Source organism: Pseudomonas sp. P4795, assembly GCF_048822895.1.
Lineage (GTDB): Bacteria > Pseudomonadota > Gammaproteobacteria > Pseudomonadales > Pseudomonadaceae > Aquipseudomonas.
Map to the genome: position 1 here is coordinate 1 of NZ_JBMFBT010000004.1, position 113,484 is coordinate 113,484.

General features: G+C 58.6%; 111 protein-coding genes, 4 tRNA genes and 2 pseudogenes (1 of these 117 only partly in view). 80 read left to right on the top strand and 37 right to left on the bottom strand.

From position 1 onward, the window contains the following. The first annotated feature begins 86 nt into the window (after nt 1-86). From birA to bfr, 49 genes are all read left to right on the top strand, one after another. Nucleotides 87-1,040 carry a bifunctional biotin--[acetyl-CoA-carboxylase] ligase/biotin operon repressor BirA gene (gene birA, locus ACOI8A_RS12010; RefSeq protein ID WP_420648618.1) on the top strand — a complete coding sequence of 318 codons (954 nt, stop codon included), beginning with the start codon at nt 87-89 and terminating at the stop codon, nt 1,038-1,040. A gap of 144 nt (nt 1,041-1,184) precedes the next feature. Then, the gene (locus ACOI8A_RS12015; RefSeq protein ID WP_420648617.1) at nt 1,185-1,619 is read left to right on the top strand and encodes a hypothetical protein; all 435 of its coding nucleotides are present in this window, start codon (nt 1,185-1,187) and stop codon (nt 1,617-1,619) included. Nucleotides 1,620-1,762: 143 nt separating this feature from the next. Beyond that, a tRNA-Tyr gene (locus ACOI8A_RS12020) sits at nt 1,763-1,847 on the top strand. 24 nt (nt 1,848-1,871) lie between these two features. Next, nucleotides 1,872-1,945 (top strand) — tRNA-Gly (locus ACOI8A_RS12025). Nucleotides 1,946-1,971: 26 nt separating this feature from the next. Beyond that, nucleotides 1,972-2,047: transfer RNA gene (locus ACOI8A_RS12030), tRNA-Thr, on the top strand. A gap of 84 nt (nt 2,048-2,131) precedes the next feature. After that, nucleotides 2,132-3,325: an elongation factor Tu gene (tuf, locus tag ACOI8A_RS12035; RefSeq protein WP_420648616.1), complete on the top strand. Its 1,194-nt coding sequence runs from the start codon at nt 2,132-2,134 to the stop codon at nt 3,323-3,325. 53 nt (nt 3,326-3,378) lie between these two features. Further along, a tRNA-Trp gene (locus ACOI8A_RS12040) sits at nt 3,379-3,454 on the top strand. A 45-nt stretch (nt 3,455-3,499) separates the two neighbouring features. After that, complete coding sequence (gene secE / locus ACOI8A_RS12045; protein WP_420648615.1) at nt 3,500-3,868, top strand: preprotein translocase subunit SecE; 369 nt, start codon at nt 3,500-3,502, stop codon at nt 3,866-3,868. A gap of 9 nt (nt 3,869-3,877) precedes the next feature. Beyond that, the gene (nusG, locus tag ACOI8A_RS12050) at nt 3,878-4,411 is read left to right on the top strand and encodes a transcription termination/antitermination protein NusG (RefSeq protein ID WP_007916492.1); all 534 of its coding nucleotides are present in this window, start codon (nt 3,878-3,880) and stop codon (nt 4,409-4,411) included. A gap of 117 nt (nt 4,412-4,528) precedes the next feature. Next, a complete protein-coding gene (gene rplK / locus ACOI8A_RS12055; protein WP_037017696.1) occupies nt 4,529-4,960 on the top strand; it encodes a 50S ribosomal protein L11 in 432 nt (143 codons plus the stop codon). Continuing rightward, on the top strand, nt 4,960-5,655 hold the full coding sequence (gene rplA / locus ACOI8A_RS12060) for a 50S ribosomal protein L1 (RefSeq protein ID WP_420648614.1): 696 nt from the start codon (nt 4,960-4,962) through the stop codon (nt 5,653-5,655). The genes rplK and rplA overlap by 1 nt, the downstream gene beginning before the upstream one ends. Nucleotides 5,656-5,852: 197 nt before the next feature. Then, nucleotides 5,853-6,353 carry a 50S ribosomal protein L10 gene (gene rplJ, locus ACOI8A_RS12065; RefSeq protein WP_420648613.1) on the top strand — a complete coding sequence of 167 codons (501 nt, stop codon included), beginning with the start codon at nt 5,853-5,855 and terminating at the stop codon, nt 6,351-6,353. A gap of 78 nt (nt 6,354-6,431) precedes the next feature. Then, complete coding sequence (gene rplL, locus ACOI8A_RS12070; RefSeq protein ID WP_042561347.1) at nt 6,432-6,797, top strand: 50S ribosomal protein L7/L12; 366 nt, start codon at nt 6,432-6,434, stop codon at nt 6,795-6,797. 220 nt (nt 6,798-7,017) lie between these two features. Further along, entirely contained in the window at nt 7,018-11,091 is a 4,074-nt protein-coding gene (gene rpoB, locus ACOI8A_RS12075) for a DNA-directed RNA polymerase subunit beta (protein WP_420648612.1), read from the top strand. A 64-nt stretch (nt 11,092-11,155) separates the two neighbouring features. After that, a complete protein-coding gene (rpoC, locus tag ACOI8A_RS12080; protein ID WP_420648611.1) occupies nt 11,156-15,355 on the top strand; it encodes a DNA-directed RNA polymerase subunit beta' in 4,200 nt (1,399 codons plus the stop codon). Nucleotides 15,356-15,571: 216 nt separating this feature from the next. Then, complete coding sequence (gene rpsL / locus ACOI8A_RS12085) at nt 15,572-15,943, top strand: 30S ribosomal protein S12 (RefSeq protein ID WP_003186084.1); 372 nt, start codon at nt 15,572-15,574, stop codon at nt 15,941-15,943. Nucleotides 15,944-16,050: 107 nt separating this feature from the next. Further along, complete coding sequence (gene rpsG / locus ACOI8A_RS12090; protein WP_420648610.1) at nt 16,051-16,524, top strand: 30S ribosomal protein S7; 474 nt, start codon at nt 16,051-16,053, stop codon at nt 16,522-16,524. 30 nt (nt 16,525-16,554) lie between these two features. Continuing rightward, nucleotides 16,555-18,660 (top strand): elongation factor G, encoded by a 2,106-nt coding sequence (gene fusA / locus ACOI8A_RS12095; protein WP_420648609.1) that lies wholly within the window; start codon nt 16,555-16,557, stop codon nt 18,658-18,660. Nucleotides 18,661-18,691: 31 nt separating this feature from the next. Further along, nucleotides 18,692-19,885 (top strand): elongation factor Tu, encoded by a 1,194-nt coding sequence (gene tuf / locus ACOI8A_RS12100; RefSeq protein WP_420648608.1) that lies wholly within the window; start codon nt 18,692-18,694, stop codon nt 19,883-19,885. A gap of 157 nt (nt 19,886-20,042) precedes the next feature. Then, nucleotides 20,043-20,354 carry a 30S ribosomal protein S10 gene (gene rpsJ, locus ACOI8A_RS12105; protein ID WP_003186070.1) on the top strand — a complete coding sequence of 104 codons (312 nt, stop codon included), beginning with the start codon at nt 20,043-20,045 and terminating at the stop codon, nt 20,352-20,354. An 80-nt stretch (nt 20,355-20,434) separates the two neighbouring features. Further along, nucleotides 20,435-21,070: a 50S ribosomal protein L3 gene (gene rplC, locus ACOI8A_RS12110; RefSeq protein WP_003186059.1), complete on the top strand. Its 636-nt coding sequence runs from the start codon at nt 20,435-20,437 to the stop codon at nt 21,068-21,070. Between the two features lie 12 nt (nt 21,071-21,082). Next, a complete protein-coding gene (gene rplD / locus ACOI8A_RS12115) occupies nt 21,083-21,685 on the top strand; it encodes a 50S ribosomal protein L4 (RefSeq protein ID WP_420648607.1) in 603 nt (200 codons plus the stop codon). Then, nucleotides 21,682-21,981, top strand: coding sequence for a 50S ribosomal protein L23 (rplW, locus tag ACOI8A_RS12120; RefSeq protein WP_002555488.1), 300 nt, complete (start codon nt 21,682-21,684; stop codon nt 21,979-21,981). The genes rplD and rplW overlap by 4 nt, the downstream gene beginning before the upstream one ends. A 14-nt stretch (nt 21,982-21,995) precedes the next feature. Next, entirely contained in the window at nt 21,996-22,820 is an 825-nt protein-coding gene (rplB, locus tag ACOI8A_RS12125) for a 50S ribosomal protein L2 (RefSeq protein WP_042561342.1), read from the top strand. 16 nt (nt 22,821-22,836) lie between these two features. Then, complete coding sequence (gene rpsS, locus ACOI8A_RS12130; RefSeq protein WP_003228731.1) at nt 22,837-23,112, top strand: 30S ribosomal protein S19; 276 nt, start codon at nt 22,837-22,839, stop codon at nt 23,110-23,112. Between the two features lie 11 nt (nt 23,113-23,123). Further along, on the top strand, nt 23,124-23,456 hold the full coding sequence (gene rplV / locus ACOI8A_RS12135) for a 50S ribosomal protein L22 (RefSeq protein ID WP_003103908.1): 333 nt from the start codon (nt 23,124-23,126) through the stop codon (nt 23,454-23,456). 13 nt (nt 23,457-23,469) lie between these two features. Then, nucleotides 23,470-24,156 (top strand): 30S ribosomal protein S3, encoded by a 687-nt coding sequence (rpsC, locus tag ACOI8A_RS12140; RefSeq protein ID WP_003176422.1) that lies wholly within the window; start codon nt 23,470-23,472, stop codon nt 24,154-24,156. A gap of 12 nt (nt 24,157-24,168) precedes the next feature. Further along, complete coding sequence (gene rplP, locus ACOI8A_RS12145) at nt 24,169-24,582, top strand: 50S ribosomal protein L16 (protein ID WP_003232424.1); 414 nt, start codon at nt 24,169-24,171, stop codon at nt 24,580-24,582. Further along, the gene (gene rpmC, locus ACOI8A_RS12150; RefSeq protein WP_002555481.1) at nt 24,582-24,773 is read left to right on the top strand and encodes a 50S ribosomal protein L29; all 192 of its coding nucleotides are present in this window, start codon (nt 24,582-24,584) and stop codon (nt 24,771-24,773) included. Before rplP ends, rpmC begins: the two co-directional genes overlap by 1 nt. Nucleotides 24,774-24,775: 2 nt before the next feature. Continuing rightward, a complete protein-coding gene (gene rpsQ, locus ACOI8A_RS12155) occupies nt 24,776-25,042 on the top strand; it encodes a 30S ribosomal protein S17 (protein ID WP_003194644.1) in 267 nt (88 codons plus the stop codon). 23 nt (nt 25,043-25,065) lie between these two features. Beyond that, the gene (rplN, locus tag ACOI8A_RS12160; RefSeq protein ID WP_002555479.1) at nt 25,066-25,434 is read left to right on the top strand and encodes a 50S ribosomal protein L14; all 369 of its coding nucleotides are present in this window, start codon (nt 25,066-25,068) and stop codon (nt 25,432-25,434) included. Between the two features lie 11 nt (nt 25,435-25,445). Beyond that, on the top strand, nt 25,446-25,760 hold the full coding sequence (rplX, locus tag ACOI8A_RS12165; RefSeq protein WP_042561341.1) for a 50S ribosomal protein L24: 315 nt from the start codon (nt 25,446-25,448) through the stop codon (nt 25,758-25,760). 20 nt (nt 25,761-25,780) lie between these two features. Continuing rightward, entirely contained in the window at nt 25,781-26,320 is a 540-nt protein-coding gene (rplE, locus tag ACOI8A_RS12170; protein ID WP_003210069.1) for a 50S ribosomal protein L5, read from the top strand. 13 nt (nt 26,321-26,333) lie between these two features. Then, entirely contained in the window at nt 26,334-26,639 is a 306-nt protein-coding gene (rpsN, locus tag ACOI8A_RS12175; RefSeq protein ID WP_007918460.1) for a 30S ribosomal protein S14, read from the top strand. Between the two features lie 209 nt (nt 26,640-26,848). Further along, the gene (rpsH, locus tag ACOI8A_RS12180) at nt 26,849-27,241 is read left to right on the top strand and encodes a 30S ribosomal protein S8 (protein WP_420648606.1); all 393 of its coding nucleotides are present in this window, start codon (nt 26,849-26,851) and stop codon (nt 27,239-27,241) included. Between the two features lie 12 nt (nt 27,242-27,253). Next, on the top strand, nt 27,254-27,787 hold the full coding sequence (rplF, locus tag ACOI8A_RS12185) for a 50S ribosomal protein L6 (protein WP_003176412.1): 534 nt from the start codon (nt 27,254-27,256) through the stop codon (nt 27,785-27,787). A gap of 10 nt (nt 27,788-27,797) precedes the next feature. Next, the gene (rplR, locus tag ACOI8A_RS12190; RefSeq protein WP_003186037.1) at nt 27,798-28,148 is read left to right on the top strand and encodes a 50S ribosomal protein L18; all 351 of its coding nucleotides are present in this window, start codon (nt 27,798-27,800) and stop codon (nt 28,146-28,148) included. A 3-nt stretch (nt 28,149-28,151) separates the two neighbouring features. After that, nucleotides 28,152-28,652 (top strand): 30S ribosomal protein S5, encoded by a 501-nt coding sequence (gene rpsE, locus ACOI8A_RS12195; RefSeq protein ID WP_003186035.1) that lies wholly within the window; start codon nt 28,152-28,154, stop codon nt 28,650-28,652. Between the two features lie 2 nt (nt 28,653-28,654). Beyond that, on the top strand, nt 28,655-28,831 hold the full coding sequence (rpmD, locus tag ACOI8A_RS12200; protein WP_003176408.1) for a 50S ribosomal protein L30: 177 nt from the start codon (nt 28,655-28,657) through the stop codon (nt 28,829-28,831). Between the two features lie 3 nt (nt 28,832-28,834). Next, nucleotides 28,835-29,272: a 50S ribosomal protein L15 gene (rplO, locus tag ACOI8A_RS12205; protein ID WP_042561340.1), complete on the top strand. Its 438-nt coding sequence runs from the start codon at nt 28,835-28,837 to the stop codon at nt 29,270-29,272. Next, on the top strand, nt 29,273-30,601 hold the full coding sequence (gene secY, locus ACOI8A_RS12210) for a preprotein translocase subunit SecY (protein ID WP_092277409.1): 1,329 nt from the start codon (nt 29,273-29,275) through the stop codon (nt 30,599-30,601). It begins immediately after the preceding gene. A gap of 27 nt (nt 30,602-30,628) precedes the next feature. Further along, the gene (rpmJ, locus tag ACOI8A_RS12215) at nt 30,629-30,745 is read left to right on the top strand and encodes a 50S ribosomal protein L36 (RefSeq protein WP_002555468.1); all 117 of its coding nucleotides are present in this window, start codon (nt 30,629-30,631) and stop codon (nt 30,743-30,745) included. Between the two features lie 129 nt (nt 30,746-30,874). Then, nucleotides 30,875-31,231, top strand: coding sequence for a 30S ribosomal protein S13 (gene rpsM, locus ACOI8A_RS12220; RefSeq protein ID WP_009045849.1), 357 nt, complete (start codon nt 30,875-30,877; stop codon nt 31,229-31,231). 30 nt (nt 31,232-31,261) lie between these two features. Beyond that, entirely contained in the window at nt 31,262-31,651 is a 390-nt protein-coding gene (rpsK, locus tag ACOI8A_RS12225; protein ID WP_002555466.1) for a 30S ribosomal protein S11, read from the top strand. Between the two features lie 18 nt (nt 31,652-31,669). Beyond that, on the top strand, nt 31,670-32,290 hold the full coding sequence (gene rpsD / locus ACOI8A_RS12230; RefSeq protein WP_003176404.1) for a 30S ribosomal protein S4: 621 nt from the start codon (nt 31,670-31,672) through the stop codon (nt 32,288-32,290). Nucleotides 32,291-32,312: 22 nt separating this feature from the next. Then, nucleotides 32,313-33,314, top strand: a complete 1,002-nt coding sequence (locus ACOI8A_RS12235) for a DNA-directed RNA polymerase subunit alpha (protein WP_003186012.1) — start codon at nt 32,313-32,315, stop codon at nt 33,312-33,314. A 42-nt stretch (nt 33,315-33,356) separates the two neighbouring features. Further along, nucleotides 33,357-33,743 (top strand): 50S ribosomal protein L17, encoded by a 387-nt coding sequence (rplQ, locus tag ACOI8A_RS12240; protein ID WP_007943777.1) that lies wholly within the window; start codon nt 33,357-33,359, stop codon nt 33,741-33,743. Between the two features lie 241 nt (nt 33,744-33,984). Next, nucleotides 33,985-35,439 (top strand): catalase, encoded by a 1,455-nt coding sequence (locus ACOI8A_RS12245; protein ID WP_420648605.1) that lies wholly within the window; start codon nt 33,985-33,987, stop codon nt 35,437-35,439. 149 nt (nt 35,440-35,588) lie between these two features. Further along, nucleotides 35,589-36,056: a bacterioferritin gene (gene bfr, locus ACOI8A_RS12250; RefSeq protein WP_420648604.1), complete on the top strand. Its 468-nt coding sequence runs from the start codon at nt 35,589-35,591 to the stop codon at nt 36,054-36,056. 64 nt (nt 36,057-36,120) lie between these two features. Here bfr and uvrA read toward each other — a convergent pair whose 3' ends face one another. Then, nucleotides 36,121-38,955 carry an excinuclease ABC subunit UvrA gene (gene uvrA, locus ACOI8A_RS12255; RefSeq protein ID WP_420648603.1) on the bottom strand — a complete coding sequence of 945 codons (2,835 nt, stop codon included), beginning with the start codon at nt 38,953-38,955 and terminating at the stop codon, nt 36,121-36,123. Between the two features lie 191 nt (nt 38,956-39,146). Here uvrA and ACOI8A_RS12260 point away from each other — a divergent pair, with 191 nt between their 5' ends. From ACOI8A_RS12260 to ACOI8A_RS12270, 3 genes are all read left to right on the top strand, one after another. After that, nucleotides 39,147-40,544, top strand: a complete 1,398-nt coding sequence (locus ACOI8A_RS12260) for an MFS transporter (RefSeq protein WP_420648602.1) — start codon at nt 39,147-39,149, stop codon at nt 40,542-40,544. A 9-nt stretch (nt 40,545-40,553) separates the two neighbouring features. Next, nucleotides 40,554-41,078 carry a single-stranded DNA-binding protein gene (locus ACOI8A_RS12265; RefSeq protein WP_420648601.1) on the top strand — a complete coding sequence of 175 codons (525 nt, stop codon included), beginning with the start codon at nt 40,554-40,556 and terminating at the stop codon, nt 41,076-41,078. Between the two features lie 240 nt (nt 41,079-41,318). Beyond that, nucleotides 41,319-42,524 (top strand): acyltransferase family protein, encoded by a 1,206-nt coding sequence (locus tag ACOI8A_RS12270; RefSeq protein WP_420648600.1) that lies wholly within the window; start codon nt 41,319-41,321, stop codon nt 42,522-42,524. Between the two features lie 74 nt (nt 42,525-42,598). Here ACOI8A_RS12270 and ACOI8A_RS12275 read toward each other — a convergent pair whose 3' ends face one another. Next, nucleotides 42,599-43,153, bottom strand: a complete 555-nt coding sequence (locus ACOI8A_RS12275) for a cysteine hydrolase family protein (protein ID WP_420648599.1) — start codon at nt 43,151-43,153, stop codon at nt 42,599-42,601. A gap of 101 nt (nt 43,154-43,254) precedes the next feature. On the opposite strand from ACOI8A_RS12275, the gene ACOI8A_RS12280 reads away from it, so the two are divergent. From ACOI8A_RS12280 to ACOI8A_RS12290, 3 genes are all read left to right on the top strand, one after another. Further along, nucleotides 43,255-44,250, top strand: coding sequence for a GlxA family transcriptional regulator (locus tag ACOI8A_RS12280; RefSeq protein WP_420648598.1), 996 nt, complete (start codon nt 43,255-43,257; stop codon nt 44,248-44,250). A gap of 93 nt (nt 44,251-44,343) precedes the next feature. After that, on the top strand, nt 44,344-45,453 hold the full coding sequence (locus tag ACOI8A_RS12285; RefSeq protein WP_420648597.1) for a DUF3182 family protein: 1,110 nt from the start codon (nt 44,344-44,346) through the stop codon (nt 45,451-45,453). Further along, a complete protein-coding gene (locus tag ACOI8A_RS12290) occupies nt 45,443-46,198 on the top strand; it encodes an alpha/beta hydrolase family protein (protein WP_420648596.1) in 756 nt (251 codons plus the stop codon). The genes ACOI8A_RS12285 and ACOI8A_RS12290 overlap by 11 nt, the downstream gene beginning before the upstream one ends. A 2-nt stretch (nt 46,199-46,200) precedes the next feature. On the opposite strand, the gene ACOI8A_RS12295 is transcribed toward ACOI8A_RS12290, so the two are convergent. From ACOI8A_RS12295 to ACOI8A_RS12310, 4 genes and pseudogenes are all read right to left on the bottom strand, one after another. Further along, on the bottom strand, nt 46,201-47,190 hold the full coding sequence (locus tag ACOI8A_RS12295) for a lysylphosphatidylglycerol synthase domain-containing protein (RefSeq protein WP_420648595.1): 990 nt from the start codon (nt 47,188-47,190) through the stop codon (nt 46,201-46,203). Then, nucleotides 47,187-48,473: a cardiolipin synthase ClsB gene (gene clsB / locus ACOI8A_RS12300; protein ID WP_420648594.1), complete on the bottom strand. Its 1,287-nt coding sequence runs from the start codon at nt 48,471-48,473 to the stop codon at nt 47,187-47,189. Before clsB ends, ACOI8A_RS12295 begins: the two co-directional genes overlap by 4 nt. Then, entirely contained in the window at nt 48,470-49,267 is a 798-nt protein-coding gene (locus ACOI8A_RS12305) for an endonuclease/exonuclease/phosphatase family protein (protein ID WP_420648593.1), read from the bottom strand. Before ACOI8A_RS12305 ends, clsB begins: the two co-directional genes overlap by 4 nt. A 35-nt stretch (nt 49,268-49,302) precedes the next feature. After that, nucleotides 49,303-49,569: pseudogene (locus tag ACOI8A_RS12310) on the bottom strand (DUF72 domain-containing protein); the annotation flags it as partial. A 371-nt stretch (nt 49,570-49,940) separates the two neighbouring features. Here ACOI8A_RS12310 and ACOI8A_RS12315 point away from each other — a divergent pair. Further along, complete coding sequence (locus ACOI8A_RS12315) at nt 49,941-52,052, top strand: mechanosensitive ion channel domain-containing protein (RefSeq protein WP_420648592.1); 2,112 nt, start codon at nt 49,941-49,943, stop codon at nt 52,050-52,052. Between the two features lie 2 nt (nt 52,053-52,054). Here the strand turns inward: ACOI8A_RS12315 and ACOI8A_RS12320 are convergent, their stop codons facing one another. Continuing rightward, nucleotides 52,055-56,353, bottom strand: a complete 4,299-nt coding sequence (locus ACOI8A_RS12320) for a DEAD/DEAH box helicase (RefSeq protein WP_420648591.1) — start codon at nt 56,351-56,353, stop codon at nt 52,055-52,057. A gap of 304 nt (nt 56,354-56,657) precedes the next feature. Here ACOI8A_RS12320 and ACOI8A_RS12325 point away from each other — a divergent pair, with 304 nt between their 5' ends. After that, nucleotides 56,658-57,542, top strand: coding sequence for a sugar nucleotide-binding protein (locus ACOI8A_RS12325; protein WP_420648590.1), 885 nt, complete (start codon nt 56,658-56,660; stop codon nt 57,540-57,542). Next, nucleotides 57,535-58,464, top strand: a complete 930-nt coding sequence (locus tag ACOI8A_RS12330) for an NAD-dependent epimerase/dehydratase family protein (RefSeq protein ID WP_420648589.1) — start codon at nt 57,535-57,537, stop codon at nt 58,462-58,464. The genes ACOI8A_RS12325 and ACOI8A_RS12330 overlap by 8 nt, the downstream gene beginning before the upstream one ends. Nucleotides 58,465-58,633: 169 nt before the next feature. On the opposite strand, the gene ACOI8A_RS12335 is transcribed toward ACOI8A_RS12330, so the two are convergent. The 6 genes from ACOI8A_RS12335 to ACOI8A_RS12360 form a co-directional block, all read right to left on the bottom strand. Continuing rightward, nucleotides 58,634-59,332, bottom strand: a complete 699-nt coding sequence (locus ACOI8A_RS12335) for an OmpW/AlkL family protein (RefSeq protein WP_420651355.1) — start codon at nt 59,330-59,332, stop codon at nt 58,634-58,636. Nucleotides 59,333-59,581: 249 nt separating this feature from the next. After that, nucleotides 59,582-60,100: a DUF3299 domain-containing protein gene (locus ACOI8A_RS12340; RefSeq protein WP_420648587.1), complete on the bottom strand. Its 519-nt coding sequence runs from the start codon at nt 60,098-60,100 to the stop codon at nt 59,582-59,584. Nucleotides 60,101-60,111: 11 nt separating this feature from the next. After that, nucleotides 60,112-61,377, bottom strand: coding sequence for an ABC transporter permease (locus ACOI8A_RS12345; RefSeq protein ID WP_420648586.1), 1,266 nt, complete (start codon nt 61,375-61,377; stop codon nt 60,112-60,114). A gap of 1 nt (nt 61,378) precedes the next feature. Next, nucleotides 61,379-62,089 (bottom strand): ABC transporter ATP-binding protein, encoded by a 711-nt coding sequence (locus ACOI8A_RS12350; protein WP_007966120.1) that lies wholly within the window; start codon nt 62,087-62,089, stop codon nt 61,379-61,381. Nucleotides 62,090-62,106: 17 nt separating this feature from the next. Continuing rightward, nucleotides 62,107-62,700, bottom strand: coding sequence for a DUF2796 domain-containing protein (locus ACOI8A_RS12355; protein WP_420648585.1), 594 nt, complete (start codon nt 62,698-62,700; stop codon nt 62,107-62,109). A gap of 158 nt (nt 62,701-62,858) precedes the next feature. Beyond that, nucleotides 62,859-63,425: a hypothetical protein gene (locus ACOI8A_RS12360; RefSeq protein ID WP_420648584.1), complete on the bottom strand. Its 567-nt coding sequence runs from the start codon at nt 63,423-63,425 to the stop codon at nt 62,859-62,861. Between the two features lie 200 nt (nt 63,426-63,625). On the opposite strand from ACOI8A_RS12360, the gene ACOI8A_RS12365 reads away from it, so the two are divergent. Beyond that, nucleotides 63,626-63,988, top strand: coding sequence for a hypothetical protein (locus tag ACOI8A_RS12365; RefSeq protein WP_420648583.1), 363 nt, complete (start codon nt 63,626-63,628; stop codon nt 63,986-63,988). Between the two features lie 4 nt (nt 63,989-63,992). Here ACOI8A_RS12365 and trxA read toward each other — a convergent pair whose 3' ends face one another. The 3 genes from trxA to ACOI8A_RS12380 are packed head-to-tail and all read right to left on the bottom strand — an operon-like array spanning nt 63,993 to nt 66,022. Further along, nucleotides 63,993-64,865: a thioredoxin gene (gene trxA, locus ACOI8A_RS12370; protein ID WP_420648582.1), complete on the bottom strand. Its 873-nt coding sequence runs from the start codon at nt 64,863-64,865 to the stop codon at nt 63,993-63,995. 39 nt (nt 64,866-64,904) lie between these two features. Further along, nucleotides 64,905-65,561 carry a class I SAM-dependent methyltransferase gene (locus ACOI8A_RS12375; protein ID WP_420648581.1) on the bottom strand — a complete coding sequence of 219 codons (657 nt, stop codon included), beginning with the start codon at nt 65,559-65,561 and terminating at the stop codon, nt 64,905-64,907. Then, entirely contained in the window at nt 65,558-66,022 is a 465-nt protein-coding gene (locus ACOI8A_RS12380; protein WP_420648580.1) for a YbaY family lipoprotein, read from the bottom strand. Before ACOI8A_RS12380 ends, ACOI8A_RS12375 begins: the two co-directional genes overlap by 4 nt. Before the next feature lie 127 nt (nt 66,023-66,149). Here ACOI8A_RS12380 and nrdR point away from each other — a divergent pair, with 127 nt between their 5' ends. From nrdR to ACOI8A_RS12440, 12 genes are all read left to right on the top strand, one after another. Next, the gene (nrdR, locus tag ACOI8A_RS12385; protein WP_007910946.1) at nt 66,150-66,614 is read left to right on the top strand and encodes a transcriptional regulator NrdR; all 465 of its coding nucleotides are present in this window, start codon (nt 66,150-66,152) and stop codon (nt 66,612-66,614) included. Beyond that, nucleotides 66,611-67,744: a bifunctional diaminohydroxyphosphoribosylaminopyrimidine deaminase/5-amino-6-(5-phosphoribosylamino)uracil reductase RibD gene (gene ribD / locus ACOI8A_RS12390; protein ID WP_420648579.1), complete on the top strand. Its 1,134-nt coding sequence runs from the start codon at nt 66,611-66,613 to the stop codon at nt 67,742-67,744. The genes nrdR and ribD overlap by 4 nt, the downstream gene beginning before the upstream one ends. 47 nt (nt 67,745-67,791) lie before the next feature. After that, nucleotides 67,792-68,457 (top strand): riboflavin synthase, encoded by a 666-nt coding sequence (locus tag ACOI8A_RS12395; RefSeq protein ID WP_420648578.1) that lies wholly within the window; start codon nt 67,792-67,794, stop codon nt 68,455-68,457. 31 nt (nt 68,458-68,488) lie between these two features. Continuing rightward, nucleotides 68,489-69,580 carry a bifunctional 3,4-dihydroxy-2-butanone-4-phosphate synthase/GTP cyclohydrolase II gene (gene ribBA, locus ACOI8A_RS12400; protein WP_420651356.1) on the top strand — a complete coding sequence of 364 codons (1,092 nt, stop codon included), beginning with the start codon at nt 68,489-68,491 and terminating at the stop codon, nt 69,578-69,580. 91 nt (nt 69,581-69,671) lie between these two features. Then, nucleotides 69,672-70,148: a 6,7-dimethyl-8-ribityllumazine synthase gene (gene ribE / locus ACOI8A_RS12405; RefSeq protein WP_003206025.1), complete on the top strand. Its 477-nt coding sequence runs from the start codon at nt 69,672-69,674 to the stop codon at nt 70,146-70,148. Then, complete coding sequence (gene nusB / locus ACOI8A_RS12410; protein WP_420648576.1) at nt 70,145-70,645, top strand: transcription antitermination factor NusB; 501 nt, start codon at nt 70,145-70,147, stop codon at nt 70,643-70,645. The genes ribE and nusB overlap by 4 nt, the downstream gene beginning before the upstream one ends. 18 nt (nt 70,646-70,663) lie before the next feature. Then, nucleotides 70,664-71,629: a thiamine-phosphate kinase gene (thiL, locus tag ACOI8A_RS12415; protein ID WP_420648575.1), complete on the top strand. Its 966-nt coding sequence runs from the start codon at nt 70,664-70,666 to the stop codon at nt 71,627-71,629. After that, entirely contained in the window at nt 71,626-72,129 is a 504-nt protein-coding gene (locus ACOI8A_RS12420; protein ID WP_420648574.1) for a phosphatidylglycerophosphatase A, read from the top strand. Before thiL ends, ACOI8A_RS12420 begins: the two co-directional genes overlap by 4 nt. 28 nt (nt 72,130-72,157) lie before the next feature. Further along, complete coding sequence (locus ACOI8A_RS12425; protein ID WP_420648573.1) at nt 72,158-72,904, top strand: substrate-binding periplasmic protein; 747 nt, start codon at nt 72,158-72,160, stop codon at nt 72,902-72,904. A 224-nt stretch (nt 72,905-73,128) separates the two neighbouring features. After that, nucleotides 73,129-73,746 carry a GTP cyclohydrolase II gene (ribA, locus tag ACOI8A_RS12430; protein ID WP_420648572.1) on the top strand — a complete coding sequence of 206 codons (618 nt, stop codon included), beginning with the start codon at nt 73,129-73,131 and terminating at the stop codon, nt 73,744-73,746. Continuing rightward, a complete protein-coding gene (locus tag ACOI8A_RS12435) occupies nt 73,743-74,162 on the top strand; it encodes an MFS transporter (protein ID WP_420648571.1) in 420 nt (139 codons plus the stop codon). The genes ribA and ACOI8A_RS12435 overlap by 4 nt, the downstream gene beginning before the upstream one ends. Next, the gene (locus tag ACOI8A_RS12440) at nt 74,162-74,962 is read left to right on the top strand and encodes a cobalamin-binding protein (protein WP_420648570.1); all 801 of its coding nucleotides are present in this window, start codon (nt 74,162-74,164) and stop codon (nt 74,960-74,962) included. Before ACOI8A_RS12435 ends, ACOI8A_RS12440 begins: the two co-directional genes overlap by 1 nt. 168 nt (nt 74,963-75,130) lie before the next feature. Here the strand turns inward: ACOI8A_RS12440 and ACOI8A_RS12445 are convergent, their stop codons facing one another. The 4 genes from ACOI8A_RS12445 to ACOI8A_RS12460 all read right to left on the bottom strand — a co-directional run bounded on the left by ACOI8A_RS12445 (nt 75,131) and on the right by ACOI8A_RS12460 (nt 80,274). Further along, entirely contained in the window at nt 75,131-77,014 is a 1,884-nt protein-coding gene (locus tag ACOI8A_RS12445; protein WP_420651357.1) for a TonB-dependent receptor domain-containing protein, read from the bottom strand. A gap of 143 nt (nt 77,015-77,157) precedes the next feature. Next, nucleotides 77,158-79,056 carry a 1-deoxy-D-xylulose-5-phosphate synthase gene (gene dxs, locus ACOI8A_RS12450; protein WP_420648568.1) on the bottom strand — a complete coding sequence of 633 codons (1,899 nt, stop codon included), beginning with the start codon at nt 79,054-79,056 and terminating at the stop codon, nt 77,158-77,160. A 91-nt stretch (nt 79,057-79,147) separates the two neighbouring features. Then, nucleotides 79,148-80,035, bottom strand: coding sequence for a (2E,6E)-farnesyl diphosphate synthase (gene ispA / locus ACOI8A_RS12455; RefSeq protein WP_420648567.1), 888 nt, complete (start codon nt 80,033-80,035; stop codon nt 79,148-79,150). Further along, on the bottom strand, nt 80,032-80,274 hold the full coding sequence (locus ACOI8A_RS12460; RefSeq protein WP_007894317.1) for an exodeoxyribonuclease VII small subunit: 243 nt from the start codon (nt 80,272-80,274) through the stop codon (nt 80,032-80,034). The genes ispA and ACOI8A_RS12460 overlap by 4 nt, the downstream gene beginning before the upstream one ends. Before the next feature lie 490 nt (nt 80,275-80,764). Between ACOI8A_RS12460 and ACOI8A_RS12465 the strand changes: the two genes are divergently transcribed. From ACOI8A_RS12465 to ACOI8A_RS12490, 6 genes are read left to right on the top strand one after another with little or no spacing between them, the layout of a single operon-like run. Next, nucleotides 80,765-81,556: a YfaP family protein gene (locus ACOI8A_RS12465; protein WP_420648566.1), complete on the top strand. Its 792-nt coding sequence runs from the start codon at nt 80,765-80,767 to the stop codon at nt 81,554-81,556. Between the two features lie 49 nt (nt 81,557-81,605). Continuing rightward, nucleotides 81,606-83,318 (top strand): DUF2138 domain-containing protein, encoded by a 1,713-nt coding sequence (locus ACOI8A_RS12470; RefSeq protein WP_420648565.1) that lies wholly within the window; start codon nt 81,606-81,608, stop codon nt 83,316-83,318. Then, nucleotides 83,288-83,953, top strand: coding sequence for a DUF1175 domain-containing protein (locus ACOI8A_RS12475; protein ID WP_420648564.1), 666 nt, complete (start codon nt 83,288-83,290; stop codon nt 83,951-83,953). The genes ACOI8A_RS12470 and ACOI8A_RS12475 overlap by 31 nt, the downstream gene beginning before the upstream one ends. Beyond that, complete coding sequence (locus ACOI8A_RS12480; protein ID WP_420648563.1) at nt 83,950-88,515, top strand: alpha-2-macroglobulin family protein; 4,566 nt, start codon at nt 83,950-83,952, stop codon at nt 88,513-88,515. The genes ACOI8A_RS12475 and ACOI8A_RS12480 overlap by 4 nt, the downstream gene beginning before the upstream one ends. A gap of 1 nt (nt 88,516) precedes the next feature. Then, nucleotides 88,517-90,136, top strand: a complete 1,620-nt coding sequence (locus ACOI8A_RS12485) for a DUF2300 domain-containing protein (protein WP_420648562.1) — start codon at nt 88,517-88,519, stop codon at nt 90,134-90,136. A gap of 3 nt (nt 90,137-90,139) precedes the next feature. Next, a complete protein-coding gene (locus ACOI8A_RS12490; protein ID WP_420648561.1) occupies nt 90,140-90,952 on the top strand; it encodes a YfaP family protein in 813 nt (270 codons plus the stop codon). Between the two features lie 9 nt (nt 90,953-90,961). Here ACOI8A_RS12490 and ACOI8A_RS12495 read toward each other — a convergent pair whose 3' ends face one another. From ACOI8A_RS12495 to ACOI8A_RS12510, 4 genes are all read right to left on the bottom strand, one after another. After that, nucleotides 90,962-91,414, bottom strand: a complete 453-nt coding sequence (locus tag ACOI8A_RS12495; protein ID WP_420648560.1) for a hypothetical protein — start codon at nt 91,412-91,414, stop codon at nt 90,962-90,964. 170 nt (nt 91,415-91,584) lie between these two features. Beyond that, nucleotides 91,585-92,670: a Rieske 2Fe-2S domain-containing protein gene (locus tag ACOI8A_RS12500; RefSeq protein WP_420651358.1), complete on the bottom strand. Its 1,086-nt coding sequence runs from the start codon at nt 92,668-92,670 to the stop codon at nt 91,585-91,587. Then, the gene (locus tag ACOI8A_RS12505) at nt 92,655-94,256 is read right to left on the bottom strand and encodes a GH3 family domain-containing protein (protein ID WP_420651359.1); all 1,602 of its coding nucleotides are present in this window, start codon (nt 94,254-94,256) and stop codon (nt 92,655-92,657) included. The genes ACOI8A_RS12500 and ACOI8A_RS12505 overlap by 16 nt, the downstream gene beginning before the upstream one ends. Further along, nucleotides 94,256-95,185, bottom strand: coding sequence for a fatty acid desaturase family protein (locus tag ACOI8A_RS12510; RefSeq protein ID WP_420651360.1), 930 nt, complete (start codon nt 95,183-95,185; stop codon nt 94,256-94,258). The genes ACOI8A_RS12505 and ACOI8A_RS12510 overlap by 1 nt, the downstream gene beginning before the upstream one ends. Nucleotides 95,186-95,292: 107 nt before the next feature. Between ACOI8A_RS12510 and ACOI8A_RS12515 the strand changes: the two genes are divergently transcribed. Both ACOI8A_RS12515 and ACOI8A_RS12520 read left to right on the top strand, forming a co-directional pair. After that, on the top strand, nt 95,293-96,171 hold the full coding sequence (locus ACOI8A_RS12515) for a metal-dependent hydrolase (protein WP_420651361.1): 879 nt from the start codon (nt 95,293-95,295) through the stop codon (nt 96,169-96,171). Between the two features lie 14 nt (nt 96,172-96,185). Beyond that, nucleotides 96,186-97,085: a hypothetical protein gene (locus ACOI8A_RS12520; protein ID WP_420651405.1), complete on the top strand. Its 900-nt coding sequence runs from the start codon at nt 96,186-96,188 to the stop codon at nt 97,083-97,085. Here the strand turns inward: ACOI8A_RS12520 and ACOI8A_RS12525 are convergent. Continuing rightward, entirely contained in the window at nt 97,073-98,188 is a 1,116-nt protein-coding gene (locus tag ACOI8A_RS12525; RefSeq protein WP_420651362.1) for a hypothetical protein, read from the bottom strand. The two genes, ACOI8A_RS12520 and ACOI8A_RS12525, sit on opposite strands and share 13 nt — an antisense overlap. Beyond that, entirely contained in the window at nt 98,182-98,841 is a 660-nt protein-coding gene (locus ACOI8A_RS12530; RefSeq protein WP_420651406.1) for a hypothetical protein, read from the bottom strand. Before ACOI8A_RS12530 ends, ACOI8A_RS12525 begins: the two co-directional genes overlap by 7 nt. 245 nt (nt 98,842-99,086) lie before the next feature. On the opposite strand from ACOI8A_RS12530, the gene ACOI8A_RS12535 reads away from it, so the two are divergent. Continuing rightward, nucleotides 99,087-100,547: a fatty acid desaturase gene (locus ACOI8A_RS12535; protein WP_420651407.1), complete on the top strand. Its 1,461-nt coding sequence runs from the start codon at nt 99,087-99,089 to the stop codon at nt 100,545-100,547. Nucleotides 100,548-100,598: 51 nt separating this feature from the next. Here the strand turns inward: ACOI8A_RS12535 and ACOI8A_RS12540 are convergent, their stop codons facing one another. The 11 genes and pseudogenes from ACOI8A_RS12540 to ACOI8A_RS12590 form a co-directional block, all read right to left on the bottom strand. Beyond that, complete coding sequence (locus tag ACOI8A_RS12540; protein ID WP_054048120.1) at nt 100,599-100,859, bottom strand: PAAR domain-containing protein; 261 nt, start codon at nt 100,857-100,859, stop codon at nt 100,599-100,601. Between the two features lie 13 nt (nt 100,860-100,872). After that, entirely contained in the window at nt 100,873-102,453 is a 1,581-nt protein-coding gene (locus ACOI8A_RS12545; RefSeq protein WP_420651363.1) for a type VI lipase adapter Tla3 domain-containing protein, read from the bottom strand. After that, nucleotides 102,453-104,597: a T6SS effector phospholipase Tle3 domain-containing protein gene (locus ACOI8A_RS12550; RefSeq protein WP_420651364.1), complete on the bottom strand. Its 2,145-nt coding sequence runs from the start codon at nt 104,595-104,597 to the stop codon at nt 102,453-102,455. Before ACOI8A_RS12550 ends, ACOI8A_RS12545 begins: the two co-directional genes overlap by 1 nt. 200 nt (nt 104,598-104,797) lie before the next feature. Next, nucleotides 104,798-105,535, bottom strand: coding sequence for a hypothetical protein (locus ACOI8A_RS12555; RefSeq protein WP_420651365.1), 738 nt, complete (start codon nt 105,533-105,535; stop codon nt 104,798-104,800). Then, complete coding sequence (locus ACOI8A_RS12560; RefSeq protein ID WP_420651366.1) at nt 105,532-106,146, bottom strand: hypothetical protein; 615 nt, start codon at nt 106,144-106,146, stop codon at nt 105,532-105,534. Before ACOI8A_RS12560 ends, ACOI8A_RS12555 begins: the two co-directional genes overlap by 4 nt. After that, nucleotides 106,139-108,891: pseudogene (locus ACOI8A_RS12565) on the bottom strand (type VI secretion system Vgr family protein). The gene ACOI8A_RS12560 and the pseudogene ACOI8A_RS12565 overlap by 8 nt, the downstream one beginning before the upstream one ends. 108 nt (nt 108,892-108,999) lie before the next feature. After that, nucleotides 109,000-109,515: an Hcp family type VI secretion system effector gene (locus tag ACOI8A_RS12570; RefSeq protein WP_420651367.1), complete on the bottom strand. Its 516-nt coding sequence runs from the start codon at nt 109,513-109,515 to the stop codon at nt 109,000-109,002. Nucleotides 109,516-110,627: 1,112 nt separating this feature from the next. Next, nucleotides 110,628-111,374 carry a S24 family peptidase gene (locus ACOI8A_RS12575; RefSeq protein ID WP_420648559.1) on the bottom strand — a complete coding sequence of 249 codons (747 nt, stop codon included), beginning with the start codon at nt 111,372-111,374 and terminating at the stop codon, nt 110,628-110,630. 221 nt (nt 111,375-111,595) lie between these two features. Next, the gene (gene ppa / locus ACOI8A_RS12580; protein WP_140669541.1) at nt 111,596-112,123 is read right to left on the bottom strand and encodes an inorganic diphosphatase; all 528 of its coding nucleotides are present in this window, start codon (nt 112,121-112,123) and stop codon (nt 111,596-111,598) included. Between the two features lie 113 nt (nt 112,124-112,236). Further along, nucleotides 112,237-113,049, bottom strand: coding sequence for a zinc-dependent peptidase (locus tag ACOI8A_RS12585; protein ID WP_420648558.1), 813 nt, complete (start codon nt 113,047-113,049; stop codon nt 112,237-112,239). 4 nt (nt 113,050-113,053) lie between these two features. After that, a protein-coding gene (locus ACOI8A_RS12590) for a DedA family protein (protein WP_420648557.1) crosses the window boundary here: on the bottom strand, nt 113,054-113,484 show its 3' portion. The gene runs 220 nt beyond the window's last position; 431 of the gene's 651 nt are visible here — the last part of the coding sequence; its start codon lies off the right edge, out of view; its stop codon occupies nt 113,054-113,056.

The following is a 113,484-nucleotide window of genomic DNA, read 5'->3' on the forward strand; positions in this document are numbered from 1 at the left end:
GCCCGCAAAAAAACGCTCTGCTTGATTTCTATGCAACGGTCCAGTGCTTGGCTATTATTCGGGCCTAATTTTGAGGCGAGATCTGCATGTTGACGTTGTTGAATCTTCTCAAAGATGGTCGATTTCATTCTGGCGAGACTTTAGGTGCTGCTTTGGGCATCAGTCGAAGTGCGGTTTGGAAGCAGCTCCAGCACATGGAGGCTGAGCTCGGGCTGTCAATTCATAAGGTTCGTGGTCGGGGCTATCAGTTGGCTTCGCCCCTGGCGCTACTTGATTCTGTTCAAATGGGCAGGGGGGCGCCAGATTGGCCTATTACTGTCCTCGACTCGGTCGACTCGACCAACGCTGAAGCTCTGCGGGCAGTTGATCAGGGGCAGCCTGCGCCTTTTCTTGTTTTGGCTGAGCGTCAGGTCTTCGGGCGCGGGAGGCGAGGGCGAAAATGGGTCAGTCCTTTTGCCGAAAACATCTATTACAGTCTTGTCTTGCGGATTGACGGCGGCATGCGTCAGCTCGAGGGTCTCAGTCTTGTCGTAGGCCTGGCTGTCATGCAGGCGCTCCGTGAGCAAGGCGTCCAAGGCTTGGGATTGAAATGGCCTAATGATGTACTGGTCGGGCCCAAGAAAATTGCGGGTATTTTGTTAGAGTTGGTGGGCGATCCGGCAGACGTGTGTCACGTGGTGCTAGGCGTGGGTATCAACGTGAACATGCAGTCTACTGAAGAGGTCGATCAGCAGTGGACGTCGTTGTTGCTAGAGTCGGGCAGGCGGTGCGATCGAAACGATGTTGTGGCTGAGCTCAGTCGACAGTTGGGGGTCTATCTAGCGCGTCATCAGGCCAGCGGCTTTTCTACTCTGCGCGATGAATGGGAAAGTGCTCACCTGTGGCAAGGCCAGCCGGTTTCCCTGATTGCCGGCGTTACTCGTATAGATGGTGTAGTGCAAGGCATAGATAACCAGGGCGCGCTGCGCCTGGAGGTCGATGGCGTGCAAAAAATTTTTAGTGGTGGTGAGCTCAGCTTGAGGTTGCGAGATGATTCCTGAGCTTAAGCTTGGGTAATTATCTCTCCGTGTTGATTCCCGGTCGGAATCCGGAGTTGGTTCCAGATGTTGTTCCGCAAGCTGAGGTGTTCCCTGGCTTGGTATTCGTTGATCTGGCGATGGCGTGCACTTTGTTCTGAGGTTGTTATGCGTTGGTTGTTTTTGCTGTTGCTCGTTCTCAATGTCTTCTATTACGTCTGGCACCAGCAGGAGGCTCCATTGCGTGCGAAGGATGTAACGCCGCTGAGTCTTTATCGAGGCTCTCAGCAGGATATCCGGCTGCTGAGTGAGACTGACGGATCTCGGGAGAAAGAAAAGACAATCTCGGCAAAAGGGCAGTGCTTTTACCTTGGAGGATTTGCTCGTCCGGAATCCGCGCAGGCGCTTGAAGTGCGTTTGGCCGAAATGGGGGTCAAGGTTCAAGTGGGGCAAAAAGATCTGCCGGAACCCGGTTTCTGGCTGAGCGTTGCGCCTGAAAGCCAGCGATTGCTCGGTGATGCACAGCTGAAAAACCTTTCCAACGAATTCAATGAGTTAAAACATAAAATAATGCAGTGCGAGGGGGTTGCACCTGCTGAATAGTTTGCATAGAATGGCGCCCGCTCCACAGCGAAGACCCTAAAGGGTTGGTGCTGCAGAGTGATGTCAATGCAGCTAACCTCAGGTTTTTAAATGAGAAAATGCTTGACAAGGGTTTGGCATGATATAGAATGCCGGCCTGATTAGGAGGGGTTCCCGAGCGGCCAAAGGGATCAGACTGTAAATCTGACGTCTACGACTTCGAAGGTTCGAATCCTTCTCCCTCCACCAGATTTAGCGTGAGCTGCAAGCTCTGCGGGTATAGTTTAGTGGTAGAACCTCAGCCTTCCAAGCTGATGATGCGGGTTCGATTCCCGCTACCCGCTCCAAGTTTGCAGGTTGTGCAAAGTTTTACGCTCTTGTAGCTCAGTTGGTAGAGCACACCCTTGGTAAGGGTGAGGTCAGCGGTTCAAATCCGCTCAAGAGCTCCATATAACAAGGCAGATATGAAAATATCTGCCTTTGTTTTAATGGCTTTTGTTGTTTGCTTAATTCTTCTGTTAGGGGTGTTATCGATGGCTAAGGAAAAGTTTGATCGTTCCCTACCGCACGTCAACGTTGGGACCATTGGTCACGTTGACCACGGTAAAACCACTCTGACTGCTGCTCTGACTCGCGTTTGCTCCGAGGTTTTCGGTTCGGCAATCGTTGATTTCGACAAGATCGACAGCGCCCCGGAAGAGAAAGCTCGCGGCATCACCATTAATACTGCGCACGTTGAATACAATTCGCTGATCCGTCACTACGCTCACGTTGACTGCCCGGGTCACGCTGACTATGTGAAGAACATGATCACCGGTGCTGCCCAGATGGATGGCGCGATCCTGGTTTGCTCGGCCGCTGATGGTCCGATGCCGCAAACCCGTGAGCACATCCTGCTGTCCCGCCAGGTTGGCGTTCCGTACATCGTGGTCTTCCTGAACAAGGCTGACCTGGTAGACGACGCTGAGCTGCTGGAGCTGGTTGAGATGGAAGTTCGCGACCTGCTGTCCACCTATGACTTCCCAGGCGACGACACTCCGATCATCATCGGTTCGGCTCGTATGGCTCTGGAAGGCAAAGACGACAACGAAATGGGCACCACTGCCGTTCGTAAGCTGGTTGAGACTCTGGATAGCTACATTCCAGATCCGGTTCGTGTTATCGACAAGCCGTTCCTGATGCCAATCGAAGACGTATTCTCGATCTCGGGTCGCGGTACTGTTGTAACAGGTCGTATCGAGCGTGGTATCGTCAAGGTTCAAGATCCGCTGGAAATCGTTGGTCTGCGTGACACTACTGTCACCACCTGCACCGGTGTTGAAATGTTTCGTAAGCTGCTCGACGAAGGTCGTGCTGGCGAGAACTGCGGCGTGCTGCTGCGCGGCACCAAGCGTGACGACGTAGAGCGTGGCCAGGTTCTGGTCAAGCCGGGTTCGGTCAAGCCGCACACCAAGTTCGAAGCTGAAGTGTACGTGTTGAGCAAAGAAGAGGGCGGTCGTCACACTCCGTTCTTCAAAGGCTACCGTCCACAGTTCTACTTCCGGACCACTGACGTGACCGGTAACTGCGAACTGCCGGAAGGGGTTGAAATGGTAATGCCAGGCGACAACATCAAAATGGTTGTCACCCTGATCAAGACCATCGCGATGGAAGACGGTCTGCGTTTCGCTATCCGTGAAGGCGGTCGTACAGTCGGCGCCGGCGTAGTGGCAAAGATCATCGAGTAATTGGTTGTAATGTATTTTTCGGGCCGGCATAATGGTCGGCCTGATTTTGTTTTAGGTCAGTAGCTCAATTGGCAGAGCGACGGTCTCCAAAACCGTAGGTTGGGGGTTCGATTCCCTCCTGACCTGCCAGATTCACTCGGTGTGTCTGGCTTTCTTTTCACAGGATCTTCATAGATGACTCCTAAAGCTGAAGCTCAAGGCTCTCGCTTCGATCTGCTCAAGTGGCTTGTAGTAGTCGCTTTGGTGATTGTTGGTGTGGTTGGCAATCAGTATTATGCCGCTTCGCCGATCCTGTATCGTGTACTCGCATTGCTTGCCATTGCTGCTGTTGCTGCCTTTGTAGGCTTGCAGACGGCGAAGGGCAAGTCTTTCTTTGTACTCGCTAAGGAAGCTCGCACCGAGATTCGTAAAGTCGTATGGCCAACTCGCCAAGAAACCACGCAGACCACTCTCATTGTGGTGGCTGTTGTTCTGGTTATGGCGTTGCTGTTGTGGGGTCTTGATTCCCTGCTCGGCTGGCTTGTCTCCTTGATTGTTGGCTAAGGGTGTCCCGTGGCTAAGCGTTGGTACGTTGTGCATGCTTACTCGGGTTACGAGAAGCATGTCATGCGCTCTTTGGTTGAGCGTGTAAAGCTGGCTGGCATGGAAGACGGCTTTGGCGAGATTCTGGTTCCCACTGAAGAAGTGGTTGAAATGCGTAATGGCCAGAAACGCAAAAGCGAACGCAAGTTCTTTCCAGGCTATGTGCTGGTTCAGATGGACATGAATGAGGGTACTTGGCACTTGGTCAAGGATACTCCTCGGGTGATGGGTTTCATCGGTGGTACTGCCGATAAGCCTGCGCCAATCACTGATAAAGAAGCGGAAGCGATTCTGCGTCGTGTTGCTGATGGTAGCGACAAGCCGAAGCCGAAGACGTTGTTCGAGCCAGGTGAGACTGTTCGTGTCAATGACGGTCCGTTTGCTGATTTCAATGGCGTTGTCGAAGAAGTTAACTACGAAAAGAGCCGGATCCAAGTGGCGGTGCTCATTTTCGGTCGCTCTACTCCGGTAGAGTTGGAGTTCAGTCAGGTCGAAAAGGTCTAGCTGACAAAGCATCCCAACCCCGCAGCCCTAGGCTGTGGGGTTTTGTCGTCACTGGGATAAACGCGCAAGTAACCGGGGAGCCTTTCGAGGCGATCGAACCCGTAATTGGAGTGCCTCATGGCCAAGAAGATTACCGCTTACATCAAGCTGCAAGTGAAGGCCGCTCAGGCTAACCCAAGCCCACCTGTTGGTCCTGCACTGGGTCAGCACGGCGTGAACATCATGGAATTCTGCAAGGCTTTCAACGCCCGTACTCAGGGTATTGAGCCAGGTCTGCCGACTCCAGTGATCATCACTGTCTACAGCGACCGTAGCTTCACTTTCGAAACCAAATCCACCCCTGCTTCGGTTCTGCTGAAGAAGGCGGCTGGTCTGACTAGCGGTTCCGCTCGTCCGAACACCGTTAAGGTTGGCACTGTTACCCGTGCTCAGCTGGAAGAAATCGCGAAAGCCAAAAACGCGGATCTGACTGCAGCTGATATGGATGCAGCCGTGCGTACTATCGCCGGTTCTGCTCGTAGCATGGGCCTTAACGTGGAGGGTGTGTAATGGCTAAGCTGACCAAGCGTCAAAAGGCTATCGCCGGCAAAATCGAAGCAGGCAAGTCCTACAACTTTGTAGACGCTGCCGCTCTGTTGGCCGAGCTGTCGACTGTCAAGTTCAGCGAGTCGTTCGACGTAGCTGTAAACCTGGGCGTAGACCCGCGTAAATCTGACCAGGTTGTTCGTAGCGCTACTGTGCTGCCACACGGCACTGGCAAGACCGTTCGCGTTGCTGTGTTCACTCAGGGTCCAGCTGCTGAAGCCGCTCTGGCTGCCGGCGCTGACCGTGTTGGTATGGACGACCTGGCTGCCGAAATGAAAGGCGGCGACCTGAACTATGACGTAGTTATCGCATCCCCGGATGCCATGCGCGTTGTAGGTCAGTTGGGTCAGATCCTCGGTCCACGTGGTCTGATGCCTAACCCGAAAGTCGGCACCGTGACTCCAGACGTAGCTACCGCGGTTAAAAACGCCAAGGCTGGTCAGGTTCGTTATCGCACCGACAAAAACGGCATCATCCACACTTCCGTTGGCAAGGTCGGTTTCGACGCTGTTCAACTGAAGGAAAACGTTGAAGCCCTGATCGCTGATTTGAAGCGTATCAAGCCAGCTTCCTCGAAAGGCATTTATGTCAAGCGCGTTACCCTGAGCACCACTATGGGCCCGGGTCTGGTCATCGACCAGGGTTCGCTGGACGCGTAAGACAAAAATTGGCGTGAGTAATCGCGCCAATTGAAAGATTGGGGTCCCTGCCTGGCGGGGGCTGTCCAAGACCGTAGGCGACGCAAGTCTTAAACCACAAGCCTACGCAGATGGTGCTCCCGGTTCCTTACCGAATCAGACACCAAAACGACATTCGGTTTCGATCGAATGAAACGGTAACAAGCAGGAGTTAACCCGTGGCAATTTATCTCGAAGACAAGAAGGCCATCGTCGCTGAAGTCAACGAGGCTGCCAAAGTCGCTCTGTCCGCTGTTGTGGCTGATGCCCGTGGCGTAACAGTAGGCGCAATGACCGGACTCCGTAAAGAGGCTCGTGAAGCTGGCGTTTACGTACGTGTTGTACGTAACACCCTGCTCAAGCGCGCCGTTGCAGACACTGAATACAGTGTTCTCAACGACGTGTTCACTGGCCCGACCTTGATTGCATTCTCCAACGAACACCCAGGCGCTGCTGCCCGTTTGTTCAAGGAATTTGCCAAAGGTCAGGATAAGTTCGAGATCAAGGCAGCTGCGTTCGAGGGCAAGTTCCTCGCAGCTAATCAGATCGACGTGCTGGCAAGCCTGCCGACCCGTGACGAAGCAATTTCCCAGCTGATGAGCGTGATTCAAGGCGCTACCAGCAAATTGGCTCGTACTCTGGCGGCACTTCGCGACCAGAAAGAAGCAGCTGCAGCCTAAGGCTGAGCGTTTCCTCTTTCGCGTATTTTTGTTTATTTCGATGGCCTGCAGGCTGTCCCCCAATTCAGGAAATAAGTCATGTCTCTGACTAACGAACAAATCATCGACGCAATCGGCGAAAAATCGGTTCTGGAAATCGTTGAACTGATCAAGGCAATGGAAGAGAAGTTCGGCGTATCCGCTGCCGCTGCTTCTGCTGGTCCAGCTGCTGCTGCCGCTGTTGTTGAAGAGCAAACCGAGTTCAACGTTGTTCTGCTGGAAGCTGGCGAGAAGAAAGTAAACGCCATTAAAGCAGTTCGCGAGCTGACCGGTCTGGGCCTGAAAGAAGCCAAAGAGAAAGTAGACGGCGCTCCTCAGGTAGTTCTGGAAGGCGTTTCGAAAGAAGCTGCTGAAGACGCCAAGAAGAAGCTGGAAGAAGCAGGCGCTAAAGTCGAGCTGAAATAAGTATCGACTTTGCTCCTCCAGCCCGAGCGTCAAGCGAAAGGCTGATGGCTGGTGGCTCTTGCCACCGGCCTTTTTCCGTTATTGGCAGCCGACTGGGTCGGTGCTGATAACGAGCTGTAACCACCCGATGCGGTGGAGCAAACCATGGGGTTTGCACGATTTTCTGGCTGCTCCCGTCGGGAGGGGCCAAACAAGCAGGTGACCAAGCTGGGGAACGCTGATGGCTTACTCATATACTGAGAAAAAACGTATCCGCAAGGACTTTAGCAAGTTGCCGGACGTCATGGATGTGCCTTACCTCCTGGCCATCCAGCTGGATTCGTATCGTGAATTCTTGCAAGCGGGAGCGACTAAAGATCAGTTCCGCGACGTGGGCCTGCATGCGGCCTTCAAATCCGTTTTCCCGATCATCAGCTACTCCGGCAATGCTGCGCTGGAGTACGTCGGTTATCGCCTGGGCGAACCGGCATTTGATGTCAAAGAATGCGTATTGCGCGGTGTGACTTACGCCGTACCTTTGCGGGTAAAAGTGCGCCTGATCATTTTCGACAAAGAATCGTCGAACAAAGCGATCAAGGACATCAAAGAGCAAGAAGTCTACATGGGTGAAATTCCCCTGATGACTGAGAACGGTACCTTCGTAATCAACGGTACCGAGCGTGTAATCGTTTCCCAGCTGCACCGTTCCCCGGGCGTGTTCTTCGATCACGACCGCGGCAAGACGCATAGCTCCGGCAAACTGCTGTACTCCGCGCGCATCATTCCTTACCGCGGTTCGTGGTTGGACTTCGAGTTCGACCCGAAAGACTGCGTATTCGTGCGTATCGACCGTCGTCGCAAGCTGCCGGCATCGGTACTGCTGCGCGCGCTCGGCTATACCACTGAAGAAGTGCTGGACGCGTTCTACACCACCAACGTATTCAGCCTGAGTGGCGAGACCCTCAAGCTGGAGCTGATCGCTTCGCGTCTGCGTGGCGAGATTGCTGTTCTGGATATCCAGGATGAAAACGGCAAGGTGATTGTTGAAGCTGGCCGCCGTATTACTGCGCGCCACATCAACCAGATCGAGAAAGCCGGTATCAAATCGCTGGAAGTGCCTCTGGACTACGTCCTCGGTCGCACAACCGCCAAGGTTATCGTTCACCCGGCCACTGGCGAAATCCTGGCTGAGTGCAACACCGAGCTGAACACCGAGATCCTGGCGAAAATCGCCAAGGCTCAGGTTGTTCGCATCGAGACCCTGTATACCAACGACATCGACTGCGGTCCGTTCGTCTCCGACACTCTGAAGATCGACTCCACCAGCAACCAATTGGAAGCGCTGGTCGAGATCTATCGCATGATGCGTCCAGGCGAGCCGCCAACCAAAGACGCTGCCGAGACCCTGTTCAACAACCTGTTCTTCAGCCCTGAGCGTTATGACCTGTCTGCGGTCGGCCGGATGAAGTTCAACCGTCGTATCGGTCGTACCGAGATCGAAGGTTCGGGCGTGCTGTGCAAGGAAGACATCGTCGCGGTACTGAAGACTCTGGTCGACATCCGTAACGGTAAAGGCATCGTCGATGACATCGACCACCTGGGTAACCGTCGTGTTCGCTGCGTAGGCGAAATGGCCGAGAACCAGTTCCGCGTTGGCCTGGTGCGTGTTGAGCGTGCGGTCAAAGAGCGTCTGTCGATGGCAGAAAGCGAAGGCCTGATGCCGCAAGACCTGATCAACGCCAAGCCAGTGGCTGCGGCGGTGAAAGAGTTCTTCGGTTCCAGCCAGCTCTCGCAGTTCATGGACCAGAACAACCCGCTGTCCGAGATCACCCACAAGCGTCGTGTCTCCGCACTCGGCCCTGGCGGTCTGACTCGTGAGCGCGCAGGCTTCGAAGTCCGTGACGTACACCCGACTCACTACGGTCGTGTTTGCCCGATTGAAACGCCGGAAGGTCCGAACATCGGTCTGATCAACTCCCTGGCGGCCTATGCGCGCACCAACCAGTATGGTTTCCTCGAGAGCCCGTACCGTGTGGTGAAAGACGCTCTGGTCACCGACGAGATCGTATTCCTGTCCGCCATCGAAGAAGCTGATCACGTGATCGCTCAGGCTTCGGCCACGATGAACGACAAGAAAGTCCTGATCGACGAGCTGGTAGCTGTTCGTCACTTGAACGAGTTCACCGTCAAGGCGCCGGAAGACGTCACCTTGATGGACGTTTCGCCGAAGCAGGTAGTTTCGGTTGCCGCGTCGCTGATCCCGTTCCTGGAACACGATGACGCCAACCGTGCGTTGATGGGTTCCAACATGCAGCGTCAAGCTGTACCAACCCTGCGCGCTGACAAGCCGCTGGTAGGTACCGGCATGGAGCGTAACGTAGCTCGTGACTCCGGCGTTTGCGTCGTGGCTCGTCGTGGCGGCGTGATCGACTCTGTTGACGCCAGCCGTATCGTGGTTCGTGTTGCTGATGACGAAGTTGAAACCGGTGAAGCTGGTGTCGACATCTACAACCTGACCAAATACACCCGTTCGAACCAGAACACCTGCATCAACCAGCGTCCGCTGGTGAGCAAGGGTGATCGCGTTCAGCGTAACGACATCATGGCCGACGGTCCGTCCACCGATATGGGTGAGTTGGCACTGGGTCAGAACATGCGCATCGCGTTCATGGCGTGGAACGGCTTCAACTTCGAAGACTCCATCTGCCTGTCCGAGCGTGTGGTTCAGGAAGACCGCTTCACCACGATCCACATTCAGGAACTGACCTGTGTGGCGCGTGACACCAAGCTTGGGCCTGAAGAGATCACTGCAGACATCCCGAACGTCGGTGAAGCTGCACTGAATAAACTGGACGAAGCCGGTATCGTTTATGTAGGTGCTGAAGTTGGCGCGGGCGACATCCTGGTTGGTAAGGTCACTCCGAAAGGCGAGACCCAACTGACTCCGGAAGAGAAGCTGTTGCGTGCAATCTTCGGTGAAAAAGCCAGCGACGTTAAAGATACTTCCCTGCGCGTACCGACCGGTACCAAAGGTACTGTCATCGACGTACAGGTCTTCACCCGCGACGGCGTTGAGCGTGATGCTCGTGCGCTGTCGATCGAGAAGACTCAGCTCGACGAGATCCGCAAGGATCTGAACGAAGAGTTCCGTATCGTTGAAGGCGCGACTTTCGAACGTCTGCGTTCCGCTCTGGTAGGCCACAAGGCAGAAGGCGGCGCTGGCCTGAAGAAAGGTCAGGACATCACCGACGAAGTACTCGACGGTCTTGAGCATGGTCAGTGGTTCAAACTGCGCATGGCTGAAGATGCTCTGAACGAGCAGCTCGAGAAGGCTCAGGCCTACATCGTTGATCGTCGCCGTCTGCTGGACGACAAGTTCGAAGACAAGAAGCGCAAACTGCAGCAGGGCGATGACCTGGCTCCAGGCGTGCTGAAAATCGTCAAGGTTTACCTGGCAATCCGTCGTCGCATCCAGCCGGGCGACAAGATGGCCGGTCGTCACGGTAACAAAGGTGTGGTCTCCGTGATCATGCCGGTTGAAGACATGCCGCACGATGCCAATGGCACCCCGGTCGACGTCGTCCTCAACCCGTTGGGCGTACCTTCGCGTATGAACGTTGGTCAGATCCTTGAAACCCACCTTGGCCTCGCGGCTAAAGGTCTGGGCGAGAAGATCAACCGGATGATCGAAGAGCAGCGTAAAGTCGCTGAACTGCGTACTTTCCTGGACGAGATCTACAACCAGATCGGCGGTCGTAACGAAGACCTGGACAGCTTCTCTGATCAGGAAATCCTCGATCTGGCGAAGAACCTGCGTGGCGGTGTTCCAATGGCCACCCCAGTGTTCGACGGCGCCAAGGAAAGCGAAATCAAGGCCATGCTGAAACTGGCAGACCTGCCAGAAAGCGGCCAGATGCAGCTGACCGACGGCCGTACCGGCAACAAGTTCGAGCGCCCGGTTACTGTTGGCTACATGTACATGCTGAAGCTGAACCACTTGGTAGACGACAAGATGCACGCTCGTTCTACCGGTTCGTACAGCCTGGTTACCCAGCAGCCGCTGGGTGGTAAGGCACAGTTCGGTGGTCAGCGTTTCGGGGAGATGGAGGTCTGGGCACTGGAAGCATACGGTGCCGCTTACACTCTGCAAGAAATGCTCACAGTGAAGTCGGACGATGTGAACGGCCGTACCAAGATGTACAAAAACATCGTGGATGGCGATCACCGTATGGAGCCGGGCATGCCCGAGTCTTTCAACGTGTTGATCAAGGAAATTCGTTCCCTCGGCATCGATATCGATCTGGAAACCGAATAACACGTGACGCGAATCGAGAGCGGGGCAGGATTGCCCGCTCTCTGCTCCGCCAGGAGGAAAGGCCTTGAAAGACCTACTGAATTTGCTGAAAAACCAGGGTCAAGTCGAAGAGTTCGACGCCATCCGTATTGGATTGGCATCGCCTGAGATGATCCGCTCTTGGTCGTTCGGCGAAGTTAAAAAGCCGGAAACGATCAACTACCGTACGTTCAAACCTGAGCGTGACGGCCTGTTCTGCGCCAAGATCTTTGGCCCGGTAAAGGATTACGAGTGCCTGTGCGGTAAGTACAAGCGCTTGAAGCACCGTGGTGTGATCTGCGAGAAGTGCGGCGTTGAAGTCGCGCTGGCAAAAGTTCGTCGTGAGCGCATGGCGCACATCGAACTGGCCTCGCCAGTTGCCCACATCTGGTTCCTGAAATCGCTGCCGTCGCGTATCGGCTTGCTGATGGACATGACCCTGCGTGATATCGAACGCGTTCTCTACTTCGAGAGCTATGTCGTTATCGATCCAGGCATGACCACCCTTGAAAAAGGTCAGCTGCTGAACGACGAGCAGTACTTCGAAGCGCTGGAAGAGTTCGGTGATGATTTCGACGCCCGCATGGGTGCTGAAGCTGTCCGCGAATTGCTGCACGCTATCGACCTGGAGCACGAGATTGGCCGTCTGCGCGAAGAAATTCCGCAAACCAACTCCGAAACCAAGATCAAGAAGCTGTCCAAGCGTCTGAAGTTGATGGAAGCCTTCCAGGGTTCCGGCAACCTTCCAGAGTGGATGGTGCTGACCGTTCTGCCGGTTCTGCCGCCAGATCTGCGTCCACTGGTCCCGCTGGATGGCGGTCGCTTCGCGACTTCCGACCTCAACGATCTGTATCGTCGAGTGATCAACCGTAACAACCGCTTGAAGCGCCTGCTTGATCTGTCCGCTCCGGACATCATCGTGCGCAACGAAAAGCGTATGTTGCAGGAAGCTGTCGATGCACTGCTCGACAACGGTCGTCGTGGCCGCGCTATCACCGGTTCGAACAAGCGTCCTCTGAAATCCCTGGCTGACATGATCAAGGGTAAGCAGGGTCGTTTCCGTCAGAACTTGCTCGGTAAGCGTGTTGACTACTCCGGTCGTTCGGTAATTACCGTAGGCCCGACTCTGCGTCTGCATCAGTGCGGTCTGCCGAAGAAGATGGCTCTCGAGCTGTTCAAGCCGTTCATTTTCGGCAAGCTGGAAATGCGTGGTCTCGCGACTACCATCAAAGCCGCCAAGAAAATGGTCGAGCGTGAGCTGCCAGAGGTTTGGGACGTTCTCGCTGAAGTGATCCGTGAACACCCGGTTCTCCTCAACCGTGCACCGACCCTTCACCGTCTGGGTATCCAGGCGTTTGAACCGGTACTGATCGAAGGTAAGGCTATTCAGCTGCACCCGCTGGTCTGCGCCGCGTACAACGCCGACTTCGACGGCGACCAAATGGCCGTGCACGTACCGCTGACGCTGGAAGCCCAGCTCGAAGCGCGTGCGTTGATGATGTCGACCAACAACATTCTGTCGCCAGCCAACGGTGAGCCAATCATCGTTCCGTCGCAGGACGTTGTATTGGGTCTGTACTACATGACTCGTGAAGCGATCAACGCCAAAGGCGAAGGTCGTGTGTTCGCGGATCTGCAGGAAGTTGACCGTGTGTTCCGTGCCGGCGAAGCCGCACTGCACGCCAAGGTCAAAGTGCGGATCAACGAAACCGTCAACGACCGTGACGGTGGCAGCGTGAGCGGCACTCGTATCGTCGACACCACTGTCGGCCGTGCGTTGCTGTATCAAGTTGTGCCAAAAGGTCTGTCGTACGACGTCGTCAACCTGCCGATGAAGAAAAAGGCGATCTCCAAGCTGATCAACCAGTGCTACCGCGTGGTTGGTTTGAAAGAGACCGTGATCTTCGCTGACCAGTTGATGTACACCGGTTTTGCTTATTCGACCATTTCCGGCGTTTCCATCGGTGTTAACGACTTCGTTATCCCGGATGAGAAAGCCCGCATCATCGGTGCTGCCACCGACGAAGTGAAAGAGATAGAGAGCCAGTACGCCTCCGGCCTGGTAACCCAGGGCGAGAAGTACAACAAAGTGATCGACCTTTGGTCGAAAGCGAACGACGAAGTTTCCAAGGCGATGATGGCCAACCTCTCGAAAGAGAAAGTCATCGACCGTCACGGCGTCGAAGTCGACCAAGAGTCGTTCAACTCGATGTACATGATGGCTGACTCGGGTGCGCGGGGTTCCGCAGCACAGATTCGTCAGCTGGCCGGTATGCGTGGTCTGATGGCCAAGCCGGACGGTTCCATCATCGAAACGCCGATTACTGCGAACTTCCGTGAAGGTTTGAGCGTACTTCAGTACTTCATCTCGACTCACGGTGCTCGTAAAGGTTTGGCGGATACCGCGTTGAAAACTGCGAACTCCGGTTACCTGACTCGTCGTCTGGTAGACGTGGCGCAGGATCTGGTCGTGACCGAGATCGATTGCGGTACCGAACACGGTCTGCTGATGACTCCGCACATTGAAGGCGGTGACGTTGTAGAGCCGTTGGGTGAACGCGTACTGGGTCGAGTAATCGCCCGTGACGTATTCAAGCCAGGTACCGAGGACATCATCGTTCCTGCCGGCACTCTGGTAGACGAGAAGTGGGTCGAGTTCATCGAACTCAACAGCATCGACGAAGTGATTGTTCGCTCGCCGATCAGCTGCGAAACCCGCTACGGCATTTGCGCCAAGTGCTACGGCCGTGACTTGGCTCGTGGTCACCAGGTGAACATCGGTGAAGCTGTCGGCGTTATCGCTGCCCAGTCCATCGGTGAGCCGGGTACCCAGCTGACGATGCGTACGTTCCACATCGGTGGTGCGGCAAGCCGGACCTCCGCAGCCGACAGCGTTCAGGTGAAGAATGGCGGTACCGTCCGTCTGCACAACCTGAAACACGTTGAGCGAGTGGATGGCCACCTGGTTGCTGTGTCCCGTTCCGGTGAGCTGGCAATCGCTGATGACTACGGTCGTGAGCGCGAGCGTTACAAGCTGCCGTACGGTGCTGTGATTTCGGTTAAAGAAGGTGACAAGGTCGACGCTGGCGCAATCGTGGCCAAGTGGGATCCGCACACTCACCCAATCGTTACCGAAATGAAAGGTACCGTGACCTACGTGGGCATGGAAGAAGGCATCACGATCAAGCGTCAGACTGACGAATTGACCGGTATGACCAACATTGAAGTACTCGACGCCAAAGATCGTCCAGCTGCCGGTAAAGACATCCGTCCTGCCGTGAAGATGGTCGACGACAACGGCAAGGATCTGTTGCTGCCAGGTACTGACGTAATCGCTCAGTACTTCCTGCCAGCCAACGCCCTGGTCGGTGTAGCGGATGGTGCGAAGATCGCGATCGGTGATGTTATCGCGCGTATCCCGCAAGAGACCTCGAAAACTCGAGACATCACCGGTGGTCTGCCGCGTGTTGCCGACTTGTTCGAAGCACGTCGTCCGAAAGAAGCGTCGATTCTGGCTGAAGTCAGCGGCACCATCGCGTTCGGTAAAGAGACCAAAGGCAAGCGCCGTCTGGTCATTACCCCGAACGACGGTAGCGATCCGTACGAAGAGCTGATTCCGAAGTGGCGTCACCTGAACGTGTTCGAAGGCGAACAGGTAAACCGCGGCGAAGTTATCTCCGACGGCCCGAGCGATCCACACGACATCCTGCGTCTGCTGGGTGTGAGTGCGCTGGCCAAGTACATCGTTAACGAGATCCAAGACGTTTATCGTCTGCAGGGCGTGAAGATCAACGATAAGCACATCGAGACCATCCTGCGTCAGATGCTGCGTAAAGTTGAAATCGCTGAATCCGGCGATTCCACTTTCATCAAGGGCGACCAGATGGAATTGACTCACGTACTGGTAGAGAACGAGCGTCTGGCGGGCGACGAGAAATTCGTTTCCAAGTTCACTCGTGTACTGCTGGGTATCACCAAGGCGTCGTTGTCCACCGAATCGTTCATCTCGGCGGCTTCCTTCCAGGAAACCACTCGAGTACTGACCGAAGCGGCAGTCACCGGCAAGCGCGACTACTTGCGCGGCCTGAAAGAAAACGTGGTCGTGGGTCGTCTGATCCCGGCTGGTACCGGTTTGGCATATCACAGCGAGCGCAAGCGTCGCCGTGAAGCAGACAAGCCGTTGCGCGTAAGCGCCAGTGAAGTGGAAGCTGCACTGACCGAAGCGCTGAACTCGAGCGGTAACTGAGTTCTGCGATAAATGAGCGTAAGGCCCTGATCGCACCGTTCATCGAATCGAGACAATTTGTCGAGGTTCGATGAGTGGTGAGGTCGGGGCCTTGCCTTGACTGGGGCCAAGATCCTCTTTAGACTCTTGTACCCCTAAATTTGGCGGGAATTCGTTCCTGCCATTTTGCTTTTCTTGCAAGACAATAGCGTCGCAAGACAACAGTGGAGCTAGTAGATGGCAACTATCAACCAGCTGGTACGTCAGCCGCGTAAGCGTATCGTCGAGAAATCCGACGTGCCTGCGCTGCAGAACTGCCCGCAACGTCGTGGCGTGTGCACCCGTGTGTACACCACCACGCCGAAAAAACCTAACTCGGCACTGCGTAAAGTATGCCGTGTGCGTCTGACCAACGGTTTCGAGGTTTCCTCGTACATCGGCGGTGAAGGCCACAACCTGCAAGAGCACAGCGTGGTACTGATCCGCGGCGGTCGTGTAAAAGACTTGCCAGGTGTTCGTTACCACACCGTTCGCGGCTCCCTGGATACTTCCGGCGTCAAAGGTCGTAACCAAGGTCGTTCGAAGTACGGTACCAAGCGTCCGAAGTAATCGGCCGTTTTGCAGATTTCTATTTTATTGAGTCGATAAGAGTAAGGTCGGGCACGCATCCACTGGATCTGTCCCGAGCTAACCTGAAGACCGCTTGAGGGCTTATCATGCCAAGACGTCGCGTAGCAGCAAAGCGTGAGATTCTGGACGATCCGAAATACGGAAGCCAGATCCTCGCCAAATTCATGAACCACGTTATGGAAAGCGGCAAGAAAGCCGTTGCCGAGCGTATCGTTTATGGTGCCCTGGAAACCGTTGCGGCCCGTAAGGTCGGCTCCGATCCCCTGGAACTCTTCGAGAAAGCACTCGACGCCATCGCTCCGCTGGTCGAAGTGAAGTCGCGCCGCGTTGGTGGTGCTACTTACCAGGTTCCGGTCGAAGTTCGTCCGTCCCGTCGTAACGCTCTGGCAATGCGCTGGTTGGTAGACTTCGCACGTAAGCGTGGCGAGAAGTCTATGGCTCTGCGCTTGGCTGGCGAGCTGCTGGATGCTGCTGAAGGTAAAGGTGCTGCTGTTAAGAAGCGTGAAGACGTGCACCGTATGGCAGAAGCCAACAAAGCTTTCTCGCACTACCGCTTCTAATTTTAGCTTCACTAATTTTGCGAGGGCTTTATGGCTCGTACTACTCCGATTAGTCGCTACCGTAACATCGGTATCGTCGCTCACGTGGATGCTGGTAAAACCACCACCACCGAGCGCGTCCTTTTTTACACCGGCAAAAGTCACAAAATGGGCGAGGTGCATGACGGCGCCGCGACCACAGACTGGATGGTTCAGGAGCAGGAGCGTGGTATTACCATTACTTCTGCTGCCATTACCGCCTTCTGGAAAGGTTCTGCCAAGCAGTACAAAGACGAGCATCGCTTCAACGTAATCGATACCCCGGGCCACGTAGACTTCACTATTGAAGTTGAGCGTTCCCTGCGCGTACTCGACGGCGCGGTCGTTGTGTTCTGCGGTACTTCGGGTGTTGAGCCTCAGTCGGAAACCGTATGGCGTCAAGCCAACAAATACGGCGTTCCACGTCTTGTTTACGTAAACAAGATGGACCGTGCTGGCGCGAACTTCCTGCGCGTGATCGAACAGATCAAAAAGCGTCTGGGCCACACGCCAGTGCCAATCCAGCTGGCTATCGGTGCAGAAGACAACTTCCAGGGTCAGATCGATCTGATCAACATGGAAGCTGTGTACTGGAACGATTCCGACAAGGGTATGGTTCCTGTTCGTAAGCCTGTTCCTGAAGATATGCAGGAATTGGCTGCCGAATGGCGCGACAACATGGTTCAGGCTGCTGCCGAAGCCAATGAAGACCTGATGAACAAGTACCTTGAAGGTGAAGAACTCACCATCGAGGAAATCAAGGCCGCTCTGCGTCAGCGTACTATCGCTGGCGAAATCGTCCTGGCTGTTTGCGGTTCTTCCTTCAAGAACAAGGGTGTTCCCCTGGTTCTCGACGCCGTTATCGACTACCTGCCTGCGCCAACCGACATTCCTGCTATCAAGGGTACTGACCCTGATAACGAGGAAATCGAGCTGGAGCGTCATGCAGACGATGCGGAGCCGTTCTCGGCTCTGGCGTTCAAGATCGCTACCGACCCATTCGTGGGTACTTTGACCTTCGTCCGTGTTTACTCGGGCGTGTTGAACTCCGGCGACGGCGTGATCAACTCGGTTAAAGGCAAGAAAGAGCGCGTGGGTCGTATGGTGCAAATGCACGCAAACGCCCGTGAAGAGATCAAGGAAGTACGCGCTGGCGACATCGCGGCCCTGATCGGCATGAAGGACGTCACCACTGGTGAAACCTTGTGCAACGCTGACAAGCCAATCATCCTCGTTCGTATGGACTTCCCGGAGCCGGTTATTTCGGTTGCCGTAGAGCCGAAGACCAAGGATGACCAGGAGAAAATGGGTATCGCTCTGGGCAAGCTTGCTCAGGAAGATCCATCTTTCCGCGTTAAAACTGATGAAGAGACTGGTCAAACGATCATCTCCGGCATGGGCGAGCTGCACCTGGACATCCTGGTTGACCGGATGCGCCGTGAGTTCAACGTCGAAGCCAACATCGGCAAGCCTCAGGTTTCCTATCGTGAGCGCATCACGAAGAACTGCGAAATCGAAGGCAAGTTCGTTCGTCAGTCCGGCGGTCGTGGCCAGTTCGGTCACTGCTGGATCCGTTTTGCTCCTGCTGACGAAGGTCAGGAAGGTCTGCAATTCGTGAACGAAGTAGTAGGTGGTGTGGTTCCTAAGGAATACATCCCGGCTATCCAGAAGGGTATCGAAGAGCAGATGAAGAACGGCGTAGTTGCCGGCTATCCGCTGATCGGCCTGAAGGCTACCGTGTTCGATGGTTCTTACCACGACGTCGACTCCAACGAGATGGCGTTTAAAGTGGCTGCTTCCATGGCGACCAAGCAACTGGCCCAGAAGGGTGGTGGTGAGTTGCTCGAGCCGATCATGGCGGTAGAGGTTGTTACGCCTGAAGACTATATGGGTGATGTGATGGGCGACCTTAACCGTCGTCGCGGCATGATCCAGGGTATGGAAGACACGGTCTCCGGCAAAGTAATCCGCGCGGAAGTTCCGCTGGGTGAAATGTTCGGTTACGCGACCGACGTTCGTTCCATGTCTCAGGGTCGCGCAAGCTACTCTATGGAATTCAAAAAATACGATACAGCCCCGTCGCACATCGTCGAGTCTGTTACCAAAAAACAAGGCTGATTCAGCCCCTTTAGGCTAGGAGTTAATTGTCGTGGCTAAAGAAAAATTTGATCGTTCCCTACCGCACGTCAACGTTGGCACCATCGGTCACGTTGACCACGGTAAAACCACTCTGACTGCTGCTCTGACTCGCGTTTGCTCCGAAGTTTTCGGTTCGGCAATCGTTGACTTCGACAAGATCGACAGCGCACCAGAAGAGAAAGCTCGTGGTATCACCATCAACACCGCGCACGTTGAATACAACTCGCTGATCCGTCACTACGCTCACGTTGACTGCCCAGGTCACGCTGACTATGTGAAGAACATGATCACCGGTGCTGCTCAAATGGACGGCGCAATCCTGGTTTGCTCGGCCGCTGATGGTCCGATGCCACAAACCCGTGAGCACATCCTGCTGTCCCGCCAGGTTGGCGTTCCGTACATCGTGGTCTTCCTGAACAAGGCTGACCTGGTGGACGACGCTGAGCTGCTGGAACTGGTTGAGATGGAAGTTCGCGACCTGCTGTCCACCTATGACTTCCCAGGCGACGACACTCCGATCATCATCGGTTCGGCTCGTATGGCTCTGGAAGGCAAAGACGACAACGAAATGGGCACCACTGCCGTTCGTAAACTGGTTGAGACTCTGGACAGCTACATTCCAGATCCAGTTCGTGTTATCGACAAGCCGTTCCTGATGCCAATCGAAGACGTATTCTCGATCTCCGGTCGCGGTACTGTTGTAACTGGCCGTATCGAGCGCGGTATCGTCAAGGTTCAGGATCCACTGGAAATCGTTGGTCTGCGTGACACTACCGTCACCACCTGCACCGGTGTTGAAATGTTCCGTAAGCTGCTCGACGAAGGTCGTGCTGGCGAGAACTGCGGCGTGCTGCTGCGCGGCACCAAGCGTGACGACGTAGAGCGTGGCCAGGTTCTGGTCAAGCCAGGTTCGGTTAAGCCGCACACTACCTTCGAAGCTGAAGTGTACGTGTTGAGCAAAGAAGAAGGCGGTCGTCACACTCCGTTCTTCAAAGGCTACCGTCCACAGTTCTACTTCCGGACCACTGACGTGACCGGTAACTGCGAACTGCCGGAAGGCGTTGAAATGGTAATGCCAGGCGACAACATCAAAATGGTTGTCACCCTGATCAAGACCATCGCGATGGAAGACGGTCTGCGTTTTGCTATCCGTGAAGGCGGTCGTACCGTCGGCGCTGGCGTCGTAGCCAAAATCATCGCCTAACTCTTTTTGAGTTAGTAATGATGAGTTGAAAAAAGCCTCCGCTTAGCGGGGGCTTTTTTTATTGGGTTGACACCTATTCGGGGCGTCTATAGAATTGCGCCTCCTTTTAACGGGCGTATTGCGCTCGGTGGGAATAGCAGCCGGAGTCTGAAATCCAATGCAAAATCAGCAAATCCGTATCAGGTTGAAGGCCTTTGACCATCGCCTGATCGACCAATCCACCCAGGAAATCGTGGAAACCGCGAAACGTACTGGTGCTCAAGTGCGTGGTCCAATTCCACTGCCTACCCGTAAAGAGCGGTTCACCGTTCTGGTCTCCCCGCACGTCAACAAAGACGCGCGTGACCAGTACGAGATCCGTACTCATAAGCGCGTTCTGGACATCGTCCAGCCAACGGATAAAACCGTTGATGCGCTTATGAAGCTTGATCTTGCGGCCGGTGTGGAAGTGCAGATCAGCCTCGGCTAAGACTCGGTCTTAGTCGTGTAACGCTCTGAAATGGGCGGCCATAGCGGGTGAAAGCCCCGTACACTCATGAGGTTTACAACATGACTATTGGTGTAGTCGGTCGTAAATGCGGTATGACCCGTATTTTCACCGAAGAAGGTGTCTCCATTCCGGTTACGGTCATTGAGATCGAGCCGAATCGCGTCACCCAGTTCAAAACTGAAGAGACCGATGGCTATCGTGCAGTGCAAGTCACTGTCGGCGAGCGTCGCGCTTCCCGTGTAACAGCTGCTCAGGCTGGCCACTTCGCTAAGGCGAACGTTGCCGCTGGTCGTACTGTCATGGAGTTCCGCCTTGAAGAAGGTGAGTACCAGGCTGGCGATCTGATCAACGCTGAAATCTTCGCTGCTGGTCAACTGGTTGATGTAACCGGTCAGTCCAAAGGTAAAGGCTTCCAGGGTACGATCAAGCGTTGGAACTTCCGCGGGCAAGATAATACCCACGGTAACTCCGTGTCCCACCGCGTCCCGGGCTCTATCGGCCAGTGCCAGACTCCTGGTCGTGTATTCAAGGGCAAAAAAATGTCCGGTCATATGGGCGCTGAGCGCGTGACCGTGCAGTCCCTGGAAGTAGTGCGCGTGGACGCTGAACGCAATCTGTTGTTGGTCAAGGGTGCTGTTCCTGGCGCTACTGGCGGCAACCTGGTTGTACGTCCGGCAGCCAAGGCTCGCGGTTAAGGGGAAGCTGACATGCAATTAAATGTAAATGACGCTCAAGCGATCGAAGTTTCCGAACTGACGTTTGGCGGCGAGTTCAATGAGACGCTGGTTCACCAAGCAGTCGTGGCCTACATGGCCGGCGGCCGTCAGGGTAGCAAGCAGCAAAAGACCCGTTCCGACGTTCGTGGTGGCGGTAAGCGCCCTTGGCGTCAGAAAGGTACTGGCCGTGCTCGTGCCGGTACTATCCGTAGCCCAATCTGGCGCGGCGGCGGTACCACTTTCGCAGCTCGTCCACAGGATCACTCCCAGAAGCTGAACAAGAAGATGTATCGCGCAGCAATGCGTTCCATCCTTGCTGAGCTGGTGCGTACTGATCGTCTGGTCGTGGTTCAGGATTTCGCCGTTGAATCGCCGAAAACCAAAGACCTGCTGGGCAAACTGAACAGCATGAGTCTGACCGACGTTCTGATCGTGTCCGACGCTGTTGATCAGAACCTGTACCTGGCTGCTCGCAACCTGCCACACGTTGATGTTCGTGACGTGCAAGGTTCCGATCCAGTTAGTCTGATCGCATACGACAAGGTGTTGATCACCGTGTCGGCCGTGAAGAAATTCGAGGAGCTGCTGGGATGAACCAGGAACGCGTATTTAAAGTTCTGCTTGGCCCGCACGTTTCCGAGAAGGCTACGGTTCTGGCTGACAAGAAAGGCCAGTTCGTTTTCAAGGTTGCAACTGACGCAACCAAGCTGGAAATCAAGAAGGCCGTCGAAAGCCTGTTCAGCGTGAAAGTTGAGCGTGTTACTACCCTGAACGTTCTGGGTAAAAGCAAGCGCACAGCTCGCGGTCTGGGCAAGCGTAATGACTGGAAGAAGGCAGTTATCTCCCTTCAGCCAGGCCAAGATCTCGATTTCAGCAGCAGTGCTGAGTAAGGAAGGGGTGCATCATGGCAATCGTTAAATGCAAACCGACTTCCCCTGGCCGCCGTTTTGTGGTCAAGGTGGTCAACCAGGAGCTGCATAAAGGCGCTCCTCACGCACCGCTGCTCGAGAAAAAATCGAAGACTGGTGGTCGTAACAACAATGGTCGCATTACCACTCGTCACATCGGTGGTGGCCACAAACAGCATTATCGTATGGTCGATTTCCGTCGCAACGACAAAGATGGCATTCCAGCCACTGTTGAGCGCATTGAATACGATCCAAACCGTACTGCTCACATTGCTCTTATGTTGTACGCAGACGGCGAACGCCGTTACATCATCGCCCCTAAAGGCGTGAGCGCTGGCGACCAGCTGATTTCGGGTGCTTTGGCTCCGATCAAGCCGGGCAACCAGTTGCAACTGCGCAGCATTCCAGTTGGTAGCACCGTACACGGCATCGAATTGAAGCCAGGTAAAGGCGCACAGATCGCTCGTTCCGCTGGTGCTTCGGCTCAGCTGATCGCTCGTGAAGGTGTGTACGTGACCCTGCGTCTGCGTTCCGGTGAAATGCGTAAAGTACTGGCTGAATGCCGTGCGACCTTGGGCGAAGTCTCGAACTCCGAGCACAGCCTGCGTTCGCTGGGTAAAGCTGGTGCCAAACGCTGGCGTGGCGTTCGCCCAACCGTTCGTGGTGTTGCCATGAACCCGGTTGACCACCCACATGGTGGTGGTGAAGGTCGTACCTCTGGTGGTCGTCATCCGGTATCGCCATGGGGCTTCCCGACTAAGGGCGCGAAGACTCGTGGTAATAAGCGTACCGACAAAATGATCGTCCGTCGTCGCAAGTAAATAGAGGGATACGACAGTGCCACGTTCTCTGAAAAAAGGTCCTTTTATTGATCTTCACCTACTGAAGAAGATCGAAGTGGCGGCGGAAAAGAACGATCGCAAACCAATTAAGACTTGGTCGCGTCGTTCGATGATCCTGCCACAAATGGTCGGTCTGACCATCGCAGTACACAACGGTCGTCAACACGTCCCAGTTCTCGTTAACGAAGACATGGTCGGCCACAAACTGGGCGAGTTTGCCGGTACCCGCACTTATCGTGGGCACGTGGCAGACAAGAAAGCCAAGCGTTAAGGGGTTAGGAAATGGAAGTAGCCGCTAAGTTGTCGGGCGCTCGAATCTCCGCCCAGAAAGCCCGCTTGGTCGCCGACCAGATTCGCGGGAAGAAGGTGGGCGAAGCGCTCAACTTGTTGGCTTTCAGCAGTAAGAAAGCCGCCGAGATCATGAAGAAAGTGCTGGAGTCGGCCGTAGCCAACGCCGAGCATAACGAAGGCGCAGACGTTGATGACCTGAAGGTCAGCACCGTTTTCGTCAACGAAGGGCGTTCGCTGAAGCGCATCATGCCACGTGCCAAAGGCCGTGCTGATCGCATCGTCAAGCGGTCTTGCCATATCACTGTCAAGGTTGCTGACAAGTAACGGAGTCGAAGAGATGGGTCAGAAAGTACATCCCATTGGCATTCGCCTGGGAATCGTCAAGGAGCACACCTCCGTCTGGTACGCAGACGGTCGGACTTATGCGGACTATTTGTTCGCTGATCTGAAGGTGCGTGAGTATCTCCAAGACAAACTAAAAAGCGCGTCCGTAAGCCGTATCGATATCCATCGTCCGGCGCAAACTGCACGTATCACCATCCACACCGCTCGTCCAGGTATCGTTATCGGGAAGAAAGGTGAAGATGTTGAGAAACTGCGTCAGGACCTGACCAAGCAAATGGGTGTGCCTGTGCACATCAATATCGAAGAGATCCGTAAGCCGGAGCTCGACGGTATGCTGGTTGCGCAGAGCGTAGCTCAGCAGCTGGAGCGTCGCGTAATGTTCCGTCGCGCTATGAAGCGCGCTGTACAGAACGCCATGCGCATTGGTGCCAAAGGCATCAAAATCCAAGTGAGCGGTCGTCTCGGCGGTGCTGAAATCGCACGTACTGAATGGTATCGCGAAGGTCGTGTGCCACTGCACACCCTGCGTGCCGACATCGACTATGCCAACTACGAAGCTCACACCACTTACGGTGTGATCGGTGTAAAGGTTTGGATCTTCAAAGGCGAAGTAATTGGTGGTCGCCAAGAAGAACTGAAACCACAAGCACCAGCGCCTCGTAAAAAAGCTGCTAAGTAAGGGGTACGCCAAATGTTGCAACCTAAGCGTACGAAGTTCCGCAAGCAGATGACAGGCCACAACCGTGGTCTGGCTCAGCGCGGTAGCAAAGTCAGCTTCGGCGAGTTCGCGCTGAAGTCTGTAGCTCGTGGTCGTCTCACCGCTCGTCAGATCGAGTCAGCGCGTCGTGCTCTGACCCGTCACGTTAAACGTGGCGGCAAGATCTGGATCCGTGTATTCCCGGACAAGCCGATCTCCAAAAAGCCTCTCGAGGTTCGGATGGGTAAAGGTAAGGGTAACGTGGAATACTGGGTTGCCCAGATTCAGCCAGGTAAAGTCCTGTATGAAATCGAGGGCGTAACTGAAGAGCTGGCGCGTGAGGCTTTTGCCCTGGCTGCTGCAAAGCTGCCGCTCGCCACCGCCTTTGTTAAACGGACGGTGATGTGATGAAAGCGAATGAACTTCGTGAAAAATCCGCACAGCAGCTGAACGAGCAACTGCTCGGCCTGCTGCGCGACCAGTTCAATCTGCGTATGCAGAAAGCAACTGGCCAGTTGGGGCAGTCTCATCTGCTCTCGCAAGTTAAACGTGACATCGCTCGCGTGAAGACTGTGCTCAACCAGCAGGCAGGTAAGTGATCATGGCTGAAGCCGAAAAAACTGTCCGTACGCTGACTGGCCGTGTTGTCAGCGACAAGATGGACAAAACCATCACCGTTCTGATCGAGCGTCGCGTTAAGCACCCGATCTACGGTAAATACGTTAAGCGTTCGACTAAGCTGCACGCGCACGACGAAACCAATCAGTGCCACATCGGCGACAAAGTCACTATTCGTGAAACTCGTCCGATGGCCAAGACCAAGTCTTGGGCGCTGGTTGATGTTCTCGAACGCGCTGTGGAAGTCTAAGGACTAGGGGTCGGAGAAATTATATGATTCAGACTCAATCCATGCTCGATGTGGCCGATAACAGCGGCGCACGCCGCGTTATGTGCATCAAGGTGCTGGGTGGCTCCCATCGTCGTTACGCTGGTATCGGTGACATCATCAAAGTTACCGTGAAGGAAGCAATTCCTCGCGGTAAAGTGAAAAAAGGCCAAGTGATGACTGCTGTTGTAGTCCGCACTCGTCACGGCGTACGTCGTGCTGATGGCTCCATTATCCGCTTTGATGGCAACGCTGCTGTTCTTCTGAACAACAAGCAAGAGCCGATCGGCACCCGTATCTTTGGGCCAGTGACCCGTGAACTTCGTACTGAGAAGTTCATGAAGATCGTCTCGCTCGCCCCAGAAGTGCTGTAAGGAGATCCGACATGCAAAAGATTCGTCGTGACGACGAGATCATCGTGATCGCCGGCAAAGACAAAGGTAAGCGCGGTAAGGTGCTGAAGGTTCTTGCTGACAACCGTCTGGTTGTTGGTGGTCTGAACCTGGTCAAGCGTCATACCAAGCCTAACCCGATGTCGGGCGTACAAGGCGGTATCGTCGAGAAAGAAGCGCCACTGCACGCTTCTAACGTAGCCATCTTCAATGGCGAAACCAACAAGGCTGACCGCGTTGGTTTCAAAGTAGAAGAAGGTAAGAAAATTCGTGTCTTCAAGTCGACCCAAAAAGCGGTTGATGCTTGAACACTGCTAGGTAGAAGACCATGGCACGACTAAAAGAGATTTACCGGAAGGAAATCGCTCCGAAACTTAAGGAAGAACTTAAGCTTTCGAACGTGATGGAAGTTCCGCGCGTTACCAAAATCACCCTGAACATGGGTCTGGGCGAAGCGATCGGCGACAAAAAAGTCATCGAGCACGCTGTTGCTGACCTGGAAAAGATCACCGGCCAAAAAGTCGTTGTGACCTACGCTCGTAAATCCATCGCTGGCTTTAAAGTCCGTGAAGGATGGCCGATCGGCGTCAAGGTGACTCTGCGCCGTGAGCGTATGTACGAGTTCCTGGATCGTCTGCTGTCGATCTCCCTGCCTCGGGTTCGCGACTTCCGCGGCCTGAATGCCAAGTCCTTCGATGGTCGTGGTAACTACAGCATGGGCGTGAAAGAGCAGATCATTTTCCCGGAAATCGACTACGACAAGATCGATGCTCTCCGCGGTCTGGACATTACCCTGACCACCACTGCCAAGAACGATGATGAAGGCCGCGCTCTGCTGCGTGCTTTCAAATTCCCGTTCCGCAACTGATTGGAGTAGGAAAATGGCCAAGAAGAGCATGAAAAACCGTGAGCTGAAGCGTCAGCTCACCGTTGCCAAGTACGCCACCAAGCGTGCAGCGCTGAAAGCTATCATCGTTGATCTGAACGCAAGTCCAGAAGCGCGTTGGGAAGCTACAGTAGCTCTGCAGAAGCAACCACGTGACGCAAGCGCTGCGCGCATGCGTAACCGTTGCCGCCTGACTGGTCGTCCGCACGGCGTTTACCGCAAGTTCGGCCTTGGCCGTAACAAACTGCGTGAAGCGGCAATGCGTGGTGACGTACCAGGTCTGGTTAAAGCCAGCTGGTAATTGCTGTCAAAGCTTCGATGCTCGGGTTCGCAAGAACCTGACCATCGGTGGCCTTGAACTTGAATCAAGCCCCTTTTGGGGCTTGATTCATTTCTGGGGTGTGTCTAGAATACCCGGCTCGCCTGAGCCCGTGTTTTTACTGCCCGGAAGTTCTCGGCGACAAGTAGTAGCCGCAAGGCTAATTTTTTTGTATTAGGAGCGTCTAGCCCATGAGTATGCAGGACCCGTTAGCGGACATGCTAACTCGAATCCGTAATGCCCAGATGGCTGAAAAGGCCGTTGTAAGCATGCCGTCTTCCACGTTGAAGGTGGCTGTAGCAAAAGTCCTGAAGGACGAAGGTTACATCGCGGATTTTCAGATCACCACCGAAGCTAAACCTTCGTTGTCCATCTCGCTGAAGTACTTCGAAGGCCGTCCGGTTATCGAAGAAGTGAAGCGCGTTAGTCGTCCAGGCCTGCGTCAGTACAAGTCCGTTGAAGATCTGCCGAAAGTTCGTGGCGGTCTTGGCGTGTCTATCGTCTCCACCAACAAAGGTGTGATGACGGATCGTGCTGCGCGCGCTGCCGGTGTCGGCGGCGAAGTTCTTTGCACTGTGTTCTAAGGGGGGATAAGCATGTCTCGCGTCGCTAAGAACCCCGTTAAGCTGCCAGCCGGTGTCGAAGTAAAATTCGCAGGCCAACAGCTTTCGGTGAAGGGTGCCAAGGGCACTCTTGAACTGAACATCCATTCGTCCGTTGAGATCGTTGAAGAAGCTGGTGAGCTGCGTTTCGCTGCTCGCAATGGCGATCAACAAACTCGCGCAATGGCCGGTACCACGCGTGCGTTGGTAAACAACATGGTCCAAGGCGTAAGCCAAGGCTTCGAGCGCAAGCTCCAGCTGGTCGGTGTTGGTTACAAAGCGCAAGCAAAAGGCACGGTTTTGAACCTGGCCCTTGGCTTCTCGCACCCAGTGGATTACGAACTGCCGGAAGGCATCACCGCTGAGACTCCTAGCCAGACCGATATCCTGATCAAGGGCATCGATAAGCAACTGGTAGGTCAAGTGGCTGCTGAGATCCGCGACTTCCGTCCACCAGAGCCGTACAAAGGCAAAGGTGTGCGCTACGCGGACGAAGTCGTCCGTCGTAAAGAAGCCAAGAAGAAGTAGGGCATAGCAAATGACCGACAAAAAAGTTACTCGACTGCGTCGCGCTCGCAAAGCACGCCTGAAAATGCACGAACTAGAAGTCGTGCGTCTCTGCGTGTTCCGCTCGTCGCAGCACATTTACGCCCAGGTCATCTCGGCCGACGGCAACAAAGTCCTGGCAAGCGCCTCGACTTTGGATAAAGAACTGCGTGATGGCGCCACTGGCAACATCGACGCGGCCACAAAGGTTGGCCAGCTGGTCGCTACGCGTGCTAAGGCCGCTGGCGTCTCGCAAGTGGCTTTCGACCGCTCTGGCTTCAAGTACCACGGCCGCGTGAAAGCGCTGGCTGATGCTGCTCGTGAAGCTGGGCTGGAGTTCTAAGTTATGTCAAATAACGACCAAAAGCGCGACGAAGGCTACATTGAGAAGCTGGTTCAAGTTAACCGCGTAGCCAAAACCGTTAAAGGCGGCCGTATCTTCACTTTTACCGCGTTGACCGTGGTTGGTGATGGTAAAGGGCGCGTTGGCTTCGGCCGTGGCAAGTCACGTGAAGTGCCTGCTGCGATCCAGAAGGCAATGGAAGCTGCTCGCCGCAACATGATCCAAGTTGACCTGAACGGCACCACTCTGCAGTACGCAATGAAGTCCGCTCATGGCGCTTCGAAGGTGTACATGCAGCCTGCTTCTGAAGGTACCGGTATCATCGCTGGCGGCGCTATGCGTGCTGTCCTCGAAGTTGCTGGCGTTCAGAACGTTCTGGCCAAGTGCTACGGCTCGACTAACCCGGTAAACGTGGTTCACGCCACTTTCAAAGGTTTGAAAGCTATGCAATCTCCTGAATCCATTGCCGCCAAGCGTGGCAAAAGCGTCAAGGAGATCTTCTGATCATGGCTACCGTTAAAGTAACGCTGATCAAAAGCATGACCGGCCGCATCCCTAACCACAAACTGTGTGTTAAGGGTCTGGGTCTGCGTCGCATCGGTCACACTGTAGAAGTCCAGGATACTCCCGAGAATCGCGGGATGATCAACAAGGCTTACTACATGCTGCGTGTCGAGGGTTAATCGATGAAACTCAATGATCTGAGTCCAGCGCCGGGTTCCCGTCGCGAAAAGCATCGTCCGGGCCGTGGTATCGGTAGCGGTTTGGGTAAGACTGGTGGCCGTGGCCACAAAGGTCAAACCTCCCGCTCCGGTGGCACCATTGCTCCAGGCTTTGAAGGCGGTCAACAGCCGCTGCATCGTCGTCTGCCGAAGTTCGGTTTCGTTTCCCTGAAGGCTATGGACCGCGCAGAAGTGCGTCTGTCCGAGCTGGCTAAAGTGGAAGGCGACATCGTTACCGTGCAGTCCCTGAAAGATGCCAACGTGATCAACGTCAACGTACAGCGTGTGAAAATCATGCTGTCCGGTGAAGTGACTCGCGCTGTCACTATCGGCAAGGGAATCGGCGCCACCAAAGGTGCGCGTTCGGCTATCGAAGCAGCTGGCGGCAAGTTCGAGGAATAAATGGCTAAGCAAGGTGCTCTCTCTGCGCTCGGCAAAGGCGGTATGTCTGAACTCTGGGCTCGTCTGCGTTTTCTGTTCCTGGCGATTATCGTCTACCGAATAGGCGCACACATCCCGGTTCCAGGTATCAACCCGGACCGACTCGCAGACCTGTTTCGACAGAATGAGGGGACCATTCTTAGCTTGTTCAACATGTTTTCCGGCGGCGCGCTGGAACGGATGAGCATCTTTGCACTGGGGATCATGCCGTACATTTCGGCATCGATCATCATGCAACTGATGACCGCCGTCAGCCCGCAGCTGGAGCAGTTGAAGAAGGAAGGTGAAGCTGGCCGTCGCAAGATTAGCCAGTACACCCGCTACGGCACTGTCATCCTCGCTCTTGTTCAGGCTATTGGCATGTCCATTGGTCTGGCGGGGCAGGGTGTTGCGTTCAATGGTGACTTTGGCTTCCATTTCGTCGCGGTATCCACTTTTGTGGCTGGTGCGATGTTCATGATGTGGCTGGGTGAGCAGATTACTGAGCGCGGTGTAGGTAACGGTATCTCGATGTTGATTTTTTCGGGTATCGTCGCCGGTCTTCCGAGAGCAATCGGGCAGTCTTTCGAGTCTGCACGTCAGGGCGATATAAATATCTTCGCTTTGGTTGCCATCGGTTTGCTGGCAGTAGCGATTATCGGTTTCGTGGTGTTCATTGAGCGTGGTCAGCGTCGTATTGCTGTTCACTACGCCAAGCGTCAGCAGGGCCGCAAGGTCTTCGCTGCGCAGACTAGCCACTTGCCGCTGAAGGTGAACATGGCCGGTGTTATTCCGGCTATTTTCGCGAGCAGCATTTTGCTGTTCCCGGCTTCGTTGGGTGCCTGGTTTGGTCAGTCTGAAGGTATGGGCTGGTTGCAGGACATCTCGCAGTCGATCGCTCCTGGTCAGCCGTTGAATATTCTGCTGTTTAGTGCAGGGATTATTTTCTTCTGCTTCTTCTATACGGCGTTGATGTTCAATCCGAAAGACGTAGCGGAAAACCTGAAGAAGTCCGGTGCCTTTATTCCGGGCATCCGTCCAGGTGAGCAGTCTGCGCGCTACATTGATGGCGTTCTGACTCGCTTGACCATGTTCGGTGCTCTTTACATGACGGCCGTGTGTCTGTTGCCCCAGTTCCTGGTGGTTGCAGCAAACGTACCGTTCTACCTTGGCGGGACCTCGTTGCTGATCGTCGTCGTGGTTGTGATGGACTTCATGTCCCAAGTACAATCGCACCTCGTTTCGCACCAGTACGAATCCCTGATGAAGAAAGCCAACCTGAAGGGCTACGGCAGCGGCATGTTGCGCTGAGTACCCATAAGGTTCGAGGAGTTGGTGATGAAAGTTCGTGCATCGGTGAAAAAGCTGTGCCGTAACTGCAAGATTATTCGCCGCGAAGGTGTTGTTCGAGTAATTTGCAGCGCGGAACCGCGTCACAAACAGCGCCAAGGCTGAGTGTGATCCGCTTGAAGCCCGGCAGCTAGTGCGCTGCCGGGTTGATTATTTGTTATTACAGCGATATTATCTCGCGCCCTATTTCTTGGCTTCCGGGGCGTAGGTAGCTGTCAATTGGAGTCCCACTGAATGGCCCGTATTGCAGGCGTTAACATTCCAGATAACAAGCACACTGTTATCTCGCTGACCTACATCTATGGTGTTGGTCGCACTACTGCGCAGAAAATTTGCGCAGAGACTGGGGTAAACCCAGCCGCAAAGATCAAAGATCTGAGCGACGAGCAGATTGAACAGTTGCGTGGCGAAGTGGCGAAGTTCACCACTGAAGGTGACCTGCGTCGCGAAATCAACATGAAAATCAAGCGTTTGATGGACCTCGGTTGCTACCGCGGTCTGCGTCATCGTCGTGGTCTTCCAGTGCGCGGTCAGCGTACCAAGACTAACGCGCGTACCCGTAAAGGTCCGCGTAAGCCGATCCGCAAGTAATCGCCCACGCGAATCGACAGGAAATTAATCATGGCAAAACCTGCTGCTCGTCCTCGTAAAAAAGTTAAAAAGACAGTGGTTGATGGCATCGCCCACATCCATGCATCTTTTAACAACACCATCGTGACCATCACCGACCGTCAAGGTAACGCGCTTTCTTGGGCTACCTCCGGTGGTTCGGGTTTCCGCGGTTCCCGCAAGTCCACTCCGTTTGCTGCTCAAGTAGCTGCTGAACGTGCTGGTCAAGCTGCGCTGGAATATGGCCTGAAAAACCTCGACGTAAACGTCAAAGGTCCAGGTCCAGGTCGTGAGTCTGCTGTCCGTGCTTTGAACGGCTGTGGCTATAAGATCGCCAGCATCACCGACGTGACGCCAATCCCGCACAACGGGTGCCGTCCGCCGAAGAAGCGCCGCGTGTAATCCAGGAGATTGTAAAGAATGGCTCGTTACATTGGTCCAAAATGCAAACTCGCTCGTCGCGAAGGCACCGATCTCTTCCTGAAGAGCGGCGTGCGCGCGATCGAATCGAAGTGCAACATTGAAGCAGCACCTGGTATCCACGGCCAACGCCGCGGTCGCCAGTCCGATTACGGCACCCAACTGCGTGAAAAGCAGAAGGTCCGTCGTATCTACGGCGTTCTCGAGCGTCAGTTCAGCGGCTACTACAAAGAAGCTGCTGGCAAGAAAGGTGCAACCGGTGAAAACCTGCTGCAACTGCTCGAATGCCGTCTGGACAACGTTGTATACCGTATGGGCTTTGGTTCGACTCGTGCCGAATCCCGTCAGCTGGTATCGCACAAGTCGATCAGCGTTAACGGTCAGACCGTAAACGTTCCGTCGTACCAGGTTCGTGCTGGCGACGTGGTTGCTGTTCGCGAGAAAGCAAAAAACCAACTTCGCATTGTCCAAGCTCTCGATCTGTGTGCCCAACGTGGCCGCGTAGAATGGGTAGAAGTAGACACTGAGAAGAAGTCGGGCGTTTTCAAGAACGTTCCTGCTCGCAGTGATCTGTCCGCCGACATCAACGAAAGCCTGATTGTCGAGCTCTACTCCAAGTAAGGGCTAGAAAATAGGTGCATCCATGCAGATTTCGGTAAATGAGTTCCTGACACCCCGCCACATTGATGTGCAGGTTGTCAGTCCAACCCGCGCCAAGATCACTCTCGAGCCTCTCGAGCGTGGTTTTGGCCACACCCTGGGCAACGCGCTGCGACGCATCCTGTTGTCCTCAATGCCCGGCTGCGCAGTAGTCGAGGCCGAGATTGACGGTGTACTCCATGAGTACAGCGCCATCGAAGGTGTACAGGAAGACGTAATTGAAATCCTGTTGAACCTTAAAGGTCTGGCTATCAAGCTGCACGGTCGTGACGAAGTTACGCTGACCTTGTCGAAGAAGGGTTCGGGGGTGGTTACCGCTGCCGATATTCAGCTGGATCATGATGTCGAGATCGTTAATCCCGATCACGTAATCGCTAACCTGGCGTCTAACGGCGCCCTGAACATGAAGCTCACCGTAGCTCGTGGTCGTGGTTATGAACCAGCAGACTCGCGTCAGAGCGATGAAGACGAAAGCCGCAGCATCGGTCGCTTGCAGCTTGACTCTTCGTTCAGCCCGGTTCGCCGTATCGCATACGTGGTGGAAAACGCCCGTGTCGAGCAGCGCACTAACCTGGACAAGCTGGTTATTGATCTGGAAACCAACGGTACTCTGGATCCTGAAGAGGCAATTCGCCGCGCTGCAACCATTCTGCAACAGCAGTTGGCTGCGTTCGTCGACCTCAAAGGTGACAGTGAGCCAGTGGTTGTCGAGCAGGAAGACGAGATCGATCCGATCCTGCTTCGCCCGGTTGACGATCTGGAACTGACTGTACGTTCGGCTAACTGCCTTAAGGCGGAAAACATCTACTACATCGGTGACCTGATTCAGCGTACCGAAGTAGAGCTGTTGAAGACTCCGAACCTTGGCAAGAAATCCTTGACTGAAATCAAGGACGTTCTAGCCTCCCGCGGTCTGTCCCTCGGCATGCGCCTCGACAACTGGCCGCCTGCAAGTCTTAAGAAGGACGACAAGGCGACTGCCTGATCGTCGTAATCACCGAACGTAGTGTTTGGTAAGGAATGAACCATGCGTCATCGTAAAAGTGGTCGTCACCTGAGCCGCACCAGCTCGCACCGCAAGGCCATGTTTCAAAACATGGCGGTGTCGCTGTTCGAGCACGAGCTGATCAAAACTACTCTGCCAAAAGCCAAAGAACTGCGTCGCGTTGCTGAGCCGCTGATCACTCTGGCCAAGACAGACAGCCTGGCTAACCGCCGTCTGGCTTTCGACCGTACTCGCTCGAAAGCTATCGTTGGTAAGCTCTTCAACGACCTGGGCAAGCGTTACGCTACCCGTGAGGGTGGCTACCTGCGCATCCTCAAGTGCGGTTTCCGCACTGGCGACAACGCGCCTATGGCGTACGTCGAGTTGGTTGATCGTGCTACCGGCGGTGAAGCTGTATCCGCTGAGTAAGACGTCAGTCTGAAACAAAGAACCGGGCCTAGTGCCCGGTTTTTTGTGCCTGCAAGAAATGCGTCGCCCATACAAGCTTTGTTCATGCATCGCTCTGCACTATATGTCTGTGGTTTGATCGTTAGTAATTTTCTATTGATGTCCGCAAGTTAATGAATTTGTGGGTGTCGCATTGATGATCAATACTGCCCACCAAGCCGATTAGCCGGCAGTTCAAAGACTGACAGAGGAAGAAGATCGCATGAGCCAAAACAAGACGCTTACGACCGCCAGTGGTGCGCCTGTCGCTGACAACCAGAATTCCCGCTCTGCTGGCCCGCGTGGCCCGCTGCTGCTTGACGATTTTCATCTGCTCGAGAAGCTCGCCCACTTCAACCGTGAAAACATCCCAGAGCGTCGCGTACACGCCAAAGGCTCGGGTGCTTACGGTACGTTCACGGTCACCAACGACATTTCTCAGTACACCAGCGCGAAGCTGTTCTCGGCTGTAGGCAAACAAACTCCGACGTTTCTGCGCTTTTCCACTGTAGGCGGTGAGCGTGGTTCGGCTGACACCGAGCGCGATCCACGCGGCTTTGCGCTAAAGTTCTACACCGAAGAAGGCAACTGGGACATCGTTGGCAACAACACGCCTGTTTTCTTTATTCGTGACCCGCTTAAATTCCCGGATTTCATCCACACGCAAAAACGTCTGCCACAAAGCAACCTGAAAAGTGCGCAGATGATGTGGGACTTCTGGTCGCACTCGCCCGAAGCGCTGCACCAGGTCACGATTCTGTTCTCTGATCGCGGCATTCCTGACGGCTACCGCCATATGCACGGCTTCGGCAGTCACACCTACAGCCTGATCAGCGCGCAAGGCGAGCGTCATTGGGTCAAGTGGCACTACAAGACCAAACAGGGGATCAAGAACCTCGCACCGGCAGACGCAGCACGCATTGCAGGTACTGACCCGGATTACGCCCAGCGCGACCTGTTCGAAGCCATTGAGCGAGGTGATTTCCCGAAATGGCGCGTATGCATCCAGATCATGACCGAAGCCCAAGCGGCAGCGCATTACGAAAACCCGTTCGACGTGACCAAGACCTGGTCGCAGAAGGAATTCCCGTTGATCGAAGTTGGTGAGCTGGAACTCAATCGCAATCCGCTCAACTACTTTGCCGAAGTCGAGCAAGCCGCGTTCGGTCCGAGCAACATGGTGCCAGGTGTCGGCCTGTCGCCGGACCGTATGCTGCAAGGTCGCGTATTCGCTTACGCGGATGCTCATCGCTACCGCGTTGGCACCAATCACCAGCAATTGCCGGTGAACGCGCCGCGCAGCCCGGTCAACACTTACCAGCGCGATGGTTCCATGGCGTTTGGCAGCAATGGTGGTGCGGCGCCGAACTACGAGCCGAACAGCTACGTGGAATCGCCAAAGCAAGCGCCTCACTATGCCGAACCTGCGCTGGCATTGAGCGGCAACGCTGATCGCTACGACCACCGCGAAGACACCGATTACTACAGCCACGCCGGTGCGCTGTTCCGTCTGATGAGCGACGAGCAGAAAGCGTTACTGGTGAGCAACATCGCCGGAGCAATGTCGGGTGTATCGAGTGATGTAGTCGACCGCCAGTTGCAGCATTTCTACAAAGCCGATGCGGCGTATGGAGAAGCAATCGCAAAGCTGCTCAACGTACAGCTTAACGAAGTCTAAACGAGAAGCAGAACCGCCCTCATTTGGGCGGTTTTTGCGTTATTTAGGCCGCTTTTCTCGGAATATCTTCGCTTTTATTGCGCTTGGAGAGTGACCTTGCAGTCAGCTTGGTTCAAACTACAGACTTTCAAGCAGGGAGATGTAGGGCGATGCAAGGCCACCCAGACGTTATCGATTACCTCAACACGTTGCTGACCGGCGAACTGGCCGCGCGTGACCAATATTTTGTTCATTCGCGGATGTATGAGGACTGGGGTTTCACCAAGCTCTACGAACGAATCAACCACGAGATGGAAGAAGAGGCTCAGCACGCTGATGCCCTGATGCGCCGGATTCTGATGCTTGAAGGCACCCCGCGCATGCGTCCGGATGATCTGGATGTGGGTACGACCGTGCCGGAGATGCTGGAAACGGATCTGCGCCTCGAATACAAAGTTCGCGCAGCACTGTGCAAAGGCATCGAGCTGTGTGAGCTGCACAAAGATTATGTCAGCCGCGAGATCCTGCGAGTTCAGCTCAACGACACCGAAGAAGATCACACCTACTGGCTGGAAAAGCAGTTGGGCCTGATCAAGCTGATCGGCCTGCAGAACTACCTGCAATCCCACGCGTCCTGATTGCTACAGATGTAAAAAAGCCCCGGCCACTGATGAAGTGACCGGGGCTTTTTCATGTCCGCGATCAGTCGCGATCGCGGATCAGCAGCGGCTTGAGATAGAAACCAGTATGAGACTGCTTCATCTCGGCCACTTCTTCCGGTGTACCGACCGCAATGATCTGCCCACCTTTGGAACCACCCTCAGGACCAAGATCCACCAACCAGTCGGCAGTCTTGATCACGTCAAGGTTGTGCTCGATCACCACCACTGTGTTGCCGTGGTCGCGCAGACGATGCAGAACATCGAGCAGTTGCTGAATGTCCGCGAAGTGCAGCCCGGTAGTCGGCTCATCGAGGATATACAGCGTCTTGCCGGTATCGCGCTTGGACAGCTCGCGAGACAACTTGACCCGCTGCGCCTCGCCACCGGACAGCGTCGTCGCCGACTGCCCCAGCTTGATGTACGACAAACCCACATCCATCAGCGTCTGTAGCTTGCGCGCCAGTGCCGGCACTGCGTCGAAGAACTCCCGCGCTTCCTCGATCGTCATCTCGAGGGTTTCGTGGATGTTCTTGCCCTTGTACTTGATCTCAAGGGTTTCGCGGTTGTAGCGCTTGCTCTTGCACACGTCGCACGGCACGTAGATGTCCGGCAGGAAGTGCATTTCCACCTTGATCAGACCGTCGCCCTGGCAAGCCTCGCAGCGACCGCCCTTGACGTTGAACGAGAAACGCCCTGGGCCGTAACCGCGTGAACGTGACTCGGGCACACCAGCAAACAGCTCACGAATAGGCGTGAACAAACCGGTATAGGTCGCCGGGTTGGAGCGCGGCGTCCGGCCAATCGGGCTCTGGTCGATGTCGACGACCTTGTCCAGATGTTCAAGACCTTTGATGCTGTCGTGCGCTGCCGCTTCGAGCGTGGTCGCGCCATTGAGAGCCGTGGCGCTAAGCGGGAACAACGTGTTGTTGATCAGCGTCGATTTGCCCGAGCCGGACACGCCGGTCACGCAGGTCAGCAAACCAATCGGAATTTCCAGATCGACATTGCGCAGGTTGTTGCCGCGCGCGCCTTTGAGCGACAGCGTCAGCTTCTTGTTGCGCGGCGTGCGCTTGGCTGGCACGGCGATCTTGACCCGGCCTGACAGATATTTACCCGTCAGGGAGTCCGGATGCGCCATGACTTCGGCCGGCGTACCTTCCGCCACAATCCGTCCGCCGTGCACACCGGCACCCGGGCCGATATCCACCACGTAGTCGGCGAGGCGAATCGCGTCCTCGTCGTGCTCGACCACGATCACGGTGTTGCCTATATCGCGCAGGTGCTTGAGGGTGCCGAGCAGACGGTCGTTATCGCGTTGGTGCAGACCAATCGACGGCTCGTCGAGGATGTACAAAACCCCGACCAGACCCGCGCCGATCTGGCTGGCCAAGCGAATCCGCTGCGCTTCACCACCCGACAGCGTGTCGGCACTGCGATCCAGCGACAGATAGTCGAGACCGACGTTAACCAGAAATTGCAGGCGCTCGCGGATTTCCTTGAGAATCTTGTCGGCGATTTCGCCCCGGCGACCAGTCAATTTCAGCTCGCCGAAATACACGCAGGCATCGCCGATGGGCAGGTTGGTCACCGCTGGCAGCGTCTTCTCGCCGACCCAGACGTGCCGCGCCTCGCGACGCAGGCGAGTGCCACGGCAATCCGGACAGGCCTGATGGCTGAGGAACTTGGCCAGTTCTTCGCGCACGCTCGCCGACTCGGTTTCGCGGTAACGACGTTCCAGATTCGGCACGATGCCTTCGAACGGGTGCGAGCGTTTAACAATGTCGCCGCGGTCGTTGAGGTATTTGAAGTCCACGTTCTGCGAACCGCTGCCGTGCAGGATGAACTTCTGCTGATCGGCCGGCAGTTCATTGAACGGTTTTTCCAGGCTGAAGCCGTAGTGCGAGGCCAGCGAGCCAAGCATCTGGAAGTAATACACGTTGCGTCGATCCCAACCGCGAATCGCGCCCTCGGCCAGCGTCAGATCACCGTTGACCAGACGCTTGATGTCGAAGAACTGTTTAACCCCCAGACCATCGCAAGTCGGGCAGGCGCCGGCCGGGTTGTTGAAAGAAAACAGCTTGGGTTCCAGCTCGCTGATCGCGTGGCCGCAGATCGGGCAGGCGAAGCGTGCGGAGAAGATCATCTCTTCGCCCGGCTCGTCGTCCATCGGTGCCACGAGGGCGATGCCATCCGCCAGTTTCAGGGCGGTCTCGAAGGATTCAGCCAGACGCTGCTGCAGGTCGGCGCGGACCTTGAAGCGGTCGACGATCACATCAATCGAATGCTTCTTCTGTTTATCCAGCTTCGGCAGTTCGTCGAGCTCGCAGATGCGACCGTTGACCCGGGCACGGACGAAGCCTTGAGCGCGCAGTTCTTCGAACACTGAAAGGTGCTCGCCTTTGCGCTCGCGGATCACCGGCGCCAGCAGCATCAGTTTGCTGCCTTCAGGCTGGGCCAGCACCAGGTCGACCATCTGGCTGACGGTCTGGGCTTCCAGCGGAATGTCGTGATCCGGGCAGCGTGGCGTACCAACGCGTGCGTAGAGCAGGCGCAGATAATCGTAGATTTCGGTAATTGTCCCGACTGTGGAGCGCGGGTTGTGCGAGGTCGATTTCTGCTCGATGGAGATTGCCGGCGACAGGCCTTCAATGGTGTCGACGTCAGGTTTTTCCATCATCGACAGAAACTGCCGGGCATAGGCCGACAGCGATTCGACATAGCGGCGCTGACCTTCGGCGTAAAGCGTGTCAAAGGCCAGGGACGACTTGCCGGATCCGGACAGGCCGGTGATGACGATCAGTTTGTCCCGTGGCAGGGTCAGGTCGATGTTCTTCAGGTTGTGGGTACGGGCCCCACGTATCAGGATCTTGTCCAAAGTGGCCTCGCTCGGCGGGCGTCGAAAACGTAGGAGTATACGGGCAAATACTGGATGGATGCACACTATCAAACAAGCAGTGAATTGCCACACATGAAGAGTGTTTCATCTGCACGCGGCAAAGCGTCGCGATATACCCTGTCTTTCGATGGGACTGGTAGAATCGCCGCCGGTTCACACGAGGTTTTTCCATGCACGATCCCCACAGCGAACGCATGAGTGGCAGCGAGACCCGCGCAGCGAGCGGTCTGGCCCTGGTGTTCGCCTTCCGTATGCTGGGCATGTTCATGGTGTTGCCGGTACTGGCGACCTATGGCATGGATCTGGCGGGAGCGACCCCGGCCCTGATCGGGCTGGCGATTGGCGCTTACGGCTTGACCCAGGCACTTTTCCAGATTCCGTTCGGGGTCATTTCCGACCGTATCGGCCGGCGACCGGTTATCTATCTTGGTTTGATCGTCTTCGCCCTCGGCAGCGTGCTTGCCTCGCAGGCCGATTCGATCTGGGGCGTGATCGCCGGCCGCATTCTGCAAGGCGCCGGCGCGATTTCCGCTGCGGTGATGGCGCTGCTTTCCGACCTGACCCGCGAACAACACCGCACCAAAGCGATGGCGATGATCGGCATGACCATCGGCCTGTCTTTCGCGGTGGCCATGGTGGTCGGGCCGTTGCTGACCCGTGCGTTCGGTCTGTCCGGACTGTTCCTCGCCACCGGCGCAATGGCGCTGATCGGGATCGTGATCGTGATGTTCATGGTGCCAAAGTCCACCGGGCCGTTGCAGCATCGTGAGTCCGGTGTAGCGCGTCAGGCGTTGCTGCCGACGCTCAAGCATCCGGATCTGCTGCGCCTCGATCTGGGCATCTTTGTGTTACATGCGATGTTGATGTCGAGCTTCGTCGCACTCCCTCTGGCACTGGTGGAAAAGGCCGGCCTGCCCAAGGAACAGCACTGGTGGGTCTATCTGACCGCGCTGCTGATTTCGTTCTTCGCCATGATCCCGTTCATCATCTATGGCGAGAAGCGACGCAAAATGAAACGAGTTTTGCTCGGCGCCGTCATGACGTTGATGCTCACTGAGCTATTCTTCTGGCAGTTCGGCGACAGCTTGCGGGCTCTGGTGATCGGGACGGTGGTGTTCTTTACCGCGTTCAATCTGCTGGAAGCTTCACTGCCGTCGCTGATCAGCAAGGTTTCACCGGCGGGTGGCAAAGGCACGGCCATGGGCGTGTACTCCACCAGCCAGTTCCTCGGTTCGGCACTCGGCGGGATACTCGGCGGCTGGATGTTCCAGCATGGCGGTCTGTCGGTTGTGTTCCTCGGATGTGCCGGGCTGGCTGCACTTTGGCTGGCCTTTGCTGTTACCATGCGCGAACCTCCCTACGTGACAAGCCTGCGTTTGCCGTTGTCGCCTGAAGCGATTCGCGAAGCCGGTCTGGTCGAGCGCCTCAAGGCCCTTGTAGGGGTAACAGATGCAGTGATCGTTGCGGAAGAAGCGGCGATTTACATCAAATTGGACACCGAACTATTGGATCGCACCACTCTCGAACGCCTGGTGAACAACCCGGCGCAGAATGCGTGCGAAGCCTAGGAGAACGTTATGGCCCGTGGGGTTAACAAAGTCATATTGGTCGGCACGTGCGGCCAGGATCCCGAAGTACGCTACCTGCCCAACGGTAACGCCGTGACCAACCTGAGTCTGGCGACCAGCGAGCAGTGGACCGACAAGCAGACTGGCCAGAAAGTCGAAAAGACCGAATGGCACCGTGTGTCGATGTTCGGCAAGGTTGCAGAAATCGCTGGCGAATACCTGCGTAAAGGCTCGCAGGTTTACATCGAAGGCAAACTGCAGACCCGCGAGTGGGAAAAAGACGGCATCAAGCGTTACACCACCGAAATCGTGGTCGACATGCAAGGCACCATGCAACTGCTGGGTGGCCGTCCACAACAGGGCGAGCAACAAGGCGGCGGCAACAACTATCAGCAGTCGGCTCCAGCGCCACGCCAGCAGGCTCCACGCCCGCAGCAGTCGGCACCGCAGCAGCGTCAGGCTCCGGCTCCACAGCAAGCCGCACCGCAGCCAGCTCCGGATTTCGACAGCTTTGATGACGATATCCCGTTCTGACCCTGAACAGGTTTGAACCCGAAACCCCCGCATTGCGGGGGTTTCGTCGTTTTGAGAGTGTTGAAAGGGTATTGATGACCATAAGCTGACTGGCGGGTGTCGGCGATCAGCTCGATATATTTTCACCAGGAGTCTTGATGGCCGCAGCGCGCCGCTCCATGATCCGTCCGGCACTTTCGATCGCGAGATCCGGTTTCCCGCCCCAGGCAAACTGATCAATCACAAAAACAAGAGAGACCGATGAGCAGTAGCAAGAACAAGGAAATCGAGTATTTACGCGGTGTGGCCATACTGATGACGGTGCTGGCACACAGCGCGTTGTTATTGCCATTCCATTCAGCCTTCTTTGAAAAGCTGTTCAACGTGTACTCCCCATGGTCGGGCGTGGATCTGTTTTTCTGCATTTCAGGTTTCGTCGTCAGCAAGGCCTACCTCGACTACTTCGACAAGAACCGTGAGCAGAACCGCTTCGGCCTCGCCGCAACGTCGTTCTGGATCAGGCGCGCTTATCGTCTGCTGCCAACCGCATGGCTGTGGGTGCTGATCCCGCTGGCGTTCTCGATTTTCTTCAATCAGTCGAATGCCTTTCAGTCGTGGTTCGACAACTTGCGCAGCTTCACTGCCGTCGCGACGTTCACCGGTAATCTGGCGAATCAGTACGGCGTACTGCTGGGGCCGAATTCGGTCTACTGGAGCCTGGCGCTGGAGGAGCAGTTCTACTTCATCTTCCCGCTGTTTCTGCTGCTGATTACCTCGACGCGCTGGCGCGTGATCACTTTGCTCGCGTTGATTGCCGTGCAATTTCCGCTGAATCGTGACGCGTTTGGCGCGGCTCCGGCGGGCATGCTCTTTTCGTTCCGCCTCGATGCGATGATGTGGGGCATTCTGCTGTGTCTGTTCACTCGCACAGCGTTGTACAAAGAGATTGAACCGGTTGCGCTTGGCGGCAGCCTGGTCAAGCGGCTGGCGGTCACGCTGTTCCTGCTCTACATGCTGGGGGCGATCGCTGGTCAGTTGATTGCGACACCGATTGCGGTCGGGCTGCTGGCGATCACGGCGTTGATCCTGGTCTGGCTTTCCAGTTATCAGAAGGGCTACATCTACTGCCCGGCGATCCTCAGCGGAATCGCTCAATGGTTCGGCTCACGCTCCTACGCCTTGTACGTGATCCACATGTTTGCGTACCACTTGAGCACCGAAATCTGGAGTCGTGTGGCCAGTGAGAGAGGCGTGGCGCTGGGCGCGGAGTTTACCGTGGAACTGCTGGCGACCTCGTTTGCGATCATGGTGGTGTGCAGTGAATTGAACTACCGGTTCGTTGAAACCCCGTTGCGCCGCCGGGGTGCTGAGATTTCCCGCAGACGCATGGCCCGGATCGGGGCGTCCGAGCTGGTCAAGCAAAAGCCTTCAGCAGAAACGCCAGCCCGCTCGACCGAACTGTCGTAATCGGCGAAAGCCATAAAACCCGCAACGCCAGCACGCTGCGGGTTTTTTCATGGCTGCAGATTAGTGTTCCGGGCTCATTGGTGGGTGGCGAGAAATTCGTCGGTCGACACTACGCTGGCGTAGGCAAAGCCCAGCGCCGCCATGAATGCGGCGTGGACATGCGCTGCCGGCACGGTCACACCGTTGAACTCCAGGTCGCGAGTGGCGCAGGCATCGTGAATAACGGTGACGGTGTAGCCCAGATCTGCCGCCGCCCGGGTAATACCGTCGACGCACATGTGACTCATACTGCCGACCACCACCAGCTCCTTGATGCCTTGCTCGTCGAGGATCGATTGCAGTTCGGTTTCGCGGAACGAGTTGACGAAGTGCTTGAGCACAACTGGCTCGTCATCGCGGTTGAGCACTTTGCGATGCAGCTTCGCGCCCTCGGAGCCAGCGATGAAGAAAGGTGCATCAGGCGAGGTGAATTCGTGGCGGATGTGCACTACCGAATCGCCAGCCTCGCGGAACGCGCCGATCAGTCGCGCGGCGTTGTCGGCGGCGGCATCGGCGCCTTCCAGCGTCCATTTGCCATGGGGGAAGTAGTCATTCTGGATATCGACTACGATGAGCGCTTGCTTGGCCATGGGTGTGTCCTCGAAATGTTGTTTGGGTGTGGATCAAGTATTGGCCCCGGCCGGGGTTTCGAGGATTGGCCGCACCGACAATAGACAGGGGAAAACTGACAATGGCCGTAGAAACTCCCGTTGCCGAACTCGGCGTGCTGATCTATCCCGGTGCGCAGATGGCGGCGGTGCATGGCTTGAGCGATTTGTTTGCGGTGGCCAATCAGGTCGCTGCCGAGCATCAGGCGGCGCAGTTGCCGCTATTGCGGGTCAGCCATTGGCTGGTGGAGGGCGATACCGCGCCAGTACGCGTCTATGACAGCCATCGCGGTGTTGAAACCGGCCTGGTAGTGGTGTTGATTCCTCCTTCCATCGCCGGGTTTCAGGCAGGGCAGGTCTCGCCTGCGCTGATGCAATGGCTGCGCGAGCAACACGCTCGCGGCGCGACCCTCGGCGGTGTGTGCGTCGGCTCGTGGCTGCTGGCCGAAAGCGGTCTGCTCGACGGTCGCAGCGCCACCACCCACTGGACGTCGTCCAAGGCGTTTGCCGAGCAATACCCGAAAATCAAACTCAAGGCTGACACACCGATTGTCGATGACGGCGACCTGATCACCACCGCCGGGCTGATGGCCTGGTCGGAGCTGGGCTTGCGCCTGGTCGACCGTCTGCTCGGGCCGAGCATCGCCAGCGGCACCGCACGGTTCCTGGTGATCGAACACAGCGACAGCGCGAGTGCCTGTGGCAGCAATTTTGCGCCGATCCTCAGCCACGGCGACGCGGCTATTCTCAAGGTTCAGCACTGGCTGCAAAGCACGGGTGCGACCGATGTGTCACTGACGGCGATGGCCGAACGGGCAGGGCTGGAAGAACGCACGTTCCTGCGGCGTTTCCGCGCGGCGAGCGGCTTGAAACCCACCGAATACTGCCAGCATCTGCGGGTCGGCAAGGCGCGGGAAATGCTCGAGTTCACCAATGGCACCATCGATCACATTGCGTGGACGGTGGGCTATCAGGATCCGGGAGCATTTCGCGCGATATTCAAGAAAATCACCGGGCTGGCGCCGAGTGATTATCGCAGTCGATTCGGGGTCACTCCGCCGGCCGTCGTAGCCCGATGAGCTGCAACACCGCCAATTGTGTGAGCCGCATGCCGCTGATCACGGTCTACAGTTGCTAAGGGCAACATTACTCATTCGATCACAGGGGGACGCATGACCCCGACACCGCACAGAAAACTGGTCGTCGCGCATTCGGTGCGCCCCGGCGCGCCACAGCACGAAGTGCAGACCAACAAGGCGCTGGCCCGTTGGCTGGCACAGATTCTCGGGTTCAAGTTCGGCGGCAGCTACGATGCGCAAAAGCATCGTGGGCGCGATTTGTATCTGCTTCCCACGCAAACCCTGGTCGGCGCTGCCGCCGCGCAAGAACTGGGCGTGAAAGGTCCGGACGATCTGTGGGGCGGGTTTGTCGAGCATGATTTCATCTGCACCAAAGCCATCAGCCACGGTTTGCGCAGCCCTCAGGCACATGCGCCGCAAGGCTGGTCGCCGCTGTTTTCCGAGCGGGTGCGCAATGTGGTGCTTGATGGCTTGAGCGTGTTCGCGCTGGAAGATGCGCGTCCCGCCGCCGAGCATTTGTTGCATGGCGGGCCGATCCGCATCAAACCGATCCACGCGTGTGCCGGTCGCGGTCAGGAAGTTATCAACAGCCTCGACACTTTCGACCAAGTGCTCGCCCGTGCCGATGCCGAGCAACTGTTCGCCGACGGCGTGGTGCTCGAACAGGATCTGAGTCAGGTCATCACCCACAGCGTCGGCCAGACCTTCATCGCCGATAAGGTGCTGAGTTACTGCGGTGACCAATATCTGACCAAAGACGCGCATGATGAGGACGTCTACGGCGGCTCGAACCTGCTGGTAGTGCAGGGGGGGTACGATGCTTTACTGGCGCTGGACCTGAGCGACGATGTGCGACTGGCCATTGAGCAGGCGCGAATATTCGACGCGGCAGCGGATGAAGCCTATCCGCGCTTCTATGCCTCGCGGCGCAACTACGACATCGCCCAAGGGCTGGACAGCAACGGCAAGCAGCGCAGCGGCGTACTTGAACAATCCTGGCGCATGGGCGGCGCGAGTAGTGCTGAAGTGGCGGCGCTGCAAAGCTTCGTCAATGACCCATCGATGCGTGCGATCCGCGTCTCTTCGGTAGAAACCTATATCGATCAGGCGCTGCCGGCGGATGCTATCGAGGTCTATCGCGGCCCGGCGGAAAACAGCGACTTTCTTCTCAAATACGTAACGGTCAAATCCTATGACGGCTAGAAGCGAAAGCATTCAAATCGACATTGATGACGAACAGATGAGCGGAACATTCCTCAGTCCCAAATCGAAAGTGCCGGGCGTGTTATTCGTGCACGGCTGGGGCGGCAGTCAGGAGCGAGATCTGGAGCGGGCCAAAGGCATCGCCGGGCTGGGTTGTGTGTGCCTGACGTTCGATTTGCGCGGGCACACTGGCGGAACTGGAATTCCACTGAGTCGAGTGTCTCGGGACGACAATTTGCGCGATCTGCTGGCGGCCTATGACCGGCTGCTTTCGCATCCGGCGCTCGATACCTCGGCGATTGCGGTCGTGGGTACCAGCTACGGCGGCTATCTGGCGGCAATCCTGACCTCATTGCGCCCGGTGCGCTGGCTGGCGCTGCGAGTGCCGGCGCTGTATCGCGACGAGCAATGGCACACGCCCAAGCGCGAGCTGGACAAGGCTGATTTGCGCGATTATCGCGGCACGCTGGTACGTGCCGAGAGCAATCGCGCCTTGCACGCCTGCGCGAATTTCACCGGGGATGTGTTGCTGGTGGAGTCGGAAACCGATGATTACGTGCCGCACGCGACAATCATGAGCTACCGCGCGGCGTGTCAGCAGACCCATTCGCTGACGCACCGGATCATCGACGGTGCCGACCATGCGTTGAGCGAGCCGACCTCGCAGCAGGCCTACACCTCGATCCTGGTCGACTGGATCACCGAGATGGTGGTCGGCGAGCGCTTGAGTATTATCCAGTCCTGATGCTAATGCCTCGGCTTCTTCTCAATCCGCAACGACTTGGCCTTGGCCTCAACCAGCAGATACATCACCAGCGTAATCAACAACGGCAACAGAAAATAAATCGCCCGATACGCCAGCAATCCCGCCACCAGGCTTCCGCGCGAAGCCTCGTGTTGCAGCAGCGCCACAAACACCGCTTCCAGTACCCCAAGCCCCGCCGGGATATGCGTGATGACTCCGGCAATCGCACTGATCAACAGCACCCCGAGCACCATCGGATAGTCCAGTTTGCTCGGCAGCAAGGTGAAGATCACCGCCGCCATCAACGACCAGTTAAGCGCGCCGAGCAGCAGTTGCAGGACCGCCATGCGCAACGACGGCAGATTGATTTCCACCCCGCGAATCGACCACTCGCGACGGCGGGAAAACTGACACGCGGCGAGGTATCCGGCGCTCACCAGCAGCAACAACACACCAATACCCTGCAACGCGGTGCTGCTGACTTTCCAGCCCGGCGGCATGGTGACCAGTCCGCTGCTGAACACCACGCCGGCGATGGTCATGTAGCCGAACCAATTGGTCGCCAGGCTCAATCCAAGAATCTTGGCAATGTTGCCCTTGCTCACGCCCAGTCGCGAATACAGCCGATAACGCATGGCGATGCCGCCGACCCAGGCGCTCAGATTGAGGTTGAATGCGTAGCTGATCACGCCCACCGGCAGGATCTGTTTCCAGGTCAGATCCTGCCGGATATAGGTGCGGCCGATCAGATCGAAACTGGCGTACACCAGAAAGCTCACCAGCGTCAGACTGGAGGCGATGATCAGCGTGCGCACCTTGAAGTCGGCCAGCGTTTGCAGGACCTCGGCCCATTCGATGCGCATGGCGAATGTGGTCAACAGCGCAATCAGTGCCAGAAAAAACACGATGGTCAGCGGACGTTTCCAGCGACTCCAGCGCGACTTGGTCGCGGGCGCCGAATGCGTCACAGCGGAGGCTTGTGAATGGTTCATTTATCAACGCTCCCGGCAACATGCACAAAGGGCGTGAGCCTTGGCTTGTGCGCCGGCAACCAACCGGCCATTGCCGGAAAAACCCGCAGGAAGTGGAACACCAGAAGGCCCACGGTCAAGTGCCAGATGCGACCGCGCGGCAGCTTGTCTGCGTCCATGGCCTTGCAGTGATTGTTGCTCAAGTCTTCAAGGCGCTCGAACAAGTGCTGATTGAACCCACGGTCGCGAATCAGCACGTTGGCTTCAAGGTTGAGCGACAGGCTCAGCGGGTCAAGATTGCTTGAGCCGACGGTGCTCCAGTCGTCATCCACTAGCGCGACCTTGCCGTGCAATGGCCGTTCGCAATACTCGTGAATCTGCACCCCGGCCTTGAGCAGATAGTCGTAGGTCATGCGCGCGGCAAGTTTGGCCACCAGCATATCCGGCTCGCCCTGCAGAATCAGCCGGACCTCGACACCGCGACGGGCGGCGTTGCGGATTTCCCGCAGCAAGCGATAACCGGGAAAGAAATAAGCGTTGGCGATCACCACGCGCCGCTGGGCCGTGCGTAACACCTGCATGTACACATCTTCAATGTCGGTGGTGTGCTGATCGTTGTCGCGGAATACCAGGCGAATCTGGCCGTCATGATCACTCGAAGCCATGTCAGCGCGACGCTGGCGCCGGCGTTGCCACCAGAATCGCGCACGGCCCGGACGACCGCTTTGCAGCAACGCGAAGTGATGGATGTCGGCCACCGCCGGCCCCTGAATTTCCACTGAATAATCCTGCTTCGCCTCAGGGCCGAAATCGGCCAGGTGATCGCCGGAAAAATTGATCCCGCCAATAAACGCCAACGTGCCGTCGACCACCACAATCTTGCGGTGCAGACGCCGGAACCAATTGGTGCGAATCCCCAGTCTTTTTGGCGCCGGATCGAACATCTGCAGATGCACGCCGGCATCGCTCAACGCCGTCAGATAAGCGCTGGTCAATTCGCCGCAACCGAAGCCGTCGAGGCTCACCGTAGTGCGTACGCCGCGCTGCGCAGCGTCGATCAGAATCTGCTGCAACTCGTTGCCGACCTTGTCTTCGAAGACGATGAACGTCTCCAGCAGGATTTCGCTTTTCGCCGCGCGCATCGCTTCGAACACGCGCGGGAAATATTCCTCGCCGTTCTCCAGCAACTCGACACGGTTGTTGCCCTGCCAGCGGTACTCGACATCAACGTTGCCGGGCTGGCGCACGGGCGGAGTGATGGCGATGGTTTCCACGGCGGACTTCTCCAGCGGTGCGCTGCTCATAGTTCGATCTCCACCGATAACGGTGCGTGGTCGGAAAGGTGCGACCAAGGCCGATTGGCCAGGACTTTCGGCTGGCGGGCCTTGAGGTTGCGCACGTAAATTCGGTCGAGGCGCAGCACGGGCAGTCGAGCCGGGAAACTGCGCGCCGGTTTACCGTGGTGCTCGGCGAACACTTCGCGCAGGCCGCACGGTTTGAGCACTGCATCGGCGCGCTGGCGCCAGTCATTGAAGTCCCCGGCAACGATCACCGGCGCATCGTCTGGCAGCTCGGACAGGCGCTCATTCAGTAAGCGAAGCTGTTCGTTGCGATGACTCTCGTGCAGGCCCAAGTGAACGCAGATCGCGTGCAGTTCACGGTCATCGCCGGGCAGGCGCAACACACAATGCAGCAGGCCGCGGCTCTCATGGCCGCTGATCGACACGTCGAGATTGTCGTGACGCACGATCTGGAATTTCGACAGCAGCGCATTGCCGTGATCGCCGTCCTGGTAGACGGCGTTGCGCCCGTAGGCGAACTGCGGCCACAGGCTGTCGGCGAGAAACTCGTATTGCGGCATGGTCGGCCAGTTGTTGTAGCGCTTGGGATGGTGCTCGTGGGTGCCGTGCACTTCCTGCAAGAACACCACATCAGCCGACACGCTGCGCACCGCCTCACGCAGTTCCGGCAGGATGAAACGCCGGTTCAGCGCGGTGAAACCTTTGTGGGTGTTGACCGTCAGCACCGTGAAACTGCGCACGGTCGGCGTGACCTCGGTGGTCTCGTCGGTAAACCCGACCGGCTGGGAAATGCTCATGCCAGCACTCCTTCGGCAGCGGGTTCGCCGGGGCGCGGTTTGCAGATGTCGCGCAGGCGGCGCACGTGTGTAATGAAACGCGGTGCCTTGACGCTGAACACGAAGTCAGCGGGTGTTTCGGCGTACCACTGGGCATAGCGCTCCGGCCGTTGCAGCGCGTAGAACGAGCCGTTGATTTCGATGCTGTTGACGGCTCGCGAGGCGAATTGCAATTCGCGTTCCTGCGTCAGTCCTTTAGGGTAAAAATCCCCGCGCCACGGGGTGTAGCGCCAGCCTGAAATACCAATGTGAATCGCCGCCATGTCGCCTCCCGTCGAAAGTCCTCGTGTTGCCTGTGTTTGTTGATGACTGTGGCGGGCGCGGGAAAGTTTCGGTGAGGCTATGGACGGTCGAAGATCAAAAGCCCCTCACCCTAACCCTCTCCCCGCGGGAGAGGGGACTGACCGAGGTGTCTCGCGCTATACATCGACCTGAACGACCGAGTCGAATTCGAGTTTCCAAACCCCTAAGCGCTGCGGGCTTTCAGGTCGATGTCACTCGCAAGACACTTCGGTCGGCTCCCTCTCCCTCCGGGCGGTCCGACGTTTCGGGAGGGCTGGGGTGAGGGGATCTTGAACTTGCCGAGCAAATATTGATCAGTTCCTGACAGGTTCAGCCAAGAGGTCGATTCGTTTTGATCAAGTTCAGAGCCGCAATTCTATTCGGGGCGCTGCTGTTATTCGGCGCCAACGCCGCACAAGCCGTGACAATTCCGGGCGTTCCCGCCGCCAGCGAGGAGCCGGCCAAGCCCGAGCCGCTGGTCCAGGGCGGACTGCTCGGCGCGATCAGTTCCGGGATCGACGACGTCCAGGACAAGCTCGACCTCAACGAGCATCTGGTCGATGCCTGGCGGCTGCGTGCCGACCGTGCGGCGGATGAAGTCGACAAGCTGGTCAATCAACCGGCGAATCGCTCGGGCTGGAGCGTGGCCGGGGATTTCCTCATGCTCTCCGGGGTCTGGCTCGGCACCTTCGCGGTGTTGACGGTGCTCGGTAGCGTGCTTGCCAAACGCATGCGCGAAGGTCGCTGGCTGCGCACTCGCCAGCGCAGTCAGGATTTGATCGGTTATCTGCTGCCCTACACATTACCGGCGCTGGTCTGCCTGCCACTGACGCTGTACGTCAGCCACTTTCTCGACGCCTCGGTGGGACGCGCGCTGGCGTTGTGTCTGGCCTACGCCACCAGCAGCGGGATATTTTCCACTTCGATACTGTTATGCGTGGTGGTGATGTTCAACACCGGCCATAAACGCCCGGCCGTGCAGATCCTGCGCGATTACTGCCCGAAACCGTTGTTCCTGATCGGCTTCCTCGCCGCGCTCAGCGATGCGTTGACCAGCCCGCAGATCGCGCGGCAGCTGGGCGGCAACATCACCAGCAGCGTGGCGGTATTCACCGGTCTGTTCGCCTCGATCATCTTCGGCCTGGTGGTGATCCGCATGCGCCGACCGGTGGCGCACTTGATCCGTAATCGCTCGCTGAGTCAGCGTCTGAAACAGCCATCACTACAGGAATCGCTGCGGATTTTTTCCGGCCTCTGGTACTGGCCGATTGTGCTGATGGTGCTGGTCTCGGCGGTCAACCTGATTGGTATCGGCGAAGACAACCAGAAGGCGCTGCGCTGTGCGTTGTTCACCATGGTGCTGTTGATCGGCACGGTGTTTCTCAGCACCATCCTGCAACACCTGTTCAAGTCGCGCAAAGCCACGGCGCTGCAGCGCAGCAGCGCTTACAAGGAGCGTTTTCTCAGCCTCTCGCATGCCTTGTTGCGCATCGTCATGGCGGTGGCCTTCATCGATATTCTCGGGCGGATCTGGGGCGTGTCGCTGCTCGACTTCGCCCAGAGCAGCACGGTCGGCCGGGCGATCAGCAATGCGTTGAGCAGCATCGGCCTGATCTTGCTTGTGACCTGGCTGTTGTGGGTGGTGCTCGACACGGCGATTCAGGAAGCGCTGAAACCACCGGTCAGCAAACGCTCGGCGCGTCAGCCGAGTACGCGGGTGAAAACCATCCTGCCGCTGCTGCGCAACGCGATCAAAATCATTCTGGTGGTGATCTGCGCGATCACCACCATGGCCAATCTGGGGATCAACGTTGCGCCGCTGCTGGCAGGTGCCGGGGTGGTCGGTCTGGCCATTGGTTTCGGCTCGCAGCAATTGGTGCAGGATGTGATCACCGGGTTGTTCATCATCATCGAAGACACGCTGTCGATCGGTGATTGGGTGGTGCTCGATTCCGGGCATGCTGGCACGGTCGAAGGCTTGACCATTCGCACCTTGCGCCTGCGTGACGGCAAGGGTTTTGTGCATTCGGTACCGTTCGGCCAAATCAAGGCTGTGACCAACCAATCGCGGCAGTTTGCCTACGCGTTTTTCTCGGTGCAGTTCACCTACGACACTGATGTGGATAAAGCCATCGAGCTGATCCGCGAGGCGGGCGATTCGATTCGCGAAGACCCGTTCCTCAAGTACAACCTGCAAGGGCCGCTGGATGTGTTCGGCGTGGATCGGATGGATCTGAATGGCGTGGTGCTGACGGCGCAATTTCGCACGGTGTCCGGCGGACAGTATGCGGTGAGTCGCGCATTCAATCAGCGTTTGAAGAAGCTTGTGGACAACAGCCCGTGGGTGCATTTCGCGCAGACTTATCCACAGCAGGTTTTGTTGCCCAAGCGTCCGGGTGAGCATGTGGAGGAGGGGGAGGTGCCGGAGCAATCGCCGGTGGTGTTGCCGCACGACGCCCGATAGGTCTAATACCGGATCAGTTTGTTGCGCACATCGGCCATGGCCGACTGCTCCAGCTCCACCCAGAACTGCGGCTTGCCGGCAATCAGCGCTGCAACCGGCAAGCCGTCGCGATACACCAGTCGATTGCTCGCCAGCGCCGGCACTTTTGCGCCGGGCAACAGGGTCCCGGCGAGGTTCAGCGGATCCACCCCGCACACCGCAATCAGCGCGCCGTCATGCTCGCGCCGGCGCACTTCGCGCAGCAGCGCAATCGCCTCCGGCAACGCAAACTGTTCACCCGCCAGACCACTGACAAACCGCCCGCCACGAATCTCGCCGCGTGCTTCCAGTCGATGGAAGGTGCGCAGCAATTCACGCCAGCTCGGCAGCCAATCCGCTTCGCGTTCGAGCAAGCGCCAGAACACCACGCCATAGCGCCGCAGCAAGGTCATCGCAATGTGCTCCAGTGTTTCTGCTGGAATTTTGTCCACAGCGGGCGCGGGGCTACGACGCAACAACGCCCAACGCCCGGCATCGTCCATGCCGCCGACAAACGCCCCGCGCCCACGGCGACTGCTGCGTTGCTGGCGCTTGCTCGCCGGGGTGATCAGCGCGCGCAATCCGGCGAAGCTGTCGGCGTTTACCAGGCCGGCGCCGACCAGTTCCTGCAAGGCGATTTCCAGTTCGGCGCGCAGCAGGTGCGCTTCGTGAATCAGCTCATCGAAAAACAAGGCGCCGTGCTGACTCAGCGCTTCGAAAACCTTCTGCGTTTTCAGCGACAGTTCGCTGACTGGCGTCTGTTCCGCCAGCGCGCTCCACAAGCCGACCTGACTGCGCGGCAGCAACACCACCGGCGTACTACGCAACGCCGTGCCGCTGATTTTTTGTCGGGCACTCAGGCGCGTCCACACCAGTTTGCCGTTGCGGCACAGATCATCCAGCCAGCTCGGTGAATAGTCTTTCAGCCTGGCCGGAAGGATATCGCTGTCCCATGCCGAAGCCGCTGCCGGATAACCTTCGAACTGGCCGACAATCGCCGGCAACACTGCGCTGCCCTGACCCTGAGTTGCGGGCGACAAATGCTGCCAGTCGAACAGAACACGCATGAAATCCTGCAAGGCAACCGGCTCGATTTCCCGGCGCAGACGCTTGACTGTGTAGCGATGAATTCGCGCCAGCAAGTGCCGTTCGCACCATTCTTCGACGGTCACGCCCGGCGTGAACTGACCGCGCAGCACATAACCTTCACGCTCCAGTTGCGCCAAGGCTTGAGTGATCTGTGAAGTGGACAGCGCCAACGGTTCGGCGATGTTCGCGAGCGGCAGTGGGCCGAAAGCACCGAGCCGCGCGCGGATGACTTCGACCAACGCGTCTGCAGCTGTCCACGCCTCGTCGAAACCGGGTAGGGCTTCGAACGCCGGTTGCAAAACCGCCTGTGGATAAAGTGCTTGCAGCAAGGTCAGGCGTTCGCGCGCCAGCCACAGCACGTGTTGCTGATCGATCTGCATGCGGCAGGCGCGGCCATTCTCGGCCAGCGCTTGCAGCCAGTCGTGCCAATGCTCGTTGGTCTGCACTTCGGCTTCGCTGATGCAGGCGAGGCTCATCAGCGCTTCGTGCATTTCATCGAGGTTATGCGCGGTCGGCCAGGCTTCTTCACGCACGGCGCTGATCGCATCGACATCCAGCGCGCCGAGGTCGTCAGTGGATTCGGGGTCGCTCCAGCGCCGGTTCATCACCGCTTGGGTGCGGCGTTCCTCCAGCGGCGCATCGTCGAGAAACGCGTAGGGCTTGGCGTTGAGAATCTCCGCCGCGAGCGGCGAGGGCGCCGGCAGGTCGCGGCTGAGCAAACGCACGTCGCCGCGCTCCATGCGCCGCAACAGATTGAGCCAGCCGTCGCTGTCCAGCGCCTCGTGCAGGCAATCATTCAGCGTTTGTTCCACCAGCGGATGCTCGGGAATTTCGCGCTCGCCGGCGAGGTTTTCCAGGCAGGCAATCTGATCGGGAAAGACCCCGGCGATCAGGTCTTCGCTTTTCATCCGTTGCAACTGCGGCGCGACTTTGCGCCCGCCAGTGAACCGTGGCAGTGCCAGCGCCACCCCGGCATTCCAGCGCCAGCGCACGCCGAACAGTGGCGCCTCCAGCACGGCTTGAATCAGCAGATGCTCGGCGCTGTTGCTGTGCACATAGCGCCAGACTTCATCGAGTTCGAAACTGTGGCTGGTGGACAGCGACAAGACAATGGCGTCCTCACTGGCAGCGGCCTGCAATTCGAAGTTGAAGGTGCGGCAAAAACGCTTGCGCAGTGCCAGGCCCCAGGCGCGGTTGATGCGGCTGCCGAACGGCGAATGGATGACCAACTGCGTGCCGCCGGACTCGTCGAAAAACCGCTCCATCAGCAACGTGTCCTGCGACGGCAATGCGCCGAGGGTCGAGCGTGCGCGGGCCAGATAATCCACCAGTTGTTCGGCGCTGGCGCGGTTCAGGCCCAGGGTGTTGGTCAGCCAGTCGAGGGCCGGTTGCAGATCCCCCGGCGTGGCGCTGAGTAACTGGTCGAGCTGCGCTTGCAGGCGTGCCACGGCACTGGACAGTTCGGCGGTGCGGCCCGGTGCTTCGCCGAGCCAGAATGGAATGGTCGGCGACTGCCCGTGCGCATCTTCGACCCGCACCTTGCCCGACTCGACCCGCAGGATCCGGTAGGAGGTGTTGCCGAGCTGAAAAATGTCACCGGCAATGCTCTCGACGGCGAAGTCTTCGTTGACGCTGCCGATGTTCAGCCCTTGCGGTTCGAGCAGCACGCTGTAATCGGCGTTGTCCGGAATCGTGCCGCCGCTGGTGACTGCCGTCAGCCGTGATCCGCGTCGGCCGCGCAGGGTGCGGTTGACCGCGTCGCGATGCAGGTAGGCGCTGCGAATCCCTTGGCGGCCGTTGTAGCCTTCGGCGAGCATCGTCAGCAGCGCCTGATAGTGTTTTTCGTCGAGCTGCGCGTAAGGCTCGGCCCGGCGGAACAGCGCGAGCAAATCGTCCTCGGCCCATTCCTGACAACTGACTTCGGCGATGATCTGCTGCGCCAATACATCCAGCGGCGCTTGGGGAATGTGCAGGGTGTCGAGTTCGCCCCGGCGCACACAGTCGAGCAGCGCGGCGCATTCGATCAGGTCGTCGCGGCTGGTGGCGAACAGACGGCCCTTCGGCGTACCGCCAACCTGGTGCCCGGAGCGGCCGACGCGCTGAAGAAAACCGGCAATCGAACGCGGCGAGGCGATTTGGCAAACCAGATCCACTTCGCCGATATCGATGCCCAGTTCCAGCGACGCGGTGGCGATCAGCACTTGCAGCTCGCCGCGCTTGAGGCGTTGTTCGGCGTCGAGGCGAAACTCCTTGGCCAGACTTCCGTGGTGCGCGGCCACGGCGTGTTTGCCAAGGCGTTCGCTCAAGTGCCGGCTCAGGCGTTCGGCGAGGCGCCGGGTGTTGACGAAAATCAGCGTGGTGCGGTGTTCTCGGGCGAGCGTGGCGAGGCGGTCATAGACCAGTTCCCAGATGTCATGCGACATCACCGCCGACAACGGCACTGGCGGCACTTCGATGCCCAGATCCCGTGGACGGGCGTGGCCGATGTCGATGATTTCGCAGGGCCGCTGATGGCCGACGAGAAACCGCGCTACCGCGTCGATGGGTTTTTGCGTGGCCGAGAGGCCGATGCGCGTCAGCGGTTCGGCACACAACGCTTGCAGGCGTTCGAGGCTCAGCGCCAGGTGACTGCCGCGTTTGCCGGCGGCGATGGCATGGATTTCGTCGACGATCACCGTGCGCGTGCTGCCGAGCATCTTGCGCCCGGAGTCCGAGCCGAGTAGCACATACAGCGATTCCGGCGTGGTGACCAGAATGTGCGGCGCGGTTTTGCGCATGGCGGCGCGATCTTTTTGCGGGGTGTCGCCGGTGCGCACGGCGGTACTGATATGCACGGGCGGCAAATTCATCCGCTGCAGTTGTTCAGTGATACCGGCCAGCGGGTTTTGCAGGTTGATGCGGATGTCGTTCGACAGTGCCTTGAGTGGCGAGATGTACACCACCAGGGTTTCGTCCGGCAGGCCCTCGGGATTTTCCAGCCCACGGTGCACAAGGTCATCAAGCACGGCGAGGAACGCGGTCAGGGTTTTGCCGGAGCCCGTGGGCGCAGCGATCAGCGTCGAACGGCGCTGGCGGATCAACGGCCATGCACGGGCCTGGGCGGCGGTGACCGACGGGAATGTGCTGCTGAACCAGGCGCTGACGGCGGGGTGGAAGCCTGCCAGCGCGCTATTGGCGGGGAGGGGCAGATTCATGGATTCAGTTATGCGGGTGGCTGTTGGAAGTTGCAAGTACCACTCAGGATCTAGTCTGCCTGTCAGGGCCTCATCGCTGGCAAGCCAGCTCCCACAGGTCTTGTGTACACCGCGATTCCTGTGGGAGCTGGCTTGCCAGCGATGAGGCCAGTAGCCACGGCACAAATCCCGGCAATCAACACTTTACGGATGACGGTTGCGCACTAAACCCGCAAAATGCAACGATTCCGGCAATTATCGACGACGGCGCCACAAGTGCCGTCGCCAAAGCCATCGTTCCAATCAGACTGGGCCTGCTGACTTTATGCGAATGCGCCTTATGTTACTGGGCGGCGGAAATGCCCTTGGGCAAGCGCTGATTCGCCTCGGCGCGGAGGAAGACATCGGTTTCCTCGCCCCCCGCCCACCAGAAGACGGCTGGGATGCCGCGAGCCTGACGCAACTGCTCGACGACACCCGTCCCGATGCGTTGATCAACCTCGCCTATTATTTCGACTGGTTCCAGGCCGAGACGGTCAGCGAAACCCGACTGTCCGCACAGGAGCACGCGATCGAGCGTCTGGCCGAATTGTGCCAGCACCACAACATCGTGCTGGTGCAGCCGTCCAGTTATCGGGTGTTCGACGGCTCGCGTGCGACCGCTTACAGCGAAAAAGATGAGCCAGTGCCGCTGGGTTTGCGTGGTCAGGCCTTGTGGCGCATCGAGCAAAGCGTGCGCGCAACCTGTCCGCAGCATGTGCTGTTGCGTTTCGGCTGGCTGCTCGACGACAGCGCCGACGGCACTCTTGGACGGTTCCTCGCCCGCGCCGAACAACCGGACGAATTGCTGCTGGCCGATGACCGTCGAGGTAATCCGACCCCGGTCGATGATGCCGCTCGCGTGATCATCTCGGTGCTCAAACAACTCGATTGCGCCGCGCCGCTGTGGGGCACTTACCACTACGCGGGTCATGAGGCGACCACGCCGCTGGCGCTGGGTCAGGCGATCCTCACCGAAGCGCGCGGCCTGCATCCGTTGGCCATTGAGGCGCCGACCGCGCAGGCGCATGCCGCACGTCCGGACGCCGCCGAAGAGCCGCAACACGCGGTGCTCGCCTGCAAGAAAATTCTGCACACTTTCGGGATCAAGCCGCGCGCCTGGCGCGCCGCGCTCCCGGGCTTACTGGATAGGTTTTATCGCCATGGCTGACGGCCCCGTTCTAATCACCGGCGGCGCCGGTTTCATCGGCTCGCACCTGACCGACGCGTTGCTCGCCAGCGGCCACTCGGTGCGCATCCTCGATGATCTGTCGACCGGTAAGCGCAGCAATCTGCCGCTGGACAATCCCAAGGTCGAACTGATCGTTGGCGATGTCGCCGATGCAGCGCTGGTTGCGCAGGCGATGCAGGGTTGCAGCGCGGTTGCGCATCTGGCAGCCGTCGCCTCGGTGCAGGCCTCGGTGGATGATCCGGTGAAAACTCACCAGAGCAATTTCATCGGCACGCTGAACGTGTGCGAAGCCATGCGTCAGGCTGGCGTCAAACGTGTGCTGTACGCCTCCAGCGCGGCGGTGTACGGCAACAATGGTGAGGGTGAGTCGATTGATGAAGACACGCCGAAAGCGCCGTTGACGCCGTATGCCTCGGACAAACTGGCCGGTGAGCACTACTTTGATTTCTATCGCCGCCAGCACAACCTGGAACCGGTGATTTTCCGCTTCTTCAACATCTTCGGCCCGCGCCAGGATCCGTCCTCGCCGTACTCCGGGGTGATCAGCATCTTCAGCGAGCGCGCGGCCAATGGCCTGCCGATCACCGTGTTTGGTGATGGCGAGCAGACCCGCGATTTTCTCTATGTGGAAGATCTGGTGGATGTGCTGGTGCAGGCGATCGAGAAGCCTGAAGTGGAAGTCGGCGCGGTGAATGTCGGCTGGAATCAGGCGACCAACCTCAAGCAGATGCTGGCGGCGCTGGAGGCGGTGGTGGGTGAGTTGCCGCCGATCAGCTACGGCCCGGCGCGCTCGGGGGATATACGCCATTCGCGGGCGAATAACCGTCGGTTGCTTGAGCGGTTTAGGTGTCCGCAGCCGACGCCGATGAGTGTCGGGCTGGCGCGCTTGCTCGGTCGCTGAGCGTATCGCGGACATGAAAAAGGCGCCTTTTGACAGGCGCCTTTTTCACGGCCGGAATTTATCGCTATCCCTGTGGCGAGGGGATTTATCCCCGATCGACTGCACCGCAGTCGCCTTCAGTTTCAAGTCTGCCCACCACCAAGCCTCATCCACCACCACGTGAACGTTCTTAGAACTTGTAGCCCAGACCCACCATGTAGATGAACGGATCAACATCCACATTCACCCGTGCGCGAGTGCCCGGTGCGACGGCGTTGTTCTCGACGGTGGCGCGGGTATCGATGTCGATGTAACGCACCTGAGCGTTGAGCATGATTTTGTCGGTGATCATGTAATCAGCGCCGACCTGCCAAGCCAGACCCCAGGAGTTTTTCGCCTTGAAGTTGCTGAAGCCGTTGGACTGGGCCTGGCTGCCGACGTGCTCGTCGTAGATCCAGGTGTAGTTGATGCCGCCGCCGACATACGGCTGGAACGCCGATTTCGGATCCAGCGGGTAGTAGACGACGCTGAGGGTCGGCGGCAGGTGTTTCAGGGTGCCGAGTTTGCCGTTGGCCGCGCCGAGGGCGGTGCCTTTGAGCTTCACGTCATGCTCGAACGGCGAGGCCGCGAGCAGTTCGATACCGATGTTGTTGGTCAGCATGTACGCGAAGTTCAGACCCAGCTGCGTGTCGCTGCTCATGGTCGCCTTGCCGCCCAGATTGGCGCCGCTCAACGGACCCTGATCGACCTTGACGCTGGAGCTGTCGGCCTTCGGGTTGACGGTGATCGCACCGGCGCGAACGATGATGTCACCGGCGTCGTGGGCGTGGGCGAGCGGGGCTGCGAGCGCGAAGGCAACCAGCGAGGCGCTGAGCAAGGACTTGTTCATGGGGGCTCCGAAAGGACGTTAAAAATGTTTGATGTCCTATGGTACGAAGCCATCTGATACGGTCTTTTGACTCAGCTCAATGAAACAGTCATCGCTCTTGGTTTTGTGGAACCTTTACTGGCCTCATCGCTGGCAAGCCAGCTCCCACAGGGATTGAGGTCGGTCATAAATTTTGTGGCCGCCACAGCAACCTGTGGGAGCTGGCTTGCCAGCGATGGGGCCCTGAAAAACAACGCACAACCAACCGATTCACTCCGGCAGTTCATACGCATAAATCTTGTCCGCCTCCATCTGATACCCGGCATCCGCCAGCTCACTGCTCGACGCCTTGACCTGCATCGGGCCTTCGACCCAGTACGGCTGATACAGCTCATCCAGTTTCACGCCGACTTCGCTTTTCACATGCACAATCTGGTTCGACGGTGGTGGCGGCACATGAATGCACGCGCCGAAATACGGCACCAGCAAGAAATCCGTGGTCCGGCCTTCCTCGCTGACTTCCAGCGGCACGATGTAGCCCGGCAGACGGATGTTCTGGCCGTCGAGGCTCTTCACCACTGGCGCGTTGGGCATGTCCTGTTTGGCGGCGGGCGCGGCTTCGGCGGCCAGCGCATCGCTCATCTTCGACAGGTCGTGCAGCGGCGTCATGTTCGGCACTTCCGGCGCCGCGTCGGGCGGGATCATTTCCGACCAGGTCAGGTCTTTCGGCGCCGCTGCCCACACGGGCAGGGCGACCAGCAGTAATAGCGCAAGCACAGCGCGGGGCATGGTGAACGTCCTCATAAACGGATCGACAGGCCATCGGCCAAGGATTGGCGATACGCGCGCCAGGCCGGCACACTGCCCATCAGCAGCGCAGCGCCCAGAATGCCACCGAGCAGCGTCCATTCATACTCACTCGGCCAGGCCAGCGGCAGATACAAACCGTAATTGGCCTGCACGTAGCCCTGCGCTGCGGCGATGCCGACGTAGAGCAATGCGACGCCGGCAATCACGCCAGTCAGCGCCAGCGCAAAGGCTTCGAGCACCAGCAGCGTTGCGATGTGCCAAGGTCGCGCACCGACCGAACGCAGGATCGCCATCTCCCGCCGACGCTCGTTGAGACTGGTAAGAATCGCCGTGAGCATGCCGATCAATCCGGTCAGCACCACGAACAGCGAAATCACGAACAAAGCTTTTTCAGCGGTGCTCATCAGGCTCCACAATTCCTGCAAGGCCACGCCCGGCAGAATCGCCAGCATCGGTTCGCCTCGGAATTCATTGATCTCGCGTTGCAGCGCAAAGGTGGAAATCTTGCTGTTGAGGCCGAGCATGAACGCGGTGATCGCTTGCGGCGTCAGGTCCATGTTGCGTGCCTGATCGGCGCTGATCCGTCCGTTGCCGCGCGCCGGCACGCCGTTGTGCCAGTCGATGTGAATCGCCTCCATGCCGCCGAGGCTGATGTGCAGCGTGCGGTCCACCGGGGTGCCGGTGCGCTTGAGAATACCGACCACGGTGAACGGTTTGTCGTCGTGCTTGACCAGACTGATCGCCGCCACGCCGTGGGCCAGCACCAATTGATCGCCGAGCTTGTAGTGCAGCGCTTCGGCGACTTCGGCGCCGAGCACTACTTCGAACGGATCGGTGGCAAATGCGCGGCCGTCAGCCAGCGCCAGATGTTGCTGGCGACCGTACTGGTAGTGTTCGAAGTAGGCTTCGGTGGTGCCCATCACCCGATAGCCGCGATGCGAATCGCCGAGCGACATCGGAATCGCCCACTTCACTTTCGGGTTGTTGGCGAAGTGTTCGAAGCTGTCCCAGCGGATATTGTTGGTGGCGTTGCCGATGCGGAACACCGAATACAGCAGCAGATTCACCGACCCCGAACGGGCGCCGACGATCAGGTCGGTGCCGCTGATGGTGCTGGCGAAACTGGCTTTGGCCTCGGTGCGCACTCGCTCCACTGCCAGCAGCAGGCACACGGAAAGGGCAATCGCGAAGGCAGTGAGTAACGCGGTGAAGCGCCGGTTGGCGAGACTGGCCATGGCCAGACGGAACAGATACATCTCAGACCTCGGCAGACGTGGCGGCGCGATTGAGCTCGGCCAGGGACAGGTGACGATCGAACAGCGGCGCGAGGCTCTGGTCGTGGCTGACGAACAACAGGCTCGATCCGGCCTCGCGACATTCGGCGAACAACAGCCGAATGAAGTTTTCCCGCGCGTCGTAATCCAGCGCCGAAGTCGGTTCGTCGGCGATTACCAGCTCTGGTTGGCCGATCAAGGCTCGGGCGGCGGCGACCCTTTGTTGCTGACCGATGGACAGCGAATCCGCGCGCCGCCCGAGAATGCTTTCATCTTTCAGACCCAAGTGCGCCAGCAGGGTGGCCGCAGCCTGATCGACACTGCCGTGGCGCTGTTTCGCGCGCTCGGCACGCAGCTTGGAGAAGTGACACGGCAGCTCGACGTTCTCGCGTACCGAGAGAAACGGCAGCAGGTTGAACTGCTGGAAAATGTAGCCGGTGTGATCAACGCGAAAACGATCACGCGCGCCGGCGCCAAGTTCAGTCAATTCCTGGCCGAGCAGGCGAATGCTGCCGCGACCAGGCTTCTGCACCCCGCCGAGCAGGCCGAGCAAGGTGGTCTTGCCGCTGCCGCTCGGGCCTTTGAGGAACAGGGTTTCACCCGGCTCCAGACGAAACGCCGGGATATCCAGCAGCGGCGGGTGACCGGGCCAGTTGAAGCCGAGGTCGGAGAGTTCGATGAGTGCTTGGGTCATGGCGCCGATTCGTGATCTCAGAATTTCAGGGCGGCGGATTTGGCCGTGACTTCCGTGCCTTGCTGGCCGCTCGGGCTGATCAGTTGTACCTGAATCTTCTGAGTCGCCGGGAAGGTCTTGAAGATGCTTGCCAGATCCAGCGTTTTCAGTGCACCCGGAGCGGCGCAGCTGAATTGGTAGTGCGCGTGGATTTCGCTGTGGTCGTGATGGTGCTCGTGACCATCCTTGTCCGCTTCATCGTGGTCATGCTCGTCGGCATCCGGCTTGTCGCCGAACAACGGGCTTTCCAATTCCTGACTGGTCACTTTGCAACCGGCAGCGGAAGGCAGGCTGAACAGCGTCAATGGTTTTTCCAACTGCGCGCGGGCGGCGGCGACCTTGGCCTTGTCCGCGTCGCTGGTGGCCACATGTTCAAAGCCAACCAGATTCATCGCCGGGCTTTCCAGCTCCAGTTCCAGCGTCTGACCATCCAGCGCGGCGTTCAGGCGACCAACGCCATGCTCGTGCGCGCCGAGGCTGCCGTGCTCGTGATCATGATCGTGCTCATCGGCAGCCTGGGCGACGGCCAGCGGCAACAGGGCAAACGGCAAAGCGAGCAGCAGACGACGCATGGCAATCTCCGGGGAGTAAAGTGAAAGGTTTGTTATGTAATCTTATAACGAAAGTCCGCAGAGTTTGCCCGTGCGCTCCGCTTTGCGCAAGACATGACTGAGCACCGCCCGGGACAGATTCCGGGGCGGTGCGCAGATTGAAGATTACGCTTGTAGAGTCAGAAGCCTGCGCCGGGATAGTCGAACCAGTAATGGCCCGATAGCACATACTTGATCAGATTTGCCTCAAGTACGCTCGGGGCATCGCGAGTGAAGCGCTGGCGCCATGCTGGCAGCCACCAGTAATTGATGGCTGTTCCGCGTGGACGTATCACCACTTTCATGACCTCCTGATCTATTTTGCCCTCTGCATAGAGTTGATGGGTGCGATCCATGAAGGCCATGTATTCGCCTATCGGCAACTGGAACATCAACGCAGTGGTGAAGATTTTTTCACTCTGACTGAACGCCGGGCTTTCTAGTATCTGCAGTGCTTCGCAGGTGTACGGCTTTGGTTGACCAGCGATTTTTTGGCCTTCTGGAGTAGAAAGTATGTCGAAACGGTCGTCCATATCCCGCCAGTCGATGCGGCTATTGCCCTCAAAGTAATTGCGGACCACGGCGGTCAGCGGACCCGGCGCTATGTCTTTATAGGTACAGGCTGAAAGGTTGGTGGGCGACCAAAATCGCCATGCCACAATCAGCAGGAGGGGAACGATCAGAAGTTTCCAAAAGCGTCGACTCATAGCGACTTCAGGCAACCGCAGGCCAAATAGCCTCCCTTTGAAGCAAGTTTTCGTCCTGAAGACATGGGCATCCTTCCCATTGAAAAAAGAACAATGTAGATGATTGAACGATAAATACCAGATGCGGTGATGCCCGTGCGCTTGGCGTTGCACAAGTCCCATGGGAGCATGCGGGTCAGATAAATGCGGGAGCGAAGCTCATGTTGCGGATACGCGGAACCGTCGGCGACTTGCCGGTGGATTTGACGCTGGAGTTGGATGAAGCCGATTGGGCGCGGCTCGGAGCGCAGTTCGGTGCACAGGTGCAGACTGCGCAATCGGACATGGTTGCAGCGGCGGTGCCGGCGGCCAAACCGGTGAATCAGGACGATGCCTTATGGCAGATCGCGCGGGATTTGCTGCGCAAGGCAGGGCAGCTCAGTGGGCCGGATCTGCTTGAGCAGCTTGAAGGACTGACCGGCAGCGCGGCGTCGGGCAAACGTCTGCTGGTGCGGCTGCGGCACAGTTCGGATGTGAAAGTGGTGAGCGGCGGGGATACGCCGCTCTATAGCTGGATCGAGTGACGGCTCAATAGAGAGCAGCAAACATCTTGCGGCGGTAGGTGTTGACCAGCGGGTGGTCGTTGCCCAGCAGTTCGAACACTTGCAGCAAGGTCTTGTGCGGCAGGCCTTCGCCGTAGCTGCGATTGCGCACGAATAGCTTGAGCAGCGCGTCCAGTGCCGCGTCGTATTGCTGGCGGGCCAGTTGCTGGATCGCCAGTTGATACACCGCTTCATCGTCCTGCGGGTTTTGCGCCAGACGGCTTTTCAGGTCGGCGGCGTCCGGCAGGTCGCGGGCCAGGCCGAGGAATTGGATCTGCGCCTTGGCACCGGCCAGTGCAGCTTTGTGCTCGTCGCTCTTGACCGCGTCGAGCACGGTTTGCGCTTCGCCCAGTTCACCGCGTTCGGTCAGGCAGCGTGCATACAAGATCAGCGCCTTGGCGTTGGTGTTGTCTTCGCCGAGCATCACCACCAGCGCGGCTTCGGCATCGGCAAAACGCCCTTCGTCAAACAATGCTTGTGCCTGTTCGAACGGATCGGCTGCGGCCGGTGGCGGCATCTGCACGTGTGGTTCAAGCAGCGCACGCACTGCGGATTCCGGCTGCGCACCGGCAAAACCGTCCACCGGTTGACCATCCTTGAACAGCACCACGGTCGGCAGGCTGCGGATGCCAAAGCGCGCGACGATGTCCTGCTCGGCTTCGCAATCGACCTTGGCCAGCAGCAGTTCGCCCTGATAGCTCTCGGCGATGGTTTGCAGCATCGGCATCAGCGCCTTGCACGGTGCACACCATTCGGCCCAGAAATCCACCAGCACCGGTTTATGAAAAGAAGCCTCGATCACCAATTGGTCGAAGTCGGCCGTGGTGGCGTCGAAAATGTACGGCGTTTGCTGACTCATGGGGTATCTCGTAAAAGCGTGAATGGGGCAACTATACGGTCAGGCGCGGGCCGCGTGGTAGAGGCTGACGTGGCGAAACTCTTCCGGCTCGGCCAGATCCGGCAAGGTCATGGCTTCGAGCATTTCGATCCGTCGGTACTGCGGGTGACTGAAATCGCGCACCCGCGAATCGGCGACCAGCGCTTCACGGCCTCGGCTGAGGAATGCGTCCAGCAGCGGCAGATTCGCCCGGTCGTATAAAACGTCGGCCACCAGGATCAGATCGAAGCGGTCGTCTTCGGCGAAGAAGTCGGTTGAATAGCTGAGTTCAACGTCATTCAATTCGGCATTCGCCCGGCACGCGGCCAGCGCCAGTGGATCAAGGTCGCAGGCCACCACTTCCAGCGCACCAGCCTTGAGCGCTGCAATCCCGGCGACGCCGGAACCCGCGCCAAAATCCAGCACGCGTTTGCCGCGAACCCACTCGGGGAATTCATTTAAATAGCGCGCCACCGCCAGACCGCTGGCCCAGCAGAAACTCCAGTACGGCGGTTCATGCAGAATCAGCCGGGTTTCTTCCTGGCTGAATTCGCGCGCCATGTTGTCGCCGTCGATCAGCCACAGTTTCAAGTCGGTACCCGGCAAAGGGCAGGCCACCAGCCGCGCGTCACCGAGCAATTCACTCAAGGCCTGTTGCAGGTCAAACGGTGCATTCATGGCGCTTTGACGAATTGCAGTTGGCCCAAGGCCTGAGTGGTCGGCTGGGTTATGGTTTGCGATGGCAGATGCAGAATCAACTGCCCGGACTGAGTCGCGCGGCCACGCAGTTCAACCCGTGCACCGACCGGGAAAGCGTCCGGATTGAAGCGCACGTGAAACGGCAGGATCTGGTTGTTGCCGATCAGAGAAGAACTGGCCAGCAACTGCTGCGGGCGATCCTTCGCGTCGATCACCAGCAACGCCAGTTCGACCTCAGCACCGGCCGGCACGCCTTGCAGGGTGCCGCTCAGTTCACGTTGATAGGCCGGCAGCGGGCCGAGCTGGGCGGCTTCCCTGGCTTTTTTCTGCGCTTGTTGCGGCGCCGGGCCGGGAGTCGGTGGCTGCGGCTTGGGCGCATCGCTGCTGCAGGCCACCAGCAGACTGAAAAGACTGAGCAAAACGAGCGGACGTAACGACATTGGCGGCTCCGGGAAATGAAATCCATGGATCAAATGATCATGGCAGTCTGTATACCGCAAAGCCTATGGCTTGTCTTGCGACCGGGATGCGCTACCATGGCCCTCCCTTTTTTTGTTGCCAGCCACCATGCACTGTCCCTTCTGCGGTGCCAACGACACCAAGGTCATCGACTCGCGTCTGGTCGCCGAGGGCGAACAGGTGCGCCGCCGGCGTGAATGCCTGGCCTGCGGCGAACGTTTCACGACATTCGAGACCGCCGAACTGGTGTTGCCGCGCCTGATCAAAACCGATGGCAGCCGCCAGCCGTTCGACGAAGAAAAACTCCGCGCCGGCATGCAACGCGCGCTGGAGAAACGTCCGGTGAGCGTCGAGCGCCTCGAATCCTCTCTGGTGCACATCAAGCACAAGCTGCGCGCCACCGGCGAACGCGAGGTCAAATCCCTCGTGGTCGGCGAACTGGTGATGGCCGAGCTGCAAAAGCTTGATGAAGTGGCCTACATTCGTTTCGCTTCGGTGTACAAACGCTTCCAGGATCTCAACGAGTTCCGCGAAGAGATCGACCGTCTGGCCCGCGAACCGGTGAAAGAATGACCACCGCCGCCGAGCAGGCCATCCTCGACGCGCACTTCATGGCGCGTGCGCTGGAACTGGCGCGCAAGGGCCATTACACGACGCATCCCAATCCAAGGGTTGGCTGTGTGATCGTGCGGGACGGGCAGATTGTCGGCGAAGGCTGGCACGAACGCGCTGGCGAACCTCACGCCGAAGTCCACGCCCTGCGCGCCGCCGGTGATTTGGCCCGGGGCGCCACCGCCTACGTCACCCTCGAACCTTGCAGCCACCATGGCCGCACCCCGCCGTGCGCCGATGCTTTGGTGACTGCCGGCGTCGGTCGAGTCGTCGCGGCAATGCGCGATCCAAACCCGCAAGTGGCCGGCCGTGGTCTGCAACGCCTGGCCGATGCTGGCATTGCCTCTGAAAGTGGTGTGCTGGAAGGCGAAGCGCGCAAGTTGAACGAAGGTTTTCTGAAACGCATGGAACACGGCTTGCCGTTCGTGCGGGTCAAACTGGCTATGAGCCTCGACGGGCGCACGGCGATGGAAAGTGGCGAGAGCCAGTGGATCACCGGCCCGGCCGCACGTTCGGCGGTGCAGCGTCTGCGCGCGCAGGCCAGCGTGGTGCTGACCGGCGCCGACACGGTGTTGGCGGATGGCGCACGTCTGACCGTGCGCGCCGACGAGTTGAGCCTGGATGCCGGGCAAACCGCGCTGGCCATGAGCCGGCCGCCGCTGCGGGTGCTGATCGACGGACGCTTGCGAGTGCCGCTGGATGCAGCGTTTTTCAAGGCCGGCCCGGCGCTGGTCGCGACTTGCGTGGCGGTTGAAGAACAGTACGCCCACGGCCCGGAATGCCTGATCGTGCCGGGCGAGGACGGTCAGGTCGATCTGCATCAATTGCTCAAAGAACTGGCCAACCGTGGCACCAACGAAGTGCTGGTCGAGGCCGGCCCACGACTGGCTGGCGCGTTTGCGCAGTCGGGTCTGGTCGATGAGTTCGTGATCTTCATCGCTGGCAAGTTCCTCGGCTCCTCGGCGCGTCCGTTGCTGGACTGGCCGCTGGCCTATATGAAGGATGCACCCGAGCTGAAAATCACTGAAATCCGCGCGGTTGGCGATGACTGGCGAGTCACTGCCATCCCTGTCCCATCGGCGAGCGTATAATTCCCGGCCATTGCGATAGCGCTGGCTTCGTTCTCAAGGAGAACTCCATGTTTACCGGCATCATCGAATCGATCGGCAGTATCCGCGCACTGACCCCAAAGGGCGGTGATGTGCGGGTGCATGTCGCAACCGGCAAGCTCGATCTGAGCGACGTCAAACTCGGCGACAGCATCGCGGTCAACGGCGTGTGCCTGACTGCTGTGGAGCTGCCGGGCGACGGTTTTGCCGCCGACGTCAGTCGCGAAACCCTCGACTGCACGGCCATGAATGACCTGAAAAGCGGCAGCCCGGTCAATCTGGAAAAAGCCCTGACCCCGACCACCCGTCTCGGCGGACATCTGGTCAGCGGTCACGTCGACGGAGTCGGCGAAGTGGTTTCGCGCAGCGATAACGCGCGCGCCGTGGAATTCCGCATCCGCGCGCCGAAAGAACTGGCCAAGTACATCGCCCACAAAGGCTCGATCACCGTCGACGGCACCAGCCTCACCGTGAACGCAGTCGATGGCGCCGAATTCCTGCTGACGATCATTCCGCACACCTTGAGCGAAACCATCATGGCGTCGTACAAGCCAGGTCGTCGGGTGAACCTGGAAGTCGATTTGCTCGCGCGTTATCTGGAGCGCTTGCTGCTCGGCGACAAAGCCGCAGAATCGGTTGCCGGCAGCGCGATCACCGAAAGCTTTCTGGCCGCCAACGGCTACCTCAAATCCTGACACTCAAATTTTGAAAGAAGGGGGGTGCCTAGTGGCGCTCAATAGCATCGAAGAGCTGGTTGAAGACATCCGCCAAGGCAAGATGGTCATCCTCATGGATGACGAAGACCGCGAGAACGAAGGCGACCTGATCATGGCCGCCGAGTGCTGCAAGGCTGAACACATCAACTTCATGGCCAAGCACGCCCGTGGCCTGATCTGCATGCCGATGAGCCGCGAGCGCTGCGAACTGTTGAAGCTGCCGCTGATGGCACCGCGCAACGGTTCCGGTTTCGGCACCAAGTTCACCGTGTCGATCGAAGCGGCCGAAGGCGTGACTACCGGCATCTCCGCCGCTGACCGCGCGCGCACCGTGCAAGCGGCTGCCGCCAAAGACGCCAAGGCTGAAGACATCGTCAGCCCCGGTCACATCTTCCCGCTGATGGCCCAGGCCGGCGGCACGCTGGCTCGCGCCGGCCACACCGAAGCGGCGTGCGACCTGGCGCGCATGGCCGGTTTCGAGCCGAGCGGCGTGATCTGCGAAGTGATGAACGACGACGGCACCATGTCGCGTCGCACCGAACTGGAAGCGTTTGCCGCCGAACACAACATCAAGATCGGCACCATCGCCGACCTGATTCACTACCGGATGATCCACGAACGTACCGTTCAGCGGATTGCCGAGCAGCCACTGGACAGCGAACTGGGCCAATTCAACCTGGTGACCTATCGTGATTCGGTGGAAGGCGACGTGCACATGGCGCTGACCCTGGGCACCGTTTGCGCCGAAGAACCGACGCTGGTTCGCGTGCATAACATGGACCCGCTGCGCGATTTGCTGATGGTCAAGCAACCCGGCCGCTGGAGCCTGCGTGCAGCCATGGCCGCTGTGGCCGAGGCTGGCAGCGGTGTGGTGCTGTTGCTCGGTCACCCGCTCGATGGCGACGTGTTGCTGGCGCACATCCGCGAAACCGCCGATCAGGTGGCGGTGAAAAAACCGACTACTTACAGCATCGTCGGTGCCGGTTCGCAGATTCTGCGTGACCTCGGTGTGCGCAAAATGCGCTTGATGTCTGCACCAATGAAATTTAATGCGATATCCGGTTTCGATCTGGAAGTTGTAGAATACGTGCCCTCCGAATAATGACCGGTTGTTTTCGGCCTGAAATTCGCGGCAAATAAATCACTGAGGGACGCGTAGAAAACGCGTCCCGGCTCTTTAAGAGATCTGACGAATGACCCTGAAGACCATCGAAGGTACCTTCATCGCCCCTAAAGGCCGCTACGCTTTGGTAGTGGGCCGTTTCAACAGCTTCGTCGTTGAAAGCCTGGTTGGCGGTGCAGTGGATGCCCTGGTTCGCCACGGCGTGAGCGAAAGCGACATCACCATCATCCGCGCACCTGGCGCCTTCGAAATTCCGCTGGTTGCGCAGAAAGTCGCTCAAAAAGGCGAATACGCAGCAATCATCGCCCTGGGCGCGGTCATTCGTGGCGGTACTCCGCACTTCGAATACGTGGCTGGCGAATGCACCAAGGGCCTGGCCCAGGTCTCCATGGAGTTCGGCGTGCCAGTCGCTTTCGGCGTGCTGACCGTTGATTCCATCGAGCAAGCCATCGAACGTTCCGGCACCAAGGCCGGTAACAAAGGTGCCGAAGCTGCCCTGTCCGCACTGGAAATGGTCAGCCTGCTGGCACAGTTGGAGGCCAAGTGATTAGCGACGAAAGCGATCGTTTCAACCCGCGCGAGCCACGTCCAGCGGACGCCGGCAAGCCGTCGAAAAGCGAAAAGCGCCGGGCTGCCCGCCAGTTGGCGACTCAAGCGCTGTACCAGCGCCACATGGCCAAGACTTCGCTGAACGAAATCGAAGCGCAGTTCCGCGTCGATAACGATTTCACCTTCGCCGATGCCAGCTACTTCCACGACATCCTGCACGGTGTTCCGGCCAGCCTGACCGAGATCGACACCGCGTTGGCACCGTGCCTGGACCTGACCATCGAAGAGCTCGACCCGGTTGAACTGTGCGTCCTGCGCCTGTCCACCTGGGAACTGCTCAAGCGCGTTGATGTGCCGTACCGCGTAGTGATCAACGAAGGTATCGAACTGGCGAAAGTCTACGGTTCCACCGACGGTCACAAGTTCGTCAACGGTGTGCTCGACAAGCTGGCTCCGCGCCTGCGTGAAGCTGAAGTGAAGGCGTTCAAACGCTGATCGGCGTTTGAAACGGCTATGGGCGAGTTTGAGCTGATCCGCAATTTCTTCGCCGCCGCGCCCTGTGCGCAGGGCGGCGAGGGTGTTGCACTGGGGATCGGCGATGACTGCGCCTTGCTGGCTGTTCCTCCCGGGGAGCAGTTGGCAGTTTCCACCGATACGCTGGTGGCCGGTGTGCATTTCGCCGACCCCTGCGATCCCTATTTGCTCGGTCAGCGCTCGCTGGCCGTCGCGGTCAGTGATCTGGCTGCCATGGGCTCTACGCCCGTCGCTTTTACCCTTGCCCTGACTGTGCCGACGGTGACCGCCGATTGGCTGCAAGCCTACGCCCGTGGTTTGAACCTGATGGCGCAGAGTTGCGGCATCGCGTTGATCGGCGGCGACACCACGCGTGGGCCGTTGAGCCTGACCATGACGGTGTTCGGTCGCGTTCCGGCGGGCCAGGCGTTGACCCGCAGCGGTGCGCGACCGGCAGATCTGCTGTGCGTCGGTGGCGAACTGGGCAATGCCGCCGGCGCCTTGCCGCTGGTGCTGGCTCAGCGTGAGGCCGATCCCGAGGTTGCCCAGCCACTGCTCGATCACTACTGGTCGCCGCAGCCGCAACTCGCCCTCGGGCAGGCGTTGCGTGGCAAGGCTACTTCGGCGCTGGATATCTCCGACGGCTTGCTCGCCGATTGCGGCCATATCGCCCTGGCGTCCCAGGTTCGACTTGAAATTGAACGCGAGCGTGTGCCGCTGTCGAACGCTTTAGTGGCGTTCCTCGGGCAGCGCGGCGCCGAGCGTGCGGCGCTCAGTGGCGGTGACGATTACGTGCTGGCGTTCACGCTGCCGTCCGTCGAGTTGCCCGCGCTGCTGGCCGCTGGCTGGCCGATCCACGTGATCGGCCGCGTGGCGCATGGGCAGGGCGTGGTGTTGCTCGACCGTGAAGGTCGCGACGTCACCCCGCAAACCCGCGGCTATCAACATTTTCAGGAGACCCAGTGACAGATCATCCGAAACAGGTGCCGGCCGAATTCGTTCCGCCGTCAGTCTGGCGCAATCCGTGGCATTTCCTCGCGTTCGGTTTCGGTTCCGGCACCTTGCCCAAGGCGCCTGGCACTTGGGGCTCGCTGGTTGCGCTACCCTTTATCCCGTTGTGGCAGATGCTGCCTGACTGGGGTTATTGGCTGATGCTCGGCGTCACCATGCTGTTTGGCTTCTGGCTGTGCGGCAAGGTCGCTGACGATCTGCGGGTACACGACCACGAAGGCATCGTCTGGGACGAAATGGTCGGGATGTGGATCACCCTGTGGCTGGTGCCGGAAGGCTGGTACTGGCTGCTCGCGGGGTTCGTGGTGTTCCGCTTCTTCGATATTCTCAAGCCATGGCCGATCCGCTGGGTCGACCGGCATGTGCACGGTGGCTTCGGCATCATGCTCGACGACGTGCTGGCGGGTGTCTTCGCCTGGTTGGCCATGCAGGGATTGGTGTGGATTTTCACTTGATTGGTCGGGCGTGAAGAGGGGACTAGGGATGGCTCGGCACTGGTTGGCGGTACTGATTTTGAGTTTCCTGAGCGCGCAGGTCTGCGCTCAGGATGCGCCGCCGTCGGTGATTCATCTGGCCAGCGAAGACTGGGAGGATTACACCGCCGCTGACGGTCATGGTCTCGGTTGGGACGTACTGCGCCTGGTGTTCGAACCGGCCGGGGTCAAACTGGATATCCGCACGGTGCCGTACACGCGCTCAATCGGTCTGGTGCAGTTGAAGGAAGTCGACGCACTGGTCGGCTCTTATCGTGATGAAGCCGAGCAAGTGCTGTATCCGCGTTCGAATTTCGACTCCGATCACATCTATGCGCTGGGGCTGGCGAGCAATCCGCCGCCAACGTTAGCCACGCTGGGCAAATATCGACTGGCCTGGGTGCGCGGCTACCGCTACGAAAACTACCTGCCGAACATCAAACGCTTCAATCAGATCGAGCGTCGTACCGGGATTCTTTCGATGCTCAAGCAGGGCCGCGCGGATTACTACGTCGATGCCCTGACCGAGATTGAGGTGGTGTTGAAAAATGCACTTGATCCCTCGCAGTTCCGCCATTCGCATCTGGCGGAGTTGCCCTTGTATCTGGGGTTCGCGGATACGCCTCAGGCTCGGGCATTGATGTCGCTGTACGACCAGCGCATGGAGCAGTTGAAGAAAAGCGGCGAGCTGAAGCCGATCTTCGAGCGCTGGAAGCAGCCGTATCCATTTGGTAGTGACGACGCTAATCCCATGTAGGAGCTGCGGCACGCTGCGATCTTTTGATTTTGATTTTGAATTGAAGATCAAAAGATCGCAGCCTCGTTTCACTCGACAGCTCCTACAGGGATCGATGTTGGCCGGGAGTGTCATCAAACTTTTTGATCGTTATGCCCCATAATTCAGCCTAAGCGTGCGCAGGAACCTGCTGTTACAATGCCGGCCAGCGAATTTTCAGACTTTTCTAGATCAGGAGCACACCGGTGCCTGTCGTTTTTGTCGCCGCTTCCAAGCTGCCAACGCCTTTTGCGCAATTCACCATGCACGGGTTTCTCGACGAAGCCACCGGCCGCGAGCACGTCGTGCTGAGCCTGGGTGAGATTGCCGACGGGGCTCCGGTACTCGGCCGCCTGCACTCCGAATGCCTGACCGGTGATGCCTTGTTCAGCCAGCGTTGCGACTGCGGTTCGCAACTCGAAGGCGCACTCAAAGCCATCGCTCGCGAAGGCCGCGGCGTGTTGCTGTACCTGCGTCAGGAAGGTCGCGGCATTGGTCTGTTGAACAAGATCCGCGCCTACGAATTGCAGGACGGCGGCGCCGACACCGTTGAAGCCAACGAGCGTCTGGGCTTCGCCGCCGATCAGCGCGACTACGCGATGTGCCTGCCGATGCTCGAGCATCTGGGCGTGAAATCCCTGCGGCTGATGACCAACAACCCGCGCAAGGTCAAAGCCTTGACCGACATGGGCATCGTGGTCGCCGAGCGCGTGCCGCTGCACACCGGCCACAACCCGCACAACAAACTCTATCTGGCGACCAAGGCCAGCAAGCTCGACCACATGATGGGCAACGAGCATCAGGGCGAGGCCGACCGCGCGTGACTCGCGGCCAGGTGCGACGCCGATTGTCGGTCGACTGGTGGAAATACCTCGCGTTGGCATTGCTGCCGTTGTTCGTGATCAACGGTGTGTTTGGCCAGGGCGAAGCGATTTTGCCGGTGCTGGCGATGCCGTTGTTTATCGCTGGTGTGGCCTCGATGTTTGTCAGCCTGAAGTTTTTCGGCCGCTACAAACATGCGCTGATTGCCACGCAGAAATCCCTGAATACCCCGGAAGAGCCGGCCGCGTGGATCGCACTTGCCGCGCGTCGGCGTACGGCGTTCCTTGTGGCGGCTCTGCCGGCATGGATCGGCGCTCTGGCGGTGTTCGTCGGCCTCGAAGCCGTGCCGCTGATGCTGCTGGCGCTGTCCACCGCCGTGCTGTTCTACCTCTACCGTATTCCGCGTCAACTCGGCTGATGCGCCGTCTGTGGCTGGCGGTTCTGCTGCTGGCCGCAAGCAGCCCGACGCTGGCTGCTCTGCGCGTGGTCAGCCTTGCGCCATCCCTTTCTGAAATCGTTGTTGAACTGGATTCGGCCGACCTGTTGGTGGGTGTGCTGGATGCCGGTGAGCGGCCGGCTGCGCTCAAGGGTTTGCCGTCGGTTGGGCGTTACGGGCAACTCGATATCGAACGCTTGCTCAGCCTGCAGCCGGATTTGTTGCTGCTCTGGCCCGGCAGTGTCGGCCCGGCGCAGCGTGATCAACTGCAGCGTTTGCGCATTCCAACCTTTGTCGCCGAACCGCACAGTTTTGAGCAATTGACGGCACAGATTGAAGCCATCGCGGTGCAGATTGGTCGGCCGGAGCGCGGTGTGCAGCGGGCGGCGCAGCTACGGCAAAAACTTGATGAATTACGCCAGCGCTATCGCCGGGAAACGCCGTTACGGGTGTTCTATCAAGTATGGGACAAACCGCTCTATACGGTGGGCGGCGGGCAAATCATCAGCGATGCGCTTGAGGTCTGCGGCGCGCGCAATATATTTTCCGACCTGAGTTTGCCGGCGCCACAAGTCAGCATTGAAGCGGTGTTGCAGCGTGACCCTGAAGTGATTCTGGCCAGTGATCAGGCGCAACTCGATGCGTGGAAAGCGTGGCCACAGGTGTCTGCCGTTCGGCGCGGACAATTGCTCATGATCACCGACAAAGGCCTCGAACGCCCGAGCGGGCAGATGATCGAAGCGACTGCCACGCTCTGCCAACTGATCCAGCCTGACCGATAACCTGGCTGACTTGCCTGACCTGTGGCGAGGGGATTTATCCCCGTTGGGTCGCGAAGCGGCCCCAAAACCTGCCAACCGGATCTATCTGTAGTACCGCATCCAGCGATTTACGACTGCTGCGCAGCCGAACGGGGATAAATCCCCTCGCCACAATGATTGAGTCAAGCGTTAGAGCTGTGGGGTCCAGGTCACGCCAAACATAAACGCCCGACCTTCCTCGCGATAGCCATACTGACTACCGTCATGGCTGTACAGCGCCCGGCTGTAACCCTTGTCGAGCAGGTTATCCACCTTGAAATCCAGCTTGATCTCACGATTCAGCGCCCAACTGCTGCGTAGCCCGATCAGCGTATAACCACCCAGCGGCTGCTGATTGTTCAGATCGTCATAACTGCTGCTGACAGCCTGCCAACTCGCGCCGAGGCCGAGTCGATCAAACTGCCGATCCAGATCCCAACTCAACGTGCGCCGGGCACGCCGCGTCAGCGTATGCCCAGTGTCGCGGTCGCGCGGGTCGATGATCGCCAACCCGAGATTGCTCTGCCAGCCGAACAGTTCTTGTTTCAGCGCCGCTTCGAAGCCGTTGATCCGAGCTGAAGCAACGTTTTCCGGGCGTGAGTTGCTGCCGAAAATGATCGCGTCTTGCAGATCGGTGCGGTACAGCGAAGCTTCGAGGCGGCTGCTGTCCGTCAGTTGACTGCGCCATTGCAGCTCGTAGCTTTTCGAGGTTTCCGGCTTCAGATCGGGGTTGCTGAAATCCGGGTAATACAAGTCATTGAAGGTGGGAGCGCGGAAGCCTTCGCTGTAGCTCAGCAGCAGGTCGTTGTCCGGGTTGACCGGTAAGGTCAGCGTACCGCTCCAGCTGTTCTGGCCGCCGAACTGCTGGTTGTCATCGTGACGCAAACCCAGCTCGGTCGAGAAACTGTCAGCCTGGAATCGATGCTGAATAAACGCCGCGCGATTCCAGCGGCTGTCTTCGTCGAACGCGGTGCTGCTGTTGATTCGATCTTCATACCAGTCGCCGCCGAGGATCAGACTGTTGCGCGCATCCAGCGTCAGGTCGTTCTGCCAAGTCACTGAGTCGCGGTAGGTGTTGAATACCGTGCGTTCATCGCTGAGCTTGTCGAAGGTCTGCTCGCGGTTTTCGCTGTGGCCGAGTTCCAGTCGCGACTTCCAGTGCTCATTGATTCGCGCGTCCACGTAGCTGCTGAAACTGCTGATGGTGAAGTCGCTATAGAGTTGCTGCTCGACGGAATCGAACGTCACCGGGTCGAAGCGACCGAACGGGTTGTCGAACTCACTTTTGCCACGGTTATCCAGCAGATTGGCGCCGACTTCGACGTCATCGGTCAGCGCGTGGCTGAGGCTCAGGCTGATGGATTTATTGCGGTAGGCATCGTGATCGCTGTCGCTCGGATACGACTCGTGGGTGCGGTCGATGCCTGCGGTTTCATCAAGGCTGGCGCCGAGATTGAAGCGGGTTTTGTCATCGCCACCGGACAAGCCGACGCTGCGTTCCCAGGTCTGGTTGCTGCCAAAACCGACATGCATCCGAGGTTGCAAACCAGCCTCGCCACCGCGCCGGGTAAAAATCTGAATCACCCCGCCAATCGCATCGCTGCCGTAGATCACCGAACGCGAGCCGCGCAGCACTTCGACGCGCTCGATCTGCTCGATATTCAAGTGTTGCAGGTTGCTGTCGCCGGAGGTCGAGTTGCCGATGCGTTGGCCATCGACCAGCACCAGACTTTGCGCCGATTGCGTGCCGCGGATGTAGATCCCCGGCAGACTGCCGCGCCCGCCGGTCTGCGCGACCTGCACACCCGGCACCCGTTGCAGCAGATCGGTGACGCTGCGCGGTTGCAGGCGTTCGATGTCGTCGCGGGTGAACACGGTGTTGGCGGCACTGCTGTCATTGCGTGCCTCCACCTGACGGTTGGCGCTGATCAGCACGTCCGGCAGCTTCAGCGCTTGATCGCGTTCGAAGGTGTCGGCGATGGCGTTGTTGATTGGCAGCAGGAGCAGGGGCAGGGCGAGGCGCGAGAACTTCATGACAATCCATGGCAATTCGGCGAAACCCCTGTAGGAGCTGCCGAAGGCTGCGATCTTTTGATTTTGCTTTGAAAAGTTTAGGAGCCACCGAAGATCAAGATCAAAAGATCGCAGCCTTCGGCAGCTCCTACACTGGATCGGGTTTACCGATTGAGAAGAGTCAGACGCTCACGAATCGACGCTTCGATCCCGGCCTCATCCAGCCCGCACTCGGCCAGCATCTGTGCCGGTTTGGCGTGCTCGACGTAAACATCCGGCAGCCCCAGATGCAGCACCGACTTGAGGATGTTCTCGCGGGCCAGGAATTCGCTGACTGCGCCACCGGCACCGCCCATGATCGAGTTCTCCTCGATAGTCACCAGCAGCTCGTGGCTGCCAGCAATCTCGCGCACCAACGCTTCATCCATCGGCTTGACGAAACGCATGTCGATCACCGTCGCATCCAGCGTCTCGGCGACTTTCAGTGCTTCGGTCAGTTGCACGCCGAACACCAGCAGCGCCACCTTGCTGCCCTGGCGCCGCACCACACCCTTGCCGATTTCAATCGGGTCGAGGTTGCTCTCGATGGTCGCATTCGGGCCGTTGCCGCGTGGATAACGCACTGCTGCCGGGCCGTTGTACAGGTGGCCGGTGGTGAGCATTTTGCGCAATTCGTTTTCATCGCTCGGGGTCATGATGACCATGCCCGGGATGCAGCGCAGGTACGACAGGTCGAAACTGCCGGCGTGGGTCGGGCCGTCTTCGCCAACCAGACCGGCACGGTCGATGGCGAACAGCACGTCGAGGTTCTGCACCGCCACGTCATGTACAAGCTGATCGTAGCCGCGTTGCAGGAACGTCGAGTAGATCGCCACTACTGGTTTTGCGCCTTCGCAGGCCATGCCGGCCGCGAACGTCACGGCGTGTTGCTCGGCAATTGCCACGTCGAAGTAGCGCAGCGGGAAACGTTCGCTGAACGCCACCAGATCCGAGCCTTCCTTCATCGCCGGCGTGATGCCGACCAGACGCGGATCAGCCGCGGCCATGTCGCACAGCCACTGGCCAAACACGCCGGAATACTTCGGCCCGCCAGCCTTTTTCGGTGCTGCGGCAGGAGCATCGACAGGTTCGAGCTTGGTGATCGCGTGGTAACCAATCGGGTCGACTTCCGCCGGGGCGAAGCCTTTGCCTTTCTTGGTGACGACGTGCAGGAACTGCGGGCCTTTCAGATCGCGCATGTTGCGCAGGGTCGCGATCAGGGTCGGCAGGTCATGGCCGTCGATCGGGCCGATGTAATTCCAGCCCAGCTCTTCGAACAGGGTGCCGGGGACGAGCATGCCTTTGGCATATTCTTCGGTGCGACGGGCGATTTCCCAGGCGCCGGGCAGGCGCGACAGCACTTTTTTGCTGCCTTCGCGCATGCTCGCGTAAGTGCGGCTGGAAAGGATTTTCGCCAGATAGTTCGACAGCCCGCCAACGTTGCGCGAGATCGACATGTCATTGTCGTTGAGGATCACCAGCATGTTGGCGTTGACTTCCGGCGCGTGGTTCAACGCTTCGAATGCCATGCCGGCCGTCAACGCGCCGTCGCCGATCACCGCAATGGCCTTGCGATCGCTGTTCTGCAGGCGGGCGGCAATCGCCATGCCCAGCGCTGCGCTGATCGAGGTGCTGGAGTGGCCGACGCCAAAGGTGTCGTACTCGCTCTCGGAGCGGCGCGGGAAGGCAGCAATGCCGTCCTTCTGGCGCAGGGATTCCATGCGCTCGCGGCGACCGGTGAGGATCTTGTGCGGATAAGCCTGATGACCCACGTCCCACACCAGCCGGTCGTCCGGGGTGTCGAAGACGTAATGCAGCGCGATGGTCAGCTCGATGACGCCCAGGCCTGCACCGAAATGCCCACCGGTCTGGCCGACCGTGTAGAGCAATTCCAGGCGCAACTCATCGGCCAGGGTTTCCAGCTCGGCTTCGCCTAACCGGCGCAGGCCGTCCGGCGTATTCGCACGGTCGAGCAGGGGCGTGGTCGGGCGCTTGCGGGGAATCTCATGAAACGTCGTGGGCATCAGGCGAATCGTTATAGGTATAAAAGATGCGGCAGTTTACCTGATGCATCGCCCCCTGCCCACGCGTTGGTCTTTTTTGGCGGATTCGCCGTCAGCTTCGGCGGTCGACGATGTACCGGGCCAGCTCGCGTAGCGGCTCGGCAGCCGCGTCAAACGGTCGCAGTGCGTGCAGAGCCTGATCACGCAGTTCCAGCGCGTAGGCCTTGGCCGCGTCGAGGCCGAGCAGCGCCGGGTAGGTCGGCTTGTCGCGCGCAATGTCCGCGCCCTGACGTTTGCCGAGGGTTGCGGTATCGCTTTCGACGTCGAGGATGTCGTCCTGCACCTGAAATGCCAGACCGATGGCCTGTGCATAAGTCTGCAGGGATTTCAGTTCATCCTGCTCGGCGCGGCCGCTGGCCAGGGCGCCGAGTTTGACGCTGACTTCAATCAGCGCGCCGGTCTTGTGTCGGTGCATCTGTTCGAGGGCTTTTTGATCAAGCTTCAGACCAACCGAACCTAAGTCGATGGCTTGACCGCCGACCATGCCCGCCGGGCCTGCGGCCAGTGCGAGGGCGCTGACCATTTGCAAGCGAATGTCTGCGCTCGATTCACTCAGGCGCGGGTCGAGCAGGGCGCTGAATGCCAGGCTCTGCAAACCGTCACCGGCGAGAATCGCGCAGGCTTCATCGAATTTCTTGTGGGTGGTCGGCTGGCCGCGACGCAGATCATCATCGTCCATCGCCGGCAAATCATCGTGCACCAGCGAATAGGCGTGTATCAACTCGACCGCGCAGGCCGCGCCGTTGGCCTGTTCGGCCTTGCCACCGAGCGCTTCGCACGCGGCGTAGGCCAGCAGTGGGCGCACGCGTTTGCCGCCGTTCATCACGCTGTAGCGCATTGCTTCGTAGAGCCGTGCGAGTTCCGGCAGCGGCGCGTTGAACAGGGTTTCCAGCGCGGCGTTGACCCGCGCCTGGCTGGTGGCCGAATACGCTGCGATCATTCTGGCTGATCCGCGTCGAAGGGTTCCTCAGCCAACTCGCCATCACGTTCGAGCAGCACTTGCACCTTCTGCTCGGCCTGCGCCAGCGCTGCCTGGCAATCACGGGTCAGCCCGATGCCCTGCTCGAAAGCGGTCAGCGAGTCTTCCAGCGACAATTCACCATTCTCCAGACGCTCGACCAGTGTTTGCAGGTCGGCGAGGGACTGTTCGAAATCCAGTGCAGCTTTTTTGCGGGCCATGGCGGCGATTTCCGGTTGACGTTAAACCGGCGCGACACTAGCAGATAGGGGGTTCATGGGCAAATGAGCGGGGTGGCCCGACACGTTTTTCCTGTGGCGAGGGAGCTTGCTCCCGCTGGGTTGCGAAGCGACCCCAAAACCTACCGCCGCATTTTTTCAGCCAGGGTGCATTGACCTTTTTGGGCCTGCTGCGCAGTCCAGCGGGAGCAAGCTCCCTCGCCACAAAATTGTGTGTATTTTGAGCAATCAACATTATTCGGCTCATTTTGTGAGCCGAATAACTTCGCTATTCGGCTCACGCTCCACAAATGAGCGTGATTCCTACCGCAAATACACATGTATCCGATTGTTAAAAAACTGCCGAATGGCTAACCTTCGCGCCATCTACGACCCGATAGTCACGGGTCTTTCAGACGAAACGCAGTTGTCATCACTGTGAAGTACCGAGGATCGGGTGCAAGGTTTCGTCAGGCATGGCAGGAGGCATCACATGCGTTCATTTCTTTTGCTGCTGATCGGGTTGGCCTGCGCGCCCGCGCTGCTGGCCGCGCCGACGGCTGAAATGTCGGAACCGGTGGGCGGCTGGCGCTATAACGGCCTGCTCGACCGCAGTGAAAACCCGCAAGTCGCCTATCCCACGCCGCCAATCGATCGCGGCATTCAGCGCAATCGCACGATGATTCAGGGCCAGCTCAAGGCCATCGGCAACCAGCGCGGGCCGCATACGCTGGCGGTGAATGGCAATCCACTCAATCTGTATACCGGTGACGATGGGCGTTTCGCCCGGCCGTATGCATTTGGCGCGGGCTCCAATAGCGTCGAAGTGCGCAGTGCCGAAGGCCAGTCGCTCAAGCGCGTGCAATTTTATGAATCAAATAACTTGCGCACGCCGGCGCGGATTCGTCTTGTCTTGGGCTGGGACGATCCGAAGGCCGAGCTCGATTTGCACGTCATTACGCCGGACGGTCAGCACGCCTATTGGGCGCGCCCGGCCATGAGTAACGGTGGCGGCCTGGAGCCTGATGGCGTCGACGGTCCGGGCCCGGAAATGTTCACCATGACCGCGCCGCTGCACGGCACTTATCTGGTTTACGTCAACTATTGGGGCAACTTCGGCAACGGCGGCTATAACTTCGAGGAGACCAGCAATCAGAACGAGGTGATCACCTCGCAAATCACGCTGGTGCTCAACGAAAACACCGTCAACGAAAAACGCGAAACCTTCATCGTGCCTCTGCGGGCCATCGGTGATCTGCTGCTGGTCAAGACTTTCAACTATTAAGCATCCCGCCACGGATGAATTCGTCAGCTTCGGGAACATGAGCGAAAAGATGAGCGATAACACTGCTGCACCAGCCGCTGAAACACCTGCCGGCAAACCTCCCCGGCGCTGGCCGATGCTGGCGCTCGGGCTGTGCCTGGTGGCCGGCGTGGCGGGCGGTCTCGGCTGGCTGATGCTGAAACCGAAGCCGCCTGCAGCGGAGCTGGCGAGCGACAAGCTTGGCCTGAGCCGCCCGGACGCATTGCTCGAAACCCGTTCCCTGAGCCAGTTGCCCAAGGACTTGCTGGCGGTGCCGTTTCTCAAGGCCACGCTGACCGAAGATTTCGTCTTCTATTACGAAACCCACGCCGACCGCCTCGGCCTGATCGGCAGCCTGCGGCGGATTGTTTACGAGCATGACTTGAAGTTGCAGGACAGTCTGATTGAGCAACTTTTCGATCAACCGGCCGATGTGGCGCTGTGGCGTGGGGCTGACGGGCGTTTGAAGGATTTTCTGTTGGTGATGGATCGCGGCGGGCTGGCCAAGGTGCTGGAGCCGCTGGCAAAAGTCGCGCTGGATGATGCTCAGCTCAGTGTGTTCGGGACCTTGAAAGTCGCTGGCGATGAAGTGCCGCTTTATCAACTCAGCTACAACGCCAGCAAATCGCTGCTGTTCGCCTCGCGCGGCGACAAACTGGTGGTGCTGTCCAACCCTTCGAAATACTACGACCCGGAAACCGGCGCCTCCGAAGAATCGGGGCACGTTTCGACGCAAGCCCTGGCTGCGCTGCTCAATGGCGAAAAACTCTTCCCCGAAGCCTTCGGCCTACCTGCCAAGGCGCCGGAAATCAAACAGCGTCTGTCGGTGAATTCCAGCGTGCTGGCCATGGGTTATCAGCGCTTCATCCCGAATTTCGCCGGTCTGCGTTTCGACATGGACGACAAAGGCTGGCACAGCTTCCTCGCCATGGATGAACTGGAAAATCAGCCTGACTTCGATTTCAAACCGGTGTGGCAAGCCATGCCGCTGGGCGCCAGTGCCTGCGTGACCTTGCCAGTCGCCGCCGAACCGCAAAAGCCATTGCTGGTGAAACTTGGCGCCGACGAAGCGGTGGCGCAGAAACTCACCGAACACGTGGCCGGCGCTGCAGGCCTGTGCTGGTACGCCGACTCGCGGCTGTACACGCCGTTGCTGGTCGCCAGCCTGAAGGACGAAGACAGCGGAAAACTCGACGGTGACCTCGGCACATTGTTCGGCTCGATGGTCGGCGCCTATGAAAGCAACGTTGAGGAACACGCGTTTCCGGTGGTCGAGAAACAGGAAGGTCAGAGCCACCTCTGGCAGCGTCAGGTCAGCTCCAACTTCGGCCCGTACGCGGCCAAGGATGCCGAGAACCCGGACGCGATTTCCGGCAAGGCCTTCATGAAAGTCAGCCTCGCGCGCCACGGTTCGACGCTGCTGTTTTCCCTCGACGACAAACTCGTCGACAAAGCCCTCGGCACCCTCGACAAACGCTTCCCGCCGATGGCCGACGTGCTGCCGAAAGATCTGCTGATGCCGATCTACTTCGGCCCGGATTCGATGGCGCAACTGATGCAACAGGAAACCCTCGACAGCCTGCCGCAGGACATGGAGCCGGTGTTCTACAACGCCGCGCAAACCTACCTGCTGCCGAAACTGCGCACCCTCGGCGGCTACGGCAAATACGCCCTGACCTTGCCTGAAGGCAGCGAGCCGGACGGCCACTGGCAATGGCTGCCGCTGGAGTGGAAAGCCCTGTGACCGCACTGATCCGCAGCCTCGGCTTGCTCGCGCTGTTGCTCAGCGCGACTGCCCGAGCCGTCGAAGCGCCGGCGCTTGACCCGCAGCAATCGCAGGTATTTCGCGCCTGGTTCGTGCGCATCGCTCAAGAGCAACTGAGCCAAGGCCCGAGTCCGCGCTGGTATCAGCAGGACTGCGCGGGGCTGGTGCGTTTCGCCGCCAATGAAGCGCTGAAAGTCCACGACGATAAATGGCTGCGCAGCAATGGCCTGTCCAATCGCTACCTGCCGCCCGAACTGGCGCTGAGCGACGCGCAACGCAAGTTCGCCCAGCAGTGGCAGCAGGGCGGCGGCAAGGTCGGGCCGTACGTCAACGCGATCAAACTGATTCAGTTCAACAGCCATCTGATCGGCCGCGACGTGTCCCAGGCACGCCCCGGTGATCTGATGTTTTTCGATCAGGGCGACGACCAGCACCTGATGATCTGGATGGGCCGCTTCATCGCCTATCACACCGGCACCACCACCCCGACTGACAACGGCATGCGTTCGGCAAGCCTGCAGCAACTCATGACATGGAAGGACACCCGATGGATACCCGACGCAGCCAACCCCAACTTCATCGGCGTCTATCGACTGAACTTTCTCTCCCAATGACCGGTGCCCGCATGTTGCGTTTACTGCCTCTGCTGTTGCTGTTAGCCCTGCCTTTTTCGGCGGTGAATGCCGAAGACACTGTCGAGCCGAGCGGCTACACGCCGGTCTCCGGTGAAAGCTTTTTCCTGCTGGCTGACAGCAGTTTTGCTGCCGATGAACAGGCGATGGTGCGCCTCGAAGCGCCGGGTCGCGACTATCGTCGGTTCCGCATGGAACCCTATGGCGGCGCCGACATTCGTGTGTACAAGATCGACAAGCCGCTGGATTTCCTCAAGCGTCAGAAAAATCTGCATCGCGTGGTCAGCGACGGCCAGTTCAAGGGCGAAGGCCTGTCCAACACCCTCGCGTACCTGTGGGATAACTGGTATCGCAAATCCCGTCGTGTGATGCAGCGGGCGTTCTCCTACGAGTCGCGCAAACAAGTCACCGAAGAAGTGCCTGAACTGAAAATGGGCAGCGCGATTGCCGCGCCGACGCCGTACGACGCGCAGCCGCAATTCGCGCTGATTCCGGGTTTGCCGGTGGTCAGCCAGTTCCGCTATCCGCTGTGGCAGGCCAAGCCGATTCAGCCGCCGGAAGGGGTGAATCTGGCCGGATCGTCCAGCGACTTTGTCAGCGTTGCGCCGGGCAATGTGTACATCCCGTTGGGCCACCTGAAACCGGGTCTGTATCTGGTCGAAGCGTTGATCGGCAAGTACCGCGCGACGACCATGGTGTTTGTCTCCAACACCGTCGCCGTGAGCAAAATTGCCGGCGACGAATTGCTGGTGTGGGCCGCGCGCAAACACGAAGGCAGCTCGGTGCCGAAGGTCAACGTGCTGTGGACCGATGGCCTCGGCGTGATGAGCAGCGGCGCCACCGATGCCGATGGTTTGCTGCGCTTGAAACACGTCAGCCCGGAGCGTTCGTTCGTGATCGGCGAGGATGAAGAGGGCGGCGTGTTCGTCTCGGAAAACTTCTATTACGACAGCGAAATCTACGACACCAAACTCTACGCCTTCACCGACCGGCCGCTGTATCGCCCCGGCGATTGGGTGTCGCTGAAAATCGTTGGTCGCGAATTCAAGAACGCGCGTGATTCGGTCGCGCCGGGTGCTGCCGACGTCAACGTCAGCGTGCTTGACGCCACCGGAACCGAGTTGCAGCGGCTGGATCTGAAACTCGATTCGAAGGCCGGCACTCAAGGCCGTTTCCAGTTGCCGGACAACGCCGTGGCCGGTGGTTATGAACTGCGTTTCAACTACAAGGATCAGGCCTACAGCAGCGCCTTCCGTGTAGCCGAATACATCAAACCGCACTTCGAGATTTCGCTGAACCTTGCCAAGCAGGACTACCGCACCGGCGAACCGGTCAAGGGCAGCCTGGTGTTGCTGTATCCGGACGGCAAACCGGTGGCCAACGCCAAACTGACCCTGAGCCTGCGCGCTCAGCAACTGTCGATGGTCGACAACGAGCTGCAATACCTCGGGCAATTCCCGGTGGAACTGACCAGCACCGAACTGACCACCGACAGCAAAGGCAACGCGACCCTCGACCTGCCGGCCGCCGACAAGCCGAGCCGCTATATGCTCACTGTTTTCGCCAGCGACGGTGCGGCGTATCGGGTCAAGACTACCAAGGAAATCCTGATTGATCGCGGCGCCGCGAGCTTCCGCCTGACTGCGCCGCAGCGCTTCAGCGCCGTGAACGACAAGGTCGCGTTCAGCTACGTCAATGAGGGTGGCAGCGCGCAAGCTCAAGCCGTGGTGCCGAGCAGCTACAGCTGGGTGCGCCTCGAAGACCAGACCACTGGCGAAGGCAAACTCGCGGCCAAGGACAAAGGCTTCAGCCTCGCGTTCGAGCGTCCGGGCACTTACAACCTGTCACTGAAAGATCAATACGGTCGCGTCCTCGGTGGCACCGCGCATGCGGTCACTGGCGACGGCGTCAAAGCGGTGCCGGGCACGGTGGAAATCGTCCTCGATAAAGCCGAGTACAAGGCTGGCGATGAAGCGCTGGCGCTGATCACCTTCCCGGAGCCGGTCAGCGATGCTTTGCTCTCGCTGGAACGCGACAAGGTCGAAGCTACCGCGCTGCTGGCCAAGGGCGGCGACTGGCTGAAACTGGAAAAACTCAGCGAAACCCAATACCGCGCGCGCATTCCGGTGAAGGACAACTTTGCGCCGAACCTGACCTTCTCCGTGCTGTACACCAAGGGCGGTCAGTACAGCTTCCAGAACGCCGGGATCAAGGTGATTGCGCCGCAGATCGACGTGGCGATCAAGACTGACAAAGAGACTTATCTGCCAGGCGATACGGTGACGGTCGATCTGACCACCCAGTTCGCCGGTAAAGCGGTGCCTGCACATTTGACGGTCAGCGTCGTCGACGAAATGGTCTACGCGCTGCAACCGGAAGTCGCGCCGACCATTGACCAGTTCTTCTATCACCCTCGGCGGAACAACGTGCGCACCATCGCGAGCCTGTCGTTCATCAGCTACGACGTGGCACTGCCGGGCAGCCCCGGCGCACCGGGCAAGGCCAACCGCAGCGAACGCGGGGTGAAAGTGCTGGAGCGTCCGCGTCGCGAAGACGTCGACACCGCTGCGTGGCAGCCGGAACTGCTCACCGATGCCGACGGCAAAACCCGTTTCACCTTCAAGATGCCGGACTCGCTGACCCGCTGGCGCATCACTGCGCGGGCGATCGCCGATGACGGTCAGGTCGGGCAGAAGAAGCAATTCGTACGTTCGGAAAAACCGCTGTACCTGAAGTGGAGCGGCCCGAGCAAATTCCGTAAGGGCGATCAGCCGCAACTCGGCGTGTTCGCCTTCAGTCAGGCCGAAAAACCGGTCAAGGCTGAACTGGTGACGAACTACGCCGGCACCGAACAACGCCTGCCGGTGACGCTGAACAACGGCATCAACTATCTGCCGCTGCCAGCGTTTGCCTTGGCCTCCGGCGAGTGGACTGCGGAGTTGGTGCAGGACGGCAAAACTGCCGACGCCTTGGCCGTGCGCCTGACCGCAACCGGCGAAGGCTGGCAGGTCACGCAGACGCAAAGTCTGGATGTGGTCAGCGGCGACACGCCGTTGAGTCTGCCGGCCGACGCGACGGACATTCGCCTGCGTCTGGATGACAGTCCGCAAGCGCTGTTCCGTTCTGCGCTCGACGATTTGCTGAGCTACCCGTACGGCGGCGTCGAGCAGACTGCCAGCCGTTTGCTGCCGCTGAGCATCGCCTATCCGTCGCTGGCATCGAACCCGCAGATCCGCGACCGCTTGCGTCTGATCATGCAGAACAGCCGTCTGCGTCTGGTGCAAATGGCCGGACCATCGGCGAGCTTTACCTGGTGGGGTTTCGACGGCGAGCCGGATGCGTTCCTCACGGCTTACGCTTACTACGCCGACTGGAACGCCAGCCAAGTGCTGGAGCTGACTCTGCCGCCGGAGCATTGGCAGCGGGTGCTGGAGGTCTACGCCAAGCAAGCGCCGAACACGCCGTTGTTGCAACGGGCGCTGATTCTGTCGTTCGCCAAGCAGATGCATCTGCCGGTGAATACGTTGCTGACCGGGTTGATGGAAGATCTGGCCAAGGCTGGCGAAGGTAACGCTGCAAATCTGATGGAGGATGGCGAAGACAGTCTGGTGATGAGCGATCCGGATTCGGCGCTCGGCCTGGCGGCGGCGCGGTCGTTGACTGCATCGCTGGCGCGTCAGGCCAAAGTGCCGTTGCCGGACGCGTTCAATCGACAGGTGACGGATGCGCAGCAACGTCTTGCGGTGAGTTCGCAGCCGTTTGCCGAAGCGCTGAACCTGTCGCTGCAGCCGTTCGATCAGGCGCGTGCGCAAGCATTGCTGCAGCGACTGCTGCCGCAACAATCGACGCTGGAAAGAGCGTTGGCGCTGACCTGGTTGCAACGCAGCATCGAGCAGGCTTCGCCGACCATCGCCCTGACACCGGGTGAAGGCTGGAAGAAACAGTACGGCTCGACCGGTGAGATGTACTGGACGTGGCAGGGCGCTGCGCCGGTGCCAGCAGTGTTGTCGGTATCCGGTACGCAAGAACGTCCGTTGCGTGCAGCCGTGAGCTTCCAGACTCAGCAGCCAGCAGTTGATCCGATGGCTGTGACCATCACCCGTCGCCTGTCGCGTCTGGTGCCGGGTGACGCAGCGTTCACTTTCAAACTGGAACCGGTCGGCACTAAACCGCTGTCCAGCGACAGCCTGTATCTGGACGAAGTCATCCTCACCAGCAAAGCGCCAAAACCGCTGCGCTACGGCATGCTCGAAGTGCCGCTGCCGCCGGGCGCCGATGTTGAGCGCACGACGTGGGGCATCAAGTTGCAGGGCAAGGACGGCACCGAACCGACCGCGCTGGAAAAGGCGCGTTTCGAACCGGGCCAACTGGCCTACGCGGTGCCGGTGGATGCGCTGAGCGGCGAACTGCGCATGCGGCATCTGGTGCGTTTCTCGCAGAAAGGCCAGTTCAACCTGCCGCCAGTACGCTTCATGCAGATCTACGCGCCGCAGCATCAGGCCCGCGAAGCCAAAGCGGCCCTCGGCCAGGTCACGGTCAACTGACATGACCCGGCCGCTGGTCTGGCTGCTGCTGTGTTTGCTTCCTGCGCTGGCGACGGCGCAGGACGAACCGTTGCGCGTGGCGTACAAGGGCGAGTTGCTGACGTTGAGTCAGACGCAACTGATCGCCCGCGAGCCTTTACCGTCGTCGCTGGATACGCCGCTGGGCAGTTTGTGGAAGCTGTTTGTCTACGCGTGGCTGGTGGATTCCGGCGCGCGCGAGCCTGCCTACGAGTGTCGCGGGCAGTCCAAAGAAGAAGTTTATTGCTGCACGACTGGCGGCAAGATCGAACGCGATCAGGCGTTGGTGAAATCCTGCGGATTGTATTTCGAGCCTGCGCGGCTGGGGATTTCCGCTGCTGATTGGCGTGAGTATTGGCAGGCGAAGAATGCGCCATCGTGGTTGCTGGATTTGCCTGCGGTACAACCGGCCAGCCGGGTTTCTGTGGCGGAGCTGTTGAGTGTTTTGGCTTTGCTACCGGCGCAAGAGCAGATGCGCCGTGTGTTGCTCGACGTGGTGCTGAACGCGGCAGACGGTAATGTCGTCGGTGAACTCGGCGGACGTTTGCGGGTGAAAACCTGGAGCTGGCTAGGGGATCAGGACCCACAATCGCGGCAGGGCGGATTTGCCGGATGGACGGCGGATGGCTCGCCGGTCTGGGCCGGCGGACGTGGCACCAGTCAGATGGTATTGCGGCATTACGGTTCGGCGCTTTCTACCGTGTTGCCTACTGGATGGCCGGCGGATGCTGGGCGTTGCGTTGAGGTGGGATTGTTTTCGCGGTATCCGTTAAGTCGGGTTTTGGCGGGTGAACGGGTTACGGTTTCTGGCCCGTTGCAGGGCGACTACCGCGTCGAATTCGCCAACGGCAATGCGCTGGATATCCACAGCGATGGCGAACTGTTTTTGCTCAACGACAAACTCGTGGCGCGGCTGGATCGCGAAGAGTACGTCGCCCGCGTTTTAGAGCGCGAAGCCAAACCCGAACCCGCCGAAGCTGCCAAAGGCTTGGCAATTGCGATCCGTACTTACCTGCTGCAAAACGCCACGCGCAACGGCGACTGCCTGAGCATCGACGACAGCAGCACCCGCCAGCGCGTCGCGCCGCGTCCAGCCTCGGCCGAATCGCGCAGCATCGCCGCGTGGACAGCCGATCTGGTGCTGGCCGGCAGCAGCGTGACCTATCACTCCGACCAACCCGGCCCGGACAAACTCGCCTGGCAACAGGCCGTCGAGCAAGCCAACGCCGGCCAGCGTTACGACGCGATCCTGCTGCACGCCTATCCGCGCGCCAGCCTAAGCCGCTGGGACAACCCGGTCGCCTCCTGCGAAGCGTTGCCCGCCGCGCAAGACTGGCTGCAAAAACAACGACGCGGCTGGCGTCCGACGCTGGAAAGCGAAACCGGCTACAACGAGGTCAGCACATTCGCCGTGTGCAAACTGGCGTTCGGCCGGCCCTTCGTCGACCGCGAACGCCAACGCATCTACGTGCGCGGCGTACTGACGTTGCAGGATCGCCTCGACCTGACACACGAATATCTGCACCTGGCCTTTGAAGCACATCCCAACGGCCAGGATGAAACCTACATCGAAGGGCTCGCCCGTCACCTCTTGCTGGAATAGACCATGACACCTCGTTATCCACAGGTCTTGCTGCTGCTCTGCGCCTTCGCCGCACTCTCGCCGGCCGTCGCCGCAAACGGCGTCAAACTCGACACCCCGGTCGGCGGCTGGCGCAGCGGCGCGCCCGAAGGCGAAGACGAAAGCTTCCAGCAGACCGTCAACTACCCGGCCTCCTCGGTGAACACTCCGCCCAGCCAAGCGAAAACCGCACGCATCAGCGGCGAAATCAAAACCACCCCAAAAAGCACCGAGCCTGGCCGCCTGATCGTCAACGGCGTCAGCATGCCTCTGAAAATCGGTGATGGCGGCCGCTTCGACCGCCCGTTCTCCTTCCCCAACGGCAGCAACAGCGTCGAAGTCCGCAGCCCTGACGGCCAGCAACGGCACCGCACGCAATTCCTCAACACCAGCGGCGGCGCGACCCCGGCGAAACTGCGGGTACTGCTGGCGTGGGACAGCGACGGCACCGACCTCGACCTGCACCTGGTCACGCCGGACGGCGGGCATGTCTGGTACGGCAACCGAGTAGCCCCCAATGGCGGCGCTTTAGACGTCGACGTCACCACCGGCTACGGCCCGGAAATCTTCGCCATGCCCGCGCCGATCAAGGGGCAATATCTGGTGTACGTGAATTACTACGGCGGTGGTTACCGCGCGGATGACGAAGGCGGGGATGAAGCAGTGCAGGCGCTCACCACGGCGCAGGTGACGGTGATAACCGAAGAGGGGACGCCGAACGAGAAGATGGAGACTTTTTTGGTGCCGATGCGGGCGGTGGGGGAGTTGACGTTGGTTAAGTCGTTTAGTTATCCCTGACTTATCTGATTAGTCAGGCAAAACGCCGCACAGTGCATTGCCTTCGTAACCATGAAAAATCGGTGCCAGCACCATGAATGGACCACAGGCGTAGAGCGGGGAAGGCACTTTTTGCTGCGTGTTGAGCAGAACCGCTTCCCTGCCGAATTGGTCATTGCCGAAGGACTGTTCGTAGTACGACTCGCACACCGGGAGCTTTAACGGCACTGGGACGATCAGTGCCCAGACAGTAATCCCGCACCATTCGCGGGTGGGTGTTGATCTGGAGGATCTACTGATTTGGGGGGTGATTGAGCGGGAGCTTTGCGCTTTGTAGGCGTCGGTTTTAAGTGTGATTTTTTCCGGGAACGACAATCCCACTCCTACGCATGCAGTCAGGCTAAAGCACAGAGTCGAAACCAGTCCGGCGGATTTCAGGGCAAACGAGATCAAATTTGAACGTCCTTGTAGTGCTTTAAGCATTGATGTTGCCAAGATTTTTTCCGCTGAATAATAGTGCAAACACCTGCTGCACAATTGCGCGCTGATCAGCCAACGGCGATGTTGTACTCGATAACCACTTTTCCAACAGACATTAAAAAGCCGGCGTGTGGGCGGCGTTATTGTTGAGTTTTTACCTTGTTTTACATCCCTCAGAGCGAAAATCGTATCCGGGATTCACGGCGTTGTGCCGGTGGTAACGCTTCTCCCCGTCTCACGGCGGCGAGTAGCTGATCGACGCCGATATGCACGGCATCGGCTTGCACGTTGGACGGCTTGAAATTCGCTACATTATCGAAACCTTGGCGGTGCGCCTTAATGATTTTCACGTCCTGACGAATCACGATACGGGTGTACAGATGAATGAACGGACGCAACAGGCGTAGTACCCAGCGGGGTAACCGGAAGCGGTAGGCGATGTAGGTATAGACGCGCGACTGTCGTGAATCTATGGGTGTGATCTGGCTGATGATGTAGAACGCCGAACAGTCGCCCCAGCGGTAGTCGCAGCGCGTGACGTTGGGCGCAAAAAAACGATCCGTGTGCACCAATGGCTCGCCGTCGGGATTACTGAGCCAGTTCAGGAAACCGATCTTGTCGCCGTCATCGTGATAGGTCACTTCAACGCTCTGCGCTTTACACGCGAGCGTGGCCTCCATTGTTCGCCCCGTGCTGGTTCTGAAGATGCCTTCGTGCACAAACACGGTGTGCGGTACGTCCATGAAGTTCTGCACGAGGCTGCCGACATCTGCCTCGAACGTGTTGATCATGAAATAGGACTGCCAGGGTTTTTCGCCGTAGACCGGTATCTTGAACAAAGGTTTTTTCTGCGGGTTGCCCGTGCCGGTGTAGACCCAGACCAGTCCGTCCTGTTCTTGTACCGCAAAGTGACGCTGGCGGTATCGATACGCGGGCGAAGTCGATGTACACGGCATATTGCCGACGCTGGGGATGTGCACCACCTGTCCCTGAGCGTCGTAGCGCCAGCCGTGGTAAGGGCACACCAGGCAATCGTCGGCAATCTTGCCCGCCGATAAGCGCGTTCCGCGGTGCACGCACTGGTCGAGCAACGCCGCTGCCCGGCCGTCACGCTGGCGAAAAAGCACCAGGTTCAGACCCAGAATCTTCGCCCGGTAAGGTTTGTTTTTGCGCAGTTCTTTCTGTGCGCACGCCACATACCATTGTTCGAGGGTGCCATCGTCCGGCGTCTCGAGAAGATTGTTCAAAGGTGCCGACATGAGCTTTCCGTAAGGGCGAGAAGGGCTTCAGCTGTCTCCAGCCGATTGATAAGTGAACGTGGCTTGAAGTCGCCCGCACGGATGCCGCTCAACTCCGCCGCCTGCTGCAATACATGCGCGAGCTGATCAGCACCGCCCTCGAGCAGGCGCACCTGCACAGGTCCCAGTTGCCCGAGTCGGCGTGCCTGGCAGTAATGAAAGGCGTCGGACAGTACCGCCTCGATCGTCAGCGCCAAGGCACTGGCATCAAGGTGGCGGGATGTCGCAACCAGCGCCGTGTAATGCGGTGGCGACGCGTAGGAATTTGGGATCAGGCAGGCGGCGCCTTTTGTGGCCAGGCAACGGTCGAACAGGTTCTGCACCATTTGCTCATCAAGTTTTTCTCCGACCAGATCACTGGTTCCCGTGGCACGTCCCACGAATTCGACCCGTGGCGTGGCCCCCGACATGCCGACGACGCGGACCCGATCGCCCAATGCATAGCGGTACAAGCCACCACCGGTAGTCAGCAGGACCTGCGCCGTTTCTCCCAGGCGTAACGAATCAGCATGGCGCAGGGCGCCGTCTTCGCAGAGAAATTCCAGATAATGGCTGCCGATCGCCAGCGGGCACCCAGGCCCGTCGCCGAATGGAATGCTCACGACGCCTTCGGTGGCAAAAAGACTTTTCGGCAGCCACTGCGTTTGCGGAAAACGCACGGCCAGTTGCGTGAAGTAGTGGCGACTGGGGCCCTCCATCCAGCAACTGACGGCGGCTAGTCGTGGCCATAATTCGGTGCATACTCCTTGGGATCTCGCTCGGCGCAATGCTGACTGGCGCGACGCGGGAAGCGCGGCCTCCAGCCATGCAAACGTCTGCACATGTTCGGGCGTTTCGCCGTCGAACAGTGGCTGCAACAGGCTGGTCAGGAAGGTCGGGCTCCACACGCTGATAAAGCTCAGATCGGCATCGGCCAGCAAGGCGAGGAGGGTCTGTCGACGCCATTGCGACAACGCACCGTTGAACTCGGGAATCAACAAAGTCCCTGCAAGACCGGCCAGATGACTGCCATGCAAATACTCCAGATCACTGGCCGACCCGATGCAAATGCCATTGGGTCCCGCCACTGGCATTTGCAAGGGCGGCGACATCGACCAGTAGCTTGATCCGTGGCTGATTCCGGGCACCTGACGATGCATGTCGGCGAGCCACACGATCAGTGCGCTGTGCATTTCTGCGAGGAAGGCGCGCGTATAGGGAATCGCTTTCTGCAGCGCGCTGTTTCCGCTCGTACGCTCGAAGAACAGCGGCGGGGAGGAGGTCAGAATCGCTTCGGATTCATTTTGCGAGCGCTCGATCCACGGCTGCAGTTGCGCGTAATCGTGGATCGGTACGTTATCGCGAAACTGCGTCGAGTCACGCAATCGAGCAAAGTGGTGGGCGCGGCCGAATGCGCAATCACGATTGGCTTCGACCAGTCGCAGCAATGCCCGCTCTTGCGTCGATTGCGGTTGCTCGAGTTGCGCGTGCCATTGATCGAGCGTGGGCTTGGCGCGCTCCAGGAAGGTCTGCCACAGCGCGCGTTTTACATCCATGTGGGCGCTCATCAGAAGTAAGTCTTGTCCAGTTGAGTCAAGTCATCGGGTAACCGCTGGGGCGGCAGAAAAACCTGCAGCCAGCCATACCAGAGCGGCCGCGTTTCTTTCAGGTTGGAGGCTTCATGCATCTGCTGCCAATGCATGGCCGAGTGCCGATGATGGGTCAGGTTGTAGTTGAAGTTCAAAAACGCCCAGCGCACCAGATGCGGGGCGCGCATGTTATAAGCGCCCTCGACGACATCCAGCGGCGTGCGCATGTGGTACACCCACTGCAGCGACGACCAGGAAAATGCAAAAGCGAGGTAGGCGATGAGCACAACGTGCCACGTCCATCCCAGCAAGAGTCCGATCGATAACCACGCGGTGACACCGGCAATGACTTCCCGGCGGATGCGTTTGAAGTCGGCACTGGAGAAATCCTTGAAGGCCGCGGCATAAGTATTGACCTCTGCGGTTTGCGACCACTTGTCCGTGATGCGGGCCGGCAGCACCGGCAATAAAAGGCTGCCGACAAACGCCGCCAGCCAGATACCGCCGAGCACCGCAAAGTAGTACTCGATACGCTTGCGCCACAGCGACTCATCCGCGACCGCGAAGTCGGCCAGCTCTGCGCGTGTGCGATTGCGTACATGATGCCCCAGGTGGTTGATATGGATCAGCGTGGCCGAGGCGCCAAAAAGGGTAGAAGCCCACCACATGACGAAGTAGTTGAGTGATTTGCGACTGTGCGCCAAACCATGAAAGGACTCGTGCATCATCGAGAAGACACCTTGCATGACCAGGCAGAACGGAACGAGTACCAACCATTTGAACCAACCCGCATCAGTGTGGGAAAGCCACGTCAGGGTTGTGCCCCAAAATAGCGTCTGCAGCGCCAGAACACACAGATTGCCCACGTCGAAACGACGCGTTTGCGAAATGTCACTGGAACTGCGCATATGGGCTCCTTGAGAAAGGTCGAGTCAAAAAAGTATACCGCCCTGACCGCTTCACCCACGATCAATTTGCTGAGGCGTCGGGGCAACGAGGAACCGCAGAGAACCTTATGTCGTATCTAAAACGCCTTTTAACCAAACGCTCGGCGGCAATTTCCGGTGGCGCCGACATCCCCCAGCGCAACCTGCGTTTTGCACTCGATGAGCAGATTCCTCGCTATTGGTATCGTGGCTGGCCGCACGTGACGCGCTTTTTCGATGGCCTGTCGATCATGTTTCCACTCGGCGAAAAACTCTTCATCGACAGTGTCGTGCACTTTCGAAAAGCGATCGAAAACGATCCAGCGCTGGCCGAAGCCGTTGACGCGTTCGTTTATCAGGAAGCGTCGCATATTCGCGAACATCGTTCGTATAACCAGCTACTCGCGGCACAAGGCGCACCTATCGATGCCCTCGAGCAACTGCTGTTGCGCCGTCAGGAGGTGGGCAACAAGTTTTCGCCGGCGATGCGTCTGGCCATGACGGCCAGCCTGGAACATTTCACCGCGATTCTCTCCGATCAACTCCTGCGCAATCCCGCGGTCCTCAAAGGTGCCGATGGAAAGATGGCCATGCTATGGCGCTGGCATGCGATCGAAGAAACCGAACACAAGGCCGTCGCCTACGATGTGCTGGGCGTGGTGGTTAGCAATCCGCTCTGGCGATACCTGTTGCGATGCGGGGTCATGCTGATCATGACCGGCTACTTTGCAGTCGATGTCATGTACTTCATTTATCGACTTGCCGGCAATGACGGGCAACTGCGCAACGGGCGCGAGTGGCTGCGTTTGCTCGGCTGGTTATTCGTAAGTCCCGGTCCGCTGACCCGTGTGTTTCCTGGATGGCTGGCCTGGTTCATTCCGGGGTTTCATCCCAGCCGCCTCGACACCCGTGAAGCGCTGGAAGCGGCGCGGCAAACGCTGGACGAATACGCTGGGCGCACACCATGATGCGACTTTCGGCGATAAAACAAGCCTGGACGCCGAAGGGGTTTGACGACTGGCCACTGCATTTTCCGGCAACCGAATTCGCAGCGCCCGAGGCACGGCTGGACTGGACAGAACAATTTATCGCGTCCTGGCACAAGCCTATGCCCATGCCCAGCCTTCCCCCAGGCACGTTGGTGGTACTGGTTGCCGGACTGTTTTCCGAATGGTTGCCCGGCTGTTTTCAGGATTGTGCGCGGACGTTGCGGCGCTTGGGCTATCCGGTTCTGCGCATGCCCGTGCGTTCATCTCGGGGTGTCATGGCGCAGGGGCGGCATATCAGCAAGGTGCTGACGGCCGCACTCGGGCAGGGGCAACGGTTTGTCGTATTGGCGCACAGCAAGGGAGGGCTCGATACGCTGGCGGCATTGGCACAGAACAAGGCATTGAGCGAGGCGTGTGATGGCGTGGCGCTGGTGCAACCGCCGACGGGTCCGTCGACGGTCATGGATGCTGTGTTGGCGGGTAGCACAGGGCAGTCGAGCATCAGTTATCCGTTCGATCGCGTTCGCCGTGTACTGGCGAAAACACCCTGGATGGCCGATGGCGCACGGGATATCAGCAGTCTGCGCGATCCGCACATCACCCACCTGCTCAAAAATCTGCCCGCCGCCGTGCAGTGCGTGCACGTCGTCAGCTGGAGCGTCACGCCCAGTTCGCGTTTCGATACCCATCATGCCCGCCTCAATACCCAGCGACCGGATTGGGCCCATGACGGGCAGTTTTACCTCGAGCATCAACGCATCGAGGGCATGCCGCAGATCTGCCTGCCGAGGCTCGACCACGGTCAACCGATGCTGGGCGGCGGTGGCTTTGACGCCACACGTTTCTGGCTGACGCTATTGGCTGTCGTGCAGGGACGCGTTCAGACGAGATAGATTTCGAAGCCCGGGATGCGCTCGGCGTCCTGCGGCGTCAAAGCCGCGGCATTCCCCACACAGGGCGCCGTATACAGGTCCATTGGAATGGACACGGCGCGATAGCGCGTCATGGCCATCCAGAGCGGGTCATGGTCATACAGACACAATTGCATCAACGCGTACTGACCGCGAACGCGCATCCACGCAGCATCCAGCAGTGCCGCAAAGATCTGCGGGTCGCGCTGTCGTACGTGCAAGTGGGTCAGGTAAACGTCGCGCAATGCCTCGCCGGGCGCGGCAATGGCAGGGCGCCCCAACAGCGGCGCACAGGTGTTGAACGCGAGGCGAAGGGCTTGGTGCGCCAAGGGCAATGTTTCAAGCACCACCCGTTTGATCCGCCCGGCATCCCAAGGCGCGACACAGCCCAGCAGATTGTCTTGGGTGTCCAGTGCCAGCAGAAATGACGAGAGGCCGAAGTCCGGCCAGGTGTCAATGCGCCGTGCAAACTGCGCTTCACTGAACACGCTGCCGAAGGGCTGACCGGCCGATTCGCGGTCGAGAAACGCGCGCAACGCATCGGCATGGCACGGCTGTGCTTGCACAATGCGCACGTTATCCAGAGTTCGCGGGGTGCTTCGCCATCCGCGCTGGGCATACACGGCTACATTGCTGTAGCCCCGCCAGTGCGCAAGCCTGAGTGGATTGGCGCGCCGTCCGCCCAGCAGCGACTGCGTCGCGAGACGGTTGTCGCGGATGACACAGCAATAGGCGTGCTGGACACCCGTTTCATCGGACAGCGCTTCGAGCCTGACTTTGACCTCGGCCATCCACGATACCGACAGACGCCTATCAGGTACCAGCCGCAGATCCCCCAGATAAGCCACGGGCTGAATGTCACCCTGAAGATAACCCTCTCGCACCACCAGGCTGGCAATGCCCTTCAGATCACCGACCTCGTTCTCGGCGAGCCAGGTGCGATGGTCCAAGGCATGACAATGGTGCAGCGCAAAATAGTCAGGCCCGCGATCAAAACGCATTGGCAAGCCGCCCTGCATGGCCCGCTGCGCCTGAAAGTCGAGCAGTTGCCGATTGTCCGCAGCGCTGGCCTGGCGGATCAGCATGGTTGCGCGGCGGCAAACAGACGCAGCGCCATCGGCCGCAGGTTGTCGGGGTGCAATTCACACAGACAGACCAGCTCATCGCCCGACGCGTAATGAGGATTCTTCTGCAGAAAATAGGCGACGTTTTCCAGGCGCAGGTGAGGAGCAGGGACTTGTGCCAGTTCCGTCGTCAACCGACCTTGAGGCACTTTGAAAGACAGCACGCCCGTCGCGGGATCATAGGCCTCGCCGAAACGTTCCACTGCAAGATGATCCGCCAACGCCTGCACCGTAGGATCCGTCACCATGCCGGCGCGGGGAGCGTAATTCAACGCCATGGCGCCCAGATAACGGTAGGTGCGGTGACCCTTGCAGATCAGAAACCAGTACAGGGGCACGTCAGGCTGCTCCTGCCAGATCTCACCGGCCAGGCGCATCCACGCGAATGCCAGTTGCTGGCTGCCCCAGTGTTCGCGGTCAATGATGGTGTCTCCGGAAAAAATCACTCTGATCGGCTTGCCTGACCACGTGCGCTCATACCGTTTGAGGGTGGTGAAACCGACGATGGTTTCATCTGCGCAACGCAATACGATGCAGTGCGTCTTGTCCTGGAAATCCAGATCGAATCGCGGGCGGGAGGTATCGCAGTAGGATGCGGAATAAATCTCGAACATCCGATCGATTTCATATGGATGCAGATCGCAGCATTCAACGGACGTTGCGCTCAAACGCATGGAGATCCTCGGCATCGCAAGCAAGATGTTTGGAGTTTGGCGAGTTGAAAGGGCCAATGCAACGTAGACTTCCTTTCGTCGCTGCCATTTTCTGACGGTGCAAACCTGAAATAACCAAGCAGAAACCGCCACTCTTGGCGGTATGGAAACGTTGCACTTGTTCCGACCCATCAGGCGCCTTATTCATGTCATCCACGTTTGCCAGTCATCACCTTGATACCTCGATCGTGACGCGCCCCTTGCGTTGGCTGGTGGTCTACACCGTCGTGACGGGCGCGCTGTATTTTCTCGTCACGCACTACCCGATGGGCGCGGTGCGGGTGATTCAACCGACAGGTTTTGATTTGCACATTGCTCGATTGCCTTTCACTCTGCCGCTGTACCTGAGCTATTTACTGATCATGCCGGCGCTGGTGCTGCTGGGGCGGCGCCGCGAATGGATGCTGCCAGCCTTTTTTGCAGCGGCGGTGGCGTCCGGCACCTGCCTGCTAAGCCATTTGTTCTGGCCAACCATGATCGAGCGTCCGGACAGCGCGTCGCAGTGGCTCACATGGTTTTACCAGGTCGACTCACCGTTGGCCGCCTCGCCCAGTGGTCATGTGGCTTTGCCGGTGGCGATCAGCGTCGTCCTTGCTTGCCTGCGCGTCCGTGCGGCATGGCTCTTCAGTTTGTGGAGCGTGATGCTCGGGATTACCGTGTTGACGACGGGTCAGCACGTGCTGCTCGACGTGGTGTATGGCGCCGCGATCGGCGGCGCGACGGGCCTGTTCACCGTCATGCTCAAGCGCCTGAAAGTGGATCTGCGCACCATGGCAGCGATCCTGCTGGAATGGCTGTGCATCATCGTGACGCTGCGCATCGCGCTGTACGTGGGGGACTGGCGACTGTATGGCGTGGCCTTCGTGGTGATTGCCGCGCGCCAACATGCGCTGTTCATTCTGTACCACGACGCGACGCACTATCACCTGACCCGTTATCGTACGCTCAACGACTTTCTGATTAACCTGGCGATCGGTGTGCCGGGATTGGTTCCCGTGGAATTCTATCGGCCCCTGCACCTCCAACATCACCAACAGACCGGAACCGCGAACGACCCGGAGCGGCGTTTTCTGTATCACCGGCAGCCCTGGGATTTCCGCCCGCTGAGCGGGAAGTTGTTGCTGCGGCAATTGCTCGGAGATCTGTTCTTGATCAACACGCTCCGCAACCTGCGCGCCTACAAGGCGGCGGGCGGAGCATCACCGAAGATGACCCTGCCGGCATTGGCTGCCGGTGTGATCTGGCTGGTCCTTTTATCTTTCATCGCTCGGCAAACGTCCGCCCAGACGCTCTTGCTGATGGTGTTTTTCTGGATTGTGCCACTGGCCACGCTGGGCACCCTGCTGCAGAAAATCCGCAGTATTGCCGAGCACAGTGGCGGACCTGACGTCACCCCCGGTTGGCGTGAATGGACATATGCCTGGAAAGTCGGGTGCGCAGGGCGGTTTTTCATTTGGCCTTATCACATCAATCTGCACCTGCATCATCACCGCAGTGCCAACCATCCCTGGCATGTTCTCCCGCGTCTGGTGACGGCGGATGACGCGCTGCTGGACTCACGGACGCTGCCCTCGCTGCTCTGGTCGGGGATGAACAAGAACCGTTGATCCAGCCTGCTTCCCGGGCAGCACCGCTGGCGCAAAGAACGCCCCACGTTTTTAACTTGCAGCTTCACCCTTGGGATTGCTGGCAATCAGGCTGGCGCCGCACGCGGTTTTCATCCCATGAAGCGCTACCGCGATGCCGCCGACATCCAGCAGCGCGCTGCCCTGCGTAATAGGGAAAACCCCTTTGCACAGCGGGCAAACCACCTTATGGCCAACACCGGACATGGGTTTGCCGTTCAGGTCCGTCTGGTTGAAAGCTTCAAGAACGGTGCCACCATGACTGGTGGAGTCGCCGAGCCGAATGATGTCCATGTCAGCAGGCCTCTTAGAGATCGTCCATCCAGTTGGTTTTCGGTTTCTGGTCGGCGAGGAATTCTTCCAGCGTGTGATCCTGCTCGATGACGGGCATTTTTGGCCCCGAATGCGCTGAAGGCACAACTGGCGGTTCCTCGGTGCTGGCGGTTTGAGGCATCAGGTTGACGCCGAAATGATCATTGCCTGAAGGCTTCTTGCCGGGCGTTGGCGAGGACACAGCAATGATCGTCGCCTGCTCCGGGCGGCGCATCGGCATGACCACGCTGGTGTCCGCGTTCAGGTAACTGGCCATCGTCGCCAGGGTGAGACCGACGAACGGAGACGCCGAGCCGGTGTCACCCAAGCGCTGGGTCAAATCGTAGCTCTCGCGCGAATCGAGCAGGTCCAGCGGACTATGGGCGGCGGTGAGCACCGGCAGCAGTTCCGCCAAAGGTGTGGTGTTCGGTCCACCATCAAAAAACACTCGAACCGGTTTCTGCGTCAGGCCGTCGGTGGCCTCTTTCCAGCCGGCGGCCAGTTTGACGGTCAGGGCGTCGCGCTTGAGTCGTTCGCCATTGTCTGGCCGCAACAGTGACACGGTGACCGGCCGATGCAGCTTGGCCAGCACGGGCTGCGCATCCCATTGCTCGAACGCGCGCGGGGTCCAGGGTTGAGGAATGAACGTCGATGCCTGGAACTCCACGGCGGGTTTCCTCGCGCCCCAACCGTTGAACTCCGGGTCGATTTTGTTCTCGTTGACCTTGGCAAACTGCGCGTAGTAACGCAGCCATTCGACGCGCTCGGGGCGACCGACAACCATGGCAACCATGGCGTCGGTCAGCTCGCCCGGCTTGCGTGGGCCAGGCCCGCCAATCAGTGGCGCCTTTTTAGCCGACAGGGCAAACGACATGCTGAACCCTTCTACGTTGTAGACCAGTACAGCGGGGAGGTCAGGATTCTGTTCGAACAGGTTGAACAGGTTTTCCACCAGGCCTTCGGGGGTGTCACTGCAGACCACCCCATCTTGCAGATTGCGCACGCGATGCCAGTGCAGGCCCGCTTCCGTGCGGTAACTGTTGACCATGCCCGAGAGCATTTCCCGGGTTCTTTCCGGGGAATAACGCAGGTTCGGTGTATCGGGATTCCAGCCACGAACGACCGTGATGGTCGGGATCGGCCACTTCTCCATGAAGTCGCGCAAGCCCAGTTCCAGAGCATCGGCCTTGCGCTTGTCATAGGCCAGGTCTTTGTCGTCGCCATCCACCGGATACTTTTTCGGATCCGTGGGCAGGATGCTGCCCACGTGGAGGGCTTCGGTCTGTTTTGCATTCTGCTCCTGCAAGGCTTTCCAGGCCTGGCCCTGACGGAATACGTCGAGGCTCAGGCCAATGGCGAGCACATCCAGAGTGTCCAGATGGGGCGAGGTGGCAGGGGCGCGGTAACGAGCATCAACAGGCATGGTGGCGGCCTCCTTGGCCGAGGTATAGGCAGTCACGGGTGAAGCCGCGCTGGCAAAGCAACGGCTGACCGTCGATGGATGTTCGGCCGCTTGAACCAGAGGGCTGGTCAGGAGGAGGCCGGTGAAAAACAGACAAGCAATATCGAGGCGCATCAGGGGGTGCCACCAAAACGGACAGGCTCGCCTTTTCTGAGCTCAGTGCGGGTCTGGGTCGCTACCAGGCTCGGCATGTTGTCGCTGATGGCGGGTAACGTGCCGGTCTTGCGATACGCCACTGTGGAGTCAATCAGCTCGCGGTTCTTACCGTCCTCTTGCTGATAGTGCTGATCCACGGAATCGTCCGGATCTTCATTCTCCGCCTGGAATTGCGCATTGGCGCCGCCATCGGTCTTTTTCCAGTCCAGGCGCCAATCGGCCACTCGACACAGATACGCATAGAACGACCCCTCATCAACGCATTCGCCGGCACCGATCGCCACGTCATAGGCCAGCACTTGTCGGCTGTGTTCAGGGTTGTTGGGAATGGATGAATGGAAAGACAGAGCCTCCGAGTATTTCTCGCCTTGCAGACGTATACGCGCGTCGTAAGGTGTTTCCCCGCGAGTGATAAGAACCTTGCCATTGCCTTGAGCCCGAGCGGCAAACACATGGGCGCACTCCGAGGCCTCCTTGCCTTCATTGCGAGCCTTTTCGACGCTCTGGATGTCTTGCCCATATTTGAAGGCCAGGGCTTCTTCCATGGTCTCCTGTCGGGCGTAGCGTGGGTTTTTTGGCTCCCAGCCGCCATTGGCAACGCCGATCGAGGCATCGACAGGGTCCAGTTTGTCCTTCATCTGGTACACCCCGCTTTTGGAGGCTTCTCCCGGGGCGGTGATAACGCCATCGTTGGCAAAGTTCACGTCGCCCGGCACTGGCAATTGAGGCGCGGTCAAGACCACGCTGGCGCCCTTGTCCAGGCTGCCATTGGGTATCCGGTCCATGAAGCCCAGGCCGGTGTCTTCCCAGGGTTGCTCGCTGTCCTGGCGCAACAGGTAGACGTAGGGAGGAACGTGTTTGCCGACGGGTTCTTTCTCGCCGTTACGCTTGCGTACGGTAAATACGCGTTGGTGGAAACGTTGTGGAAGAAGTTTGCGCGCAGGCTGACCATCTACCTCTTCGCCGATCCCCTGCCAGCCGATACCCTGGACGTTCTTGAGGCCAACCGTCTGATCCTGAGGGGTGAAGTAAAGAAAGGTGCAGCCGCGGTTGTCGCGCTCGTTGAAGGTGATCTTTTCTCCGCGGATCGTGGTTTGACACGCGGCCGTGCCCGTCCAGCCAGGTCCGCCAATCGCTCCGTAACCCTGCTTGTTTTTCAGGGCGACGCCCGACAGGGCCGGCACCGGATTAGGGCTGCCCGCGATGAATTGCAAGATGCCGTTGAGCGTAGCGATGCGCGCGCCGGTCGTTTGCTGACCGCCCAGTTTCTGGACTTTATCCATATTGGGCTGAAACAGGCTGTAGGGGGAGTTGAACATAACCACGCCATCGGCGGGTTTGGCACCGTCCTCTTTGAGGAATGCATGGGCCAGCAGCGTGAGCACCGTGCCCTGACTGTGGCCAACCACGTTGATCGTATCGTTCGGATGACGTTTGTGAATGATCTTGATCAACATGGCCAGGCGCATGGCAGCCAGCACCATGTAGCGCCGACCGGCGGCTGAAAACAACGGGTGGGTCATAGTGCCGCCGATTTTGTTCAGCGAGATGAAGCCGAGCAGCATGCCGTTGAAACCGTTGCCCCACATATCCGGCAGATTGGTGGTGGCGTTGGCGAACTGGCCGCCTTCCTTGGTGCCGGCCTTGTCCAGGCGGTTGCCGTCTCGGTCCAGCCACTGACCGTGCGCTTCAGTTTTCTGAATGAACGCTTCTTCCTCGCGAAACCCCCAATAGAACGGCACCACCACGCTGCGTGGCTGGCAGCCGTTACTGGATGCTCCGGCCTTGCGGCGGAAGTACACAGCATCAGGATTCTTGGCTTCACCGTCATCATCGGCGGGAGTGGTGTAGCTGGCCGGCAACAGGTATCCCGGGTTGTTCGCGCCGTTGGGGAAGGTACGCGGCATATCGAGGCGTTCGTTCAGCCCCTCGCACAGACCCTGCTCAATACGTGCGTAGCAACCCGCCAGGTCGTTAACGCCGTGCACGAGGATCGTCACACAGGGCTTCGGTGGAGGCGGAATCAAGTGGATGTCGCCACCGCTGGGCATGGTGATCGATTGGCTGGAACAGATTTTTTTCGGCTGGGCAGCGTCAGTCATCGCGCATTTCCTCCTTGAAAATTACCCCATTGGTCTCGACGCATGGGGTCGAGCGCCTGCCCGGGTTGGCGGCTGCTAGCCGTCGCAGGTCGGCTGGTGTCGTGATGAGCAGACGTAGTGAGTCTCGGACCTTCATTTTGTTCCCCTCAGGTGATGCCCCTTACACGTGGCAAGGTCATGACGGATTCGCCCGTTGATGCCTATTGGCGCTGCGCCTCAAACACGAAGGGGTCCCCCTGATTCGGGAAGTGCAGCAGGTACTGCGCTACCGGGTTTTTAGTATTGGGTACCCGGTAATCCACTTTCAGCCCGGTCGGATTGTTTTCCAGCTCCGCCCCCAGGTAGGCGTTTTCCGGATAGCTGAACTGATTGCCGGGCGCCTTGCGAATGGCCGAGCAAGAGGCGAACAGTCGCGGTAACGCGTATAGATGCTGGCCGTGCACCAGCAACACCAGGGGGTAGCGATCACCGTAGCCACTGCTGACGTACTGCAACTCCAGGCACGTTGAGGCGCCTTGGCGCCAGGCCGTGGCGGTCGCCAGGTTTTCCGGGTCGATGGGATCACCGACTGGCCATTGCGACGAGGCGAAGTTGACCGCATCGCGCAGACGCCAACGTTGTTTGCCGACTGTCAGGGCCTCTCCGTCAAAGACAATTACGGGTGTCCCTTTGGGCGGGTCGAGCTTCAGTTCCTCGGGCGCGCTCCACTGCGCATCCTCAAAACGTTCAAACGCCGGGCGCATGGCGTTGACCCACAGGCACTGCCGTGGCGATTCCGCGCAGGGCCTGGCTAGCTCGCTGCCGGGTCCGGCAAACAGGTTGTCGCCCAGCGACTGATAAAACGCACGGTAATCGGTGAACTGTACCGGGGCTGCCTGCGCCAGAAAGGGCAGGCTCGCGCCGAGAAACAGGTTCAGACAACGGGTGAGTTTGCTCATCGATATTCCTTGGCGCCGGTTGCCTTGATGTATTCCGGATTGGTGGTCCAGAAGATCGTTTTGCCGATGGCGGCGGTGGACCGGTAAATGTGGTTATAACGACCCCGCTCGCGGGTATTTACCATTGTGTTGGTCTTTTTGTTGAACTGCGTCCAATAGGTGATTTTCTCCGGCTTCGAGACTTGCGCAACACCGAAGATGTTGTGCGAAGGAGAACCGTAGTGGAACCCGGATGAGTGTCGGGGGTTGGTCGAATCCTTGATATCGATGCCATCCCACCAGTAAGCGCCATTGGAGGGATCATTGCCGCGTTGGGCGAGAGCATCCCGCGCACTCTCCACTGCCGAGCGCATATTCGGATCGGCATTGATGGCTGCTTCCGAAGCCGCCATCAGTTGGTTGTAACGGACATTCTTGCCCTGCATTGCAACGACGTAACTGTCACCAGCCTCCTTGAGCAGGCTGGCGACGTCGGCCAGCCCCCAGGCGCGCATACGGTTGGTCACCGTAAAGCAAATGGCGCGGACTTCCTGCGGGTTGTTGTCCGTCGAGGCTTCGCCGTATCCGATGGCCGCGAGCTTGCGCATCTGTGGCGTGATGAGATCAGGCATTTTGTTTCTCCTTCACCGGCCACGATTCCAGTTCCAGCTCCATGTCGGAAGGGAATTCCGGCGTGCGCTCACCGGAGCCCTCGGCCACGACTTCCCCGGCGGACATCACCTTGAAGTGGTGCGGCGCGGGTCCACCGTTGTCATCCTTGAATTCAAAGAACTGCACAATTTCATCCGCCTCATCATCGGCACTGGCAACACTGGCAGCAGCCCCCGCACCGCCTGCCGCGGCACCCGCGGCTGCCGGAGAGGGCGGCTTGAGCATGGCCACATTGGCAATGCTCATCACATCTTTCTGCAACAACTGCGTGGCGCCCTGAGCATCGGTCACTCCTTCGACCACTTCGCCATTGGATAGGGTGATTTTGTACGGCATGTTGGGCATCGCCGACGTCCCGTCAATCTGCTTGAGCATAAAGCGTCGCTGGGTATCGCCGACTTTGAATTTAGGCAGTTCCGCTTCAAGGCTAGTGGCGCCGAGCAGGCTGTGTTTGGCCGCTTTGACGATCAGGTTGCCGGGCATGCCCAGTTCGATATTGCCGCCCTTGATGGTGATGTAGGCCCCGCCACACATCAGAGTGATGTGCTCTTTGGCCGACACCAGCACATGCTGGTTGCTCGCGCTGACTTCCACACTCTGATCCGCTTCCAGGCGAATGTTGTTCTTCTGAGCCTGCAACAGCATCGGGCCCTGATGGGTGATCTGGCGCATTTCGCCGCTGTGGGCAAACATCCCTAGGTCGGTCCCGGCATTGAGCACAAACTTCTGCCCCGAGGTCTGTTGCTGATTCTGCTGGGCAACGGTGTCGATGTGTTCACCCGCCGCCACCGTGATGCTCTTGGGAGACGCCGCGGCGATACCGGCTTCACCGCTCACGGCAATTGCCGGATTACCTCCATTGTCCTTGCCCGATTCGTCGTTCGCGCCGTTGCCCAGGTCGCGAACCGCATCGCTGAGCGTCTTCTGCGGCGCCTTGTCATGGCCTACACCCTGGTTGTCCTGGGCGTAATCGCCCAAGTCCTTGGCTAGCTTCAATGCCGCTTCCAGTACCTGTACCACAGAGGCGCGATTGAGGTGACCGCCGCTGGCGTTCATCTGCTCCTCGGTACTCAGCAGCAGGCCTTTGGCTGCTCGCAACGCGCCGTGTTCATCGGTGCGCAACTCAAAACCTTCGCCGCGCGGTTCACCGCCGCTCGGCCGTGGATGCGTCAGGTAACCCAGATGCAATGCGGTGCTGCCATGATCACTCATCAACGCGGCACTGATCTGCTTGGTGGTATCGTCAATGCGCAGTTCGTTGGCCCGAGAGCCCTTGTATTCCTTGCTCTTGATGGTGCTGAGAATCTTGTGATTGGGCAGTTGGTAAGGCGGCATGTTCGTCGCCCGGTACGTGCGGCCGGTGATGATCGGTTGATCGCAATCGCCGTCGAGGTAATCGACGATGACCTCCTGGCCAATGCGCGGGATCGCCATATGGCCCCAGTCCGCGCCCGCCCAGTTCTGCGCCACGCGCACCCAGCAGGAACTGAATTCGTTGTTCTTGCCTTCCCTGTCCCATGGGAACTGGACCTTTACCCGGCCAAATTCATCCGTGTAAATCTCTTCCCCGTCCGGCCCGGTCACCGTCGCAATCTGTGGTCCGTCAACAATCGGTTTGGGCCGTGGCGGGGTACGCCATTCGGTTTCTTCGGAAACGATCTCGGCGACAAAGTCATAACTCACGCCGACATCGGCACCGGCGGACTCTTCTTCCTGACTGGCGTGCTGGATGCCCTTGTGAGTGATCCTCAGCGAGCGCCACCAGCGATTGAAATCTTCCCGGGGGTGGCCGGTGAGCTGGAAAGACAAGCCCGGGATCAGGCGCGGATCGTCGCCTTCGACCACGGCGATTCGCGCGTCGCCACGGTGTCCCAGCAAGCGATTCTGGGTGAAGGGTTTACCGGCAGCGGTGGCCTTGTAGCGGCCCGGATAGTCGTAGCGTTCGTAGTTCGGCGTCTGATGTTGCAAGTCATCGCCGGCGAAGTTCTGCTGCTGGTCGAAGGTCGGGCGCTTGAAGGTGTAATCGCGTTGGGTCTGCTCGGCCGTGCGGACGTTCTCGGTGTAACTGAACGCATAGAGCACGGCTGCGTTGCATCTGCTGCCGGTTCAGTGGTGTAGAGCACCGGAGCGCCTTGAATACGCTCCTGTACATAGAGTTTGTCGCCCTGGATCAGCGTGTGAGTGCTTTCGTTGCATTTGAAGAAATAGAACAGGCCTTCTTCACTGGACAGCCGATCGAACAGGTACAAGTCAGTGTCGCCGACCTGCGTACAGTATTCGCGCGGCAAATGTTCGCCGTTGATGTGTTGCTGATAGTCGAGGATGCCGTGCTCGCTTAACACGGACTTGATGATGTCCGGCACGTTTTTCTGCTGAAAAATACGCCAGTTGGAACTCAAGGCCAGTCGGGCGAGTTGCGGTTCGACCACCGCCCGATAACGTGTCCGGCGAAAGCCGGTTTTCCGTTGAGTGAAACTGGACACCAGCCCGTGGACATGACGCACAGCCGTGCCGCCTTGCCAGATCGTGAGCAAAGAGGGCTGATCGAGCACCTTGCCGAAATCAATGTTCGGGTAGCGGCTGGCCAACTCGATCGTGAGTCGAAAAGGCTCACAGACGGCCTCCTCCAGCGTGAACTCTACGACCTCGAACTCCATCTGACCTGACAACACGGAAAACGTGAACTTCAAATCCCTTTGACGCATTTAACTATTCCTTGGTCAGGTGAGAAAGAGAGTCCGCACATCAACTCTGCAAGGCATAAATCGCATCGACGAGCAGAGCTGGCCGATGCGTGAAGCGGTCAGCCGCGATTAAGCGACTGGTTGACGCCAGTCATCGGAACCCGAAGTACCGGATACTTCGTGGGTCCAGGTGATTTTACGGTAGGTGAATTGCACTTCTTCCAGGTGCGTGAAGTGGGAGTTGCCTGGATCCTGGCAGTTGTGCATTTTGTTGTTGATGGCGACGATGATCGCGTCTTCCAGTTTGGTGGTGTAGTAGTGCTCTTGAGTACCTTGAGCCGAAGTACGGAACCACTGGATAACGATTTCGCTCATGCGCTCGCCCGAAGTCAGAGCGGCTTGCAGCAGTGGCGAAGCCTTGTCGTAGACCTTGGTGATCACAACTGGCTTGTGAACGCGCTGACCGGTTGGCTGACCGGATTGCGGGTCACGCGGGATAATTACGTCGTGGTTGAAAGCCTGAACCATGACCTGGTCTTCGTGACCTTCCTGGTAGGTGTTGCCAACCGAGTCGGCGGTGAACGCGCCGGCAGTGATCAGACCTTGTTTTTCGCCAGTGACGGACATGTACGCTGGTGTAGCCATGGATGTGCTCCTTGCTAAATAAATGAGGGTGCCCAAGAGGCGAAATCGCCCGGTGGTTGCCTATTGCCTATCAACGTCCGTGCCAGAAAAGTTGAGAGCCAATTAAACCGGGAGTTTGGTCGATGTTTTTTAGTCGCTTGGGTAAGTTTGAAGGGGAAACATCCCATAAAGTGCGCAACTTCTTGCGCAGTACTGCGCAACTTCTTGCGCACTCGGCTACAGGCCACGGCGGGCTTGGCGATTAGCGATATTGGAGGGCGGTTTCGCAAAATAAGTGCGCAACTTCTTGCGCATCATGGCGATGAGGCATCATCACCCACTTTGGATAGTAAAGTTGTTCTTGATTCTCTAGCTACTCAAGATGCCCATACCAAAACTTCTCATGCGTGCCGGTTTGAGGGCAGATGTTGTCTTTCCTTGCTTACGGTAACCGTTCTTAGCGGCATTGCAACTATAGTAACTGCCATGCCCTCCGGTGATCTGCTTCCAAAGTTCACCGATCTTGCGCCTTGTGCCAGTCATTGCGATGGAAAGCACCGTTGAAAAGGAATTCTCTGCGATGACCGGCCAATTGGAAGCGAAGTATCCGAGATTTTCGCCCGGTAGGCTTAACGACCAGCCGAAGTCCGTCCCCTTCGTCTCCTTGTTCCCCCATTTGTACCCCCATAGCATCGCCGGATGAGGTTAGGTGGCGTTGAACACCATTGGACAGAGAAATGCTCTATGGCCCCGGAATAGAGAGGCTAGCAGTTGATTTCTCAGATTGGACAGGATTTTTTCGGGCATTAAAAAGCCGGCTTGTGGCCGGCTTCTCGGGGACTGGCTTGGTTTATTTTTGGTAAACCGCGTCAGCCTTCAAAACGTACACCCGGATCTTGCGTCCGGCTGTGGGACTTGGTCAGACAGTGGTCTGCCGCGTCGGGCGCTATCTGAACCGCTGGGCGGGTCGATGCGCGAATGTGGGGCGCAGGATACTGAGTTTTGCTGGGGATTCCCAGTGTGAAGTGCGGTTTAGAGCGACCGTAGCCAGTACAAATCAAACATTTGTACTGGCTTTCAGGGCCTCATCGCCAGCAGGCTGGTTCTCACAGGGTTTTGTGCCAGCCGCAGGTTCAAAGAAACGGCACCACCGGCCTTCGTTTGCTCAATGTCGACCACCAGAACACCCAGCCCAATATATGGATTCGCTCTTCATCGATCTGCGCTGTGCGGAATATTTCGTCGGGGTGTTCGGCGCTGTTGTGGCTGCGCAGGCGCAGGCCGTTGCCGGGCATGCGGTGCAGGTATTTGATGCGCAGCATGCCGTCGTGTTCGATGGCGTAGATTTCGCCGTCGACTACTTGAGTGAGGCCGCGGTCGATGGCGACGACCGAGCCGTCTTCGATGTGTTCGGCCATGCTGTTGCCGATCATGTGCGCGCAGATCGCGTCGCCAGGTCTGACTTCAAGCTTTTCCAGGTGGGCGCGTGGCAGGCGGATGGATTGCTCCGGATCCTGGATGACGTGGGTTTTGCCGGCGCCGGTGGCGAGTGGGGTTTCCTTGAAGAACGGCAGGTCGATGTCGTTGGGGTTGGTGACGGTATAGATGCCGCCGACGGATTGGGCGTCGAAGGTGTCGCCGTTGCTGGCGGGGGCGTGCAGTTGCGGGGATTCTTTGGTGCCTTCGCCGGTCTTCAGCCATTCGCTGTTGACGGAGAGCAGGCGTGAGACTTCTTCCATGCGGTACGCGGGGACGCCCCGGGTGTACCAGTTATGAACGTTTTGGGCTTCCGTGCCCCAGAACTTTGCGAATCCCGTGGTGGAGATGTTCGCAGCTTCCAGGAGTGCCTTGAATCTTGGACCGCTAGTGTTCTTTCTCATAAACACGAGTCTACGGCCGGTATAGAGCGGTTTGAATAAACCTTGCGTTCAAAAAACCGGCAAATTTTGCGACGGGATGTAAGACGTGCTTGTGGGAGATTACACACGCTAAAACTTTTCTGTAGTCCTCTATAAACAGGTTGTTTAAGACGCAGTCGTGCAGGCAAAGAAAACCCCGGATCAACCGGGGTTCTCTTCAAGCATTGCGCAGGTCGGGACGCTTAGCCTTTGTAGGCAGCAACCGACTTGGTGATTGCTTCGCGAGCGGCGTCTGCGCCGGCCCAGCCTTCGATTTTCACCCACTTGCCTTTTTCAAGGTCTTTGTAGTTGGCGAAGAAGTGCTCGATCTGCTGGATCAGCAGTGGCGGCAGGTCGGTGTATTCCTTCACGTCGACGTACAGCTGGGACAGCTTGTCGTGTGGGACTGCGATGACTTTGGCATCGCCGCCACCGTCGTCGGTCATGTTCAGGATGCCGACCGGACGTGCGCGGATCACTGCGCCTGGAGCAACCGGGTAAGGGGTCACAACCAGCACGTCGAGGGGATCACCGTCGTCAGCCAGGGTGTTCGGGATGTAACCGTAGTTGGCCGGGTAGAACATCGGGGTGGCCATGAAACGGTCAACGAACAGGCAATCGCTGTCTTTGTCGATTTCGTATTTGATCGGCGCGTGGTTGGCCGGGATCTCGATCGCGACGTAGATGTCGTTCGGCAGGTCTTTGCCAGCCGGAATCTTGCTGTAGCTCATTGGGCGGTGCCCCCGTTAGTTGACCAAAAACACTTGGCCGGATTGACCAAAAAGTGGCGGCGATTATAGGCATATTCTGCCGTGGACGCCACGTAGCGGAAGTCGTACAGACTTTACTCGTGAGCCTGATAGACCGGGTCGTGGGCCTGAAGTTGCCGCAACCGGCCCAACGGATCCTGTCGGTAGAAAAGCTTGAGCTGCGCATACACCTGTGGATAAGCCTCGTGTAGCAGATCCGGGGCGCTGAAGAAGTATTCGCTGGTGACGGCGAAGAACTCTGCCGGGTTCTCGGCGGCGTACGGATCAATGGCAGTTTCGAGGTCTGGATCGTGGTCGAGCTGGCGATTGAGGTCATCGTAGGCCGCTTGCATCACGTCAGCCCAATCCTTGACGCGCATGTCGGCGTGCAGCGGCGGCAGGCCGTTGGCGTCGCCGTTGAGCATGTCGAGCTTGTGCGCGAGTTCGTGGATCACCAGGTTGTAACCTTCCCAGCCACCACTGGCCATCACACCGGGCCAGGCCAGGATGATCGGCCCTTGCTGCCAGGCTTCGCCGCTGTGTTCACCGTCCCATTCATGCTCGACGCCGCTGGCATCACGATGACGCTGGGGGCTGAGAAAGTCGTCGGGATACAGGACGATTTCGTGAAAACCCTGATACCAGTTCAGATCGCCTAGATGCAAAAGCGGCAATTGCGCCTGGGCGGCGAGCAGCAGGCGTTGCTCCTGATGGAGTTCGACGCCGGGCAGTGCGGTCAGGTGTTTTTCATCGAGAAACAGCACGCTGGCTTCGCGCAGCCACTGGTCTTCAGCGGCGCTGATGCCGTCGAGAAGGCTCAGGTGATGGCGCACCCGTTGCCATAGATCATCGGCAATCGGGTGCCTGGCGAGGATGCGCCGGCGTCGCCAGGCACTCAGCGACCACATCGGCTTAGTGCGTTTCGACTTTGGAACCACCGAAACGGCTGCGCACCACGCCGATGATCATCGGAATCAGCGACAGCAGGATGATCGCTACCACCAGCAACGACAGGTTCTTCTTGATGAACGGTACGTTGCCGAAGAAATAACCCAGCGTGACCAGACCGCCCACCCAGAGAATCGTGCCCAGTACGCTGAAACCGAAGAAGCGCGGATACGGCATTCTGGCGACGCCTGCGACAAACGGCGCAAAGGTCCGAATGATGGGCAGGAAGCGCGCCAGAGTCACGGTTTTGCCACCGTGCTTGTCGTAGAAGTCGTGGGTTTTTTGCAGGTAATCGCGGCGGAAGATTTTCGAGTTCGGATTATTGAACAATCGCTCACCCGCCGTTCGTCCGATTACGTAGTTAGTGCTGTCACCGAGGATTGCCGCGAGCATCA

Coding starts and splice junctions, on each gene's coding strand:
- birA (WP_420648618.1), top strand. CDS start 87: ATGTTGACGTTGTTGAATCTTCTCAAAGATGGTCGATTTCATTCTGGC.
- ACOI8A_RS12015 (WP_420648617.1), top strand. CDS start 1,185: ATGCGTTGGTTGTTTTTGCTGTTGCTCGTTCTCAATGTCTTCTATTAC.
- tuf (WP_420648616.1), top strand. CDS start 2,132: ATGGCTAAGGAAAAGTTTGATCGTTCCCTACCGCACGTCAACGTTGGG.
- secE (WP_420648615.1), top strand. CDS start 3,500: ATGACTCCTAAAGCTGAAGCTCAAGGCTCTCGCTTCGATCTGCTCAAG.
- rplK (WP_037017696.1), top strand. CDS start 4,529: ATGGCCAAGAAGATTACCGCTTACATCAAGCTGCAAGTGAAGGCCGCT.
- rplA (WP_420648614.1), top strand. CDS start 4,960: ATGGCTAAGCTGACCAAGCGTCAAAAGGCTATCGCCGGCAAAATCGAA.
- rplL (WP_042561347.1), top strand. CDS start 6,432: ATGTCTCTGACTAACGAACAAATCATCGACGCAATCGGCGAAAAATCG.
- rpoB (WP_420648612.1), top strand. CDS start 7,018: ATGGCTTACTCATATACTGAGAAAAAACGTATCCGCAAGGACTTTAGC.
- rpsL (WP_003186084.1), top strand. CDS start 15,572: ATGGCAACTATCAACCAGCTGGTACGTCAGCCGCGTAAGCGTATCGTC.
- rpsG (WP_420648610.1), top strand. CDS start 16,051: ATGCCAAGACGTCGCGTAGCAGCAAAGCGTGAGATTCTGGACGATCCG.
- fusA (WP_420648609.1), top strand. CDS start 16,555: ATGGCTCGTACTACTCCGATTAGTCGCTACCGTAACATCGGTATCGTC.
- rpsJ (WP_003186070.1), top strand. CDS start 20,043: ATGCAAAATCAGCAAATCCGTATCAGGTTGAAGGCCTTTGACCATCGC.
- rplC (WP_003186059.1), top strand. CDS start 20,435: ATGACTATTGGTGTAGTCGGTCGTAAATGCGGTATGACCCGTATTTTC.
- rplD (WP_420648607.1), top strand. CDS start 21,083: ATGCAATTAAATGTAAATGACGCTCAAGCGATCGAAGTTTCCGAACTG.
- rplW (WP_002555488.1), top strand. CDS start 21,682: ATGAACCAGGAACGCGTATTTAAAGTTCTGCTTGGCCCGCACGTTTCC.
- rplB (WP_042561342.1), top strand. CDS start 21,996: ATGGCAATCGTTAAATGCAAACCGACTTCCCCTGGCCGCCGTTTTGTG.
- rplV (WP_003103908.1), top strand. CDS start 23,124: ATGGAAGTAGCCGCTAAGTTGTCGGGCGCTCGAATCTCCGCCCAGAAA.
- rpsC (WP_003176422.1), top strand. CDS start 23,470: ATGGGTCAGAAAGTACATCCCATTGGCATTCGCCTGGGAATCGTCAAG.
- rplP (WP_003232424.1), top strand. CDS start 24,169: ATGTTGCAACCTAAGCGTACGAAGTTCCGCAAGCAGATGACAGGCCAC.
- rpmC (WP_002555481.1), top strand. CDS start 24,582: ATGAAAGCGAATGAACTTCGTGAAAAATCCGCACAGCAGCTGAACGAG.
- rpsQ (WP_003194644.1), top strand. CDS start 24,776: ATGGCTGAAGCCGAAAAAACTGTCCGTACGCTGACTGGCCGTGTTGTC.
- rplN (WP_002555479.1), top strand. CDS start 25,066: ATGATTCAGACTCAATCCATGCTCGATGTGGCCGATAACAGCGGCGCA.
- rplX (WP_042561341.1), top strand. CDS start 25,446: ATGCAAAAGATTCGTCGTGACGACGAGATCATCGTGATCGCCGGCAAA.
- rplE (WP_003210069.1), top strand. CDS start 25,781: ATGGCACGACTAAAAGAGATTTACCGGAAGGAAATCGCTCCGAAACTT.
- rpsN (WP_007918460.1), top strand. CDS start 26,334: ATGGCCAAGAAGAGCATGAAAAACCGTGAGCTGAAGCGTCAGCTCACC.
- rpsH (WP_420648606.1), top strand. CDS start 26,849: ATGAGTATGCAGGACCCGTTAGCGGACATGCTAACTCGAATCCGTAAT.
- rplF (WP_003176412.1), top strand. CDS start 27,254: ATGTCTCGCGTCGCTAAGAACCCCGTTAAGCTGCCAGCCGGTGTCGAA.
- rplR (WP_003186037.1), top strand. CDS start 27,798: ATGACCGACAAAAAAGTTACTCGACTGCGTCGCGCTCGCAAAGCACGC.
- rpsE (WP_003186035.1), top strand. CDS start 28,152: ATGTCAAATAACGACCAAAAGCGCGACGAAGGCTACATTGAGAAGCTG.
- rpmD (WP_003176408.1), top strand. CDS start 28,655: ATGGCTACCGTTAAAGTAACGCTGATCAAAAGCATGACCGGCCGCATC.
- rplO (WP_042561340.1), top strand. CDS start 28,835: ATGAAACTCAATGATCTGAGTCCAGCGCCGGGTTCCCGTCGCGAAAAG.
- secY (WP_092277409.1), top strand. CDS start 29,273: ATGGCTAAGCAAGGTGCTCTCTCTGCGCTCGGCAAAGGCGGTATGTCT.
- rpmJ (WP_002555468.1), top strand. CDS start 30,629: ATGAAAGTTCGTGCATCGGTGAAAAAGCTGTGCCGTAACTGCAAGATT.
- rpsM (WP_009045849.1), top strand. CDS start 30,875: ATGGCCCGTATTGCAGGCGTTAACATTCCAGATAACAAGCACACTGTT.
- rpsK (WP_002555466.1), top strand. CDS start 31,262: ATGGCAAAACCTGCTGCTCGTCCTCGTAAAAAAGTTAAAAAGACAGTG.
- rpsD (WP_003176404.1), top strand. CDS start 31,670: ATGGCTCGTTACATTGGTCCAAAATGCAAACTCGCTCGTCGCGAAGGC.
- ACOI8A_RS12235 (WP_003186012.1), top strand. CDS start 32,313: ATGCAGATTTCGGTAAATGAGTTCCTGACACCCCGCCACATTGATGTG.
- rplQ (WP_007943777.1), top strand. CDS start 33,357: ATGCGTCATCGTAAAAGTGGTCGTCACCTGAGCCGCACCAGCTCGCAC.
- ACOI8A_RS12245 (WP_420648605.1), top strand. CDS start 33,985: ATGAGCCAAAACAAGACGCTTACGACCGCCAGTGGTGCGCCTGTCGCT.
- bfr (WP_420648604.1), top strand. CDS start 35,589: ATGCAAGGCCACCCAGACGTTATCGATTACCTCAACACGTTGCTGACC.
- ACOI8A_RS12260 (WP_420648602.1), top strand. CDS start 39,147: ATGCACGATCCCCACAGCGAACGCATGAGTGGCAGCGAGACCCGCGCA.
- ACOI8A_RS12265 (WP_420648601.1), top strand. CDS start 40,554: ATGGCCCGTGGGGTTAACAAAGTCATATTGGTCGGCACGTGCGGCCAG.
- ACOI8A_RS12270 (WP_420648600.1), top strand. CDS start 41,319: ATGAGCAGTAGCAAGAACAAGGAAATCGAGTATTTACGCGGTGTGGCC.
- ACOI8A_RS12275 (WP_420648599.1), bottom strand. CDS start 43,153: ATGGCCAAGCAAGCGCTCATCGTAGTCGATATCCAGAATGACTACTTC.
- ACOI8A_RS12280 (WP_420648598.1), top strand. CDS start 43,255: ATGGCCGTAGAAACTCCCGTTGCCGAACTCGGCGTGCTGATCTATCCC.
- ACOI8A_RS12285 (WP_420648597.1), top strand. CDS start 44,344: ATGACCCCGACACCGCACAGAAAACTGGTCGTCGCGCATTCGGTGCGC.
- ACOI8A_RS12290 (WP_420648596.1), top strand. CDS start 45,443: ATGACGGCTAGAAGCGAAAGCATTCAAATCGACATTGATGACGAACAG.
- ACOI8A_RS12295 (WP_420648595.1), bottom strand. CDS start 47,190: ATGAACCATTCACAAGCCTCCGCTGTGACGCATTCGGCGCCCGCGACC.
- clsB (WP_420648594.1), bottom strand. CDS start 48,473: ATGAGCAGCGCACCGCTGGAGAAGTCCGCCGTGGAAACCATCGCCATC.
- ACOI8A_RS12305 (WP_420648593.1), bottom strand. CDS start 49,267: ATGAGCATTTCCCAGCCGGTCGGGTTTACCGACGAGACCACCGAGGTC.
- ACOI8A_RS12320 (WP_420648591.1), bottom strand. CDS start 56,353: ATGAATCTGCCCCTCCCCGCCAATAGCGCGCTGGCAGGCTTCCACCCC.
- ACOI8A_RS12325 (WP_420648590.1), top strand. CDS start 56,658: ATGCGAATGCGCCTTATGTTACTGGGCGGCGGAAATGCCCTTGGGCAA.
- ACOI8A_RS12330 (WP_420648589.1), top strand. CDS start 57,535: ATGGCTGACGGCCCCGTTCTAATCACCGGCGGCGCCGGTTTCATCGGC.
- ACOI8A_RS12335 (WP_420651355.1), bottom strand. CDS start 59,332: ATGAACAAGTCCTTGCTCAGCGCCTCGCTGGTTGCCTTCGCGCTCGCA.
- ACOI8A_RS12340 (WP_420648587.1), bottom strand. CDS start 60,100: ATGCCCCGCGCTGTGCTTGCGCTATTACTGCTGGTCGCCCTGCCCGTG.
- ACOI8A_RS12345 (WP_420648586.1), bottom strand. CDS start 61,377: ATGTATCTGTTCCGTCTGGCCATGGCCAGTCTCGCCAACCGGCGCTTC.
- ACOI8A_RS12350 (WP_007966120.1), bottom strand. CDS start 62,089: ATGACCCAAGCACTCATCGAACTCTCCGACCTCGGCTTCAACTGGCCC.
- ACOI8A_RS12355 (WP_420648585.1), bottom strand. CDS start 62,700: ATGCGTCGTCTGCTGCTCGCTTTGCCGTTTGCCCTGTTGCCGCTGGCC.
- ACOI8A_RS12360 (WP_420648584.1), bottom strand. CDS start 63,425: ATGAGTCGACGCTTTTGGAAACTTCTGATCGTTCCCCTCCTGCTGATT.
- ACOI8A_RS12365 (WP_420648583.1), top strand. CDS start 63,626: ATGTTGCGGATACGCGGAACCGTCGGCGACTTGCCGGTGGATTTGACG.
- trxA (WP_420648582.1), bottom strand. CDS start 64,865: ATGAGTCAGCAAACGCCGTACATTTTCGACGCCACCACGGCCGACTTC.
- ACOI8A_RS12375 (WP_420648581.1), bottom strand. CDS start 65,561: ATGAATGCACCGTTTGACCTGCAACAGGCCTTGAGTGAATTGCTCGGT.
- ACOI8A_RS12380 (WP_420648580.1), bottom strand. CDS start 66,022: ATGTCGTTACGTCCGCTCGTTTTGCTCAGTCTTTTCAGTCTGCTGGTG.
- nrdR (WP_007910946.1), top strand. CDS start 66,150: ATGCACTGTCCCTTCTGCGGTGCCAACGACACCAAGGTCATCGACTCG.
- ribD (WP_420648579.1), top strand. CDS start 66,611: ATGACCACCGCCGCCGAGCAGGCCATCCTCGACGCGCACTTCATGGCG.
- ACOI8A_RS12395 (WP_420648578.1), top strand. CDS start 67,792: ATGTTTACCGGCATCATCGAATCGATCGGCAGTATCCGCGCACTGACC.
- ribE (WP_003206025.1), top strand. CDS start 69,672: ATGACCCTGAAGACCATCGAAGGTACCTTCATCGCCCCTAAAGGCCGC.
- thiL (WP_420648575.1), top strand. CDS start 70,664: ATGGGCGAGTTTGAGCTGATCCGCAATTTCTTCGCCGCCGCGCCCTGT.
- ACOI8A_RS12425 (WP_420648573.1), top strand. CDS start 72,158: ATGGCTCGGCACTGGTTGGCGGTACTGATTTTGAGTTTCCTGAGCGCG.
- ACOI8A_RS12440 (WP_420648570.1), top strand. CDS start 74,162: ATGCGCCGTCTGTGGCTGGCGGTTCTGCTGCTGGCCGCAAGCAGCCCG.
- ACOI8A_RS12445 (WP_420651357.1), bottom strand. CDS start 77,014: ATGAAGTTCTCGCGCCTCGCCCTGCCCCTGCTCCTGCTGCCAATCAAC.
- dxs (WP_420648568.1), bottom strand. CDS start 79,056: ATGCCCACGACGTTTCATGAGATTCCCCGCAAGCGCCCGACCACGCCC.
- ispA (WP_420648567.1), bottom strand. CDS start 80,035: ATGATCGCAGCGTATTCGGCCACCAGCCAGGCGCGGGTCAACGCCGCG.
- ACOI8A_RS12460 (WP_007894317.1), bottom strand. CDS start 80,274: ATGGCCCGCAAAAAAGCTGCACTGGATTTCGAACAGTCCCTCGCCGAC.
- ACOI8A_RS12465 (WP_420648566.1), top strand. CDS start 80,765: ATGCGTTCATTTCTTTTGCTGCTGATCGGGTTGGCCTGCGCGCCCGCG.
- ACOI8A_RS12470 (WP_420648565.1), top strand. CDS start 81,606: ATGAGCGATAACACTGCTGCACCAGCCGCTGAAACACCTGCCGGCAAA.
- ACOI8A_RS12475 (WP_420648564.1), top strand. CDS start 83,288: ATGGCTGCCGCTGGAGTGGAAAGCCCTGTGACCGCACTGATCCGCAGC.
- ACOI8A_RS12480 (WP_420648563.1), top strand. CDS start 83,950: ATGACCGGTGCCCGCATGTTGCGTTTACTGCCTCTGCTGTTGCTGTTA.
- ACOI8A_RS12485 (WP_420648562.1), top strand. CDS start 88,517: ATGACCCGGCCGCTGGTCTGGCTGCTGCTGTGTTTGCTTCCTGCGCTG.
- ACOI8A_RS12490 (WP_420648561.1), top strand. CDS start 90,140: ATGACACCTCGTTATCCACAGGTCTTGCTGCTGCTCTGCGCCTTCGCC.
- ACOI8A_RS12495 (WP_420648560.1), bottom strand. CDS start 91,414: ATGCTTAAAGCACTACAAGGACGTTCAAATTTGATCTCGTTTGCCCTG.
- ACOI8A_RS12500 (WP_420651358.1), bottom strand. CDS start 92,670: ATGTCGGCACCTTTGAACAATCTTCTCGAGACGCCGGACGATGGCACC.
- ACOI8A_RS12505 (WP_420651359.1), bottom strand. CDS start 94,256: ATGAGCGCCCACATGGATGTAAAACGCGCGCTGTGGCAGACCTTCCTG.
- ACOI8A_RS12510 (WP_420651360.1), bottom strand. CDS start 95,185: ATGCGCAGTTCCAGTGACATTTCGCAAACGCGTCGTTTCGACGTGGGC.
- ACOI8A_RS12515 (WP_420651361.1), top strand. CDS start 95,293: ATGTCGTATCTAAAACGCCTTTTAACCAAACGCTCGGCGGCAATTTCC.
- ACOI8A_RS12525 (WP_420651362.1), bottom strand. CDS start 98,188: ATGCTGATCCGCCAGGCCAGCGCTGCGGACAATCGGCAACTGCTCGAC.
- ACOI8A_RS12530 (WP_420651406.1), bottom strand. CDS start 98,841: ATGTTCGAGATTTATTCCGCATCCTACTGCGATACCTCCCGCCCGCGA.
- ACOI8A_RS12535 (WP_420651407.1), top strand. CDS start 99,087: ATGTCATCCACGTTTGCCAGTCATCACCTTGATACCTCGATCGTGACG.
- ACOI8A_RS12540 (WP_054048120.1), bottom strand. CDS start 100,859: ATGGACATCATTCGGCTCGGCGACTCCACCAGTCATGGTGGCACCGTT.
- ACOI8A_RS12545 (WP_420651363.1), bottom strand. CDS start 102,453: ATGCGCCTCGATATTGCTTGTCTGTTTTTCACCGGCCTCCTCCTGACC.
- ACOI8A_RS12550 (WP_420651364.1), bottom strand. CDS start 104,597: ATGACTGACGCTGCCCAGCCGAAAAAAATCTGTTCCAGCCAATCGATC.
- ACOI8A_RS12555 (WP_420651365.1), bottom strand. CDS start 105,535: ATGAGCAAACTCACCCGTTGTCTGAACCTGTTTCTCGGCGCGAGCCTG.
- ACOI8A_RS12560 (WP_420651366.1), bottom strand. CDS start 106,146: ATGCCTGATCTCATCACGCCACAGATGCGCAAGCTCGCGGCCATCGGA.
- ACOI8A_RS12570 (WP_420651367.1), bottom strand. CDS start 109,515: ATGGCTACACCAGCGTACATGTCCGTCACTGGCGAAAAACAAGGTCTG.
- ACOI8A_RS12575 (WP_420648559.1), bottom strand. CDS start 111,374: ATGAGAAAGAACACTAGCGGTCCAAGATTCAAGGCACTCCTGGAAGCT.
- ppa (WP_140669541.1), bottom strand. CDS start 112,123: ATGAGCTACAGCAAGATTCCGGCTGGCAAAGACCTGCCGAACGACATC.
- ACOI8A_RS12585 (WP_420648558.1), bottom strand. CDS start 113,049: ATGTGGTCGCTGAGTGCCTGGCGACGCCGGCGCATCCTCGCCAGGCAC.